This window comes from Pseudomonas sp. NBB, from assembly GCF_032701105.1.
Taxonomy (GTDB): domain Bacteria; phylum Pseudomonadota; class Gammaproteobacteria; order Pseudomonadales; family Pseudomonadaceae; genus Aquipseudomonas; species Aquipseudomonas asiatica.
In genome coordinates this window covers 4,263,095-4,375,883 of record NZ_CP103994.1, presented here as the reverse complement: position 1 = coordinate 4,375,883, position 112,789 = coordinate 4,263,095, and the positions used below count along the sequence as shown (strand labels likewise).

Annotated in this window: 106 protein-coding genes and 5 tRNA genes (1 of these 111 only partly in view); 72 read left to right on the top strand and 39 right to left on the bottom strand. The window is 62.6% G+C overall.

The genetic code is table 11. The features are described from left to right. Positions 1-22 precede the first annotated feature (22 nt). From NY023_RS20390 to NY023_RS20375, 4 genes are all read left to right on the top strand, one after another. Complete coding sequence (locus tag NY023_RS20390; protein ID WP_012051530.1) at positions 23-337, top strand: hypothetical protein; 315 nt, start codon at positions 23-25, stop codon at positions 335-337. Between the two features lie 110 nt (positions 338-447). After that, a complete protein-coding gene (locus NY023_RS20385; RefSeq protein ID WP_013973705.1) occupies positions 448-1,047 on the top strand; it encodes an FMN-dependent NADH-azoreductase in 600 nt (199 codons plus the stop codon). A gap of 288 nt (positions 1,048-1,335) precedes the next feature. Beyond that, the gene (locus NY023_RS20380) at positions 1,336-2,217 is read left to right on the top strand and encodes a carboxylate/amino acid/amine transporter (RefSeq protein WP_013973704.1); all 882 of its coding nucleotides are present in this window, start codon (positions 1,336-1,338) and stop codon (positions 2,215-2,217) included. Between the two features lie 72 nt (positions 2,218-2,289). Beyond that, complete coding sequence (locus NY023_RS20375; protein WP_024087554.1) at positions 2,290-3,666, top strand: purine-cytosine permease family protein; 1,377 nt, start codon at positions 2,290-2,292, stop codon at positions 3,664-3,666. A gap of 311 nt (positions 3,667-3,977) precedes the next feature. On the opposite strand, the gene NY023_RS20370 is transcribed toward NY023_RS20375, so the two are convergent. Continuing rightward, complete coding sequence (locus NY023_RS20370; RefSeq protein WP_024087553.1) at positions 3,978-5,279, bottom strand: mechanosensitive ion channel family protein; 1,302 nt, start codon at positions 5,277-5,279, stop codon at positions 3,978-3,980. A gap of 104 nt (positions 5,280-5,383) precedes the next feature. Between NY023_RS20370 and NY023_RS20365 the strand changes: the two genes are divergently transcribed. Next, a complete protein-coding gene (locus NY023_RS20365) occupies positions 5,384-6,745 on the top strand; it encodes a DEAD/DEAH box helicase (RefSeq protein ID WP_038410073.1) in 1,362 nt (453 codons plus the stop codon). Between the two features lie 125 nt (positions 6,746-6,870). Here the strand turns inward: NY023_RS20365 and NY023_RS20360 are convergent, their stop codons facing one another. Next, a complete protein-coding gene (locus tag NY023_RS20360) occupies positions 6,871-7,143 on the bottom strand; it encodes a hypothetical protein (protein WP_013973700.1) in 273 nt (90 codons plus the stop codon). A 282-nt stretch (positions 7,144-7,425) separates the two neighbouring features. Between NY023_RS20360 and NY023_RS20355 the strand changes: the two genes are divergently transcribed. The 3 genes from NY023_RS20355 (at position 7,426) to NY023_RS20345 (ending at position 9,187) form a co-directional block, all read left to right on the top strand. Then, entirely contained in the window at positions 7,426-7,680 is a 255-nt protein-coding gene (locus NY023_RS20355) for a BrnA antitoxin family protein (protein WP_013973699.1), read from the top strand. A 77-nt stretch (positions 7,681-7,757) separates the two neighbouring features. Then, entirely contained in the window at positions 7,758-8,153 is a 396-nt protein-coding gene (locus NY023_RS20350) for a hypothetical protein (RefSeq protein WP_013973698.1), read from the top strand. 107 nt (positions 8,154-8,260) lie between these two features. Further along, on the top strand, positions 8,261-9,187 hold the full coding sequence (locus tag NY023_RS20345; RefSeq protein ID WP_013973697.1) for a DMT family transporter: 927 nt from the start codon (positions 8,261-8,263) through the stop codon (positions 9,185-9,187). A 127-nt stretch (positions 9,188-9,314) separates the two neighbouring features. On the opposite strand, the gene NY023_RS20340 is transcribed toward NY023_RS20345, so the two are convergent. After that, on the bottom strand, positions 9,315-10,487 hold the full coding sequence (locus tag NY023_RS20340) for an MFS transporter (RefSeq protein ID WP_013973696.1): 1,173 nt from the start codon (positions 10,485-10,487) through the stop codon (positions 9,315-9,317). Positions 10,488-10,593: 106 nt separating this feature from the next. Here NY023_RS20340 and ptrR point away from each other — a divergent pair, with 106 nt between their 5' ends. Both ptrR and NY023_RS20330 read left to right on the top strand, forming a co-directional pair. Further along, a complete protein-coding gene (gene ptrR / locus NY023_RS20335; protein WP_044047141.1) occupies positions 10,594-11,487 on the top strand; it encodes a putrescine utilization regulator PtrR in 894 nt (297 codons plus the stop codon). A 124-nt stretch (positions 11,488-11,611) separates the two neighbouring features. Continuing rightward, the gene (locus tag NY023_RS20330; protein ID WP_009683677.1) at positions 11,612-11,740 is read left to right on the top strand and encodes a PA1414 family protein; all 129 of its coding nucleotides are present in this window, start codon (positions 11,612-11,614) and stop codon (positions 11,738-11,740) included. 188 nt (positions 11,741-11,928) lie between these two features. On the opposite strand, the gene NY023_RS20325 is transcribed toward NY023_RS20330, so the two are convergent. Both NY023_RS20325 and speB read right to left on the bottom strand, forming a co-directional pair. Further along, positions 11,929-13,308, bottom strand: a complete 1,380-nt coding sequence (locus NY023_RS20325; RefSeq protein ID WP_013973694.1) for a sodium:solute symporter — start codon at positions 13,306-13,308, stop codon at positions 11,929-11,931. Positions 13,309-13,441: 133 nt separating this feature from the next. Continuing rightward, positions 13,442-14,392: an agmatinase gene (gene speB, locus NY023_RS20320; RefSeq protein WP_013973693.1), complete on the bottom strand. Its 951-nt coding sequence runs from the start codon at positions 14,390-14,392 to the stop codon at positions 13,442-13,444. 225 nt (positions 14,393-14,617) lie between these two features. Between speB and NY023_RS20315 the strand changes: the two genes are divergently transcribed. The 3 genes from NY023_RS20315 to NY023_RS20305 all read left to right on the top strand — a co-directional run bounded on the left by NY023_RS20315 (position 14,618) and on the right by NY023_RS20305 (position 17,980). Next, positions 14,618-15,511, top strand: a complete 894-nt coding sequence (locus NY023_RS20315) for a LysR family transcriptional regulator (protein WP_013973692.1) — start codon at positions 14,618-14,620, stop codon at positions 15,509-15,511. A 139-nt stretch (positions 15,512-15,650) separates the two neighbouring features. Beyond that, a complete protein-coding gene (locus tag NY023_RS20310) occupies positions 15,651-17,216 on the top strand; it encodes a methyl-accepting chemotaxis protein (RefSeq protein ID WP_013973691.1) in 1,566 nt (521 codons plus the stop codon). A 164-nt stretch (positions 17,217-17,380) separates the two neighbouring features. Beyond that, positions 17,381-17,980, top strand: a complete 600-nt coding sequence (locus NY023_RS20305) for a tRNA-uridine aminocarboxypropyltransferase (protein ID WP_013973690.1) — start codon at positions 17,381-17,383, stop codon at positions 17,978-17,980. A 42-nt stretch (positions 17,981-18,022) separates the two neighbouring features. Here NY023_RS20305 and NY023_RS20300 read toward each other — a convergent pair whose 3' ends face one another. The 3 genes from NY023_RS20300 to NY023_RS20290 form a co-directional block, all read right to left on the bottom strand. Next, complete coding sequence (locus NY023_RS20300) at positions 18,023-19,381, bottom strand: TolC family outer membrane protein (RefSeq protein ID WP_013973689.1); 1,359 nt, start codon at positions 19,379-19,381, stop codon at positions 18,023-18,025. A gap of 311 nt (positions 19,382-19,692) precedes the next feature. Then, on the bottom strand, positions 19,693-20,112 hold the full coding sequence (locus NY023_RS20295) for a YbaN family protein (RefSeq protein WP_162097110.1): 420 nt from the start codon (positions 20,110-20,112) through the stop codon (positions 19,693-19,695). Continuing rightward, entirely contained in the window at positions 20,066-20,653 is a 588-nt protein-coding gene (locus NY023_RS20290) for a YecA family protein (RefSeq protein WP_013973687.1), read from the bottom strand. The genes NY023_RS20295 and NY023_RS20290 overlap by 47 nt, the downstream gene beginning before the upstream one ends. A gap of 246 nt (positions 20,654-20,899) precedes the next feature. Between NY023_RS20290 and recQ the strand changes: the two genes are divergently transcribed. Further along, complete coding sequence (gene recQ, locus NY023_RS20285) at positions 20,900-23,047, top strand: DNA helicase RecQ (RefSeq protein WP_023662314.1); 2,148 nt, start codon at positions 20,900-20,902, stop codon at positions 23,045-23,047. 150 nt (positions 23,048-23,197) lie between these two features. Next, positions 23,198-23,635: a MarR family transcriptional regulator gene (locus tag NY023_RS20280; protein ID WP_013973685.1), complete on the top strand. Its 438-nt coding sequence runs from the start codon at positions 23,198-23,200 to the stop codon at positions 23,633-23,635. Between the two features lie 123 nt (positions 23,636-23,758). Here NY023_RS20280 and NY023_RS20275 read toward each other — a convergent pair whose 3' ends face one another. Then, positions 23,759-25,945, bottom strand: a complete 2,187-nt coding sequence (locus NY023_RS20275) for a patatin-like phospholipase family protein (protein ID WP_013973684.1) — start codon at positions 25,943-25,945, stop codon at positions 23,759-23,761. A gap of 67 nt (positions 25,946-26,012) precedes the next feature. On the opposite strand from NY023_RS20275, the gene NY023_RS20270 reads away from it, so the two are divergent. Continuing rightward, positions 26,013-26,294, top strand: a complete 282-nt coding sequence (locus tag NY023_RS20270) for a SelT/SelW/SelH family protein (protein ID WP_003259082.1) — start codon at positions 26,013-26,015, stop codon at positions 26,292-26,294. 1 nt (position 26,295) lies between these two features. On the opposite strand, the gene NY023_RS20265 is transcribed toward NY023_RS20270, so the two are convergent. The 3 genes from NY023_RS20265 to NY023_RS20255 all read right to left on the bottom strand — a co-directional run bounded on the left by NY023_RS20265 (position 26,296) and on the right by NY023_RS20255 (position 29,310). Further along, positions 26,296-27,186: a DMT family transporter gene (locus tag NY023_RS20265; RefSeq protein WP_013973683.1), complete on the bottom strand. Its 891-nt coding sequence runs from the start codon at positions 27,184-27,186 to the stop codon at positions 26,296-26,298. 120 nt (positions 27,187-27,306) lie between these two features. Next, positions 27,307-28,260, bottom strand: a complete 954-nt coding sequence (locus tag NY023_RS20260) for an IS110 family transposase (protein ID WP_013974673.1) — start codon at positions 28,258-28,260, stop codon at positions 27,307-27,309. 276 nt (positions 28,261-28,536) lie between these two features. Next, positions 28,537-29,310: a helix-turn-helix transcriptional regulator gene (locus NY023_RS20255; RefSeq protein ID WP_013973681.1), complete on the bottom strand. Its 774-nt coding sequence runs from the start codon at positions 29,308-29,310 to the stop codon at positions 28,537-28,539. A 131-nt stretch (positions 29,311-29,441) separates the two neighbouring features. Between NY023_RS20255 and NY023_RS20250 the strand changes: the two genes are divergently transcribed. Further along, positions 29,442-30,254, top strand: a complete 813-nt coding sequence (locus NY023_RS20250; protein ID WP_013973680.1) for a UDP-2,3-diacylglucosamine diphosphatase — start codon at positions 29,442-29,444, stop codon at positions 30,252-30,254. A gap of 40 nt (positions 30,255-30,294) precedes the next feature. Here NY023_RS20250 and NY023_RS20245 read toward each other — a convergent pair whose 3' ends face one another. Next, positions 30,295-30,606 carry a DUF962 domain-containing protein gene (locus NY023_RS20245; RefSeq protein ID WP_013973679.1) on the bottom strand — a complete coding sequence of 104 codons (312 nt, stop codon included), beginning with the start codon at positions 30,604-30,606 and terminating at the stop codon, positions 30,295-30,297. A gap of 153 nt (positions 30,607-30,759) precedes the next feature. Between NY023_RS20245 and NY023_RS20240 the strand changes: the two genes are divergently transcribed. Then, positions 30,760-31,821 carry an AraC family transcriptional regulator gene (locus NY023_RS20240; protein ID WP_023662138.1) on the top strand — a complete coding sequence of 354 codons (1,062 nt, stop codon included), beginning with the start codon at positions 30,760-30,762 and terminating at the stop codon, positions 31,819-31,821. Here the strand turns inward: NY023_RS20240 and NY023_RS20235 are convergent. Further along, on the bottom strand, positions 31,778-33,232 hold the full coding sequence (locus NY023_RS20235; protein WP_013973677.1) for a TrkH family potassium uptake protein: 1,455 nt from the start codon (positions 33,230-33,232) through the stop codon (positions 31,778-31,780). The genes NY023_RS20240 and NY023_RS20235 overlap by 44 nt on opposite strands. A 102-nt stretch (positions 33,233-33,334) precedes the next feature. Here NY023_RS20235 and NY023_RS20230 point away from each other — a divergent pair, with 102 nt between their 5' ends. Further along, positions 33,335-33,892: a nitroreductase family protein gene (locus NY023_RS20230; RefSeq protein ID WP_013973676.1), complete on the top strand. Its 558-nt coding sequence runs from the start codon at positions 33,335-33,337 to the stop codon at positions 33,890-33,892. 148 nt (positions 33,893-34,040) lie between these two features. Here the strand turns inward: NY023_RS20230 and NY023_RS20225 are convergent, their stop codons facing one another. The 5 genes from NY023_RS20225 to NY023_RS20205 form a co-directional block, all read right to left on the bottom strand. Then, positions 34,041-35,381, bottom strand: a complete 1,341-nt coding sequence (locus tag NY023_RS20225; protein ID WP_013973675.1) for a sensor histidine kinase — start codon at positions 35,379-35,381, stop codon at positions 34,041-34,043. Between the two features lie 60 nt (positions 35,382-35,441). After that, a complete protein-coding gene (locus NY023_RS20220; RefSeq protein WP_013973674.1) occupies positions 35,442-35,858 on the bottom strand; it encodes a Spy/CpxP family protein refolding chaperone in 417 nt (138 codons plus the stop codon). A 101-nt stretch (positions 35,859-35,959) separates the two neighbouring features. Then, complete coding sequence (locus NY023_RS20215; RefSeq protein WP_013973673.1) at positions 35,960-36,637, bottom strand: response regulator transcription factor; 678 nt, start codon at positions 36,635-36,637, stop codon at positions 35,960-35,962. Between the two features lie 204 nt (positions 36,638-36,841). After that, positions 36,842-37,141 (bottom strand): YciI family protein, encoded by a 300-nt coding sequence (locus NY023_RS20210; protein WP_013973672.1) that lies wholly within the window; start codon positions 37,139-37,141, stop codon positions 36,842-36,844. A 1-nt stretch (position 37,142) separates the two neighbouring features. Then, on the bottom strand, positions 37,143-37,736 hold the full coding sequence (locus NY023_RS20205) for a septation protein A (protein WP_003259096.1): 594 nt from the start codon (positions 37,734-37,736) through the stop codon (positions 37,143-37,145). Between the two features lie 67 nt (positions 37,737-37,803). Between NY023_RS20205 and NY023_RS20200 the strand changes: the two genes are divergently transcribed. The 7 genes from NY023_RS20200 (at position 37,804) to NY023_RS20170 (ending at position 46,321) form a co-directional block, all read left to right on the top strand. Next, the gene (locus NY023_RS20200; RefSeq protein ID WP_023661025.1) at positions 37,804-38,664 is read left to right on the top strand and encodes a PHP domain-containing protein; all 861 of its coding nucleotides are present in this window, start codon (positions 37,804-37,806) and stop codon (positions 38,662-38,664) included. A gap of 13 nt (positions 38,665-38,677) precedes the next feature. Then, positions 38,678-39,307, top strand: coding sequence for an L-threonylcarbamoyladenylate synthase (locus tag NY023_RS20195; protein ID WP_038408376.1), 630 nt, complete (start codon positions 38,678-38,680; stop codon positions 39,305-39,307). Positions 39,308-39,432: 125 nt separating this feature from the next. Further along, entirely contained in the window at positions 39,433-40,158 is a 726-nt protein-coding gene (locus NY023_RS20190) for a segregation and condensation protein A (protein ID WP_162097115.1), read from the top strand. Further along, positions 40,145-40,915: an SMC-Scp complex subunit ScpB gene (gene scpB / locus NY023_RS20185; protein WP_013973667.1), complete on the top strand. Its 771-nt coding sequence runs from the start codon at positions 40,145-40,147 to the stop codon at positions 40,913-40,915. Before NY023_RS20190 ends, scpB begins: the two co-directional genes overlap by 14 nt. A 274-nt stretch (positions 40,916-41,189) precedes the next feature. Further along, positions 41,190-42,257, top strand: coding sequence for a 23S rRNA pseudouridine(2605) synthase RluB (gene rluB, locus NY023_RS20180; RefSeq protein ID WP_013973666.1), 1,068 nt, complete (start codon positions 41,190-41,192; stop codon positions 42,255-42,257). A 476-nt stretch (positions 42,258-42,733) separates the two neighbouring features. Further along, complete coding sequence (gene ltrA, locus NY023_RS20175) at positions 42,734-44,155, top strand: group II intron reverse transcriptase/maturase (RefSeq protein WP_004575621.1); 1,422 nt, start codon at positions 42,734-42,736, stop codon at positions 44,153-44,155. A 747-nt stretch (positions 44,156-44,902) separates the two neighbouring features. Continuing rightward, positions 44,903-46,321, top strand: a complete 1,419-nt coding sequence (locus NY023_RS20170) for an amino acid permease (RefSeq protein ID WP_024087547.1) — start codon at positions 44,903-44,905, stop codon at positions 46,319-46,321. Positions 46,322-46,497: 176 nt separating this feature from the next. Here NY023_RS20170 and NY023_RS20165 read toward each other — a convergent pair whose 3' ends face one another. Then, positions 46,498-47,382 (bottom strand): LysR substrate-binding domain-containing protein, encoded by an 885-nt coding sequence (locus tag NY023_RS20165; RefSeq protein ID WP_013973663.1) that lies wholly within the window; start codon positions 47,380-47,382, stop codon positions 46,498-46,500. 152 nt (positions 47,383-47,534) lie between these two features. Between NY023_RS20165 and NY023_RS20160 the strand changes: the two genes are divergently transcribed. Next, positions 47,535-50,555 carry an FAD-binding and (Fe-S)-binding domain-containing protein gene (locus tag NY023_RS20160; RefSeq protein WP_013973662.1) on the top strand — a complete coding sequence of 1,007 codons (3,021 nt, stop codon included), beginning with the start codon at positions 47,535-47,537 and terminating at the stop codon, positions 50,553-50,555. A gap of 137 nt (positions 50,556-50,692) precedes the next feature. Here NY023_RS20160 and NY023_RS20155 read toward each other — a convergent pair whose 3' ends face one another. The 4 genes from NY023_RS20155 to phhA form a co-directional block, all read right to left on the bottom strand. Further along, positions 50,693-51,892: an MFS transporter gene (locus NY023_RS20155; protein ID WP_013973661.1), complete on the bottom strand. Its 1,200-nt coding sequence runs from the start codon at positions 51,890-51,892 to the stop codon at positions 50,693-50,695. 92 nt (positions 51,893-51,984) lie between these two features. Next, the gene (locus NY023_RS20150; RefSeq protein ID WP_015271274.1) at positions 51,985-52,113 is read right to left on the bottom strand and encodes a hypothetical protein; all 129 of its coding nucleotides are present in this window, start codon (positions 52,111-52,113) and stop codon (positions 51,985-51,987) included. A gap of 275 nt (positions 52,114-52,388) precedes the next feature. After that, positions 52,389-52,745, bottom strand: coding sequence for a 4a-hydroxytetrahydrobiopterin dehydratase (locus tag NY023_RS20145; RefSeq protein ID WP_003254532.1), 357 nt, complete (start codon positions 52,743-52,745; stop codon positions 52,389-52,391). A 39-nt stretch (positions 52,746-52,784) separates the two neighbouring features. Further along, positions 52,785-53,573, bottom strand: coding sequence for a phenylalanine 4-monooxygenase (gene phhA, locus NY023_RS20140; protein ID WP_013973660.1), 789 nt, complete (start codon positions 53,571-53,573; stop codon positions 52,785-52,787). 256 nt (positions 53,574-53,829) lie between these two features. On the opposite strand from phhA, the gene NY023_RS20135 reads away from it, so the two are divergent. Further along, positions 53,830-55,389 carry a sigma-54-dependent phenylalanine hydroxylase transcriptional regulator PhhR gene (locus NY023_RS20135; protein WP_013973659.1) on the top strand — a complete coding sequence of 520 codons (1,560 nt, stop codon included), beginning with the start codon at positions 53,830-53,832 and terminating at the stop codon, positions 55,387-55,389. Positions 55,390-55,544: 155 nt separating this feature from the next. On the opposite strand, the gene NY023_RS20130 is transcribed toward NY023_RS20135, so the two are convergent. Beyond that, positions 55,545-55,799: a DUF2790 domain-containing protein gene (locus tag NY023_RS20130; RefSeq protein WP_003260110.1), complete on the bottom strand. Its 255-nt coding sequence runs from the start codon at positions 55,797-55,799 to the stop codon at positions 55,545-55,547. A 398-nt stretch (positions 55,800-56,197) separates the two neighbouring features. Between NY023_RS20130 and acs the strand changes: the two genes are divergently transcribed. The 13 genes from acs to astE all read left to right on the top strand — a co-directional run bounded on the left by acs (position 56,198) and on the right by astE (position 71,008). Then, positions 56,198-58,159 carry an acetate--CoA ligase gene (gene acs, locus NY023_RS20125; RefSeq protein WP_023661365.1) on the top strand — a complete coding sequence of 654 codons (1,962 nt, stop codon included), beginning with the start codon at positions 56,198-56,200 and terminating at the stop codon, positions 58,157-58,159. 639 nt (positions 58,160-58,798) lie between these two features. After that, on the top strand, positions 58,799-59,584 hold the full coding sequence (locus NY023_RS20120) for an ABC transporter substrate-binding protein (protein WP_013973656.1): 786 nt from the start codon (positions 58,799-58,801) through the stop codon (positions 59,582-59,584). 88 nt (positions 59,585-59,672) lie between these two features. Next, positions 59,673-60,362, top strand: coding sequence for an ABC transporter permease (locus tag NY023_RS20115; protein ID WP_003260113.1), 690 nt, complete (start codon positions 59,673-59,675; stop codon positions 60,360-60,362). Then, positions 60,359-61,057, top strand: a complete 699-nt coding sequence (locus NY023_RS20110) for an ABC transporter permease (RefSeq protein WP_003260115.1) — start codon at positions 60,359-60,361, stop codon at positions 61,055-61,057. Before NY023_RS20115 ends, NY023_RS20110 begins: the two co-directional genes overlap by 4 nt. 22 nt (positions 61,058-61,079) lie before the next feature. Beyond that, positions 61,080-61,844, top strand: coding sequence for an ABC transporter ATP-binding protein (locus NY023_RS20105; RefSeq protein WP_013973655.1), 765 nt, complete (start codon positions 61,080-61,082; stop codon positions 61,842-61,844). A gap of 97 nt (positions 61,845-61,941) precedes the next feature. After that, complete coding sequence (gene argR, locus NY023_RS20100; RefSeq protein WP_013973654.1) at positions 61,942-62,922, top strand: transcriptional regulator ArgR; 981 nt, start codon at positions 61,942-61,944, stop codon at positions 62,920-62,922. A gap of 432 nt (positions 62,923-63,354) precedes the next feature. After that, the gene (locus tag NY023_RS20095) at positions 63,355-64,575 is read left to right on the top strand and encodes an aspartate aminotransferase family protein (protein ID WP_013973653.1); all 1,221 of its coding nucleotides are present in this window, start codon (positions 63,355-63,357) and stop codon (positions 64,573-64,575) included. Positions 64,576-64,721: 146 nt separating this feature from the next. Then, complete coding sequence (gene aruF, locus NY023_RS20090) at positions 64,722-65,741, top strand: arginine/ornithine succinyltransferase subunit alpha (protein WP_013973652.1); 1,020 nt, start codon at positions 64,722-64,724, stop codon at positions 65,739-65,741. A 78-nt stretch (positions 65,742-65,819) separates the two neighbouring features. Then, entirely contained in the window at positions 65,820-66,848 is a 1,029-nt protein-coding gene (gene astA / locus NY023_RS20085) for an arginine N-succinyltransferase (RefSeq protein ID WP_013973651.1), read from the top strand. Next, positions 66,849-68,312 carry a succinylglutamate-semialdehyde dehydrogenase gene (gene astD, locus NY023_RS20080; protein WP_013973650.1) on the top strand — a complete coding sequence of 488 codons (1,464 nt, stop codon included), beginning with the start codon at positions 66,849-66,851 and terminating at the stop codon, positions 68,310-68,312. A 23-nt stretch (positions 68,313-68,335) separates the two neighbouring features. Continuing rightward, positions 68,336-69,685 carry an N-succinylarginine dihydrolase gene (gene astB, locus NY023_RS20075; protein ID WP_013973649.1) on the top strand — a complete coding sequence of 450 codons (1,350 nt, stop codon included), beginning with the start codon at positions 68,336-68,338 and terminating at the stop codon, positions 69,683-69,685. A 14-nt stretch (positions 69,686-69,699) separates the two neighbouring features. After that, entirely contained in the window at positions 69,700-69,990 is a 291-nt protein-coding gene (locus NY023_RS20070) for a topoisomerase II (protein WP_003256592.1), read from the top strand. A gap of 10 nt (positions 69,991-70,000) precedes the next feature. After that, entirely contained in the window at positions 70,001-71,008 is a 1,008-nt protein-coding gene (gene astE / locus NY023_RS20065; RefSeq protein ID WP_013973648.1) for a succinylglutamate desuccinylase, read from the top strand. Positions 71,009-71,029: 21 nt separating this feature from the next. Here the strand turns inward: astE and NY023_RS20060 are convergent, their stop codons facing one another. Then, a complete protein-coding gene (locus tag NY023_RS20060; protein ID WP_044047140.1) occupies positions 71,030-72,310 on the bottom strand; it encodes a M91 family zinc metallopeptidase in 1,281 nt (426 codons plus the stop codon). 265 nt (positions 72,311-72,575) lie between these two features. Here NY023_RS20060 and alaS point away from each other — a divergent pair, with 265 nt between their 5' ends. The 8 genes from alaS to mgtE all read left to right on the top strand — a co-directional run bounded on the left by alaS (position 72,576) and on the right by mgtE (position 79,417). Beyond that, a complete protein-coding gene (gene alaS, locus NY023_RS20055) occupies positions 72,576-75,200 on the top strand; it encodes an alanine--tRNA ligase (RefSeq protein ID WP_015271263.1) in 2,625 nt (874 codons plus the stop codon). A gap of 84 nt (positions 75,201-75,284) precedes the next feature. After that, positions 75,285-76,520 (top strand): aspartate kinase, encoded by a 1,236-nt coding sequence (locus NY023_RS20050; RefSeq protein WP_013973645.1) that lies wholly within the window; start codon positions 75,285-75,287, stop codon positions 76,518-76,520. A gap of 165 nt (positions 76,521-76,685) precedes the next feature. Then, positions 76,686-76,874: a carbon storage regulator CsrA gene (gene csrA / locus NY023_RS20045; protein ID WP_003254503.1), complete on the top strand. Its 189-nt coding sequence runs from the start codon at positions 76,686-76,688 to the stop codon at positions 76,872-76,874. 72 nt (positions 76,875-76,946) lie between these two features. Continuing rightward, positions 76,947-77,037: transfer RNA gene (locus NY023_RS20040), tRNA-Ser, on the top strand. Between the two features lie 106 nt (positions 77,038-77,143). Then, positions 77,144-77,220, top strand: a tRNA-Arg gene (locus tag NY023_RS20035). 71 nt (positions 77,221-77,291) lie between these two features. Beyond that, positions 77,292-77,368: transfer RNA gene (locus NY023_RS20030), tRNA-Arg, on the top strand. Positions 77,369-77,440: 72 nt separating this feature from the next. Further along, positions 77,441-77,517: transfer RNA gene (locus tag NY023_RS20025), tRNA-Arg, on the top strand. A gap of 457 nt (positions 77,518-77,974) precedes the next feature. Further along, entirely contained in the window at positions 77,975-79,417 is a 1,443-nt protein-coding gene (gene mgtE, locus NY023_RS20020; RefSeq protein WP_013973644.1) for a magnesium transporter, read from the top strand. An 81-nt stretch (positions 79,418-79,498) separates the two neighbouring features. Here mgtE and NY023_RS20015 read toward each other — a convergent pair whose 3' ends face one another. Then, positions 79,499-79,825: an Arc family DNA-binding protein gene (locus NY023_RS20015; RefSeq protein WP_003254499.1), complete on the bottom strand. Its 327-nt coding sequence runs from the start codon at positions 79,823-79,825 to the stop codon at positions 79,499-79,501. A gap of 344 nt (positions 79,826-80,169) precedes the next feature. On the opposite strand from NY023_RS20015, the gene phnN reads away from it, so the two are divergent. After that, on the top strand, positions 80,170-80,763 hold the full coding sequence (phnN, locus tag NY023_RS20010; protein ID WP_044047139.1) for a phosphonate metabolism protein/1,5-bisphosphokinase (PRPP-forming) PhnN: 594 nt from the start codon (positions 80,170-80,172) through the stop codon (positions 80,761-80,763). Positions 80,764-80,874: 111 nt separating this feature from the next. After that, a tRNA-Arg gene (locus NY023_RS20005) sits at positions 80,875-80,951 on the top strand. Positions 80,952-81,025: 74 nt separating this feature from the next. On the opposite strand, the gene NY023_RS20000 is transcribed toward NY023_RS20005, so the two are convergent. Beyond that, complete coding sequence (locus tag NY023_RS20000) at positions 81,026-81,352, bottom strand: AzlD domain-containing protein (protein WP_003257245.1); 327 nt, start codon at positions 81,350-81,352, stop codon at positions 81,026-81,028. Then, a complete protein-coding gene (locus tag NY023_RS19995; protein WP_044047138.1) occupies positions 81,349-82,083 on the bottom strand; it encodes an AzlC family ABC transporter permease in 735 nt (244 codons plus the stop codon). The genes NY023_RS20000 and NY023_RS19995 overlap by 4 nt, the downstream gene beginning before the upstream one ends. A gap of 121 nt (positions 82,084-82,204) precedes the next feature. Between NY023_RS19995 and NY023_RS19990 the strand changes: the two genes are divergently transcribed. Both NY023_RS19990 and NY023_RS19985 read left to right on the top strand, forming a co-directional pair. Further along, complete coding sequence (locus NY023_RS19990; protein WP_013973641.1) at positions 82,205-83,083, top strand: LysR family transcriptional regulator; 879 nt, start codon at positions 82,205-82,207, stop codon at positions 83,081-83,083. Positions 83,084-83,176: 93 nt separating this feature from the next. After that, entirely contained in the window at positions 83,177-84,175 is a 999-nt protein-coding gene (locus NY023_RS19985; protein WP_013973640.1) for a diguanylate cyclase, read from the top strand. Between the two features lie 205 nt (positions 84,176-84,380). On the opposite strand, the gene lpdA is transcribed toward NY023_RS19985, so the two are convergent. Genes lpdA through NY023_RS19965 form a run of 4 tightly spaced genes read right to left on the bottom strand, consistent with a single transcriptional unit; the run spans position 84,381 to position 89,342 of the window. Then, the gene (gene lpdA / locus NY023_RS19980) at positions 84,381-85,760 is read right to left on the bottom strand and encodes a dihydrolipoyl dehydrogenase (RefSeq protein WP_038410063.1); all 1,380 of its coding nucleotides are present in this window, start codon (positions 85,758-85,760) and stop codon (positions 84,381-84,383) included. Positions 85,761-85,762: 2 nt separating this feature from the next. Beyond that, a complete protein-coding gene (locus NY023_RS19975) occupies positions 85,763-87,049 on the bottom strand; it encodes a dihydrolipoamide acetyltransferase family protein (RefSeq protein WP_013973638.1) in 1,287 nt (428 codons plus the stop codon). Further along, a complete protein-coding gene (locus NY023_RS19970) occupies positions 87,050-88,108 on the bottom strand; it encodes an alpha-ketoacid dehydrogenase subunit beta (RefSeq protein ID WP_013973637.1) in 1,059 nt (352 codons plus the stop codon). Between the two features lies 1 nt (position 88,109). Then, positions 88,110-89,342 carry a 3-methyl-2-oxobutanoate dehydrogenase (2-methylpropanoyl-transferring) subunit alpha gene (locus tag NY023_RS19965; RefSeq protein ID WP_013973636.1) on the bottom strand — a complete coding sequence of 411 codons (1,233 nt, stop codon included), beginning with the start codon at positions 89,340-89,342 and terminating at the stop codon, positions 88,110-88,112. Between the two features lie 198 nt (positions 89,343-89,540). On the opposite strand from NY023_RS19965, the gene bkdR reads away from it, so the two are divergent. Then, entirely contained in the window at positions 89,541-90,026 is a 486-nt protein-coding gene (gene bkdR, locus NY023_RS19960) for a Bkd operon transcriptional regulator BkdR (RefSeq protein WP_012273540.1), read from the top strand. Positions 90,027-90,050: 24 nt separating this feature from the next. Here the strand turns inward: bkdR and NY023_RS19955 are convergent, their stop codons facing one another. Next, entirely contained in the window at positions 90,051-90,635 is a 585-nt protein-coding gene (locus NY023_RS19955; RefSeq protein WP_148265668.1) for a hypothetical protein, read from the bottom strand. A gap of 250 nt (positions 90,636-90,885) precedes the next feature. On the opposite strand from NY023_RS19955, the gene NY023_RS19950 reads away from it, so the two are divergent. The 3 genes from NY023_RS19950 to NY023_RS19940 all read left to right on the top strand — a co-directional run bounded on the left by NY023_RS19950 (position 90,886) and on the right by NY023_RS19940 (position 93,640). Beyond that, positions 90,886-92,226 carry an MFS transporter gene (locus NY023_RS19950; protein WP_003257254.1) on the top strand — a complete coding sequence of 447 codons (1,341 nt, stop codon included), beginning with the start codon at positions 90,886-90,888 and terminating at the stop codon, positions 92,224-92,226. A 212-nt stretch (positions 92,227-92,438) separates the two neighbouring features. Continuing rightward, positions 92,439-92,798: a transposase gene (locus tag NY023_RS19945; RefSeq protein ID WP_013973635.1), complete on the top strand. Its 360-nt coding sequence runs from the start codon at positions 92,439-92,441 to the stop codon at positions 92,796-92,798. Beyond that, complete coding sequence (locus tag NY023_RS19940; RefSeq protein WP_044047136.1) at positions 92,795-93,640, top strand: IS3 family transposase; 846 nt, start codon at positions 92,795-92,797, stop codon at positions 93,638-93,640. Before NY023_RS19945 ends, NY023_RS19940 begins: the two co-directional genes overlap by 4 nt. Positions 93,641-93,824: 184 nt before the next feature. Here the strand turns inward: NY023_RS19940 and NY023_RS19935 are convergent, their stop codons facing one another. From NY023_RS19935 to flgA, 4 genes are all read right to left on the bottom strand, one after another. Continuing rightward, positions 93,825-94,568 carry a flagellar brake protein gene (locus tag NY023_RS19935; protein WP_013973633.1) on the bottom strand — a complete coding sequence of 248 codons (744 nt, stop codon included), beginning with the start codon at positions 94,566-94,568 and terminating at the stop codon, positions 93,825-93,827. A 79-nt stretch (positions 94,569-94,647) separates the two neighbouring features. Then, on the bottom strand, positions 94,648-95,115 hold the full coding sequence (locus tag NY023_RS19930) for a flagella synthesis protein FlgN (protein WP_013973632.1): 468 nt from the start codon (positions 95,113-95,115) through the stop codon (positions 94,648-94,650). Between the two features lie 49 nt (positions 95,116-95,164). Further along, the gene (flgM, locus tag NY023_RS19925) at positions 95,165-95,479 is read right to left on the bottom strand and encodes a flagellar biosynthesis anti-sigma factor FlgM (protein ID WP_023661394.1); all 315 of its coding nucleotides are present in this window, start codon (positions 95,477-95,479) and stop codon (positions 95,165-95,167) included. Positions 95,480-95,643: 164 nt separating this feature from the next. After that, the gene (flgA, locus tag NY023_RS19920) at positions 95,644-96,396 is read right to left on the bottom strand and encodes a flagellar basal body P-ring formation chaperone FlgA (RefSeq protein WP_013973630.1); all 753 of its coding nucleotides are present in this window, start codon (positions 96,394-96,396) and stop codon (positions 95,644-95,646) included. Between the two features lie 77 nt (positions 96,397-96,473). On the opposite strand from flgA, the gene NY023_RS19915 reads away from it, so the two are divergent. From NY023_RS19915 to NY023_RS19845, 15 genes are all read left to right on the top strand, one after another. After that, positions 96,474-97,403, top strand: coding sequence for a chemotaxis protein CheV (locus NY023_RS19915; RefSeq protein ID WP_013973629.1), 930 nt, complete (start codon positions 96,474-96,476; stop codon positions 97,401-97,403). Positions 97,404-97,454: 51 nt separating this feature from the next. Then, positions 97,455-98,282 (top strand): protein-glutamate O-methyltransferase CheR, encoded by an 828-nt coding sequence (gene cheR / locus NY023_RS19910; RefSeq protein WP_044047135.1) that lies wholly within the window; start codon positions 97,455-97,457, stop codon positions 98,280-98,282. Between the two features lie 349 nt (positions 98,283-98,631). Then, a complete protein-coding gene (gene flgB, locus NY023_RS19905; protein WP_023661397.1) occupies positions 98,632-99,042 on the top strand; it encodes a flagellar basal body rod protein FlgB in 411 nt (136 codons plus the stop codon). A 2-nt stretch (positions 99,043-99,044) separates the two neighbouring features. Continuing rightward, positions 99,045-99,488, top strand: a complete 444-nt coding sequence (gene flgC, locus NY023_RS19900) for a flagellar basal body rod protein FlgC (protein ID WP_025340101.1) — start codon at positions 99,045-99,047, stop codon at positions 99,486-99,488. A gap of 12 nt (positions 99,489-99,500) precedes the next feature. Beyond that, on the top strand, positions 99,501-100,202 hold the full coding sequence (flgD, locus tag NY023_RS19895; protein ID WP_013973625.1) for a flagellar hook assembly protein FlgD: 702 nt from the start codon (positions 99,501-99,503) through the stop codon (positions 100,200-100,202). A gap of 28 nt (positions 100,203-100,230) precedes the next feature. Next, positions 100,231-101,553 carry a flagellar hook protein FlgE gene (gene flgE, locus NY023_RS19890; RefSeq protein ID WP_013973624.1) on the top strand — a complete coding sequence of 441 codons (1,323 nt, stop codon included), beginning with the start codon at positions 100,231-100,233 and terminating at the stop codon, positions 101,551-101,553. A 142-nt stretch (positions 101,554-101,695) separates the two neighbouring features. Then, a complete protein-coding gene (locus NY023_RS19885) occupies positions 101,696-101,866 on the top strand; it encodes a hypothetical protein (protein WP_013973623.1) in 171 nt (56 codons plus the stop codon). Positions 101,867-102,025: 159 nt separating this feature from the next. Then, complete coding sequence (gene flgF / locus NY023_RS19880) at positions 102,026-102,766, top strand: flagellar basal-body rod protein FlgF (protein ID WP_013973622.1); 741 nt, start codon at positions 102,026-102,028, stop codon at positions 102,764-102,766. 47 nt (positions 102,767-102,813) lie between these two features. Further along, positions 102,814-103,599 carry a flagellar basal-body rod protein FlgG gene (gene flgG / locus NY023_RS19875; RefSeq protein ID WP_013973621.1) on the top strand — a complete coding sequence of 262 codons (786 nt, stop codon included), beginning with the start codon at positions 102,814-102,816 and terminating at the stop codon, positions 103,597-103,599. A 50-nt stretch (positions 103,600-103,649) separates the two neighbouring features. Beyond that, positions 103,650-104,345: a flagellar basal body L-ring protein FlgH gene (gene flgH, locus NY023_RS19870; protein WP_013973620.1), complete on the top strand. Its 696-nt coding sequence runs from the start codon at positions 103,650-103,652 to the stop codon at positions 104,343-104,345. Positions 104,346-104,357: 12 nt separating this feature from the next. Next, positions 104,358-105,467, top strand: a complete 1,110-nt coding sequence (locus tag NY023_RS19865; RefSeq protein ID WP_015271237.1) for a flagellar basal body P-ring protein FlgI — start codon at positions 104,358-104,360, stop codon at positions 105,465-105,467. Between the two features lie 11 nt (positions 105,468-105,478). Beyond that, positions 105,479-106,633 (top strand): flagellar assembly peptidoglycan hydrolase FlgJ, encoded by a 1,155-nt coding sequence (flgJ, locus tag NY023_RS19860; RefSeq protein WP_013973618.1) that lies wholly within the window; start codon positions 105,479-105,481, stop codon positions 106,631-106,633. A gap of 12 nt (positions 106,634-106,645) precedes the next feature. Then, positions 106,646-108,688 (top strand): flagellar hook-associated protein FlgK, encoded by a 2,043-nt coding sequence (gene flgK, locus NY023_RS19855; RefSeq protein ID WP_013973617.1) that lies wholly within the window; start codon positions 106,646-106,648, stop codon positions 108,686-108,688. Positions 108,689-108,701: 13 nt separating this feature from the next. Then, on the top strand, positions 108,702-110,267 hold the full coding sequence (locus NY023_RS19850; protein WP_013973616.1) for a flagellar hook-associated protein 3: 1,566 nt from the start codon (positions 108,702-108,704) through the stop codon (positions 110,265-110,267). A 421-nt stretch (positions 110,268-110,688) separates the two neighbouring features. Beyond that, the gene (locus NY023_RS19845) at positions 110,689-111,618 is read left to right on the top strand and encodes a ketoacyl-ACP synthase III (protein ID WP_044047134.1); all 930 of its coding nucleotides are present in this window, start codon (positions 110,689-110,691) and stop codon (positions 111,616-111,618) included. A gap of 226 nt (positions 111,619-111,844) precedes the next feature. Here NY023_RS19845 and NY023_RS19840 read toward each other — a convergent pair whose 3' ends face one another. Continuing rightward, on the bottom strand, positions 111,845-112,789 hold the 3' portion of the coding sequence (locus tag NY023_RS19840; protein WP_013973047.1) for an IS5-like element IS2000 family transposase. Its footprint extends 39 nt past the window's final position; 945 of the gene's 984 nt are visible here — the last part of the coding sequence; the start codon falls outside the window, past its right edge; the stop codon is at positions 111,845-111,847.

The following is a 112,789-nucleotide window of genomic DNA, read 5'->3' as shown; positions in this document are numbered from 1 at the left end:
GCTCTTTCAAGGAGAGCGGCCAATGAAGAAATGTTGTGCGGCAATACTGATGTGCCTGCCCCTCGGGGCCATGGCTTATCCCATCGACGTTGAGAAGGAACTGACCGGGGTAAAGCTCGACTACACCGCCTATGACACGGCCTATGACATTGGCGCCATCACCCTCAACAACTATGGGCAGGTACCGGCCGCGTGCAAGGTGACCTTCCGCAATGGCCCCGAGGCACCAAGGGTGCGCCGGGTGAACGTACCGGCCGGTAAAAGCGTCGATGTCACTGCCAAGTTCAACCGGCAGATCATCAAACTACGGATCGCCTTGAACTGCAGTGCAGAATAAACTGATAAATCGATAGATTGAACCCATTTTTTACGCTTTTTTATCGATAGGTCAACCCGTAATCTCACCTCCATCGAATCGCAACCCTTTTTGCCGATGGAGGCACCCCAATGTCCCGCGTACTGATCATCGAAAGCAGCGCCCGCCAGCAGGATTCCGTTTCCCGTCAGCTGACCCGTGATTTCATCCAGCAGTGGCAGGCCGCCCACCCGGCCGATCAGATCAGTGTGCGCGACCTGGCCGTGAACCCGGTGCCGCACCTGGACGCCAACCTGCTGGGTGGCTGGATGAAGCCCGAAGAACAGCGCAGTGCGGCGGAACTGGACGCCTTGGCCCGCTCCAACGAACTGACCGATGAACTGCTCGCCGCCGACGTGCTGGTGATGGCTGCGCCGATGTACAACTTCACCATCCCCAGCACCCTGAAGGCCTGGCTGGACCATGTGCTGCGTGCCGGCATCACCTTCAAGTACACCCCCACCGGCCCGCAGGGTTTGCTGACCGGCAAGCGCGCCATCGTCCTGACTGCCCGTGGCGGCATCCACGCCGGCGCCACCAGCGACCACCAAGAACCGTACCTGCGCCAGGTAATGGCCTTCATCGGCATTCACGATGTCGACTTCATCCATGCCGAAGGCCTGAACATGAGCGCTGACTTCCACGAGAAGGGCGTCAACCAGGCCAAGGCCAAGCTGGCGGCGGTGGCCTGAGGCTTAGCGAATTCCCAACCCTGACACCTGTTGTTGCTCCTTTGGGTGTACCTGCCCGGCCTGCATGGCCGGGCTTTTTTTTTATGCCTGGAATTTCATGGGTGCCTGTGCCGGCCTCTTCGCGGGTAAACCCGCTCCCACAGGGATATCACGGCACCTGAGGCCTGTGGTGTCCCTGTGGGAGCGGGTTTACCCGCGAAGAGGCCGGCACAGCCCTTACATTCCTCATGGTTGAACTCATTTGCCGCAACCCGCTAAGGTCGCGGCCTTGATCCACGAGAGGCAACCATGGGCTACCTGATAATCGTCGCGCTGATCCAGGCGTTTTCCTTCAGCCTGATCGGCGAGTACCTGGCCGGGCACGTCGACAGCTACTTTGCCGTGCTCGCGCGCGTGGTGCTGGCTGGCCTGGTGTTCCTGCCGCTGACCCGCTGGCGCCAGGTCGAGCCGCGCTTCATGCGCTCTATGCTGCTGATCGGCGCGTTGCAGTACGGCATCACCTACGTCTGCCTGTACCTGAGCTTTCGCGTGCTCACCGTGCCGGAGGTGCTGCTGTTCACCATTCTCACGCCGTTGCACGTGACGCTGATCGAAGACGCCATGAACCGGCGCTTCAACCCGTGGGCGCTGCTGGCAGCGCTGGTGGCGGTGGCCGGCGCGGCGGTGATCCGCTTCGACACCATCAGCGGCGAGTTCTTCATCGGCTTCCTGCTGCTGCAACTGGCCAACTTCACCTACGCCGCCGGCCAGGTGCTGTACCGCCATCTGGTTGCACGCCACCCCAGCGACCTGCCGCACTACAAGCGCTTCGGCTATTTCTACCTGGGGGCTTTGCTCGTGGTGTTGCCGGCCTTCCTGCTGTTCGGCAACGCCCAGCACCTGCCGACCACCGATGTGCAGTGGCTGGTGCTGCTGTTCCTGGGCCTGTGCCCGACGGCGCTGGGGCTGTACTGGTGGAACAAGGGCGCCTGCATGGTTTCGGGCGGGACGCTGGCGGTGATGAACAACCTGCATGTGCCGGTAGGGTTGCTGCTCAATCTACTGATCTGGAACCAGGACGAGCCATTGGGCAGGCTGTTCATCGGCGGGGCAGTGATCCTGGCGTCGGTGTGGATGAGCCGCCTGGGTACCCTGACGTTATCAAGCAAGCCATGGCGCAGTCAGCTATGACGCGTTCGTTACTGAACCCAAATTCCGCCGGTCCCTACCCGATAATCCGGAAAACAAAATCGGGAGACCGGCGTGAAGCTAGAAACGCGAAGTATCGAATTTGTCCCACACGCAGAGCGTTATGGCACGCCTAAACGATTGTTCACCATCTGGTTCAGCTCCAATTTCCAGATAACCGCGCTGATGGTCGGCACCCTGGGCATTGCATCGGGGCTAAGCCTTGGCTGGACCTTGTTGGGCCTGTTGGTCGGTAACCTCATCGGCACCGTGTTCATGGCCGCGCATTCTGCCCAAGGGCCTCACCTGGGCGTGCCACAGATGATCCAGAGCCGGGCCCAGTTCGGTGTCCATGGTGCCGCGCTCCCTCTGCTGGTGATGGTCACGGCCGCAGTCCTGTTCCTCGCCGCCAGCGGCGTGCTGATGCGCAGTGCCTTGCAGGCGCTGGTGCCCATGAGCGATGACCAGGCGATCGTGGTGGTCGGCTTGCTGACCTTTGTTATCGGCTTTGTCGGCTACGAGCTGATCCACCGCCTGGGCGCGTGGATGAGCCTGTTGTCCACGCTGGTTTTTGCGGGCGCCCTGGTGCTGATCCTGCTGCACCCCGGCGACATGGCAACCACGACGGCAGTGAGTACCGGCTTCTCGTTCACCGCCTTCAACCTGATCGTGGCCCAGTCGGCCTCCTGGACGCTGGGGTATGGCCCCTATGTAGCCGATTACTCGCGCTACCTGCCGGCCAACGTCAACCCACGCGCCACGTTCTGGGCCACCTACTGCGGTTGTGCGCTGGGCTCCTTCGCCATGATGGCACTCGGCGCGCTGGTGGCAGTGGCATTGCCGTCGGCACTGGGGCATGACCCGGCCACAGCCATTGCCGCGTTGTTCGGCCCGTGGGCGCCGTTGGCGCTGGCAGTGATAGCGCTGGGGGTGATCCAGTACAACGTGCTGTGCCTGTACAGCGCCTACATGTCGTCGGTCACGATCTTTGGTGCCTTCAAGGCCATCCGGCGTGTGACCGCGACGGCCAAGGCCGTGGTAATGGCTGGCCTGACCGCAGCGGCAACGCTGATCGCCATCGCCACCCAATACAATTTCGATACGTTCTTTGCCGACATCCTGATCGGCCAGCTGTACCTGTTGATCCCATGGAGCGCCATCAACCTGGTGGATTACTACTGGGTATGCAGGGGCCGCTATGATGTGGGGGCGCTGTATGACTCCAAGGGGCGTTATGGATGCTTCAATCGTCGAAGCCTGGCGGTGTACGCCGTGTCGATCATCGGTACCATCCCGTTCATGAAGCTGTCGTTCTACACGGGGTTCGTGGCTGAGTGGCTGGGGGCGGATATCAGTTGGGCGATGGGGTTGATCCTGGCCGGTGCGCTGTACTGCATGGTCCATGGGCGCGGGAGCAACCGGCTTTCGACAACCATGAATGCGCACACCTGACTCGGCCCTGGCACGAAAAGGGCTGCTTAAACACCACCCTCGTAATGCCTGTCAGTCAAACAATTTGGGGCCGCTTTGCGGCCCATCGCCGGCAAGCCAGCTCTCATCGAACTGCACATAACTCATTGAATTAGCAGGGGCCCTGTGGGAGCGGCTTTAGCCGCGAACACCGGCGCAGCCGGTGCCATGCACCGCGTTGGATTCTTCGCGGCTAAAGCCGCTCCCACAGGTACAACGAAGATCTCACGATCTGCGTGACCTCTGTGGGAGCTGGCTTGCAGGCGATGGGCTGCGAAGCAGCCCCGGCAATATCAAGCCTCGCTCATGTCTTCCAGCCGACGCGGCACAGGCTCTTGCGATACACGCCCGCTCAACCCCGCCCGCATGTCGTTGCCACTCGGCTGCTGATACAGGCTCAAGCCAAACTCCGGCAACACCGCCAGCAGGTAGTCGAAGATATCCCCCTGAATCCGCTCGTAATCCGCCCACACCGTGGTGGTGGTAAAGCAGTAGATCTCCAGCGGCACGCCCTCGGCGGTGGTCTGCATCTGCCGCACTATGCAGGTCATGTTCGGGTGCACGTTGGGATGATTCTTCAGATAGGCCAGGGCAAACGCTCGGAAGGTGCCGATGTTGGTGAGCTTGCGGCGATTGGCCGACAGCTCGGCCACCGGCCCCATGGCCTCGTTCCAGCGCTGCAGCTCCTGGCGCTTGCCGGCCAGGTAGTCGGCCAGCAAGTGCACCTGGCTCAGCCGCTGTTCTTCCTCGCGAGTCAGGAACCGCACGCCGGCCGCGTCGATGAACAGGCTGCGCTTGATGCGTCGGCCACCGGACTGCTGCATGCCGCGGTAGTTGCGGAACGACTCGCTCATCAGGCGCCAGGTGGGGATGGAGACAATGGTCTTGTCGAAGTTTTGCACTTTCACGGTGTGCAGGGTGATGTCCACCACATCGCCATCGGCGCCCACCTGGGGCATTTCGATCCAGTCGCCCACGTGCAGCATGTCGTTGCTGGTCAGCTGCACACTGGCGACGAACGACAGCAGGGTGTCCTTGTACACCAACAGCAGCACCGCCGACATGGCACCCAGACCCGACAGCAGCAACAGTGGCGAGCGGTCGATCAGGGTGGCGACGATGACGATGGAGGCGAAGATCCACAGCATCATCTTGGCCAGTTGCACATAACCCTTGATCGAGCGGGTGCGGGCGTGTTCGGTGCGGGCGTAGATGTCGAGCAGGGCATCCAGCAGGCACGACAACGCCATGGTCATGAACAGCAGGGTAAAGGCCAGGGCGACATTGCCGAGGAAGTGCTGGGCGGTGTCGGACAGCTCGGGCACCAGTTTCAGGCCGAACTGCAGCACCAGTGACGGCGTGGTCTGTGCCAGGCGGTGGAAAACCTTGTTGTTGCGCAGGTCGTCCAGCCACTTCAGCGCTGGCTGGCGGGCGAGCAGGCGGGCGCCGTGCAACACCAGGAAGCGTGCCAGGCGGCCGATGACCAGGGAAACCAGCAGCAGCACCGCCAGGCCGATGGCCGCGTGCAGCATCGGATGTTGGTCAAGGGTGCCCCACAGGTCGAGGGAGTCACGCCAGATTCGTTGGATATCCATGGGCTTGCGTACAGTCTTTGTTGCCAAACGAAGCGCCATTAGAGCGCGGATGGCGACAAAGTTGCCAAAAGAAATTCGGCTAAGGCGGCAGAAAACGTTACCCTATGCAACTGAATTTTCCGCACTTGCCTGAGGTTACCTCCGTGTTCTCCCAATTCGCCCTGCATGAACGCCTGCTTAAAGCCGTGGCCGAGCTTAACTTTGTCGAGCCAACCCCGGTGCAGGCCGCGGCCATCCCCCTGGCCCTGCAAGGGCGTGACCTGCGCGTGACCGCGCAGACCGGCAGCGGCAAGACCGCGGCCTTCGTGCTGCCGCTGCTCAACCGCCTGGTCGACCTGCGCGAACGCCGCGTCGAGATCCGCGCGCTGATCCTGCTGCCGACCCGTGAGCTGGCCCAGCAGACCCTCAAGCAGGTACAGCTGTTCTCGCAGTTCACCTACATCAAGTCGGGCCTGGTTACCGGCGGTGAAGACTTCAAGGAACAGGCCGCCATGCTGCGCAAGGTGCCGGACGTGCTGATCGGCACCCCGGGCCGCCTGCTCGAGCAGCTCAATGCCGGCAACCTCGACCTGTCCCACGTGCAGGTGCTGATCCTCGACGAAGCCGACCGCATGCTCGACATGGGCTTTGCCGAGGACATGGAGCGCCTGTGCAAGGAGTGCGAGAACCGCCAGCAGACCCTGCTGTTCTCCGCCACCACCGGTGGTGCGGCCCTGCGCGACATCATCGGCAAGGTGCTGAAAGACCCAGAGCACCTGATGCTCAACAGCGTCTCGCAGTTGGCCGAAGGCACCCGCCAGCAGATCATCACCGCCGACCACGACCAGCACAAAGAGCAGATCGTGCAGTGGCTGCTGGCCAACGAAACCTTCGACAAGGCGATCATCTTCACCAACACCCGCGCGCTGGCCGACCGCATCTACGGCCACCTGGTGGCCAAGGACGTGAAGGCCTTCGTGCTGCACGGCGAGAAGGACCAGAAGGACCGCAAGCTGGCCCTGGACCGCTTCAAGCAGGGCAGCTCCAAGGTGCTGGTGGCTACCGACGTTGCGGCCCGTGGCCTGGACATCGACGGCCTGGACCTGGTGATCAACTTCGACATGCCGCGCAGCGGTGACGAGTACGTGCACCGCGTGGGCCGTACCGGCCGTGCCGGTGGCGAAGGCCTGGCGATCTCGCTGATCACCCACAACGACTGGAACCTGATGTCGAGCATCGAGCGCTACCTCAAGCAGCAGTTCGAGCGCCGGGTGATCAAGGAAGTGAAGGGCACCTACAACGGGCCTAAGAAGGTCAAGGCCTCGGGCAAGGCGGCTGGCAGCAAGAAGAAAAAGGTCGAGAAGAAGACCGGTGACAAGAAGGCGGCCGCCAAGCGCAAGCCAACCGCCAAGCCGAAGGCCAATGCACCGCTGGCCAGCGCTGACGGCCTGGCGCCGCTGAAGAAGCGCAGGCCTGCGGCTGAGTAACGCTCGGTAACGGTGTTAGCTTCTTCGCGGGTGAACCCGCTCCCACAGCGACCCCACAGGCTTCCAGGCCTGTGCGATCCCTGTGGGAGCGGGTTTACCCGCGAAGAGGCCAGCACAGGCGACCACTATTCAGCCTTTTTCTCCGCCTCTTTCAACTCCTTGATCCGCTTGTCGATCAGCTGACACTTGTCGGGCAAATCCTTGCTCGCCGTCCCCAGCTCCATCCCTTGAAGTTCGTCATTGATCTCCTTGGCCTTCTGCGGGTTCTGCTCGGTCAACTGGGTGACCAACCCGGCCAGCTCTTCGCGTTTCTGCGTTGCTTCTTCCGGTGTGCAGGCCCAGGCGGGCAGGGCGCAGGACAGGGCAGTGGCACAGGCAATGGGCAGCAGCAGTTTCATCCTTCCTACCTCCGGCGGTGGTGATGCCCGGTGGAGGCATGTGCCTGGCCGTTAGTTCAGCGCCTTCGACCGGTGGCACTTCATGGTCAGCCTGTCCCCAGCTGGGCATCTGACCTAGCCTTGTGAGCCATTTGGCCAGGCCACTTCCCTCCAGGTTGTAATCCCTTTCCCAAAACCTCCTGAAGCTATTGAAGAGTGTGCGATCGCTCCCTAGCTTTGGCCTGGATCAGGAGGTGTCGTATGTACAGGTGTAAATACGGACCAAATGGGAGGCCAGACATTATGACCAAAGCATCGAAAACTGACTGGAGTCGCCTGGCTCGACAGGACGACCAGGCTATTGATACCTCGGATATTCCTGAGCTGGATGAAAATTTCTTCCGCGAGGCTGAGCTGCGTGTTCCAGCCAAGCAGACGGTGACCATTCGCCTCGATTCCGATGTCCTCGCCTGGTTCAAAGAGCAGGGTAGCGGCTACCAGACCCGGATCAACCAGTTGCTGCGCCAGTACATGCAAGCGCAAAAACGCCAGCGCTGAGATATTTCGGAACGCCGGGCAACCTCGGCAGGTCCCAACCTGTGTACCCCTTCCGTCCACAGCAGGAGCCCGTAGCCATGAGCATCGCCTACGACTGGGACCTGATCGAGCGTTTGCTGCACGAGGTGCAGAACGGCGCCGGTCACAGCTTCACGCCACGCCCCTATGCCGAGCAGCACGCTGCGGCACTGGCTGCCAAGGGGGAGCCGGTGGGCGACCTGGACCACCTGAAAACCCGTGCCTGCGAGTACGAGAGGCTGTTGTTCGAGCGTGGTTTCATCGAAACCCGACCCGAAGAAGATGGTGGTAATGGCGAGAATTTCGTGCTGACCGAACGAGGCTCGCGGTTGATGAGCCTGATCGACAGCAGCATCCCCGGCTTCGAGCACCCGCGCCAGGTGCTGGACGAGCAGGAGGATGCGCTGGATGAAACCACCTTCGAGCAGGTGTCGGCGAAGGCACAGATCGCCTGAGGTCGTTTTGAGGCTGGCAAGGGTGGCCATGGAAACCCGATAATCGGTAGTTCCTGAATAACTGCCGAGCCCTCGCCCATGCCAATGACCATCGCAGAGGCCCGCTCATGAGCGCGGCCCGCAAGAACCCTGACGCCTTTGCCTTCCAGGTGATGCTGGGGCTGTGCCTGATCTGGGGCTGCCAGCAGGTCCTGATCAAGACTGCTGCCATCGATATCGCGCCGGTGATGCAGGCGGCCCTGCGCAACGGCATCGCCGCCGTGCTGGTGGGCCTGATGCTGTGCTGGCGCGGGGGCTGGGAGCAGGTCGGCAGCACCTGGCGTGCCGGGGTGGTGGCGGGCGGATTGTTCGGCCTGGAGTTCCTGTTCATTGCCGAGGGGCTGAAGCTGACGTCGGCGGCGCACATGTCGGTGTTTCTCTATACAGCGCCGGTGTTTACCGCGTTGGGCCTGCATTTCAGGCTGCCCAGCGAACGCCTGCGGCTGCTGCAATGGCTTGGGATCCTGCTGGCGTTCGGCGGCATTGCCATGGCGTTTGCCGGCGGTATGTCGTTCGAGCACATGGATGGCCGCACTCTGCTGGGGGATGCCTTTGGCGTGATCGCCGGGCTGGCCTGGGGGGCGACTACGGTGGTGGTGCGCTGCTCGCGGCTGTCGGAAGCACCGGCGACCCTGACCCTGTTCTATCAGCTGGCGGTGGGCTTTGCCGGCTTGCTGCTGATTGCCTTGCTCAGCGGCCAGATCGGCGCGGTGACGCTGACGCCGCTGGCGATGGGCAGCGTGCTGTTCCAGGGGATTGTGGTGTCGTTCATCAGCTACCTGACCTGGTTCTGGTTGCTGCGCAAATACCTGGCGTCGAACCTGGCAGTGTTCTCGTTCATCACCCCGCTGTTCGGGGTGACCTTTGGCGTGTTGTTGCTGGATGAGCCGCTTAGCCTGAACTTTGTGGTTGGCGCGTTGATGGTGCTGCTGGGGGTGGTGCTGGTGAGTGCCGAGCCTTGGGTGAAGCAGCAGTTGCGTAAGTTTGTGGGGTGAGTTCTAGCCTGTTACGGCCTCTTCGCGGGTAAACCCGCTCCCACAGGGGCCGCACAATCTTCAAGGCCTGTGCAGTACCTGTGGGAGCGGGTTTACCCGCGAAGAGGCCGGCACAGGCAGCTACGATTCAGGATGCAGCCTTGGCCTGACAGGCGTTGGCCTGCTGTGCAGCGCTGCCAAACAGCACCAGCCCCCCAGCCACCACCAACCCACCCGCGGCCACCATCAGCGCCGGCTGCAGCCCGCCGCTGTAATGGCTGCTGACCGCTGCCAGCAGCGGCCCGCTCAACTGCCCCAGGGCAAAGCAGGCTGTCAGCAGCCCGGCATTGCGCTGCGTGGCATGCGGCGCCAGCTCCCGCGAACGTTGCATCACCAGCTGCATGCAGGCCAGGAACGGCCCGCCACACAGCATCACGCCCAACGCCAGCCCGACACCTCCGCCCATCAGGCAGGCCAGCACACCCAGCCCCTGCAGCCACAGGGTGGCGGTGAGCCAGGTCGCGGTTCGGCCGCCACGCCGCAGGCTCACGAGCAGAACCCCCAGCGCCGCCGCCAGGCCGAATGCCGGCCAGAACAGGTCTGCGAGCCACTGCCCGTGGAACTGCTGGTTGGCCATCTGCGACAGGAAGGTGGCCGGCAGGATGTAACCTACGCCATACAGCGCATATACCAGCCCCAGGCGACCGATGCCGACACTGCGGGTCGGGCCCAGGTGTGTAGCGGGCGATACCGGCGCGGCTTGCAGCGCCCTGGGCAGCCAAGGCCGCACCGCCAGCAGCATCACCAGCGCGGCCACGGCATAGATCAGCCACAGTGCTGCCGAGCCGAGCCCCCACAAATGCGCCACCAGCGCCAACAAACCAGTCAGCGCAATGCCCAGGCCGGGCCCCGCGAACACCAGGGCGCCCAGGCGCTGGCGGTTGTCGGCATTGGCCACCTGTTGGCTGAGGCTGGTTATCATCACCAGCACCCAGGCGCTGGCCACGCCGGTGCCGAAGCGCAGCAGCAGGTGGCTCCAGAACCCGTCTGCGGCCCATGAGGCCAGGGTCAGCAGTACGCACAGCCACAGCCCACCGTGCAGGCGCAGGCGCACCTGGCCCGGCGAGCGGGCGAACATGGCATCGACCGCGCCGATGAAGTAACCCAGGTAGTTGGCCGCGGCCACCAGCCCGGCGACCGTCAGGTCGAACTGGCCTTCGGCGATCAGTTGCGGCAGCTGCGGGGTCAGGGCGAAACGGCCGATGCCCATGGCCATCATCAGCGCCACGGCGCTGGCCAGCAGTTGAATGAGTGGCGACATGACAAGTCTCCTGCGCGGATGTAAGCGATGGCTGGCAGGTTAGGTCGGTTTCTTTTTCAATAGAATTGAATAATGATGATCAAGTTGTTCTGTTTTGGAGAATGCCGTGGAATTCAGCCAACTGCGTATCTTCCAGGCCGTGGCCGAGGAAGGTTCGGTCACCCGCGCCGCAGAGCGCCTGCATCGGGTGCCGTCGAACCTGTCGACGCGCTTGCGCCAGCTCGAAGAGCAACTGGGTGTCGAGCTGTTCCTGCGCGAGCGCCAGCGCCTGCAGCTGTCGCCCGCGGGCAAGGTGCTGCTGGATTACGCCAACCGCCTGTCAGCCTTGCGCGACGAGGCGCTGGCCGCCGTGCGGGGCGGCCAACCGGCCGGGGACTTCGTGCTGGGGACCATGTACAGCACGGCGGCGACCCATTTGCCGGGGTTGCTGGCGCGTTATCATCAGGCCTACCCGGCGGTTAACTTGCAGGTGCGTGCGGCGCCCAGTGGCGAGTTGCTGGAAGGCCTGCTCAACCACACCTTGTACGCGGCCCTGGTGGATGGGCCACCGAGCCTGGCCGGGCTGGATGGCGTGCCGCTTTGCGATGAGCAGTTGGTGCTGATCACCAGCCCCGAGCACCCGGCGGTACACACTGCCAAGGATGTGGCCGGCAAGGCGGTGTTCACCTTCCGCCAGGGCTGCTCGTACCGCATGCGCCTGGAGGCCTGGTATGCCCATGCCCATACGCCCATGGGCCGGGTGATGGAGATCGAGTCGTACCAGAGCATGCTGGCCTGCGTGATCGCCGGCGCGGGTGTGGCGATGATGGCCAGGTCGATGCTCGACAGTCTGCCCGGGCGCGACCGGGTGCGGGTGCACCACCTGCAGGCACCGTTCGATCAGGCGGTCACCTGGTTGATGTGGCCCCAGGGCATGCGCGGGGCAAATTTGCAGGCCTGGATCGACCTGCAACAAAGCGAAACGATTAACCAGTCGTCGGAATGCGCCGTTACGGCTTGATCCGTATCAAAATGGCCCGTATCTGTAGCTTTAGAGGCATGCGTAATACAGGACATAGGGCTATGATCTGTATGAAACATCGCAGGATTGAATTGCCGTGAGGCTGACCCGTCAAGGGGGCATTATGAATAAACCACTGTCCAACTGGCTCCATGACCTGGCTGTCGCCTTGGGGCTGATTCCACCACCCTTGCAGCCGGTGCCGATCCCGACTGATGAAGAGCAGCGCAAACGCCAACCGCGTCGTCGCTGATACAGACAAAGGCCGCTGCACCTGGGTGGGTGCAGCGGCCTTTTTGTGTCTGCCAGTTGTGTGTTGCCTGTACCGCCTCTTCGCGGGCTTGCCCGCTCCCACAGGTAACCCACAGCACTCGAGGCCTGTGATATTCCTGTAGGAGCGGGTTTACCCGCGAAAGGGCCAGTACAGGCAACCGGGACCTATCAGGCCAGCTTAACCGCCGCTACCGATTTACGCGACATCAGGCTGACCACCACAAAGCTGACCAGACCAACTGCCAGGCTGTAGTAGATCGGCGTATTGGCCTCCAGCCCATCCTTGAACATGAACAGCAGCGCGGTGGCAAAGCCCAGCGACATGCTGGCGATAGCCCCGGCGGTGGTAGCGCGCTTCCAGAAGATCGCCCCGATCAGCGGGATCAGCATACCGCCGACCAGCAGGTTGTAGGCCAGGGTCAGGGCGTTGATCACATCGTTCACCACCAGCGCAATGCCCAGCACCACCAGGCCGGTGAGCAGGGTGAACAGGCGGCTGACGCCCAGGCTCGACGCCTTGCCGCCACGCAGCTTGGGCAGCAGGTCTTCGGTCAGGGTGGTGGACGCAGCCAGCAGGCCGGCGCTGGCGGTGGACATCATGGCGGCCAGCGCCGCTGCCATCAGCAGGCCACGGATGCCATCCGGCAGCGTGGTCTTGATCATCTCGGCAAAGGCATTATTCGGGTTGGCCAGGTCGGGCATCAGCACATGCGCAGCCATGCCGATCGCGGCGCAGGCCAGGCCGTACAGTATGCAGTACACACCGGCGGTGGTGCCGGCACGCTGGCAGACCTTCTCATCACGGGCAGTGAACACCCGCTGCCAGATGTCCTGGCCGATGAGGATGCCGAAGAAGTAGATCAGGAAGTAGGTGATGATGGTGTCCCAGCCAATGGTGGTCAGCTGGAAGCTGGCCGCCGGCAGCTTGGCCACCAAGGTGTCCCAGCCACCGGCCTTGTACAGGCACACCGGCAGCAGGATGAACATCAGGCCGACTGTCTTGATCACGAACTGGACGATGTCGGTCAGCGTCAGCGACCACATGCCACCAATGGTCGAGTACAGCACCACCACACCACCGCCCAGCAGCAGCGAGGCCCAGAACGGCAGGTCGAGCAGCACCTGCAATACGGTGGCCATGGCCAGGGTCGAGGTGACGCCGATCATCAGTGCGTAGGCCAGCATGATCACGGCGCTGGCCTGGCGTGCGGCCGGGTTGTAGCGCTGTTCCAGCACCTGGGTCACGGTGAAGATGCGCAGGCGCAGCAAGGGTTTGGCCAGCAACAGGTTGAGGGCGATGATGCCCAGGCCCAGGGCTGCGCACAGCCAGAAGCCGGAGATGCCGTGGACGTAGCCCAGGCGTACGGTGCCGACGGTGGAAGCGCCACCGAGTACGGTGGTGGCCATGGTGCCCATGTACAGGACCGGGCCGAGGTTGCGCCCGGCCACCAGGTAGTCCTCATGGGTTTTCGCGCGCCGCATGCCGTACCAGCCAAGCCCGAGCATGCCGGCGGTATAGATCATTACAACAATGATGTCCAAGGCCATTGGGGGTCTCCCGATTATCTTTATTATGGCGAGATCGACCACGCGGGCGGGTTCACGGCGCCCGGCGGTCTTGTCGTGTTGTTGGCGGGCCTCTGTGGCCCTCCCTCATGGCTCCTGCCGGGGTATAGCGGTATTAACGACGCACTACGCCCGGTAGCACGCAGAGCATCTCGAACAGCAGGTTGGCACCGAGCAGCGAGGTGTTGCCGGTGGTGTCGTAAGGCGGGGAGACTTCGACGAGGTCACAGCCGATCAGGTCCAGGCCGTGGCAGCCGCGAATGATCTCCATCGCCTGGATGGTGGTCAAGCCGCCGATTTCCGGGGTGCCGGTACCGGGAGCCCAGGCCGGGTCGATGCCATCGATGTCGAACGACAGGTACACCGGACCACCGCCGACCTTTTCGCGCACTTCGGCCATCAGCGGTTCCAGCGACTTGTGCCAGCACTCTTCGGCCTGGACCACACGGAAGCCCTGGCGGCGGCTCCAGTTGAAGTCATCGGCGGTGTAGCCCTGGGCGCGCAGGCCGATCTGCACCACGCGCTCGCAATCGAGCAGGCCTTCTTCCACGGCACGGCGGAAGGTGGTGCCATGGGCGATCTTCTCGCCGAACATGTGATCGTTGACGTCGGCGTGGGCATCGATGTGCACCAGGCCGATCTTGCCGTGCTTCTTGTGCAGCGCGCGCAGGATCGGCAGGGTGATGGTGTGGTCGCCACCCAGGGTCAGCGGGATGATGTTGTGCTCGAGGATCTCGTCATACGCTTCTTCGATGATGCGCACGGCGTCCAGCAGGTTGAAGGTGTTGATCGCCACGTCACCGATGTCGGCCACCGACAGCGAGTCGAACGGTGCAGCTCCCGTGGCCATGTTGTACGGGCGGATCATCACCGATTCGGCGCGGATCTGACGCGGGCCGAAACGGGTGCCGGAGCGCAGCGAAGTACCGATGTCCAGTGGCACGCCGATGAAGGCGGCGTCCAGGCCTTGGGCACTTTGCAGGTGGGGGAGACGGAGCATGGTGGCGATGCCGCCGAAACGCGGCATTTCGTTGCCGCCCAGTGGTTGGTGGAGGATCTTGTCCACGGTGGGCCTCATCAGTCGGTCGATTGTTCTGTTTGTTCGAACCTGTGCCGCCGCGCGCCTTCCAGGTGTGGTCTTGCCGGCGGGCAGGGACATTTCGGCCAAGTCTGCTGAAGGTAGTGCCGGGGAAAAATCGCTACCGGCAAATACTTAGTTCAGGAATTTCTGAACTAAAGGCGGCAGAGCGGTTAGACTGCGCGCTAATACCCCCTGCGGAACCGTTGCACCATGGCCTCGACCTTGCCCGACCTGAAACTGCTGCGCATCTTCGTCAGCGTGGTGCGCCACCAGGGCTTTGCCAATGCCCAGCGCGAGCTGAACCTGTCGACCTCGGCCATCAGCACCTACATGAGCCAGCTGGAAGGTGCCCTGGGGATCGTGCTGTGCCATCGTGGCCGTGGCGGCTTCAGCCTGACCAGCAAGGGCGAGCTGTTCCATCAGGAAACCCTGCGCCTGCTGGCCGAGCTGGACGGCTTCGAACAGTACGCCGCCGCCCTCAAGGGCGAGTTGCGTGGCACCCTCAACCTGGGGGTGATCGACTCCACGGTCGGTGACAGGGCCTTGCCGCTGGCCGAAGCCATCGGCGCCTACAGCCAGGAACACCCGGCGGTACACCTGCACTTGTCGGTATCCAGCCCTTACGAGCTGCAACTGGGCGTGCAGGACAACCGTCTGGACCTGGCGATCGGGGCGTTCTCCTCGCGCATGAGCGGGCTGCTCTACCAGCCGCTGTACCGTGAGCAGCACTGGCTGTACTGCAGCAGCCGCCACCCGTTGTATGCCGAACGGCGCATCCCCGAGCAGGTGGTGACCCAGCAGCGCATGGTCGGGCGTGGCTACTGGAGCCAGGCCGAACTGGCCCGGCATGGCTTCAAGCACAGCGCGGCGACGGTGGAGAGCATGGAGGCGCAGTTGATCCTGATTCTGTCCGGGGCCTACATCGGCTACCTGCCCGAGCACTATGCCCAGGCCTGGGTCGACAAGGGCGACTTGCGCGTGCTGTCGCCGTCGACCTTCGGCTACCAGGCACCGTTCTCGCTGATCATTCGCCGCGGGCGCAGCCGCGAGCCATTGATCCAGACCTTCCGCGACCTCCTCAAAAGCCAGCTCAACGTGGGCTGAAGCCCGGCATATGCTGTATTTCGTCGGCACCCGTTAAATTGTTGGTGCTGTCGACCGACAACATAATGGCGTCCTGCTATATATCAAATTTGCGTGTGCTGCTGTCTACCTCCCTTTCATCCTGCAAGGATTGCCCAAGATGCGCATGAATTTGCCCGTCACTGAGCACGAAAGAACCTTTCCCAACGATCAACGCCTGATTTCCACCACTGACCTCAACAGCCGCATCACCTACTGCAACGACGCTTTCGTGGCGATCAGCGGGTTCACCTACGACGAGCTGGTCGGCCAACCCCACAACCTGGTGCGCCACCCGGACATGCCGCCGGCAGTGTTCGGCCACATGTGGGAAACCATCAAGCAAGGCAAACCGTGGATGGGGGTCGTCAAGAACCGGGCAAAGAACGGTGATTACTACTGGGTCAGCGCCTACGTCACGGCCATCTATGAGCAGGGCCGCATCAGTGGTTACGAGTCGGTGCGCTCGGTGCCCACTCGCGAGCAGATCCGTCGCGCCGAGGCGTTGTATGCGCGCCTGCGGGCCGGCCGCACACCGGTGCCGTGGGCGGCCCGCCTGCTGCATGGCCTGGGCCACGGTTGGCCATTGATAAGTGCGGGCCTGCTGTCGGCGGCGGGCTACCTGTGGCTACCGCCCTACGCGGCGCTCGGGGTGCTGATGGCCAGCCTGCTGCTGGCCTGGTATCTGGTCGAGCACCGGCAGAACCAGGCGGTCCGCCGCACGCTGGCCGAGCATCCCAAGGCCTTCACCAGCCCGCTGGTGGCACTGACCTACAGTGATAACCCAGGCCTGCAAGGCCAGCTGGATCTTGCCATCATCAGTGAAGAAGCACGCCTGCAAACGGCCTTGACCCGCCTGGTGGATGCCGGGGTCGGGGTGAAGTCGCGGGCAGCGCAGTCGTCCGACTTGTCCGATGCCCAGGCACAGATGCTCGACCGCCAGCGCAACGAGACCGACCAGTCCGCCGCCGCCATCGCGCAGATGGCGGCGACCATCCAGCAGGTTACCCACAACGTGCAGAGCACGGCGCACGCAGCGGGCGATGCCGACCAGCTGGCGCAACAGGGCAGCGAGCTGGCGATGCAGAGCCTGCAAGCCATGGGCAGCATGAGCAATGCGGTCAACGACATCGGCCAGGCGGTCAATGCCCTGGCCGAGCAGACCCAGTCGATCGGCAGCGTGGTCGATGTGATTACCTCGATCGCCGAGCAGACCAACCTGCTGGCTCTCAACGCAGCCATCGAGGCGGCGCGTGCCGGCGAACAGGGGCGCGGGTTTGCCGTGGTGGCCGACGAGGTGCGTTCGCTGGCCCAGCGCACCCGTGCCTCGACCGAGGAGATCCACCAGATCATCGCCTCGTTGCGCGCCGGGGCAGAGCGCGCGGTCAGCACCGCCAGCCGCGGCGAGCAGATCTCGCGGGACAGCGTGCACAGTGTAGAGGCGGTGCAGGCAGCGTTGAGCGGGATTGCCCAGGCGGTCAGCCGCATCACCGGCATGAGCCAGCAGATGGCGACGGCGTCGGAGCAGCAGAGCCATGTGGCCGAGGACATCAACCAGCAGATCGTGCGCATAGCTCACCTGTGCGACCAGAGTGCCGGGCAGGCCAGGCAGGGCGCGGAAATCAGCCAGGACCTGGAACGCATGGCGGAATACCTGCATAGCCTGGCAGAGCGGTTCAACCGTTGAGATCGCCGGGGCCGCTTTGCGGCCCTTTCGCCGGCAAGCCAGCTCCCACAGGTATTGCACAAGGCCCAGGTCTGTGGTGATCCTGTGGGAGCTGGCTTGCCGGCGAATGGCCCGCAAAGCGGGCCCCGGTTCTGTGGCAAACTGTTCCCGCCAAGGAGAACCCCATGCCCAGACCCCGCTGCGAGCGCTGCCAGCGCCCGCTCGACCATTGCCTCTGTTCACTGATCCCTGCGCTCGACAGCCGTACCCGCGTCATCCTGCTGCAGCACCCCAGTGAAACCGCCCATGCCCTGAATACCGCCCGCTTGGCCGCCCTTGGCCTGAACAACGCCGAGTTGCGGGTAGGCGAGGTGTTCGAGGACTTGAACGAATTGCTGGCGACTTCCGGTTACCGGCCGGCCCTGCTGTTCCCGGGCGGCGACGCCCAGGAGTTGGTTGCCTATGGCGAGACGGACGACAAACCCTTGCTGTTGATCGTGCCCGACGGCACCTGGCGCAAGGCGCGCAAGCTGCTCTACCTGAACCCGTTGCTGGAGGCGTTGCCGCGAGTCACCCTGGGGGCTGTCGCGCCTTCACGCTACCGCTTGCGCAAGGCGCCGGAGGCGGGGGCGTTATCGACTATCGAGGCGGTGGTGGGAGCGCTGAACGCGTTGGAGCAGCCTGCCTGTTTCGATGCGCTGCTGGCACCGTTCGAGGCGTTGATCGAGGGGCAGATCAGGGCCATGGGTTTGGAGACGTTCCAGCGTAACCATGGTAGTGAGTGAGGGCAGGGGGCCGCAAAGCGGCCCCGGCTATCTCGAACCCGATCAACGCATATCAGGCAAACGCGCCTCGGTGCGTACTTCGGTGGTAGCCAGCGCTTCCGGCGGCAGCGAAATACGTTGCTTGGTCAACAGCTCGCCCATGGTCGCCAGCACGCGGTAGCGCGAGAACTCCTCGGTATAACGCACCTCGGTGTAGCGACGATCGGCGTTGTACAGCTCGTTTTCACTGTCCAGCACGTCAAGCAGGGTGCGCTGACCCAGGCCGAACTGGTCCTGATAGGCGGCACGCACGCGCTTGGTGGTCTCGGCGTATTCACGCGCAGTCGGCAGCTGCTTGCTGGCGTTGTTCATGGCGTTCCACGCCAGGCTCAGGTTTTCGGTCAGCTCACGCAGGGCGTTGTTGCGGATGTCCAGGGCCTGGTTGATCTTGTGCGCGTCGGACTGCAGGCGAGCCTTGTCGCTGCCACCGCGGAACAGGTTGTAGTTCATCTCCACGCCGGCTTGCCAGTCGTTATTGTTGTGGCCTTTCTCGCCACCGGTGTTGTTGTTGGCACCGGTAGCCAGAATGGCGTCGAAGCGTGGGTAGAAGGTCGACTTGGCCACTTCGTATTGCTGCTCGGCAGCATTGACGTCAGCCTGCGCAGACTTGATGTACGGGTTGTTCTGACGCATGCCGTCGCGGGCTTCATCGAGGGTGCCAGGCACCTCGCCCTTGATGGACTGCGGGCTTTCCAGCTCGTCCGGCATGCGGCCGACGACGCTGAAGAAGTTGGCCTTGGCATCGGCCAGGTCGACTTCGGCGGTGTCCAGGTTGTTTTCCGCCAGGGCGCGACGTGCGCGGGACTGGTCAAGGTCGGCGGTGCTGCCGACGCCGCGCTCGCTGCGCAAGCCGATCTGGTCGTTGACGCGCAGGTGGGCTTGCAGGTTGTTCTTGGCCAGAGTCACCAGTTCACGGCGCTTGAGCACTTCCAGGTACACCTCGACTGCGCGCAGAGCGACATCCTGGGCAACGGCCTGGGTGTAGTAGGCGCGGGAGGTGGAGACCGCTTCGGTGCGGCCCACTTCATTCGAGGTGTTGAAGCCGTCGAAGATCATCTGCCGCAGGCGCAGCTCGGACTGGGTGTAGTTGAGGGTTTCCTTGTTGTGGTTGCCCTCGGCACGAGTCGTGGTGTTGTCAGAACGCTGGCGGCCATAGCCGGCAACCAGATCCACGGAAGGGTAGTAGCCACCACGCGCAAACTTCACATCTTCATCGGCAGACAGCTTGCTGTTGCGGTTGGAGCTGACCTGCGGGTGGTAGTCCACGGCGCTCTGGACAGCCTCTGTGATCGACATCGCCTGTACGTTGGCACTCGCCAGGGCCAACAATAATGCACTGGTGATGGGGTTCAAAACGCGCATGGTACATCTCCCTGATCTTGGAATTGATCCTGCTAATCGCCAAAAAAATGACGATAAAGTTATTTCATATAGTGTTGCAGGTTTTTAATAACACAGCTAAGTACATTCAACGCGATAGACAAGAAGATTTATTCATAAAAAATTGCCATAACATAAATAAATCATCTAACAGGCTCGCAGATGAACACTGGAAATGGCGGCGAAAAACTCCATTAAGGCCAATGAATACAGGGCTTTAACCGAGTTCCAGAATCATTTCGGCTAAGGGAAGCACGAATTAGGCGAAAGTGATATTTGGCGACAAAATATTGTCACTTTGGCTTGTGCAGGGTTTTCTGTCTGAGGATATACAGGCTTACCAGGACGGCACTGGACAACATGAAGATACGTGCCCAGAACAGGGGCACCAGATAGCACGACAGACCGATGCTGGCCCACATCAGGCCGATGGCGTAGACCTTGCCCTTGAGGGGGATGCCTTCACCACTGAGGTAGTCACGGATCCATGGCCCGAGCTTGGGGTGATGGACCAGCCAGTGGTGAAAGCGCGGCGAGCTGCGGGCAAAGCAGGCAGCCGCCAATAGCAGGAACGGGGTGGTGGGCAATACCGGCAGGAATATCCCCAACACCCCCAACGCGACGCTGAGCCAGCCGGTGGCCAGCAGCAGGTAGCGCACAGGCGACTTAGTGGTGACGTGGCTTGAGCAGTGCCGGCTTTTCGTCAGGGGCATGCAGCAGCAGGAACAGCGCTGTCAGTGCTTCGGGGATCTGTACGATCATGTCGTCCTGCAGGTTAGCGTTGCTGGCGATGTCGGCGAACTCCGGCTGTTCGTCGAACAGGCCCGAGCCGACCATGATTGGCAGCAGCATCTCGCTGACTTCTTCCTCGGCGTTCTCGAACCAGGCCTCTTCACGCAGGAATACGCCTTCCATGAAGCCGATGCACCAGCCGCGCAGGTCGGAATCGTCTGGCTCTTCGGTCAGGTCGAGGTCGCACGGCAGCTCGAATTCGTCGTCGCTGGCCAGCTGGCGGGCGATGTGCGCTTTCAGCGCCACCAGGGTGGCCTCGATCTCGGTGCGCTGAGCGTCGCTGGCGTAGTGCGGCTCTTCGGCGAACAGGGCGTCGATCCATTCGCGCTCGGGCACTTCCTCGGCATTGATCGACAGGGCGGTGAGGTAGCCGTGGGCGGCGACATAGTCCAGCGCTTCTTCGTGCAGCTCGTCGGCGTCGAGGAAGGCTTGCAGGCGGGTCAGTTGCTCGGCGAAGGACATTACAGGGCTACCTTGGGGAATAAACGATAACGAATTCTAGCACCTTGCGACGGCAGCGGGGTAAAGGGAACGTCTATCGCCGTGGTGCCCTGCGCGGGGCGGTGCTGCGGTATACTCCGCGATTTTTCATCCAGGGGCAGGATTTGCCGGCCGCCTGGCAAAAACCGCTTACGCATTTGGCGTGTGCGGGGCGGGTTTTTCGTCCAGCCTGTATCCGGGATGGTACGGCGATTTGTGGAGTTGCAAATGCTCGAACAGGCTCAGCGCGTTCTCAAGGACGTCTTTGGCTACGACAGTTTCCGCGGGCGCCAGGCAGCGATCATCGACTGCGTGGCCAATGGCGGTGATGCCCTGGTGCTGATGCCCACCGGCGGCGGCAAGTCGTTGTGTTTCCAGGTACCGGGGCTGCTGCGTCCGGGCCTGACAGTGGTGGTCTCGCCGCTGATCGCGCTGATGGATGACCAGGTCGCCACGCTCGACGAACTGGGTGTGCCGGCCGCCGCGCTGAACTCCACGCTGACCCCGGAGCAGCAGCGTGACCTGGCCGGGCGCCTGCGCCGTGGCGAAGTGAAGATGCTGTACCTGGCGCCGGAACGCCTGGTGCAGCCGCGCATGCTCGACTTCCTGCGCGACCTGGATATCTCGCTGTTCGCCATCGACGAGGCCCACTGCGTGTCGCAATGGGGCCACGATTTCCGCCCCGAATACCTGCAACTGGGCCAGTTGGCCGAGCTGTTCCCGCATGTGCCGCGCATAGCGCTGACCGCCACCGCCGACATGCGCACCCGTGAAGAGATCGTCCAGCGCCTGCACCTGCAAGGCGCCGAACGCTTCCTGTCGAGTTTCGACCGGCCCAACATCTTCTACCGCATCGTGCCCAAGGAGGCGCCGCGCAAGCAGCTGATGGCTTTCCTCGGCGAGCGCCGCGGCAACGCCGGTATCGTTTATTGCCTGTCACGCAAGAAGGTCGACGAAACCGCTGCCTTCCTCTGTGACCAGGGCTTCCCGGCGCTGCCGTATCATGCCGGCCTGGCAGCCGAGACGCGCGCGGCCAACCAGCACCGTTTCCTCAACGAGGAAGGGCTGATCATGGTCGCCACCATTGCCTTCGGCATGGGCATCGACAAGCCGAACGTGCGTTTTGTTGCCCACCTTGACCTGCCCAAGTCGCTCGAGGCGTACTACCAGGAGACCGGCCGTGCCGGCCGTGACGGGCTGCCGTCCGATGCCTGGATGGCCTACGGGCTGCAGGACATGGTCATGCTCAAGCAGATGCTGCAGAACTCCGAAGGTGACGAGCGCCACAAGCGCATCGAGCAGCACAAGCTCGACGCCATGCTGGCCCTGTGCGAAGAAACCCGCTGCCGCCGCCAGTCACTGCTGGCCTATTTCGACGAAACCCTCGAGCAACCGTGCGGGCACTGTGACAACTGTGTCGACCAGGTGCAGACCTGGGATGCCACCGAGCCTGCCCGTCAGGCGCTGTCGGCGGTGTTCCGCACCGGCCAGCGCTACGGCGTCGGGCACCTGGTCGACGTGCTGCTGGGCAAGGACACCGAAAAGGTGCGCAATTTCGGCCACGAAAAACTCTCGGTTTTTGGCGTCGGCAAGGGGCTGGCCGAGGTCGAGTGGCGTTCGCTGTTCCGTCAGCTGGTGGCGCGCGGCCTGGTCGATATCGACCTGGAAGGCTACGGTGGCCTGCGCCTGTCCGACAGCTGCCGGCCGCTGCTGCGGGGCGAGGTGACCTTGCAGCTGCGCCGTGACCTCAAGCCGCAGACCACCGCCAGGACCTCGTCGTCCAGTGGCGGCAGCCCGGCCAGCCAGCTGGTGCGTGCCGAAGAGCGCGAGCTGTGGGAAGCACTGCGTACCCTGCGGCGCAAGCTGGCCGAGGAGCACAGCGTGCCGCCCTATGTCATCTTCCCCGACTCGACGCTGCTGGAGATGCTGCGTAGCCAGCCGGTCAGCCTCAGCGACATGGCCCAGGTCAGCGGCGTGGGCGCGCGCAAGCTGGAGCGTTATGGCCAGGCCTTCCTCGAGGTGCTGAACAATAGCGGTGGCACTGACGAAGCACCGAAAGTAGTGCTCGACCTGCGCCACGAACTGGTCAGCCTGGCACGCGCCGGCATGACCCCGGCGCAGATCGCCGGCCAGCTCAACTGCAGCGAGAAGAACGTCTACAGCCTGCTGGCCGAGGCGCTGGGGCGCCAGGAACTGAGCCTGGAACAGGCCCTGGACCTCCCGCAAGACCTGTTGATGGAAGTGCAGGATGCCTTCCTCGATGGCGAGGGCGAGCTGCCACCGGTGTCTGCGATTGCGCCGCTGTTCGGGGGACGGGTGCCGGAGGGCGTGCTGTACTGCGTGCGGGCTGCGCTGGCGGCCGAGTTCGAGCTGTAAGTGGTGACAGGATCGGAGGCAGAACTGCCATCTGCTGACCTTTGTCATGTTTTTTGACGATTATCGAACATTCCAGAGTGCCCGAGCCTTGCCTCGTGGGACGGACCATGGTTAGCTGCCTAATAATTAGATCTATTCAATGAGTTGCTTATGCCCCTGACCGACAACCAACACCGCTTCGGCATGCAGCTGGCCCAGATGTCCCGGGGTTGGCGTGCCGAGCTGGACCGCCGCCTGGCCGGGCTCAACCTTTCACAGGCGCGCTGGCTGGTGTTGCTGCACCTGGCCCGTTTCGAAGAGGCCCCGACCCAGCGTGAGCTGGCCCAGAGCGTGGGCGTCGAAGGTCCAACCCTGGCACGCCTGCTCGATAGCCTGGAAGCGCAGGGGCTGGTACGCCGGCAGGCGGTGCTGGAGGACCGGCGGGCGAAGAAGATAGTGCTGTGCCCGCCGGCCAAGCCGCTGATCGACCAGATCGAGACCATTGCCAATCAACTGCGGGTAGAGCTGTTCACCGGGGTGGATGAGGCGGAGCTGCAGGTGTGCATGCGGGTGCATGCCAAGATTCTGGCCAACCTGGAGAAATCCTGAGGGGGGCTGGGGCCGCTTTGCGGCTTGTGGGAGCGGGTTTACCCGCGAAGAATGCAACGCGGTGTATGGCACCGGCTTTGCCGGTGTTCGCGGCTAAAGCCGCTCCCACAATGTGTCCGGCACCTAGAAGGTATGCCCAAGGTTCAGGTACACCGCCTGCTCATGCGCACTGTTGGCACCATAAGTGAAGTTCAAGGGCCCCAGCGGCGTCTCCAGTCCCAGGAAGATGCTCGCTGCATTGATGTACCCACTGTCGAACTCGTTGTCGTTGTTCCACGCCCGCCCTCGCTCCAGCGACCCGCCGATGTACAGCGGGAAGTCCAGCGGTACGTAGGCCCGTGGCGTCAGGCGGCGGTAGTAGACCATGCGCATCAGGCTCACGTTCTGCCCTGACACCGAGTCCTGGCGGAAGCCTGACAGCTCCCGCGCGCCACCCAGCACGAAGCTCGACGTCACCACCTCGGTATCATCCAGCGTGCGCCCGTAGCGCCCGCCCAGCACGAAGGTGTTCGGCCCGCTGCTGATGGCCTTGTCCAGGTTGAACATCCACTGCCGGTAATCCTGGTCGGAATCCAGCGACTGGTCATACTTGCGCAAGGTCAGGCCGATGTCCTCGCCGCTGTGCGGGAAGTACACGTTGTCCAGGGTGTCGAACGAGTACTTCAGCTCGTAGAAACCTTCGTTGAAACTGACCTTGGGCAGGTCCTGGTCGCCGATGCGCACCTCGGCCTCTCCCCAGGCCTTGCCCACGCCCAGGCGCACTTCACCGTTGGTACCGATCTGCCGCCCCACGTTAAGGCCAAAGCCGTAACGCTCCAGGCGGTACTCGGCCACCGGGTCGTTGTCCAGGGTGGCTTCGATGTTCTGCGAGCTGAAGTCCAGGTACGGTGCGATGAAGTAGCGCGAGCCCACGTCCAGCGGCTGGTAGAACTCGCTGTACAACTCCTGCTGGTCGCCGATCTGGCCACGGGTCAGCCATTCGGCGCCGAGGCTGTTGATGCCGTTTACCCGGTAGCTGGCGCCCAGATTGAAGGCGCTGTCGCCGCGCAGGTCGTCCGACAGGTTCAGGCCCAGGCGCAGGTAGTCGGTGCCACCGCGTCGGCCCCGAGCGTTGATCACCAAGGTGTTGTCGTCGCCCTTGTGTACCACGCGGTACTGCACCCGGTCGAAGTAGTCCAGGCCGTACAGCGTGCCCATGTCAGTCTGCAGGCGACCTAGCTCCAGCGGCGCACCGATCGGCTGGCGGATGTACGAGCGGATGACCTCGTCGCTGACCTTGGAGTCGTTCTCGATCCTGATCGCGGTGATCGTCGGCGTGCGTTGGCGCGGCGAGCGGGCCACGGCCAGGCTGCTGTCACCTTCGGGCTGGCGCAGGGCGACAAGGCGCGGGTCGAGCAGGCGGGTGGCGCGGTAGCCGGCCTCGATCATTTCCCTGGCGCGGCCAAAGTCGGTGACGCCAAAGGCGGTCAGCGGTGGCTGGATGAGAATGTCGTCACGGTGCAGGCTGGCCAGTTGTTCTTCCGAGTTGCGCCGGGTCATCAGGGTGATCGACTGGTTGAGCACGTCGACTACCGTGGCCAGCTGCTTGCGGTCACGCAGCGGCGTGCCGATGTCGACCACGATGGCCAGGTCCACACCCATTTCGCGGGCGACGTCGACCGGGATGTTGTCGACCATGCCGCCGTCCACCAGCAGCCGGCCGTCCAGCTCGACCGGGGCGAACACCGCCGGGATCGACATGCTGGCGCGGATCACCTGGGGCAGGTGGCCACGGCGAAACACCACCTTTTCGCCACTGGCAATGTCGGTGGCCACTGCGCGGAAGGGGATTGGCAGCTTGTCGAAGTCACGGGTGTCGGCGGTGTGCGCCAGCTTGCTTTCCAGCAGCAGTGCCAGGTTCTGGCCCTGGATCACCCCCAGCGGCAGGCCCAGGCTGCCGTCGTCGCGAAAGCTGAGCTTCTGTTTGACCAGAAAGTCGCGGTCATCCTGCTTGCGCCGGAACGGCACGTCCTTGCGCGGCGGGGCATCGGACAACGCCTGTTGCCAGTCGAGGGTGGTGGCAAGCTTTTCCAGCTCTTCGACGCTGTAGCCAGAGGCATACAGGCCGCCTATCACCGCCCCCATGCTGGTGCCTGCGATAGCGTCGATGCGTACCCCCTGTTCCTCCAGGGCCTTGAGCACACCGATATGGGCCAGGCCGCGGGCCGCGCCCCCCGACAGCACCAGTCCAACCTTGGGCCTGGCCGGTTCGGCGGCGAATGCTGTGAAGGAGGAGAGGGTGAGCAGGAAACAGAACAGCAAACGGCGCATCGTGAGTCTCAAACCGTGGGCTAAAGACCGCTAGTATAAGCGGCCCCTCATCTGGAGATGCCTCACCATGGCCGACAGCAAACCGGAAATTGTCATCACGTATTGCACCCAGTGCCAATGGCTGCTGAGGGCCGCCTGGCTGGCCCAGGAACTGCTCAGCACCTTTGCCGACGACCTCGGCCGAGTGGCCCTGGAGCCTGGCACCGGCGGTATCTTCCGCATTACCTGCAATGGCGTGCAGATCTGGGAGCGCAAAGCCGACGGTGGCTTCCCCGAAGCCAAGGTGCTGAAGCAGCGGGTGCGCGACCAGATCGACCCGCAGCGTGACCTGGGTCACAACGACCGCTGAGTCAGGCGCTTTCGGCCAGTGGCCGCTGCCTGGGCGGTTGTTCGGCGGCCAGGCGGCTGGAAAGCACGATGGCGAAGATGATCAGTGCACCGCCCAGCAGCATGCGCAGGGTGGGGGTTTCGGCGAACACCACCCAGGCCACGGCGATGCCGTAGACCGGTTCCATGCCGAACACCACGGCGGCGGTGCGCGCCTTGATCACCGACAGGCTGGCGACGAACAGGCTGTGCGCCACGCCGGTGCAGAAGATGCCGAGCAGGGCGATCCACAGCCAGTCCATGGTGGCTACGCCGGCCAGGTCCGGCACCGCGAACGGCAGCAGGCACAGGCCCACCACCAGGTTCTGCCACAGCGCCGCCTGCACTGCAGGCAGGCGGCCGGAGCCGGCGCGGTTGGTGAGTGACAGCAGGGAGAACAGCAGCCCCGACAGCAATGACCAGAGCAGGCCACCGGTGGCTTCACTCGCCAGGTCGAATGCCGGCGTGACCAGTACCAGGCCGATGCTGACCAGCAGTACCAGCAAAGCCTCATTGCGGCGGATGCGTTCGCGGAACAGCAGGCCCTCGAGGATCACGGTAAAGGCCGGGAAGCTGGCGAAGCCGAGGGTGGCGATGGCCACACCGGCAACCTTTACCGCGATGAAGAAGCTGACCCAGTGGCCGGCCAGCAGCACGCCACCGAGCAGCAGGCGGCGGGCGTCCTGGCCGCTCAGGCGTTGCCAGCCCGGGCCGGCCAGGCTGGCGAACAGGGCCAGGGCGAGCACGGCGAAGGCGGCGCGGCCGAAGACGATGATCACCGGGCTGGCGCTGGCGGCCAGTTTGCCGAAGACGCCGGTGAGGCCGAAGAACAGCGCGCCGATGTGCAGGGCGCCGAGGGCGGTGCGGTGGTTCATGGGTGGTCCTTGCTCAAGATCTCTACTGGCTGTGTCGGCCTCTTCGCGGGTAAACCCGCTCCCACAGCTACTGCACCGCTTTCGAAGCCTGCGCAGTACCTGTGGGAGATTCTATGGTTTTCAGCAAGCCAGTTTCGCGCCTTTAGTGACGTATTCGCCCTGATTTTTCATCAGGGCGAATGCCACCCGCGCGAGCTTTCTTGCCAGGATTACCAACGCTTGGGTTGTTGCTTTACCACTGCTCCGATGCTGTTCGTAAAGCCCTTTCCAGGCTGCCGATCTGCTGGCCGCCATCGCAGCGTTGTGCAATAAGCGACGAATTTCTGAACAACCTCGCTTGGTGAGGCGACGTCGCCCATTCTTCTGTCCGGAATCACTGACTCGTAAATCCATTCCTAGGAATGCAATGTACGAGTCACTGCTTTTGAACTCGCCCCTTGTAAAAGCCATCACCAATGCTGCGGCGGTGAGAAAACCAATGCCCTCTACTGCCTGGCAGCGAGCGACTTGTTCCTGCAGCCCAGCGTCTCGCAGTACTTCTTTAATCTTCTTTTGAATCAACTGATCCAGCCGATCTATCGACTTCACAAAAGTTTCGAAGGCGGCTTTCAAAAGGCTTTCGTTAGCCCAGCTCTGAGTCATTGCAGTACGAGCAGTCACCAAGGCGGCTCTGCGTCGCAAGAGGCTCTGAAGCTTGCCGTAGACAGCGGGAGGCGGGCTCCAAGGGCGAAGGTCCTCGCCTTCATTTTTTAAAAAACGGGACAGCAACCGAGCATCGGAGGGGTCGGTTTTAACCCGTCCCCCAACACTCTTCCGGTAGTTGCTCAATTGAAAACCATCGATGACATAGACCTCGAAGCCTAGGCTGTGGGCCAATTCAACCAGGTCCAAGTGATAGACGTTGGTCGCCTCAACAGCGATAGCGGTGTTGAGGGGTTGTTGCTTGAGCCACCTTCTGATCTCGAGTTTGGAGTTTTTGAGCCTGATGATCTCGTCGCGATCATCGTGGTGGATAACCAGCTCAGCTTTCGCGACATCCGCACCCACGATCAACTTACCTACCTGCATTGCCATGGGCCGCTCCTCACGTTATGGTTTTTCGGCTTGAAGGGGTTTCACCAAGAGGCGCTGGCTTGTTTCTATCGTCGCTTGCAAACGATGCATTCTTTATCGGCGCTTTGGTGGAAGGGGTGGGGCGATGTCTCCCACGGTCTGTACTGCTGTGAACAGTCAGAATCGGGCATTTAGTCCCACCACCCCTTCAAGTCTAACCATACAAGCGGGTTTACCCGCGAAAGGGCCGGCACAGGCCAAGTGTATAGGCTCAGGAGAATGCATTCTGTCGCAAGGCTAGTGTGGTTTGTCGCCAGACTCTCGCCGCAAAGCCAACGGCGTACACCCGAACGCCCGCAACATCGCCGCCGAAAACGCACTCTGCGAGCTGTACCCCACCTGCGCCGCAATCTCTCCCATCGGTAGCAAGGTCTGCATCACCAGCCGTCGCGCCTTGAGCAAGCGCCGCTGGCGAATGTAGTCCATCGGCGTCATCCCGCATTCCGCAGTAAAGCGCGCATGCAGGCGGGCACTGGACAACCCGGCGATGCGCGCCAGGTCAGCCACTTGCAGCGGGTAGGCGGCATGCCGCTCGATATGTGCATCGAAGGCGGCATAGGGCAGGCGCTGGCTGGTTGTGACGCTGGCGGCCGCCGTGGGGTTGAGGCTGGCCAGCAGCAGCGCTGCCCCTTGTCGGGCAATCAGCGGGTCGTGCATGGGGCTGGTCGCCAGCCAGTCCACCAACTGTTGCTGGCGCTCATCCAGGCCCAGTGCGGCGGGGCGGTCGAGCAGGCGGCGGCTGGCATCTGCATGTTCGCCCAGTTGCTCGCGCAACCAATGGTCCCCTGGTACATCCAGCACCAGGCAATCGCTGCCGCCATCGCTGGCGCAGGTGTGATGGGCGCCCGCCGGTACCACGATCAACCCCTGTCGATCGATCCCTGCGCCATGCCCCTGCACCTCGAAGTCCAGGCGACCGCGCAGGCCGAACACCAGTTGTGGGTGTTCGTGGCTGTGGGCGATCAGGCTGTCGCGGTAATGGCGCAGCGAGAGGATCGGGCCGGCGGTCATGGGGAGAGGCGTCCTCGCAGAGCAGAGGCGCATTGTGCCTCATTCCCCGCGGTCCATCACTCGTAACGGTTTTGCCACCGATCTGTCATCCGCGCCTGCCAGTCTCCAGCAAACTGCGCCGGAGCCTGCCCATGACCCATGCCGAACTGTCACGTCCCTCGCGCAAGCAACGCGTGCGTACTCTGTGGATTTCCGATGTGCATCTGGGCACCCGCGACTGCCAGGCCGAACACCTGTCGCAGTTCCTCAAGGGCTACCAGGCCGACCGTATCTACCTGGTGGGCGATATCATCGATGGCTGGAAGCTGCGCGGTGGTATCTACTGGCCTCAAGCCCACACCAACGTGATTCGCCGCCTGCTGACCATGAGCAAGCGTGGCACCGAAGTGATCTACGTCACCGGCAACCATGACGAATTCCTGCGCCGTTACTCCAGGCTGATCCTCGGCAACATCCAGCTGGTGGACGAGGCCGAGCACCTGACCGCCGATGGCCGCCGCCTGCTGGTGATCCATGGCGACCAGTTCGACGTGATTACCCGCTACCACCGCTGGCTGGCGTTCCTCGGTGACCGTGCCTACGAGTTCACCCTGGTGCTCAACCGCTGGCTCAACCACTGGCGTGCCCGCTATGGATACGGCTATTGGTCGCTGTCGGCGTACCTGAAGCACAAGGTCAAAGGCGCGGTGAACTTCATCAGCGACTTCGAAGATGCCATTGCCCACGAGTGCACCCGCCGCGGTTTTCATGGGGTGGTGTGCGGGCATATCCACCATGCCGAGATTCGCCAGGTGGGGGAGGTGGAGTACCTCAATTGCGGGGATTGGGTGGAGTCGTGCACGGCGCTGATCGAGCATTGGGATGGCACGATCGAGCTTTATCGGCTGGCGGAAGCACAGGCGCGAGAGGTGAAGGCAGCAGCGGCGTTGCGCGAACCGGCGTAGGGCTTGATAGCCCAGGGGCTGCAAAGCAGCCCCAAAAGATCTACAGGCTGATCTTGCCCAGAAGGATATCCCTGAACATCACGAAATCCCCGATCAGGCTGTACAGCGGATGGGTAAAGGTCGCAGGTCGGTTCCTTTCGAAAAAGAAATGCCCGACCCAGGCAAAGCCGTAGCCGAATACCGGCAAGGCCAGCAGCAGCAACCATTTGCCACTGCCGATGGTGTAGGCCAGCAGGGCAATCACCAGGCTGGTGCCGACGAAGTGCAGGCGGCGGCAGGTGGGGTTGCTGTGTTCCCCCAGGTAGTAAGGATAGAACTCGGCAAAACTGCGAAACTGCGCTGTGCGGTTCATGGCTGTGCTCCGGGATTAACACTTCTGGACAAGATGCACGGCGTGGAGCCTGATTCGAGTCTAGAGTGACTGGCGAAGCCTATCAGTGACAATAGGCGCCAATTGAATATCCTTGGGGTTCACCGCAGGAGCGGTCAGCATAAGAAGCCTGTCATGAGCGAAAGAACCACGTCAGCCAGCTGGGCATCAGGGATCGTGAAGGCACTCGAACTGGAAGGGCTGGACTGCCGGGCCATGTTCAAGCAGCTGGGGCTGGATTTCGCTGCCCTCGACGACCCCGACGCGCGCTTCCCCCAGGACTCCATGACCCGGCTGTGGCAACTGGCGGTAGAGCTGTCGGGCAACGAGGCCATAGGCCTGAACATGGCGCGGGTGGTGCGCCCGGCATCGTTCCATGTGGTGGGTTATGCGTTGATGTCCAGCCGCACCCTGGCCGAAGGCTTCGAGCGCCTGGTGCGTTACCAGCGCATCATTGCCGAAAGCTCCGACCTCAGCTTCGTCCTCGGCCCCGAGGGCTATTCGCTGATCCTGACCGTACACGGCGACCACCTGCCACCGACCCGGCACAGCGCCGAAGCATCGCTGGCCTGTGCGCTGGCGCTGTGCAGCTGGCTCAGCGGTCGGCCGGTGCAACCGCGCCGGGTGCTGGTACAGGGGCCGCAGCCAAAGAATATCGAACCCTACAAGGTGGCGTTCCATTCGCCGCTGGTGTTCGGTGCGCCGCACGATGCGTTGGTGTTCGAGCGCGCCGACATGGAGGCACCGCTGCCCACCGCCAATGAAGCCATGGCGATACTGCATGACCGTTTTGCCGGCGAATACCTGGCGCGTTTCTCGGAAAGCCGGGTCACCCACCGGGTGCGCCAGGTATTGTGCCGCATCCTGCCGCAGGGCGAGCCCAAGCGCGAAACCCTGGCCCAGGCCCTGCACCTGTCGCAGCGCACCTTGCAGCGGCGGCTGCAGGAGGAGGGCACCAGCTTCCAGACCTTGCTTGACGACACCCGCCGCGAACTGGCCGAACAGTACCTGGCGCAGCCGGGCATGACCCTGCTGGAAACCGCCTACCTGCTGGGTTTTGCCGACCCCAGCAATTTCTACCGTGCGTTTCGCCGCTGGTTCCATGTCACGCCCAGCGAGTACCGCGCCCGCCTGGGCGCCGAGCCCGAGGTGGTCAGTGGCGCCAGAACGCCGGCATGCACAACACTAGCACGGTGATGATTTCCAATCGGCCGAGCAACATGCCGCTGGCGAGAATCCACTTGGCAGCATCCGGCAGCGTGGCGTAGTTGCCCGATGGGCCGATCACTTCACCCAGGCCCGGCCCCACACCCGAAACCGTACCCGCAGCGCCGGTCAGGGCGGTCATCCAGTCCACACCAAGCAAAGACAGCAGCAGCGCCATGACGCAGATGGTGATGGCGAAGAAGAACGAGAAGGTCAGGATCGAGCGCACGATTTCTTCGTCGAGGCGGTGGCCGTTGTACTTCTGCTTGATCACCGCGCGTGGGTGGATCAGCTGATTGAGGCTGGCCTTGAGCAGGATGTAGGCGACCTGGAAGCGGAAGATCTTGATACCACCAGCCGTCGAGCCGGAGCAGCCGCCGACGAAGCCCAGGTAAAAGAACAGCATCAGCGAGAAGTTGCCCCACAGGCTGTAGTCACCCAGGGCGAAGCCGGTGGTGGTGACCACCGAGGTCACGTTCAGCGCCACGTGGCGCAGGGCGTCGAGCCAGTGCAGGTTGGTGGTGGCCCAGTACCAGGTGCCGAGCACCAGCCAGGTAACCACCAGCATGCCCAGCAAACCCTGCACCTGCTGGTCGCGGATCAGTGCCTTGCGGTTGCCGCGCAGGGTCGCCACGTAAAGGGTGAAGGGCAGGCTGCCGAGGATCATTACCACCACCGCGACCCAGTGCACGGCCGGGATATCCCACTTGGCAAGCGACTGGTCGGAGGTGGAAAACCCGCCAGTGGAAATCGCCGACATGGCGTGGTTGATCGCATCGAACGGGCTCATGCCGGCCCACCAGAAGCCCAGCGCGCCCAGGATCGAGAAGCCGACGTATACCCCCACGATCGACTTGGCGACCATGTGCGAGCGCGGCATTACCTTCTCCGAACGGTCGGACGATTCGGTCTGGAACAGGCGCATGCCACCGATGCGCAGCAGCGGCAGGATCGCTACCGCCATGCCGATGAAGCCGATGCCGCCGAGCCAGTGCAGCATCGACCGCCACATCAGGATGCCCGGTGACATGTTGTCCAGCCCGCTGAGCACCGTGGCGCCGGTGGCGGTGATGCCCGACATGCTTTCGAAGAAGGCGTCGGTGTAGCTGATGTGCTGGGTCAGCAGGAAAGGCAGGGCGGCGAACACGCACACCACCAGCCAGCTGCTGACGGTCAGCAGGTACATGTCGCGCGGGCGCAGGTGCACATGCTCGGGGCGACCCTGAAGCACCAGGGCCAGGCCGGCAATGAAGGTGATCAGGCTCGACCAGAGGAACGACGGCATGTCACGGGTGCGTTCGAAGATCACCAGGGTCGCCATGGGCACGGCCATGCTGACGGCGAGGGTAATCAGGAAGATGCCGATGATGAAACCAATGATCCTTAAGGTCGGCAACGCCATGTGATCTGCTCTGACTCTAAACGGAAGGGCGCCATTCTACCTATGGGTCTGGTGATGTAAACGCTAGAATGGCCGCACATTTACCTGCCAGGAGGGTAGCCGATGGAGGCTCTCGACGCATTGCTCAACCGTGTTTCCGTGCCACGCCTGACCGACCCGGCGCCCAATGCCGCCCAGCGCGAGGCGCTGTTCCAGGCCGCCCTGCGCGCCCCGGACCACGGCCAGCTGCGGCCGTGGCGCTTTCTCACCATCGAAGGCCAGGGCCGCGAGAAGCTGGGTGAGCTGTTCGCCGAAGCGCTGCAGCACAAGGGGGATGCCACCCAGGCAGCCCTGGACAAGGCCCGCGCCATGCCCCTGCGGGCGCCGTTGCTGATCGTGGTGATTGCCAAGCTGCAGGACCACTTCAAGGTGCCCAAGTCCGAACAGCGGCTGGCGGCGGGCTGTGCCGCGCACGGCATCCTGATTGCGGCGCATGCGCAAGGTATCGGTGCGGTATGGCGCACCGGGGACATGGCTTTCGATGCCCATGTGCACAAGGGCCTGGGGCTGGCCGCGAACGAGGAGCTGATCGGTTACCTGTATGTGGGTACGCCGCTGACCGAGCCGCGCACCGCGCCGATTCTGGAAACTGCTGATTTCGTCAGTGCCTGGGGCGAGTAACGCAGCCTTGAGCTGATTGCAGTATCAAGGCATCCGGCCCTTTCGCGGGTAAACCCGCTCCCACAGGTGTGGCGCAAGTTTCAGGCCTTGCACGGTTACCTGTGGGAGCGGGTTTACCCGCGAAGAGGCCGGATGCATTTACATCAAATCAACTGCCTGTCGCTTCAGTCACAGGCAACTCCAGCCGCGCCACGAAGCCCCCCTGTGGATGGTTCTCCAGTACCAGGCTGCCACCATGGCGCTCCGCCGCCTTGCGTGCAATCGCCAACCCCAGCCCATGCCCCGGCGCTTCCTGCCCCGGCGCACGGAAGAACGGTTCCCCCAACTGTGCAAGGTGCTCCGACGCCGCCCCCGGCCCATGGTCACGCACGCTGATCAGGATACGGTCCTGCTCGCGCACGGCGCTGACTTCGATCGGCTGGCCCTGCGGGTTGAAGCGCAGGGCGTTGCGCAGCAGGTTGTCCACGGCACGCTCGATCAGCGTTGGCCAACCTTGCAAGGTCAACCCCGGCTGAGCCTCCAGGCGCACATCCTGCTCCGGTGCGCTGAGCTGGGCATCCTTGCGCACGCTGCCGAGCAGGGCGTTAAGGTCCACCGGCTCGGCATGGGCCTGTTCGGCATCGACCCGTGCCAGGGCGAGAATTTCGCTGATCAGGTCTTCCAGGCGGTCGCATTCGCGGGTCAGGCGTGGCCACAGCGCTTCACGTTGCTCAGGCTCGGCGCGCTCGGCCAAGGCCAGGGCGATACGCAGCCTGGCCAGCGGTGAACGCAATTCATGGGACACATCGCGCAGCAACTGGCGCTGGCTGCCGATGGTGCTTTGCAGGCGCGCGCCCATCTTGTTGAAGTCCTTGGCCAGTACGCCGAATTCGTCACGTCGCGCCGCCAGCTGCGCCAGGCTGTTCTGCTGGTAAGTGGTCTGGCCCAGGTCGTGCACGGCGCTGCGCAGACGGCTGAGCGGGCGGGTAATGGACAGGGTCACCAGCAGGCTGAACAGGGTCAGCACCACCAGGGCAATGCCCAGCGCACTGAGCGGCCACAGCAGGCTTTCGCGGTGCCAGGCATCCAGCGCCGGGTGGGGGATGCGGTAGATCAGCAGGTACGTCTGGCCGGTGTCGGGGCTGGTGTATTCCTCGGTCAACCGGCGCCACGGCAGGTGCCGCTGGTCATTGTGCTGGCGTGCCTCGAAGGCCGCCGCACGGCGCGGGAAGGTGCCGGGCACCACGGCTTCGCCACTGTCGTCGAGCACCTGCACGTCGATCTTGTAGCGGTCCTTGCGCCGTTCCAAAAAATGCTGTGCCGAAGCCAGGCCTTCCTGTTCGTAATGCTTGGCCCACTTGCTGGCCAGGGTATTCAGGCCCGGGTGGCGGCTGAGGATCCAGGCGTCCTGGTTGAGCATGTGGCCCAGCAGGATTGACAGGCCCGCAACCAGGGTGATGGCCAGCCAGAAACTGGCCAGGATGCGCCAGAACAGTGAACGCAAGTGCACCTCCTGCTAACAAGAAAAGCCCGGCTCGCACTGAGGCGGGCCGGGCATCGGGCGGACAGCTTACTGGGCCTTGTTGCCTTTTTCAGCTTTCCAGGCCTGGAACTCCTGCCACTCGGCTTTCTGTGCGGCGCGTTCCTTCTGCAGTTCGTCGAACTTCTTCTGCTGCTCGGGCTTGAGCAGGGCGCGGACCGCGCTGTCGGTCTTGTCGCGGTTGGCCTGCAGTTCGTCCTTCATCGCCTTCTGGTCGGCGGCCGGCAGTTTGGACAGGTAGCGCTCGGTAATGTCGCGGCGCTGTTTCATCTGCTCGCCCATCAGCTTGCCGATCTGCTGGCGCTGGTCACGGCTCAGGTCCAGCTGGTGGAAAGGCGCATCACCGCGATGATGTGGGCCATCGTGGCGCATGCCGCCTTCAGGCATGGCCATGGCCACGGTCGGCAGGGCGGCGGCGAACATCAGGGCGATAAGGGTCTTGCGCATGGTGTCTCTCCTTTCATGGGCCGGTGGTTACCGGATGAGCACAGTCTAGGGAGATCACCGTCAAGCGCGGTCAGCGGATGGTAAAGGCTCGGTAAAGATGTTCAGAGGCAGTAGTAATAGCCACGGCTGCGCAGGGCGACGATGCGTGGCCGGCCATCGGCGTGGGGGCCGATCTTCTTGCGCAGGTTGCTGACGTGCATGTCCAGGCTGCGGTCGTACAGGGTCAGCTTGCGGCCCAGGCTGATCTGCGCCAGTTCCTGCTTGTCCAGCGGCTCGCCGGGTTGGCGCAGCAGCGCTTCGAGAATGCGGCTTTCGGACAGGGTCAGGGTCATTTCACGGCCATCGATGCTGGCCACGCCACGGGCAGGGCTATAGACCAGGTCGCCCAGCTCCACCTGGCTGGTGGTGGCGGTGGGGTGGCTGCGGCGCAGCACGGCACGCAGGCGAGCGGTGAGTTCACGCGGGTCGCAAGGTTTGGCCAGGTAGTCGTCGGCGCCCAGTTCCAAGCCAAGGATACGGTCCAGCGGCTCGCCGCGGGCCGAGAGCATCAGTACCGGCAGTTCGGCATGCTCGCTGCGTAACTGCTTGAGCAGTTCCAGGCCACTGCCGTCGGGCAGCATCACGTCCAGCACCACGGCCGCCGGGGCATGTGTGGCCAAGGCCTGGCGTGCGCTCTGGCCATCGTGGCAGGCGCGCACGGTAAACCCTTCCTGGGTCAGCCAGCTGCCGAGCAGCTCGCACAGCTCCTGGTCATCATCTATCAGTAACAGCTCGCTCATGACTCACTCAATTCAACCATTGACGGCGACTATTCGGCCCGCCAGTGGCAAAGATACCGCAGACTGATGGCAACAGTATAACTGCCGGTACCGCGTGGCCTTCTTCGCGGGTAAACCCGCTCCCACAGGGACGGCGCAGGCTTCAAGCTTGCACTGCGCCTGTAGGAGCGGGTTTACCCGCGAAGAAGCCCATGCGGTCTCAGATCAAGGCAGCACTTGCTTGAACGGCTTGACCGCCACCTTTTCGTACACGCCCGCGGCAATGTAAGGGTCGGCATCGGCCCAGGCTTGCGCCGCGGCGAGGGAGTCGAACTCGGCAACGATCAGGCTACCGCTGAAACCCGCTTCGCCCGGGTCGTTGCTGTCGATGGCCGGGTGCGGGCCGGCCAGTACCACGCGGCCCTCGGCCTTCAGTTGCTGCAGGCGTTCGATGTGCGCCGGGCGGGCAGCCAGGCGCTTTTCCAGGGAGTTTGCGACGTCGCTGGCGATGATGGCGTAGAGCATGTCAATCCTTGGGTTTGGAGGTAGAAGGGTCGTCGTGCAGGTGGCGCGACAGGTACACGCCCTGCGCTACCAGGAACATCACGGTCATGCCCAGGCTGCCGAACACCTTGAAGTCGACCCAGAAGTCCTGGAAGGTGAAGGCGACGAACAGGTTGGCCGCGCCACAGAACAGGAAGAAGCCGATCCAGGCCAGGTTCAGGCGGGTCCAGATGGCATCGGGCAGGCTCAGGGCGTGGCCCATGATGCGCTTGATCAGCACCCGGTCGCCGATGAAGTGGCTACCGGCGAAGCCCAGGGCGAACAGCCAGTTCACCACCGGTGCCTTCCACTTGAGGAAGGTTTCGCTGTGGAAGGTCAGGGTCAGGCCGCCGAACACCAGGCAGGCCACCAGGGTGAGCCACTGGCCCTTTTCCAGCTTGCGCTGGCGCAGGAACAGCGCGCCGTAGACCACCAGCGAGCTGATGATCAGCATGGCCGTGGCACTGTAGATGCCGCCGAATTCGAAGCTGTGGCCGGCGACTTCCATGGGGCGCGGGTCGAGCTTGTAGACGATGAAGAACAGCAGCAGCGGGATGAAATCGATGAATTGTTTCACAATGGCAGCCAGAATCGGGATGTGACGGCATAATAACAAACATCGATTCCAGCGAAAGCGCTCCTCCATGAATGTTGATCTGCACTGTCACAGCACGGCCTCCGACGGCGCCCTGTCGCCCTCGATACTGGTCGCCCGGGCCCATGAGCATGGGGTGCAAACGCTGGCACTGACCGACCATGACACCATCGAAGGCCTGCCCGAGGCGCGCCAGGCGTGCCGCGACAAGGGCATGCACTGGGTCAGCGGGGTGGAGCTGTCGTGCACCTGGGGTGGCGCGACCATCCATGTGCTGGGCTATGACTTCCCGCTCGACGCACCGCCCCTGCTGGCGGCGATCGAAGCGCTGCACCGTGGCCGCTGGCTGCGCGCCGAAGAAATCGACAAACGGCTGGCGGCCAAGGGCATGCCCGGTACCCTCGACGGCGCTCGCGCCGTGCAGCACGAACTGGGCGATAGCGGCAACGCCCCGGCGCGCCCGCATTTTGCCGAGTACCTGGTGCGTGCCGGGCACGTCAAGGATCGCGGCGAGGCGTTTCGCAAATGGCTTGGCGCCGGCAAGCTGGGGGACGTCAAGCAGCACTGGCCGACCCTCGATGAAACCGTCGCCACTTTGCGCCAGTCCAATGCATGGGTGAGCCTGGCGCATCCCATGCACTACGATCTGACCCGCAGCAAGCGCAGAAGGCTGATTGCCGACTATATTCAGGCAGGCGGGCAGGCGCTTGAAGTGGTCAACGGGATGATGCCTGCCGAGCAGGTGGGCACCATGTCCATCCTTACCCGTGAGTTCGGCCTGCTGGCAAGCGCTGGCAGTGACTTCCACGGCCCCGGCACCTGGGGCGAGATCGGTGCCTACCGGCCTTTGCCCGAGGACCTGCCACCTCTGTGGCGCCGATTCAGCCATGAACAGCCTTTGGCGGTATGAACAGGACGACTACGTGAGCCAATTTTTCCAGATTCATCCGGAGAACCCGCAGCAGCGCCTGATCAAGCAGGCTGTCGAGATTATCCGCAAGGGCGGTGTGGTGGTGTACCCGACGGATTCGGCCTATGCACTGGGTTGCCAGATGGGTGACAAGGCGGCCATCGAACGGGTGCGGCGCCTGCGCGGGCTGGACAAGACCCACAACTTCACCCTGATGTGCTGCGACATGTCGCAGCTGGGGTTGTACGCCAAGGTCGACACCGGCACCTTCCGGCTGCTCAAGGCACATGTGCCGGGGCCTTACACGTTCATCCTCAACGGCACGCGCGAAGTGCCGCGCCTGCTGTTGCACGATAAGCGGCGCACCATCGGGCTACGGGTGCCGGCCCATGCCATTACCCTGGCCTTGCTGGCCGAACTGGGCGAGCCGTTGATGAGTGTGAGCCTGATCCTGCCAGGCGACACCGAGCCGATGACCGACCCTTACGAGATCCGCGAGCGCCTGGAGCACCATGTCGACCTTGTGATCGACGGCGGTTTCGGTGACCTCAAGGCATCGACCATCATCGACCTGTCCGGCGATGAACCGGAACTGGTCCGTGAAGGCTGCGGCGACCCCACGCCGTTCCTGGTCAACGCGTGAGCCAGGTGGAAACGCCCGAGGCACCGGCCGAACAGGCCGAAACGCCTCGGCAGCTGCAGCTGGCCCTGGTCTATGGGGAAGCACTGACCGAGCTGCCACTGGACCTGTATATCCCGCCGGACGCCCTGGAAATCATCCTCGAAGCCTTCGAAGGCCCGCTGGACCTGTTGCTGTACCTGATCCGCAAGCAGAACATCGACATCCTCGACATCCCGGTGGCGGAAATCACCCGCCAGTACATGGGCTACGTGGAGCTGATGAAGAGCGTGCGCCTGGAACTGGCCGCCGAATACCTGGTGATGGCTGCCATGCTCGCCGAAATCAAGTCGCGCATGTTGCTGCCGCGCTCGGCCGAGGTCGAGGAGGAGGAGGGTGACCCGCGCGCCGAACTGATTCGCCGGCTGCAGGAGTACGAGCGCTTCAAGGCTGCCGCCGAAGGTATCGATGAATTGCCACGGGTCGGCCGCGAGGTGGTGGTGCCGCGCCTGGAGGCGCCACAGGCCAAGGTGCGCAAGCTGTTGCCCCAGGTCAGCCTGGAAGAGCTGCTGGTGTCGATGGCCGAGGTGATGCGCCGCAACGACCTGTTCGAAAGCCATCAGATCACCCGCGAGACCTTGTCCACCCGCGAGCGCATGAGCCAGGTGCTGGAACGCCTGAAGGGTGGCGGTTTCGTGCCGTTCGTCGAGCTGTTCGCCGCCGAGGAGGGCAAGCTGGGCGTGGTGGTGACCTTCATGGCGATTCTCGAGCTGGTGAAGGAATCGCTGATCGAACTGGTGCAGAATGAACCCTTCGCCGCCATCCACGTGCGGCTTCGCCCGGCGCTTGTTGAAGACCCTGATGAACCTGAATGAACCCCGCGACCTGGCGTCGCTGATCGAAGCTTTCCTGCTGGCTTCGGGCAAGCCGCAATCCCTGGAGCGCCTGTACGAACTGTTCGAGGAAGCCGAGCGACCAGAGCCCAAGGTCTTCAGGCAGGCGCTGGAGCTGCTGGGCAAGTCGTGCAACGGCCGCGCCTTCGAGCTCAAGGAGGTGGCCAGCGGTTACCGCCTGCAGATTCGCGAGGACTTTGCGCCGTGGGTCGGGCGCCTGTGGGAAGAGCGCCCGCAGCGCTACTCGCGCGCGCTGCTGGAAACCCTGGCCCTGATCGCCTACCGCCAGCCTATCACCCGTGGCGAAATCGAAGATGTGCGCGGCGTGGCGGTGAACAGCAACATCATCAAGACCCTGATGGAGCGCGAGTGGATCCGCGTGGTCGGCTACCGCGAAGTGCCCGGGCGGCCGGCGATGTTCGCCACTACCAAGGGGTTTCTCGACCATTTCAACCTCAAGAGCCTGGACGAACTGCCAGCCTTGGCCGAGCTGCGGGAGATGGAGCCGGAGCCGCTGCTCGACCCGGATGATGCGCCAGTGCCGGCGCACCTGCAGGCATTGGCGGATGCCAGCCTTGGGGAAGAGGAAGAGGTTGCCGAGCCGAAGGAGGAGACCAGCTTCCGTAGCCTGCTGGTGGAGCTGGATGCCATGGAAGAGGGGCTGAAGACCGATTTCGATGATTTGCGCGAGGAAGAGCCTGAGGCTGCTGTTGAAGAAGAGGGCAAGGTGCAGCCTTGAATCTTCTGTTGTCTGTGCTGGCCCTTTCGCGGGTAAACCCGCTCCCACAGGGATATCACAGGCCCTGAGAGTGATGCGGTACCTGTGGGAGCGGGTTTACCCGCGAAGAGGCCGGTACTGCCAATACATAACCATTAGGCAGAAACCCCTCGCAAAGCCCACAAAACCCTCTACCCTCCAGTGCGTTCCCCCGCCGAACCGCGTATGATGCGCGGCCTTTTGGCGCGTTCGTCGCCAGAACCCTTATTTCATTCCTACACCGGGAGGTGCCCAGATGAGTGAGCAAGACCTGCAAGATACCGAGATCACCCCTCCATCCGGCGAAAAGCTGCAGAAAGTGCTGGCGCGCATTGGCGTTGGCTCGCGCCGTGACGTCGAGGCCTGGATCAGCCAGGGCCGCATCAAGGTCAACGGCGTCGAGGCCACCCTCGGCCAGCGCGTCGACCTGCACGACGCCATTGCCGTGGATGGCAAGCTGATCAAGCGCGAAGAGGCCGCCGAGGCCACCCGCCGGGTGATCATGTACAACAAGCCCGATGGCGAGATCTGCACCCGTGACGACCCGGAAGGCCGCCCGACCGTGTTCGACCGCCTGCCACGGCCGAAAGAAGGCCGCTGGATCAACATCGGCCGCCTCGACATCAACACCACCGGCCTGCTGCTGTTCACCACCGACGGTGAACTGGCCAACCGCCTGATGCACCCGTCCTACGAGATGGACCGTGAGTACGCGGTACGTGTGCGTGGTGAGGTCGACGACGAGATGATCGAGCGCCTGAAGGCCGGCGTGATGCTGGAAGATGGCCCGGCCAAGTTCACCGACATCCAGAAGGCGCCCGGTGGTGAAGGCTTCAACCACTGGTACCACTGCGTGGTGATGGAAGGCCGTAACCGTGAAGTGCGTCGCCTGTGGGAGTCCCAGGGCATGGTGGTCAGCCGCCTGAAGCGCGTGCGTTTCGGCCCGGTGTTCCTCAACTCCGACCTGCCGATGGGCCGCTGGCGTGAAATGACCCAGGGCGAAATCGACATCCTCGCCGCAGAGGTAGGCCTGCAGCCGGTGGCGCTGCCAGCCATGAAGCTCAAGGCCAAGGACAAGATGGAGCGCCTGCAGCGCAAATCGACCCGCCCGCTGGGCCGTGGCGAGCGCGTGCGCAGCCTGCGCCCGGCCCACGAAGGTGCTGCTGCCGGCGAACGCCCGGCGCGCCAGGCGCGTGAAGAGGCCCCGCGCAAGACCGGCCGTGGCAGCACCGTGGCCGAACGCCCGAGCGAGATGCGCAAGCGTCCGGCCAAGCCTGAAGGTGACAAGCCGGCAGGCCGTGGCCGCGGCAAACCGCGTGGCTGATTGGCCTTTGCGTTGAAACAGAACCAGCCTTCGGGCTGGTTTTTTATGGGTGCGCCAGGCATGGCGCGTTGCGCGTCAGCGCAACCCGCTTGGTTGTGGTGACCAGGCGGGTGACTTGGAGGTGGAAGTCCTCTACACACCCGGCAAGGGGAAGTGTTAGCCAGAGGCAAGGGTGTCGCGGGTGACTGCGAATCTGAAGGAAGCCCGAGGCAAAATGCTGGCCTGACGAACAGGAAGCGGATAGAGGCGGCACAGCGGGGTAAGGCGGCCCAAATCGTCGAAGCCCAATACTTGTACGGAACGCTGTGACGTAAATCCGACAGGCATAAGCAGGAAGGTCACGCGAATTACCCTGGGAGATCTGCACACCTGCCTTTGTGCTACCGAGCGTCGAGAGGCGACGGGATGGGCGTGCAGAAGTCAGCCGAGGCCGTAGTAAGTGGCGGTTAACCACGCTACCAAGGGCCGAACAGGTTATGCCGCCAGTAGGCGTCACTGTCTCGTTGGTAGCCGTAATGCAGAAATTTCCCACAGCGGAAACTATCATCCTGAGTCCCGGCCAGAAGCCGAGGATGATGCCTGACAGTGCAAAGGTATCGATGGCGTCAGTGGCGTGGACGAGCGCGGAGTCGGGCACGCTGATGGAGCGGGTGCTTGCACCGGCCAACCTCAGGCGTGCGTATCAACGCGTAGTCAGCAACAAGGGGGCGCCGGGTGCCGATGGCATGACGGTGGCCGACTTGGCGGGCCACGTGAAACAGTATTGGCCAACACTCAAGGCCAGGTTGATGGCCGGTGAATACCATCCTCAAGCAGTGCGAGCGGTTGAAATTCCCAAGCCGCAGGGCGGCACACGGCAACTGGGAATCCCCAGCGTCGTAGATCGCCTGATCCAGCAAGCCCTGCAGCAACAGCTTACGCCAATCTTCGATCCGCTGTTTTCGGACTACAGCTACGGCTTCCGTCCGGGCAGAAGCGCTCACCAAGCTGTCGAGATGGCCCGCGCTCATGTGGCGTCGGGGTATCGCTGGTGCGTGGAACTCGACCTGGAGAAGTTCTTCGATCGGGTCAACCACGACATCCTCATGGCTTGTATCGAGCGCCGTATCGGAGACAAGGGCGTGCTCAGGCTGATACGTCGCTATCTCGAAGCCGGTGTCATGTCGGGCGGTATCGTCAGTCCGCGGCAGGAGGGGACGCCGCAAGGCGGCCCGCTCTCGCCGTTGCTGTCGAACATCCTCCTGGATGAACTCGACCGCGAGTTGGAGCGACGGGGTCATCGCTTCGTACGCTACGCCGATGATGCGAGCATCTATGTTCGCAGTCCTCGGGCAGGCGAGCGGGTGTTGGCCAGCATCGAGCGCTTCCTGTGCCATCGTTTGAAATTGACGGTGAACCGGAAGAAGAGCCAAGTGGCAGAGGCCTGGAAGTGTGACTATTTGGGCTACGGGATGAGCAGGCACCAGCAACCAAGACTGCGCGTGGCAACGATGAGCCTGGGGCGCTTACGCGACCGACTCAGAATATTGCTGCGCAGTGTAAGGGCCCGCAAAGTGGCGACTGTCATCGAGCGAATCAACCCTGTCCTGCGAGGCTGGGCTGGCTATTTCAAGCTCAGCCAGAGCAAACGCCCGCTTGAGAAATTGGACGGCTGGGTCAGGCACAAACTTCGCTGCGTCATCTGGCGCCAATGGAAACGGCCCTCAACGAGGGCGCGCAACCTGATGCGCTTGGGCTTGGGCGAGGAACGTGCCTATAAATCGGCCTTCAATGGCCGAGGCCCGTGGTGGAATTCGGGGGCATCTCATGTGAATCAGGCGCTACCGAAGAAACTATGGGATAGACTCGGACTGGTCTCGATACTGGATACAATTAACCGGCTTAGCCGCATAACCTGAACCGCCGTGTACGGAACCGTACGCACGGTGGTGTGAGAGGACGGCGGCTGTGAAGCCGCCTCCTACTCGATCTGTGAGAATTTGGGGCTGCTGCGCAGCCCATCGCGACACAAGGCCGCTCCCACAGAAAACGCGTCACCTGTGGGAGCGGCCTTGTGTCGCGAAAGGGCCGCAAAGCGGACCCAAGATACTGAACAAAAAGAATTTTTCGGACGACTGGCAAGTTCCTGAACCACCTTGTAAAGAAAATTGTACGAATGTGGTCGGTTTCAGCCCGGATTTCAGATTAGGTCGAATCGTGTAAACAAACCTTGCCGCCGGCTCACCGTCAAAACAGCCGACAAAGCCCCGCCCACCCTTGCCCAAAGCCCCGCCCCACGGTGTTATAGCCGCCATTGCCGTGTGCAAAAGCCTGTCCACAGAGCCGGGCTGACAAAACAACAAATGGAGGCGCCATGTACGCCGATCACTTCGCCTTTCAAGGCCCACACCACAGGATCGCTGCGTTTTTTCCCGAGGAAAGGATGCAACGCGTTGACGCCTGCGCGTTTGCAGGGGTATACAGTGCGCCGCGTTTTACCTGTGACTCCTTTGCGTACCGCGCACTCTTGATCACGCCTGGTTGACCCGCTCCGGCGGCACCTGAGGTCAGGAAACCCAAGGTAACCACCTTGCCCATTCCGCTGCGCCACGAGCGCGGTGGGTCCGATTCCGTCACAGATAAAAACAATGCAGGTGACTTCGTTCATGAGTGGACAAAACATGCATTCAGGCGAGCTCAAGCGGGGCCTGAAGAACCGCCATATCCAGTTGATCGCCCTCGGTGGTGCGATTGGTACCGGCCTGTTCCTCGGCTCGGCAGGCGTGATGAAATCCGCTGGCCCGTCGATGATCCTTGGCTACGCCATCTGCGGCTTCATCGCCTTCATGATCATGCGCCAGCTCGGCGAAATGATCGTCGAAGAGCCGGTGGCCGGCTCGTTCAGCCATTTCGCCCACACCTACTGGGGTGGTTTCGCCGGCTTCCTGTCGGGCTGGAACTGCTGGGTGCTGTACATCCTGGTGGGCATGTCGGAGCTTTCGGCGGTCGGCAAGTATGTCCACTACTGGTGGCCGGAGATCCCCACCTGGGTTACGGCGGCAGCGTTCTTCGTGCTGATCAACGCCATCAACCTGATGAACGTGAAGTTCTTCGGTGAGGCCGAATTCTGGTTTGCCATCATCAAGGTGGTGGCCATCGTCAGCATGATCGGCCTGGGTGCCTACCTGCTGACCAGCGGCAGCGGCGGCCCCGAGGCAACCGTGGCCAACCTGTGGTCGCACGGTGGCTTCTTCCCGAACGGTGTCAGCGGGCTGGTGATGGCCCTGGCGTTCATCATGTTCTCCTTCGGTGGCCTGGAAATGCTTGGCTTCACCGCTGCCGAGGCCGACAAGCCGAAGACCGTGATCCCCAAGGCAATCAACCAGGTCATCTACCGTATCCTGATCTTCTATGTTGGTGCCCTGGTGGTGCTGCTGTCGCTGACCCCATGGGACAACCTGGTAGCCAGTATCGATGCCTCCGGTGGCAGCTATGGCAGCAGCCCGTTCGTGCAGGTGTTCTCGCTGCTGGGCAGTGACGTGGCCGCGCACCTGCTGAACTTCGTGGTCCTGACTGCAGCGCTGTCGGTGTACAACAGTGGCACCTACTGCAACGCCCGCATGCTGCTGGGCATGGCCGAACAAGGTGACGCTCCGGCGTCGCTGGCCAAGGTCGACAGCCGCGGTGTGCCGGTGCGCTCGATCCTGGCGTCGGCAGGCGTGACGCTGATCGCGGTGCTGCTCAACTACCTGATGCCGCAAAACGCCCTGGAACTGCTGATGTCGCTGGTGGTGGCTACCCTGGTGATCAACTGGGCGATGATCAGTTACTCGCACCTGAAGTTCCGCCAGCACCTGGACCGCACTGGCCAGAAGCCGCTGTTCAAGGCGCTGTGGTACCCCTATGGCAACTACATCTGCCTGGCGTTCGTGGTGCTGATCCTGGGCATCATGGCGATGATCCCGGGTATCCAGGTTTCCGTGTATGCGATCCCGGTGTGGCTGTTTGCCATGTTCGTGGTCTACATGGTCAAGCCGCGTCGCAAGGCGCAGGCCCTTGGGGCTGCTGGTAGCGTGGCCAGGTAAGGCGCTGCAGGTAGCGTGCAAATAACCCGAAGTCAGGAACTGGCTTCGGGTTTTTTATTGCCTGTACCGGCCCCTTCGCGGGTAAACCCGCTCCCACAGGGACATCACCTGATCTGAAAGCAGCGCTATACCTGTGGGAGCGGGTTTACCCGCGAAGAGGCCGGCACAGGCAAAAATCAGATCTGCTCCAGCAACCAACTGCGAAACGCCCGCAGCGACGGCAATGCCTCATTGCGCGGCGGGTAGATCAGGTAATAACTGCGCTGGCTGGCAAATGCCACCCCTGGGCTGTAGAGCTCACCCTTGGCCAGTTCTTCCTCCACCAGTATGCGCGGCACCAGCCCGATGCCGATCCCGGCCCGTACCGCCTGGATCAGGTGCGAGGTCAGCTCGAAGCTCGGCCCCAGGCGCATCGCCCGGTGCGCCAGGCCATGGTGCGAGAACCACTCGCCCCAGGCATGCGGGTTGTTGGCCACATTCAGCAGCACCTCTTCACTGATGCGTGCAGGGCTCCAGCCTTGGCTGTCCGCACCAGCCTCAGGCGGCAATATCACCACCAGTTCCTCGGCATGCAGGCGATGGCAGATCAACCCCGGCAGGTCGTGGCTGGCCACGCCGATGGCGGCATCGATCTCGCTGGTGTCGAAGTTGATGGCTTCGATGCGTGAATGTATGTGCACCAGCATGCCCGGGTGTGCGCTGTAGAAGGCATGCAACCGCGGCAGCAGCCATTTCGAACCGAAGGTGGGCAGGGTGGCCAGGCGCAAGGTGCCTACCCCCGACTGGTAGGCCAACGCCTGCAAGGTGGCGCTGCGGATGCGCCCCAGTGCCTCGCTGAGCTCGCGCTGGTACAGGCGGCCGACATCGGTCAGCTGCACCTGGCGCCCCTCGCGGCGGAACAGGGTCAGGCCCAGTTGCTGCTCCAGCGCCTGCACCTGGCGGCTGACCGCGCTCTGGGTGAGCGACAGCTCGGCGGCGGCTCGGGTGTAGCTTTCATGCCGGGCGGCAGCCTCGAAAGCCAGTAGCAGCGACATGGACGGGGTGAGATGGCGGTAATTCATTCATAAAAGTCATTAATAGCGGCAGGATTATCCGTTTGCCCCTGAAGCGAAACTACAGGAACATTGGCCTGCACGTCACCTCCGCATGTCATCACCCATGCCGGAACGACAGGAATCCCGTGAATTAGCCAATATCAAGAGGCCATCCTTCGATGATCGCCCAGCTGCCGACCGTTGCCCCGAGCGCCAACTACCCCGAATTCCTCGAAGCCCTGCGCAACAGCGGCTTCCGTGGCCAGATCAGTGCCGACTACGGCACCCGCACGGTGCTGGCCACCGACAACTCGATCTACCAGCGCTTGCCACAGGCGGCGGTGTTCCCGCTGGACGCCGATGATGTGGCGCGGGTCGCCACGCTGATGGCCGAGGGGCGCTTCCAGCAGGTCAAGCTGACCCCGCGCGGTGGTGGTACCGGCACCAACGGGCAGTCGCTGACCGACGGTATCGTCGTCGACCTGTCGCGGCACATGAACAAAATCCTCGAAATCAACGTCGAGGAACGCTGGGTGCGGGTGCAGGCCGGTACTGTCAAGGACCAGCTCAACGCTGCGCTCAAGCCGCACGGGCTGTTCTTCGCCCCCGAGCTGTCCACCTCCAACCGTGCCACTGTCGGCGGCATGATCAACACCGACGCCAGCGGCCAGGGCAGCTGCACCTATGGCAAGACCCGCGACCACGTACTGGAGCTGCACAGCGTGCTGCTCGGCGGCGAGCGCCTGCACAGCCTGCCGATCGACGATGCCGCGCTGGAGCAGGCCTGTGCTGCGCCCGGCCGGGTCGGCGAGGTGTACCGCATGGCGAGGGAGATCCAGGAAACCCAGGCCGATCTCATCGAAGCCACCTTCCCCAAGCTCAACCGTTGCCTGACCGGTTATGATCTGGCCCACCTGCGCGACGAGCAGGGCCGCTTCAACCTCAACAGCGTGCTGTGCGGTGCCGAGGGCTCGCTGGGCTATGTGGTCGAAGCCAAGCTCAATGTGCTGCCGATCCCCAAGTACGCCGTGCTGGTCAACGTGCGCTACACCAGCTTCATGGATGCCCTGCGTGACGCCAACGCGTTGATGGCGCACAAGCCGCTGTCGATCGAGACTGTCGACTCCAAGGTGCTGATGCTGGCGATGAAGGATATCGTCTGGCACAGCGTCGCCGAATACTTCCCGGCCGACCCCGAGCGCCCGACCCTGGGCATCAACCTGGTGGAGTTCTGCGGCGACGAGCCGGCCGAGGTCAATGCCAAGGTGCAAGCGTTCATCCAGCACCTGCAGAACGACACCAGCGTCGAGCGCCTGGGCCACACCCTGGCCGAGGGCGCCGAGGCGGTGACCCGCGTCTATACCATGCGTAAACGTTCGGTGGGCCTGCTGGGCAACGTCGAGGGCGAAGTACGCCCGCAACCGTTCGTGGAAGACACCGCGGTACCGCCGGAGCAACTGGCCGACTACATCGCCGACTTCCGTGCACTGCTCGATGGCTACGGCCTGGCCTATGGGATGTTCGGCCACGTCGATGCCGGCGTGCTGCACGTGCGCCCGGCGCTGGACATGAAGGACCCGGCCCAGGCCGCACTGGTCAAGCCGATTTCCGACGCCGTGGCGGCGCTGACCAAAAGCTATGGCGGCTTGCTGTGGGGCGAGCACGGCAAGGGCCTGCGTTCTGAATACGTGCCGGAGTACTTCGGCGAGCTGTACCCGGCGCTGCAGCGCCTTAAAGGCGCCTTCGACCCACACAACCAGCTCAACCCGGGCAAGATCTGCACCCCGTTGGGCAGTGCCGAAGGCCTGACCCCGGTCGATGGCGTAACCCTGCGCGGCGATCTCGACCGCACCATCGACGAACGCGTGTGGCAGGACTTCCCCAGCGCCGTGCACTGCAACGGCAACGGCGCCTGCTACAACTACGACCCCAACGACGCCATGTGCCCGTCGTGGAAGGCCACCCGCGAGCGCCAGCACTCGCCCAAGGGCCGTGCCTCGCTGATGCGCGAATGGCTGCGCCTGCAGGGCGAAGCCGATATCGACGTGCTGGCGGCGGCACGCAACAAGGTGTCGTGGCTCAAGGGCCTGCCGGCACGCCTGCGCAACAACCGTGCGCGCAGCCAGGGCCAGCAAGACTTCTCCCATGAGGTGTACGACGCCATGGCCGGCTGCCTGGCGTGCAAGTCGTGCGCCGGGCAGTGCCCGATCAAGGTCAACGTGCCGGACTTCCGCTCGCGCTTCCTCGAGCTGTACCACGGCCGCTACCAGCGCCCGCTGCGTGACTACCTGATCGGTTCGCTGGAGTTCACCATCCCGTACCTGGCCCACGCGCCCGGGCTGTACAACGCGGTGATGGGCTCGAAGTGGGTGAGCAAGCTGCTGGCCGACAAGGTCGGCATGGTCGACAGCCCGCTGATCAGTCGCTTCAACTTCCAGGCCACCCTGACCCGCTGCCGCGTCGGCGTGGCCAGCGTGCCGGCCCTGCGTGAACTGACCCCGGCCCAGCGCGAGCGCAGCATCGTGCTGGTGCAGGATGCCTTTACCCGTTACTTCGAGACACCGCTGCTGTCGGCCTTCATCGACCTGGCGCACCGCCTGGGCCACCGGGTGTTCCTGGCGCCGTATAGTGCCAATGGCAAGCCACTGCACGTTCAGGGCTTCCTCGGTGCGTTCGCCAAGGCGGCGATCCGCAATGCCACCCAGCTCAAGGCCCTGGCTGACTGCGGCGTGCCGCTGGTGGGCCTGGACCCGGCGATGACCCTGGTGTATCGCCAGGAGTACCAGAAAGTGCCGGGCCTGGATGGCTGCCCGCAGGTGCTGTTGCCACAGGAGTGGTTGATGGACGTGCTGCCGGAGCAGGCACCGACCGCGCCGGGCACTTTCCGCCTGATGGCGCACTGCACCGAGAAGACCAACGTGCCGGCCAGCACCAAGCAGTGGGAGCAGGTGTTTGCCCGCCTTGGCCTGAAGCTGGTGACCGAGGCGACTGGCTGCTGCGGTATGTCCGGTACCTATGGGCACGAGGCGCGCAACCAGGACACCTCACGGACCATCTTCGAGCAGTCGTGGGCGACCAAGCTGGACAAGGAAGGCGAGCCGCTGGCGACCGGTTACTCGTGCCGCAGCCAGGTCAAGCGCATGACCGAGCGGCAGATGCGCCACCCGCTGGAAGTGGTGCTGCAGTACGCCAAGCGCTGACCTTCAGGGCCCCGGGGGCTGCCTTGCAGCCCATCGCCGGCAAGCCAGCTCCCACAGGTGTAGCGTCAGCCTTGGTTCATTCGGTCCCTGTGGGAGCTGGGTTGCCGGCGATAGGGCCAGTGCAGGCAGTACATAAATCAGGTTTCCTGTGCGCGATCCCGCCTTCGCTGCGCCTGCCGATACAGATACAGGCTCAACACCAGCCCGCAAGCCGCCGCCGCTGCCGCAAACAGAAACATCGAAGCAAACCCGAACCCCGCCGCCACCGCGCCCACCAGTGGCCCGGTCACCCCCAGCGACAAATCGATGAACAGCGAATAAGCCCCCACCGCCGCCCCGCGGTTGGCCGCCGACACCTGGTTCACCGCCTCCACCCCCAGTGCCGGGAACACCAGCGAGAAGCCGAACCCGCTCAGTGCGGCCCCCGCCAACGCCAGTTCGGCGCTGGGCGCCAGCCACAGCATCAGCAGCCCGAGCGTTTCCACCGACAGGCAGGCGATCGCCACCCGGAACCCGCCAAGCCGGTTGATCAGGTTGCCGAACAGTAGTCGCGCACTGATGAAGCTGGCGCCGAACAGGCTCAGGGTCAGTGCCGCATTGGCCCAGCCACGGCTGGCGTAATACAAGGTGATGAAGGTGGCGATGGTGCCAAAGCCGATCGAGCCCAGGGCAAGCCCCGAGCCGTGCGGGAACACCTTGCCCAGCACCCGCAGGAACGGCAGGCGCACGCCACTGACGATCGGTGCGGCCTGTTTGGGCCAGGCCAGCAGCAACCCGAGCGCACACAGCAGGATGATGCTCACGCCCATGCTCCACAGGCCCAGGCTCTTGACCATCAGTACGCCCAGCGGAGCGCCGATGGCCAGCGCGCCATAGCTGGCGATGCCGTTCCAGGAAATGACCTTGGCCGTGTTTTCGGCACCTACACGGCCAATGCCCCAGCCAATGGAACCGGAGCCCACCAGGCTTTCCGCACTGCCGAGTACCAGGCGGCCGACCAGCAGGCAGGCCAGGCTCAGCCAGGGCAGGTGGGTGAGGAAGGCGCAGGCCAGCATGAAAACCCCGCTGAGCCCGCAGCCGGCCAGGCCATACATGACCGCCTTCTTGCTGCCGTGGTTGTCGATGATGCGGCTGGCGGTGGGGCGGCTGAGCAGGGTGGCCAGGTACTGCACGCTGATCACCAGGCCCGCGACCACGGCACTGAAGCCCAGGTCGTTGTGCACATAGCCGGGCAATACGGCCAGCGGGATGCCGATGTTCAGGTAGCCGATGAAGGTGAAGAGGACGATGGAGACGACTTGCAGGGTGACCGCAAGGGGGCGCGGTGAGTGGGGCATGAGGGCCTACGTGGGTTCTGGACGGTGTGAAAACGTGATGACGGGGGGTGGCCCGCAGGTCAGCCGTTTTCACACAGTCGGGGGATGCGCGGTTATTCCTGGTCAGCGCTGGATTGATCGTCACCATCCTGCTCGACGGCAGCTGCCGGTTCGGCGTGAACGGTAACGGTTGGCTCTTCTGGGTTCAGGCTTGGGAAGGGAAGATTCGGGATTTCATGCATCTCGTCGTTCCTCGCAAGTGTGAGTGAAAAGTCTGCGCCAGGCGCGTTTGAAGCTTCGCAAAGCTGGGGCAGGATACACAAGTCTGGATGACAGTTTGGGTTTTTTTGGCGGTCGCTTGTCGGTTTTGCGGGCGAACAGCGGACATGTTTCCTGCAAACAACTGGGGCCCCTGTGGGAGCGGGTTTACCCGCGAACACCGGCGAAGCCGGTGCCATGCACCGCGTTGTCTGCTTCGCGGGTGAACCCGCTCCCACAGGCTCCAGTTTCTCAGTGCTTACTTGCGGCCTTCAGCCGTCTCCGCCACCTTGTCGGTGCGTGCGCACATGATGAAGTCATTGCGGTGCAGGCCTTTGATCGAGTGGCTCCACCAGGTCACGGTGACCTTGCCCCACTCGGTCAGCAGGCCCGGGTGGTGGCCTTCGGCCTCGGCGATTTCGCCCACGGCATTGGTGAACGCCAGGGCGTGCTTGAAGTTCTTGAACAGGAACACGCGTTCCAGCTCCATGTGGCCGTCACGTACTTCGATGTTCCAGTCCGGGATTTCGCGAATCAGCTCGGCCAGCTCTTCGTCGGTGACCTTTGGTGCGTCGGCGCGGCAGGCTTCGCAATGGGCTTGGTTCAAGGCATTCATGTGGTGTTTTCCGGTTCGAGTTGTTATCGGCAAGGTCGCTCAGGCAGCGACCTTGGGTGGAAACTTCGGTGCGTGCAGGCCCAGCTGCATGGCTTTGTGAACCATGCCCATGATGTCTTCGTGGGCCAGGTCGAACAGGCGCTTCATGTTCGGTAGCACGAAATACAACGGCTGCAGGATGTCGATGCGGTACGGTGTGCGCATGGCCTCGATCGGGTCGAAGGCCTGGTGCTCGGGCTCGCCAGACAGACTGTAGACGGTCTCCTTTGGCGACGAGAGGATGCCGCCGCCATAGATCTTGCGGCCCTGCGCGGTTTCCATCAGGCCGAACTCGATGGTCATCCAGTACAGGCGCGCCAGGTAAACGCGTTGTTCCTTGGTCGCGGCCAGGCCGAGCTTGCCGTAGGTATGGGTGAATTCGGCGAACCAGGGGTTGGTCAGCAGCGGGCAGTGGCCGAAGATCTCGTGGAAGATATCGGGTTCTTGCAGGTAGTCCAGCTCTTCCGGGGTACGGATGAAGGTGGCTACCGGGAAGCGCTTGCTGGCCAGCAGTTCGAAGAAGGTCTGGAAGGGGATCAGCGCCGGGACCCGGGCAACCTGCCAACCGGTGGTGGCGCCCAGCACCTTGTTGATCTCGCCCAGTTGCGGAATACGGTCATGGGGCAGCTTGAGCTGGTCGATGCCGTCCAGGTATTCCTGGCACGTGCGGCCTTCGATCACTTTCAACTGACGGGTGATCAGGGTGTTCCATACCGCATGCTCTTGCTGCGGGTAATCGATAAAACCATGCGCATCGGGCTCGCGTGCCACGTATTGCGTCTGTTTCATGTGGCTCTCCTGGTGAGGGCTTTTCTTGTTATGTGCAGGACATGCCTAAGGAATATCCCTTCGCTGGCCACTTTGCACGGGGTGGGCCATTGGGCGGGACCGGCATTCGGCGATGTTTTCGTAACGATAATTTTACAAAAAGACGTAGGTGTCGGAAAATCCGAGGCATCTGGCTGAAGCTTCGGCTGTTTTTGTCAGCTTATCTTTACGACTTTTCCGCGCGGTGTTGAAAAACATTGGCGCTTCGAGAGCCCTCATGCGTATCAAAGTGCATTGCCAGAACCGTATTGGCATCCTGCGCGACATCCTCAACCTGCTGGTGGAGTACGGCATCAACGTGCTGCGCGGCGAGGTGGGCGGTGACCATGGCAACGCCATCTACCTGCATTGCCCGAACCTGATCAATCTGCAGTTCCAGGCGCTGCGGCCGAAGTTCGAGGCGATTGCCGGGGTATTCGGTGTCAAGCGCGTGGGGCTGATGCCCAGCGAGCGCCGACACATGGAGCTGAACGCGTTGCTGGGTGCGCTGGACTTTCCGGTACTGTCGATCGACATGGGCGGCAGCATCGTCGCCGCCAATCGTGCCGCTGCGCAGCTGCTGGGGGTGCGGGTGGACGAGGTGCCGGGCATGCCGCTGGCGCGCTATGTGGAGGACTTCGACCTGCCAGAGCTGGTGCGCGCCAACAAGTCGCGCATCAACGGCCTGCGCATCAAGGTCAAGGGCGATGTGTTCCTGGCCGATATCGCGCCGCTGCAGTCCGAGCACGACGACAGCGAGGCGCTGGCCGGCGCGGTGCTGACCCTGCACCGCGCCGACCGAATCGGTGAGCGCATCTATAACGTGCGCAAGCAGGAGCTGCGCGGTTTCGACAGTATCTTCCAGAGCTCGCGGGTGATGGCTGCGGTGGTGCGCGAGGCGCGGCGCATGGCGCCGCTGGACGCGCCTTTGCTGATCGAGGGCGAGACCGGCACCGGCAAGGAATTGCTGGCGCGTGCCTGCCACCTGGCAAGCCCGCGCGGCCAGTCGCCGTTGATGGCGCTCAACTGCGCCGGGTTGCCCGAGTCGATGGCCGAGACCGAGCTGTTCGGCTACGGCCCCGGGGCATTCGAAGGGGCGCGGGCCGAGGGCAAGCTGGGGCTGCTGGAGCTGACCGCCGGTGGCACGCTGTTCCTCGACGGGGTAGGGGAGATGAGCCCACGCTTGCAGGTGAAGCTGCTGCGTTTTCTGCAAGATGGCTGCTTCCGCCGCGTAGGCAGCGATGAAGAGGTGTACCTGGATGTGCGAGTGATCTGCGCGACCCAGGTGGATTTGTCCGAATTGTGTGCCCGTGGCGAGTTTCGCCAGGACCTGTATCACCGGCTCAATGTGTTGTCGCTGCACATTCCGCCATTGCGCGAATGCATGGATGGCCTGGAAGGGCTGGTGCAGCACTTTCTCGACCAGGCCAGCCGGCAGATCGGCTGCGCCATGCCGCGCCTGGCGCCAGCGGCGATGGACAAACTCGGCCAGTACCATTGGCCGGGTAATGTAAGGCAGTTGGAAAACGTGTTGTTCCAGGCGGTTTCGTTATGCGAAGGCGGCGTGGTCAAAAGTGAACATATACGTTTGCCGGATTACGGCGTGCGCCAACCGCCGGGTGAGTTTTCGCTGGACGGGGATCTTTCGCAGATTGTCGGGCGCTTTGAAAAAGCGGTGCTGGAAAGTTTGATGGGGGAATTCCCGAGTAGTCGGGCTTTAGGTAAAAGACTGGGTGTTTCGCATACTACTATTGCCAACAAGTTGAGGGATTATTCGTTGGGCAAGTCGGTAGATTAATAAGCGGTTGGTCAATAACCTGTTAATCAGGTGCAATATTCTTCGCGGGCTTGCCCGCTCCCACAGGTACCGCGCCAAATTCAGGTCAGGCGCTGTACCTGTGGGAGCGGGCAAGCCCGCGAATGGGGCCCGCAGGGCCCCCAATTCACAAGGTATCAGCCGTTCGAGCAGCCGTTCCCCATCACGCGGTATTCGAGAATGTGCTTCTGGCCCTTGGAGTCCTCGTAGGTCATGCGGGCTGGCACGACTTCGCACACATTGGGCACTTCGCTCATGGAAATGACGCGGGCAATGTCCAGGTGCTGCGAGTAACTGTACTGTTCAACCGGAATCTGCTCGGCATCTTTGGCTTCGCCGGCCATCGCCGCGCCGCAAAGACTGCCAAGTACCAATACCAGTAAAGCTTTCATTTTCAATTTACCTGTCTAAGGTCGTGAGGGGGCACGCGGCGCTTATGGCGCCGCGAGTATTGCTAGTTTTAACTATCAGGTTTGGAGGGGGATTAACGCTTGCCTTCGTGGGGGCTGTTACCAGTTGTTAATCGCCTTGCCGTTGCTGGCGAGGTGAATTTTATGGCTGGGGCCAAGGCCGAAACAGTGGGTCTTTTGATAAAGTGTTTTGACAGAATCTGTAACAATCCTCTGGTAAACCGCGCCCGTAATTTCTCGCCTGGGCTGTAAGGTGCGTGCCAGAGCGCTTTGTCAGAACGGGCGTACCAAATTACTACCAACGTCGAATGGCTTTTGTCGCTCTGGTACAGTTACAAACGGTTCCATACAAAAACAACTATTACACCGAGGTAACACAGATGAGTGCGGCTCCACTGTATCCCGTTCGTCCCGAGGTTGCGGCCACCACCCTGACCGACGAGGCCACCTACAAGGCCATGTACCAGCAATCGGTGATCAACCCGGACGGCTTCTGGCGCGAGCAGGCCCAGCGCATCGACTGGATCAAGCCGTTCACCAAGGTCAAGCAGACCTCCTTCGACGACCATCACGTCGATATCAAATGGTTCGCCGACGGCACTCTGAACGTTTCCTCCAACTGCCTGGACCGCCACCTCGAAGAGCGCGGTGACCAGTTGGCCATCATCTGGGAAGGCGACGACCCTTCCGAACACCGCAACATCACCTACCGCGAACTGCACGAGCAGGTCTGCAAGTTCGCCAACGCCTTGCGTGGCCAGGATGTGCACCGGGGTGACGTGGTCACCATCTACATGCCGATGATCCCCGAAGCCGTGGTCGCCATGCTGGCCTGTGCCCGTATCGGTGCGATTCACTCGGTGGTGTTCGGCGGCTTCTCGCCCGAAGCGCTGGCCGGCCGTATCATCGACTGCAAGTCCAAGGTCGTGATCACCGCAGACGAAGGCGTACGCGGTGGCCGCCGTACCCCGCTCAAGGCCAACGTCGATCTGGCGCTGACCAACCCTGAAACCAACAGCGTGCAGAAGATCATCGTGTGCAAGCGCACCGGTGGCGACATTGCCTGGCACCAGCACCGCGACATCTGGTACGAAGACCTGATGAAAGTCGCCTCCAGCCACTGCGCGCCGAAAGAGATGGGTGCCGAGGAAGCGCTGTTCATCCTTTATACCTCCGGCTCCACCGGCAAGCCGAAGGGCGTGCTGCACACCACCGGTGGCTACCTGGTATATGCAGCGCTGACCCATGAGCGCGTGTTCGACTATCGCCCGGGCGAGGTGTACTGGTGCACCGCCGACGTGGGTTGGGTCACTGGCCACAGCTACATCGTCTATGGCCCGCTGGCCAACGGCGCCACCACCCTGCTGTTCGAGGGCGTGCCGAATTACCCGGACATCACTCGTGTGTCGAAGATCATCGACAAGCACAAGGTCAACATCCTGTACACCGCGCCAACCGCTATCCGCGCGATGATGGCCGAAGGGCAGGCTGCAGTCGAAGGTGCCGATGGCTCCAGCCTGCGCCTGCTGGGCTCGGTGGGTGAGCCGATCAACCCCGAAGCCTGGAACTGGTACTACAAGGCCGTGGGCAAGGAGCGTTGCCCGATCGTCGACACCTGGTGGCAGACCGAGACCGGCGGCATCCTGATCAGCCCGCTGCCTGGCGCCACCGGCCTCAAGCCAGGCTCGGCAACGCGTCCGTTCTTCGGCGTGGTGCCGGCGCTGGTGGATAACCTGGGCAACCTGATCGAGGGCGCTGCCGAGGGCAACCTGGTGATCCTCGATTCCTGGCCGGGCCAGTCGCGTTCGCTGTACGGCGACCACGACCGTTTCGTCGATACCTACTTCAAGACCTTCCGTGGCATGTACTTCACCGGCGACGGTGCGCGCCGCGACGAGGATGGCTACTACTGGATCACCGGTCGCGTGGATGACGTGCTGAACGTGTCCGGTCACCGCATGGGTACTGCCGAAATCGAAAGCGCCATGGTGGCGCATGCGAAAGTGGCCGAAGCTGCGGTGGTGGGTGTGCCGCACGACATCAAGGGGCAGGGCATCTATGTGTATGTCACCCTCAATGCCGGTATCGAGGCCAGCGAGCAGCTGCGCCTGGAGCTGAAGAACTGGGTGCGCAAGGAAATCGGCCCGATCGCCTCGCCGGATGTGATTCAGTGGGCGCCGGGGCTGCCGAAGACCCGGTCGGGCAAGATCATGCGCCGCATCCTGCGCAAGATTGCCACCGGTGAGTACGATGCCCTGGGTGATATCTCGACACTGGCCGACCCGGGTGTGGTGCAACACCTGATCGATACCCACAAGGCCATGAGCCTGGCTTCGGCCTGATAGCGAAGCTCGCAAACGCTGGAGGCGTTGCGCTATCTCTGTGGGAGCGGCTTTAGCCGCGAAGAACCCAGCGCGGTGGATGGCACCGGCGTTGCCGGTGTTCGCGGCTGAAGCCGCTCCCACAGTGTGAGGTATATGCCTGAGGGCTGTGTTGTATCAGTGAGGCCAGCCAACAAGAACCCCGCCCGGGCAACCGGCGGGGTTTTTGCTTTACTGTTACCCGACATTCATCGGTAACTGTTCTGTCACCGGCGTCGCACAATATCGGGGCGCCAGGAAACAAATCCGGCTTGTTTCGGTGCGTTTTCGCAGCCTTTTTTGCGACACGGCACGCTGCACTTGCCGTAATACAAGGCTTTGCCAATAATAGGCCCGGGAATTGCTAGTACTATAGGTTCTATTTCTTGCGCTCTTGCATATTTTGCAATGGCTGTCAACATCGCCCGTTGCCGTTTCAAGCGCTTCTGTAAGTAGTTGTCGCTTTGAAGAAATATCGACTACCGGGCTGTCGTTAAAATGCCACTCACTCGCTCGTGGTCTGCGGCCTTGGTCGAACCCTGCGCGGCTCGCGTTGTACCCATTCGCATATCGGGCAGCCGTTACCTGCCTTGTATTGCCCCGTACCGATGGAGTTACCTGATGAAGAAGCTCGCACTGCTTGGCGCCCTAGCGCTGTCCGTGTTTTCCCTGGTGTCGCAGGCCGATGAAAAACCGCTGAAAATCGGCATCGAAGCCGCCTACCCACCCTTCGCCTTCAAGCAGCCAGACGGCAGCATTGCCGGTTTTGACTACGACATCGGCAACGCCCTGTGCGAAGAGATGAAAGCCAAGTGCACCTGGGTCGAGCAGGAGTTCGACGGCCTGATCCCGGCGCTGAAAGTGCGCAAGATCGACGCCATCCTGTCGTCCATGTCGATTACCGAAGACCGCAAGAAATCGGTCGACTTCACCAAGCGCTACTACCTGACCCCGGCGCGCCTGGTGATGAAGGAAGGTACCGCCGTCAGCGACAGCCTGGATGAGCTCAAGGGCAAGAAGATTGGTGTGCAGCGCGGTTCGATCCACGACCGCTTCGCCAAGGAAGTACTGGGCGCCAAAGGTGCCACCGTGGTTCCTTACGGCACCCAGAACGAAATCTACCTGGACGTGGCAGCTGGCCGCCTCGATGGCACCGTGGCTGACGCCACCCTGCTGGAAGACGGCTTCCTCAAGACCGACGCCGGCAAGGGCTTCGCCTTCGTAGGCCCGGCCTTCACCGACGCCAAGTACTTCGGTGACGGCATCGGCATTGCCGTGCGCAAAGGTGACAAGGCCAACGTTGACCGCATCAACGCGGCCATCGACGCCATCCGTGCCAACGGCAAGTACAAAGAAATCGAGAAGAAGTACTTCAACTTCGATATCTACGGTCCAGACTCGAAATAAGACGTCGAGTTTCACCTGTGCAATGGTGCAAACAGCAGAGGCTCTGAGGTTTGCACCATTTTTCATTCTCTAGGTCGAGGACCTCATCATGTTGAAAGGCTACGGGGCAGTCATCCTCGACGGGGCGTGGCTGACGCTTCAGCTCGCCCTGTCGTCGATGGCCCTGGCCATCGTGCTCGGCCTGATCGGTGTGGCGCTGCGCTTGTCGCCGGTGCGCTGGCTGGCCTGGCTGGGCGATCTGTATTCCACGGTGATTCGTGGTATTCCGGACCTGGTCCTGATCCTGCTGATCTTCTACGGCGGGCAGGACATCATCAACCGGGTTGCGCCGCTGCTCGGTTATGAAGACTACATCGACCTGAATCCGCTGATCGCGGGTATCGGTACCCTGGGCTTCATCTTCGGTGCCTACCTGTCGGAAACCTTCCGCGGTGCGTTCCTCGGTATTCCCAAAGGCCAGGCCGAAGCGGGCGTGGCGTATGGCATGAGCAACCGCCAGGTGTTCTTCCGCATCCAGGTGCCGCAAATGATTCGCCTGGCGATCCCGGGCTTCACCAACAACTGGCTTGTGTTGACCAAGGCCACCGCGCTGATTTCGGTAGTGGGCCTGCAGGACATGATGTTCAAGGCCAAGCAGGCGGCCGATGCCACCCGTGAGCCTTTCACCTTCTTCCTGGCGGTGGCGGCCCTGTACCTGGTGCTGACCAGCATCTCGCTGTTGGCCCTGAAGTATCTCGAGCGCCGCTACTCGGTTGGCGTCAAGGTGGCTGAACTATGATCTTCGACTACAACGTCGTCTGGGAGGCACTGCCGATGTACTTCGGCGGCCTGCTGACCACCCTCAAGCTGCTGGCGATTTCGCTGTTCTTCGGGCTGCTGGCGGCCATTCCGCTGGGCCTGATGCGGGTGTCCAAGCAGCCAGCGGTCAATCTCGTGGCGTGGCTTTACACCTACGTGATCCGCGGCACGCCGATGCTGGTGCAGCTGTTCCTGATCTATTACGGCCTGGCGCAGTTCGAGGCGGTGCGCGAAAGCTTCCTGTGGCCGCTGCTGTCCAGCGCTACCTTCTGCGCCTGCCTGGCATTCGGCATCAACACCAGTGCCTACACCGCCGAAATCATCGCCGGCAGCCTCAAGGCCACGCCGCATGGCGAAATCGAGGCGGCCAAGGCCATGGGCATGTCGCGCATGAAGATGTACCGGCGCATCCTGCTGCCGTCGGCTCTGCGCCGGGCGCTGCCGCAGTACAGCAACGAAGTGATCATGATGCTGCAGACCACCAGCCTGGCGTCGATCGTTACCCTGATCGACATCACTGGCGCTGCGCGCACGGTCAATGCCCAGTACTACCTGCCTTTCGAGGCCTATATCACGGCGGGCGTGTTCTACCTGTGCCTGACCTTCATCCTGGTGCGCCTGTTCAAGATGGCCGAACGCCGCTGGCTCGGCTACCTGGCGCCGCGCAAGCACTGACCGCTTTGTGAGAATCGACAGCATGTACAAACTCGAAGTCCAAGACCTGCACAAGCGCTACGGCAGCCATGAAGTGCTCAAGGGCGTGTCCCTGTCGGCCAAGGCAGGCGATGTCATCAGCATCATCGGCTCCAGCGGTTCGGGCAAGTCGACCTTCCTGCGCTGCATCAACCTGCTGGAGCAGCCGCACGCTGGCAAGATCCTGCTCAACAACGAAGAGTTGAAGCTGGTACCGGGCAAGGACGGCGCGCTCAAGGCAGCCGACCCGCGTCAGCTGCAGCGCATGCGCTCGCGCCTGTCGATGGTTTTCCAGCACTTCAACCTGTGGTCGCACATGACCGCGCTGGAAAACATCATCGAAGCGCCGGTGCATGTGCTGGGTGTGAATCGCAAGGAGGCCCTGGAAAAGGCCGAGCATTACCTGGCCAAGGTCGGAGTCGCCCACCGCAAGGATGCCTTCCCGGGGCACATGTCCGGTGGCGAGCAGCAGCGCGTGGCAATTGCCCGGGCGCTGGCCATGGAGCCGGAGGTCATGCTGTTCGACGAGCCGACCTCGGCGCTGGACCCGGAACTGGTGGGCGATGTGCTCAAGGTGATGCAGTCGCTGGCCCAGGAAGGCCGCACCATGGTGGTGGTGACCCACGAAATGGGCTTTGCCCGTGAGGTTTCCAACCAGCTGGTGTTCCTGCACAAGGGCCTGGTGGAAGAAACCGGCTGCCCGCGCGAAGTGCTGGCCAATCCGCAGTCGGAGCGCCTGAAGCAGTTCCTCTCCGGCAGCCTGAAGTAAAAGCTGCATTTTTGCACCAGAATAGGGCATGCTGCGCGGCGAGCGCAGCCTGACCCGGCGCACAGACTCGAACGACCTCAGGTTTCGGACCGCACCTATGACCACCCAGCGAATCGGTTTTCTCATCTGGCCAAGCACCAAGCCCTTGACTCTGGCGCTGGCCGAGGAAGTGTTGCAGGTGGCGCAGCGGGTGCACCCGGAAGTGGTCTACGATCTGGTCTTCCTGCAGGCGGAGCCGGCGCAAGAGGGTAGCTGGCGCTTGCCGGGCGAGCCGTGGAACGGTCGTCTGGAGGGGTGTCACAAGCTGTTCCTGTTGGCTGACGAGCAGCCGCTGACGGTGGGGGCTGCGTTGTCGGCGGCGCTCAAGCAGTTGGCGCGCAGTGGCTGCATGATTGGCGGCCTGTCGGCCGGGGTCTACCCTCTGGCGATGCTGGGCCTGCTCGACGGTTACCGGGCTGCGGTGCACTGGCGCTGGCAGGATGATTTTGCCGAGCGCTTCCCCAGGGTCATCGCCACCAGTCACCTGTTCGACTGGGACCGCGATCGCCTGACCGCTTGTGGCGGCATGGCCGTGACCGACCTGCTGCTGGCAGTGTTGGCCCGTGATCACGGGGCGGAGCTGGCCGGGGCGGTGTCGGAGGAACTGGTGGTCGAGCGCATTCGCGAGGGTGGCGAGCGCCAGCGTATTCCGCTGCAGAACCGCCTGGGCTCCAGCCACCCCAAGCTGACCCAGGCGGTGCTGCTGATGGAAGCCAACATCGAAGAGCCGCTGACCACCGACGAAATTGCCCAGCACGTGTGCGTGTCGCGCCGGCAGCTGGAGCGTATCTTCAAGCAGTACCTGAACCGCGTGCCGAGCCAGTATTACCTGGAGCTGCGGCTGAACAAGGCGCGGCAGATGCTGATGCAGACCAGCAAGTCGATCATCCAGATCGGGCTGTCCTGCGGCTTCTCCTCGGGGCCGCATTTTTCCAGTGCCTACCGCAACTTCTTTGGCGCAACGCCGCGGGAGGATCGCAACCAGCGGCGTAGCAGCAGCCCATTCGAACTGAGCTCGGCGCCTGCCGAAAAAGGCTGATATTTCCTTACCCTGTGCCGGCCCTTTTGCGGCTGAAGCCGCTCCCACAGGGGCCGCACAACGTTCGAATCTTGCACAGGTCCTGTGGGAGCGGGTTCACCCGCGAGGAGGCCGGTGCAGGCAGCGCCCTTTCTCCCGCAGGTCTGTGCGATGTTTGAAGCCTGTGCGGTCCAGGTGGGAGCGGGCGTGCCCGCGAATCGGCCGGTACAGGCAACCACGCTTCTATATGTGTACACCCGTTCACCCAGCCCCCTCTCTCCCGTACACTGCGCGATTGCGACAGTGTTTGTCGCATTGCCGAAAGCCTTGTCAAAACTGGGTTTTGCGCTGTAACAAGTTGTCGCTTGGCCGCAAGGACAGGCGCGGATCAGTCCTTACAATCCCCCCATCGCTCGCCACTTCCAGGCCAGCGTTCCTCTTCAGGAGACTCAGATGTCCGTTGAGCAAGCCCCGGTGCAACGTGCCGATTTCGACCAGGTCATGGTCCCCAACTATTCTCCGGCGGCCTTCATTCCTGTGCGAGGCGAGGGCTCCCGTGTCTGGGACCAGTCGGGTCGCGAATTGATCGATTTTGCCGGTGGCATCGCGGTCAACGCCCTGGGCCACTGCCACCCGGCACTGGTCAAGGCCCTGACCGAGCAGGCCAATACCCTCTGGCACGTATCCAACGTGTTCACCAACGAGCCGGCCCTGCGCCTGGCCCACAAGCTGGTGGACGCCACCTTTGCCGACCGTGCGTTCTTCTGTAACTCCGGCGCTGAGTCCAACGAGGCCGCTTTCAAGCTGGCCCGTCGTGTTGCCCACGACCGCTTCGGCCCGGAAAAGCACGAAATCATCGCCACCGTGAACAGCTTCCACGGCCGTACCCTGTTCACCGTAAGCGTCGGTGGCCAGCCGAAGTACTCCGATGGTTTCGGCCCGAAGATCACCGGTATCAGCCATGTGCCGTACAACGACCTGGAAGCGCTGAAGGCACAGATTTCCGACAAGACCTGCGCCGTGGTGATCGAGCCGATCCAGGGCGAGAGCGGCGTGGTACCGGCCGACAAGGCCTACCTGGAAGGCGCGCGCAAACTGTGTGACGAGCACAACGCCCTGCTGATCTTCGACGAAGTGCAGACCGGCGTTGGCCGTACCGGTTCGCTGTATGCCTACCAGCACTACGGCGTTACCCCGGACATCCTGACCAGCGCCAAGAGCCTGGGCGGCGGTTTCCCGATCGGTGCCATGCTGACCACCACCGAGCTGGCCAAGCACTTGGCTGTCGGCACCCACGGCACCACCTACGGCGGCAACCCGCTGGGCTGCGCCGTCGCCTGCGCGGTGCTGGACGTGGTCAACACCCCGGAAACCCTGGCCGGTATCAAGGCCAAGCATGAGCGCTTCAAGGTCCGCCTGGAGCAGATCGGCCAGAAGTACAACCTGTTCAGCCAGGTGCGTGGCGTTGGCCTGCTGCTGGGCTGCGTGCTGACCGAGGCCTGGAAAGGCAAGGCCAAGGACGTGCTCAACGCCGCCGAGAAAGAAGGCGTGATGGTGCTGCAGGCCGGCCCGGACGTGGTCCGCTTCGCGCCAAGCCTGGTAGTTGAAGACGCCGACATCGACGAAGGCCTGGACCGCTTCGAGCGCGCCGTGGCCACCCTGACCAAGGGCTGATCCGCCCGCGGTCCCTTTGCCGGCCACGGTGCAGGCTCAGCCCGAGTCTGTACCGGGCCGGTGATACCCGATTCCAGTGCAGGTGCCAGTGCACCTGCCGTTTTTCCGTGCCGCCGTGAGCGGCCCGATTCCAAAGGAGTGACACCATGCTGGTGATGCGCCCCGCGCAAATGGCTGATCTGAACGAAGTGCAGCGCATGGCTGCAGACAGCCCCATTGGTGTCACCTCGCTGCCGGACGACACCGCTCGCCTGGGCGACAAGATCGCCGCATCCGAGACTTCCTTCGCCGCCGAGGTCAGCTTCAACGGTGAAGAAAGCTACTTCTTCGTGCTCGAGGACAGTGAAACCGGCAAGCTGGCCGGTTGCTCGGCCATCGTCGCTTCGGCCGGCTACTCCGAGCCGTTCTACAGCTTTCGTAACGAGACCTTCGTGCACGCCTCGCGCGAGCTGAAGATCCACAACAAGATCCATGTGCTCTCGCTGTGCCATGACCTGACCGGCAACAGCTTGCTGACCAGCTTCTATGTGCTGCCGGAACTGGTGAACAGTGGCTGGGCCGAGCTCAATTCGCGTGGCCGCCTGCTGTTCATGGCCGCTCACCCGGAGCGTTTCGCCGACTCGGTGGTGACCGAGATCGTCGGCTACAGCGACGAGCAGGGCGAATCGCCGTTCTGGGATGCCATCGGCCGCAACTTCTTCGACCTCAACTACGCCGACGCCGAGCGCCTGTGCGGCCTGAAGAGCCGCACCTTCCTCGCCGAACTGATGCCGCACTACCCGATCTACGTGCCGCTGCTGCCTGACCTGGCTCAGGAAGCCATGGGCCAGGTGCACCCGCGGGCGCAGATTACCTTCGACATCCTCATGCGCGAAGGCTTCGAGACCGAGCACTACATCGACATCTTCGACGGTGGCCCGACCCTGCATGCGCGTACCTCGGGTATCCGCTCGATCGCCCAGAGCCGGGTTGTGCCGGTGAGGCTCGAGGAAGCCCCGGTCAAGGGCGGGCGCCCGTACCTGGTGTGCAACGGCCAGTTGCAGGACTACCGCGCGGTGCTGCTGGACCTGGACTGGGTGCCCGGCAAGCCGGTCAGCCTGAGCCCGGCAGCCGCCGAGGCGCTGGGTGTGGGCGAGGGTGCCAGCGTGCGCCTGGTTGCGGTCTGAGGTCTGGCAACAGACGTTTCGGGATTGATGCGTTAGAAGAGTTTCGCGCCGGCCGCCGCCGCCGCAAAAGGAGATAGCATGATCGTTCGTCCTGTACGCAGCAGCGATTTGCCTGCGTTGATCGAATTGGCACGCAGCACCGGTACCACCGGGCTGACCACGCTGCCGGCCAACGAAGAGCGCCTGGGGCATCGCGTTGGCTGGGCGGAGAAGAGCTTCCGCGGCGAAGCCGAGCGTGGCGACACCGACTACCTGTTCGTGCTGGAAAACGACGAAGGCATGGTGGTGGGCATCAGTGCCATCGCCGGTGCCGTCGGCCTGCGCGAGCCCTGGTACAACTACCGGGTCGGCCTGACCGTCAGCGCCTCGCAGGAGCTGAAGATCTACCGCGAAATCCCCACCCTGTTCCTGGCCAACGACCTGACCGGCAACTCCGAGCTGTGCTCGCTGTTCCTGCGCAGCGACTACCGCTCCGGCCTCAACGGCCGCCTGCTGTCGCGGGCGCGCATGTTGTTCATCGCCGAGTTCCCCGAGCTGTTCGGTAAGAAGATCATCGCCGAAATGCGCGGCATGTCCGACGAGCAGGGCCGCTCGCCGTTCTGGGAAAGCCTGGGCCGGCACTTCTTCAAGATGGAGTTCAGCCAGGCCGACTACCTCACCGGCGTGGGCAACAAGTCGTTCATTGCCGAACTGATGCCGAAGTTCCCGCTGTACACCTGCTTCCTGTCCGAGGCAGCGCGCAACGTGATCGGCCGCGTGCACAAGGACACCGAGCCGGCGCTGGCCATGCTCAAGCAGGAAGGCTTCAACTACCAAGGCTACGTCGACATCTTCGACGCCGGCCCCGCCATCGAGTGCGACACCTCCAGGATCCGCGCCGTGCGCGAGAGCCAGACCCTGGTGCTGGCGGTGGGCACGCCGGGCGATGACGCGACGCCTTACATCATCCACAACCGCAAGCGCGACGACTGCCGCATCACGGCCGCACCTGCGCGGCTGGCTGCCGGTACCCTGGTGGTCGACCCCTTGACCGCCAAACGCCTGCGCATGGGCGCCGGCGACAACGTGCGCGCCGTGCCGCTGTCGGCAAGCCGGGAGGCCCAGTAAATGACCACGCATTACATCGCAGGCAATTGGCAGGTTGGCCAGGGCGAAACCCTGCAGTCGCTCAACCCGGTGACGCAAGCCGTCGTCTGGCAGGGGCAGGGCGCTGACGCCAGCCAGGTGGATGCCGCCGTGCAGGCTGCGCGTCAGGCCTTCCCGGCCTGGGCGCAATTGAGCCTGGAGGCGCGTATCGATGTGCTGGAGAAGTTCGCCGCGCAACTGAAAGAGCATGCCGAAGCGATGGCCCAGTGCATCGGCGAGGAAACCGGCAAGCCCCTGTGGGAGTCGGCGACCGAAGTCACCAGCATGATCAACAAGGTGGCGATCTCGGTGCAGAGCTACCGCGAGCGCACCGGCGAAAAGAGCGGCCCGCTGGCCGATGCCACGGCCGTGCTGCGGCACAAGCCGCATGGCGTGGTGGCGGTGTTCGGCCCTTACAACTTCCCTGGCCACCTGCCCAACGGCCATATCGTGCCAGCGCTGCTGGCTGGCAACTGCGTGGTGTTCAAGCCCAGTGAGCTGACGCCCAAGGTGGCCGAACTGACCGTCAATTGCTGGATTGCCGCCGGGCTACCGGCGGGTGTGCTCAACCTGGTGCAGGGCGCGCGCGAAACGGGTGTGGCGCTGGCCGCCAACCCAGGTATCGATGGCTTGTTCTTCACTGGCTCCAGCCGCACCGGCAACCTGCTGCACCAGCAGTTCGCCGGCCGCCCGGACAAGATCCTGGCCCTGGAAATGGGCGGTAACAACCCGCTGGTGGTGGATGAGGTCAAGGACCTCGATGCGGCGGTGTACACCATTATCCAGTCGGCGTTCATTTCCGCCGGCCAGCGCTGCACCTGCGCCCGTCGTCTGCTGGTGCCGCAAGGCGCCTGGGGTGATGCGCTGATCGCGCGCCTGGTCGAGGTGAGCAGATCCGTCACGGTCGGTGCGTTCGACCAGCAGCCGGCGCCGTTCATGGGTTCGGTGATTTCGCTGCAGGCAGCGCGGGCGCTGATTGCGGCCCAGGCCGAACTGGTCGCCAAGGGTGCCGTGAAGCTGCTGGAAATGACCCAGCCGCAGGCCGATGCCGCACTGCTGACCCCAGGCATTGTCGATGTCACCGCTGTGGCCGAGCGCCCGGACGAAGAGTTCTTCGGCCCGCTGCTACAGGTGATCCGCTATGCCGACTTCGATGCCGCCATCGATGAGGCCAACAACACCCAGTACGGCCTGGCCGCCGGCTTGCTGTCCGACTCCCACGCTCGTTACCAGTACTTCTGGCTGCGCAGCCGCGCCGGCATCGTCAACTGGAACAAGCAACTGACCGGTGCCGCCAGCAGTGCGCCGTTCGGCGGCGTGGGTGCCAGTGGCAACCACCGCGCCAGCGCCTATTACGCAGCGGATTACTGCGCTTACCCCGTGGCTTCGCTGGAGACCGCCAGCCTTGCCTTGCCGGCAACCTTGACGCCGGGCGTCACCCTATAACAACAGGTCACGGAGCCTAGCCGATGAAATCCTACGAAGTGAATTTTGATGGCCTGGTGGGGCCTACCCACAACTATGGCGGCCTGTCCTACGGCAACGTGGCTTCGCAGAGCAACAGCCAGCAGGGTTCCAACCCGCGCGAAGCCGCGCGGCAGGGCCTGGCGAAGATGAAAGCGCTGGCCGACATGGGCTTCAAGCAGGGCGTGCTGGCACCGCAGGAGCGCCCGGACGTGGCTGCACTGCGCCGCCTGGGCTTCAGCGGCAGCGATGCCGAAGTGATCCAGCGTGCCGCCAAGGAAGCCATGCCATTGCTGGTGGCCAGTTGCTCGGCTTCGAGCATGTGGGTGGCCAACGCCGCCACGGTCAGCCCCAGTGCCGACACTGCCGATGGCCGCGTGCATTTCACTGCTGCCAACCTCAACTGCAAGTACCACCGCAGCATCGAGCACCCGACCACCAGTCGCGTGCTGGGGGCCATGTTCAGCAACGACAAGCACTTTGCCCACCACGCGGCACTGCCTGCCGTGGCACAGTTCGGTGACGAGGGGGCGGCCAACCACACGCGCTTCTGCCGTACGTATGGCGAGGCCGGCGTGGAGTTCTTCGTCTACGGCCGCAGCGCCTTCGACAGCCGCTACCCGGCGCCGCAGAAGTACCCGGCCCGGCAGACCCTGGAAGCCTCCCAGGCCGTGGCCCGGCTGCATGGCCTGAGCGATGACGGCGTGGTCTACGCTCAACAGAACCCGGCGGTAATCGACCAGGGCGTGTTCCACAACGATGTGATTGCTGTGGGCAACGGCGAGGTGCTGTTCTACCACGAGGACGCTTTCCTCGAGACGGACGCGGTACTTGGCCAACTGCGAGCTAAACTGGCCAGCAAGGGTGGCAACTTCCAGGCCATCTGCGTGCCGCGGGCAGCGGTGACGGTGGAGGACGCGGTGCGTTCATACCTGTTCAACAGCCAGCTACTCAGCCGCGACGACGGCTCCATGCTGCTGGTGGTGCCGGAAGAGTGCCGCAACAACGAGCGGGTCTGGGCCTATCTGGGCCAGTTGACCAGCCAGGGCGGCCCGGTGCGGGAGGTGAAAGTGTTCGACCTCAAGCAGAGCATGCAGAACGGCGGTGGGCCGGCTTGCCTGCGTTTGCGCGTGGCGTTGAAGGAAACGGAACTGGCAGCGGTCAACCAAGGCGTTATCATGACCGCCTCGCTGTACGACACCCTGGTGCAGTGGGTCGACAAACATTACCGCGATCGCCTTGGCGAGGCGGACCTGGCCGACCCGCAATTGCTGGTGGAATGCCGTACGGCACTGGACGAATTGACCCAGATCCTGAAGTTGGGCTCGGTGTATCCGTTCCAACGCCAACCTTGAAGAGAGACTTTGCAATGACCGACGCCCTGCGCCTTATCCTGGAAGATGAAGACGGCACCCAGCTGGAAACTTCCTGCACCCGCTTTGCCGTCGTCTGGCAAGGCAAGGAAGTGTGGATTCAGCAGGATGGTCGTGGCCAGCTGCTGATCGGCGTGGATGTCGAGGAAGACGACACCGAGTACGCCAACCTGCTGCTGCGCCCGATGGCCACCAACCTGGTCAGCCTGCAGCTGGAAATGGAACCGGCGGAGGTCGGCGAAGACGACGATCACGTCCATGGCCCCGATTGCGGCCACCACCACTAAGGAAGTACCTATGCTCGCCCTTGGCAAATTGCTTGAGCTGACCCTCACCGATCACGAACCGGCCGAGAAGACCCAAGTGACACCCAAGGGCGCGCGTTTGCGCTGGCTGGGGGAGGGCGCGCTCGAAGTGCGCCCGGCCGAAAACGAGGATTGCGGGCTGGACCTGCTGCTGTCCGCCGGCATCCACGGCAACGAAACGGCGCCGATCGAGTTGCTCGAGCGGCTGCTGCATGGCGTGGCCAACGGCAAGATCAAACCCAAGGCCCGGGTGCTGTTCCTGTTCGGCAACCCGGCAGCCATCCGCAAGGGCGAGCGCTTTATCGAGCAGGACATCAACCGCCTGTTCAACGGCCGCCACGAGCTGTCCAGTGGCTTCGAGGCATTGCGTGCCGCCGAGCTGGAACAGTTCGCCCGGGTATTCTTCAGCAAGCCGGGGCGCAACCGCCTGCATTACGACTTGCATACCGCCATCCGCGGCTCGAAGATCGAGCAGTTCGCCTTGTACCCTTATAAAGAGGGGCGCAAGCATTCCCGTCGCGAGCTGGCACGCCTGGCGGCGGCGGGCATGGAGGCGGTGTTGTTGCAGAGCAAGTCTTCCATCACTTTCAGCGCCTTCACCTACGAGCAGTTGGAGGCCGAAGCCTTCACCCTGGAGTTGGGAAAGGCCCGCCCGTTCGGCCAGAACGAGGAGGTCAACCTCGACAAGCTGGAGGAGCGGCTGATCAGCATCATCGAAAACACCGAGCCCGAAGGCGAAGGCTCGCTGGATGGCCTGCAGCTGTTCAGCGTTTCCCGCGAGATCATCAAGCATAGCGACAGCTTCCACCTGCACTTGCCGGCGGACATCGAGAATTTCTCCGAGCTGAGCAAGGGCTACTTGCTGGCCGAGGACCTGGCCGAGACGCGTTGGGTGGTCGAGGAGGAGGGCGCGCGCATCATCTTCCCCAACCCCAAGGTCAAGAATGGCCTCAGGGCGGGGATTCTGATCGTTCCCGACTCCGGCCAGCGATTAGGCTGAGCTGGCCCCGATAGCCTGGGTTCACGGCTGTGTGCGCAGCTCCAGTTGTAACGCCTGACGCAGCCCGTTTTCAGTGAAGGCGGGTGGGTTGGTGTTCAGGGCGGTGCTGCCGCCGAATGTGAACCTGCAATCGGTGGGCAAGCCGATGCTCTGTAGCAGCAGGTTGTCCACCGGATAGGCGCCGTTTTTGCCTTGAACCTCGGTCTGGCCCGGAAACACGGTGCCTGACATCGAGTTCCAGCCTTGGCACAGGCAGCGGTACAGGTCGAGCAGTGGCAGTTGCGCAGCGGTCGACCAGCCTGGGTTGTATGCCAGTGTGCCGCCGCTGTAGCCCCAGCTACTCTGGTTTTCGTCGATGATGAAGTGGCCTTCGTCTTCATCTTCTTCGTGGTCGCTGGGTGTATAGGTCGTGAATTGGTGTCTGGCTGCTTCGATTACGCTGATCGGGGCTCCGGACTGCCCGGCCTTTTTATCCAGGGCCGCCAGTAGCGCCTGGCCACAGGGTAGTTTGCGCAGCAGTTCCAGCGCGTCCTCTGCCGCTTGGCTGAATTGGTCGCTACCCGTCACTCGCACGCCGATATTGCCCAGGGCCTGATGTTCGGCCATCACGGGCCGGGCCAGTCGTGCATCGTTTTCGGCATTGCGGTAGAGCTCGACCCTGGAGGACTCGCGGCCGAGCAAGCGGTGCCCCGTGACGTTGACAACGGCGTCGCCCTTGTCGATGAGTACCGGGCCGCTACCGACCACAATCTGGTGCGTGCCGGTATGGGCGTCGATGTGGACGATACCTGCGCCGGTCTCGATCCTGTTGCCGGTCCCTATCATGTCGATCAGCACCGTCTTCTTCACCTCCGGGGCGATGACCACGTGGTGATTGCCATCGGTGAGGCGAATTGCAATGGCTTGGGCGGTATGCGCGGGGACCATGAATACCGCATCGTTGATGGTCACTTCCAGCAGGCATTCGCGAGGGGCGATACGTAGGCGCTTTTGCTGTTCATTCGCGCGCAGCGCACGCGGGGCCACGTTGAAGACCAGCAGCTCGCTGTTCTGGGTGCTGCGGCGATAGCGCCGCCCCAATGGATAGGCGCGTTCGAGGGTGATTCGCACATTTTCGTCGGCCTGGATGTACTTGACCTCGGTCTGCTGCCGAGGGTTGTCTTCGTTATTGTCGAAGGCGGTTTGCGAGTGGCCGGGTTCCCGGGCGTCGATGTAGTAGATCGGTCTCGGGTTGGCCTGCATGATGCCGTGGGGTAGCGGATGCGGGTCCGAGTGGAGTTTGGATATGTTCAGCTCAGGCATGGAGTGCTCCGGCAGCGAGGGTGGGTCGGCAGGATCCCGTTCCACTGCGCGGGTCAGGTGTTGCTTATGTACCGCATGGGTGGGCCCGCAGGGCTGCTATTCCGCCGTGGCCGTGCTAATGAACGGCTTTTCATCCGCCGATTGCTGTTCTGGTGTACAAACACACTGTATCTCCCGTTCAGGCTGGATATAATGGCGCCCTTTGCCGTCGTTTCGTCGATTCGACGTATTAGCCCAAACGGCCGCCGTTTCCGTGGAAGAACCTATGAAAAGCGCAGAAATCCGTGAAGCCTTCCTTCGCTTCTTCGAAGAGCAGGGACATACCCGAGTCGCCTCCAGTTCGCTGATCCCGAACAACGACCCGACCCTGCTGTTCACCAATGCCGGCATGAACCAGTTCAAGGACTGCTTCCTCGGTGCGGAGAAGCGTGCCTACACGCGTGCCGTCAGTAGCCAGAAGTGCGTGCGCGCAGGCGGCAAGCACAACGACCTGGAAAACGTCGGTTACACCGCGCGTCACCACACCTTCTTCGAAATGCTGGGCAACTTCAGCTTCGGTGACTACTTCAAACGCGACGCGATCACTTTCGCCTGGACCTTCCTGACTTCGGAAAAATGGCTGAACCTGCCCAAGGAAAAGCTCTGGGTCACCGTCTACGCCACTGACGACGAAGCCTACGATATCTGGACCAAGGAAGTCGGCGTACCGGCCGAGCGCATGGTGCGCATCGGCGACAACAAGGGCGCCCCGTACGCTTCCGACAACTTCTGGACCATGGGCGACACCGGCCCATGCGGCCCGTGCACCGAGATCTTCTACGACCACGGCCCGGACATCTGGGGCGGCCCGCCCGGCTCGCCGGAAGAAGACGGCGATCGCTACATCGAGATCTGGAACAACGTCTTCATGCAGTTCAACCGCACCGCCGACGGCGTGCTGCACCCGCTGCCAGCGCCGTCGGTGGACACCGGCATGGGCCTGGAGCGCGTCAGCGCCGTGCTGCAGCACGTGCACTCGAACTACGAGATCGACCTGTTCCAGAACCTGCTGTCGGCCGCGGCCAAGGCCATCGGTTGCAGCAATGAGGGCCAGGCCTCGCTGAAAGTGGTCGCCGACCACATCCGTTCGTGCGGCTTCCTGATCGCCGACGGCGTGCTGCCGTCCAACGAAGGCCGTGGCTACGTGCTGCGCCGCATCATTCGCCGCGCCTGCCGCCACGGTAACAAGCTGGGCGCCAAAGGCAGCTTCTTCTACCAGATCGTTGCCGCGCTGGTCGCCGAGATGGGCGAGGCCTTCCCGGAACTGAACAGCCAGCAGGCGCACATCGAACGCGTGCTCAAGGCTGAAGAAGAACAGTTCGCCAAGACCCTGGAGCAGGGCCTGCGCATCCTCGAGCAGGACCTGGCCCAGCTCGAGGGTGATGTGGTGCCGGGCGACGTGGTGTTCAAACTGTACGACACCTACGGCTTCCCGATGGACCTGACCGCCGACATCGCCCGTGAGCGCGAGCTGACCATCGACGAAGCCGGTTTCGAGCGCGAGATGGACGCCCAGCGTGAACGTGCCCGTTCCGCCAGCGCCTTCGGCATGGACTACAACAGCCTGGTCAAGGTCGACAGCGCCACCGAGTTCCTCGGCTACGAGGCCACCGAAGGCCAGGGCAAGATCATCGCCCTGTACAAGGACGGCCAGGCCGTCGACCAGCTGGGTGAAGGCGAGCAGGGCGTGGTCGTGCTCGACCGCACGCCGTTCTACGCCGAATCCGGTGGCCAGGTGGGCGACACCGGCTACCTGCAGGCTGGCGCTGCGCGCTTCGATGTGCGCGACACCACCAAGACCGGTGGTGCCTTCCTGCACCACGGCGTGGTTGCCAGCGGTGCGCTGGTGATCGGCTCCCCGGTCGAGGCCAAGGTCGATGCCGACGTGCAGCACGCCACCTCGCTGAACCACTCCGCCACCCACCTGCTGCACGAAGCGCTGCGCCAGGTACTGGGTGAACACGTACAGCAGAAAGGCTCGCTGGTCGACAGCCAGCGCCTGCGTTTCGACTTCAGCCACTTCGAGGCGGTGAAACCGGAGCAGATCAAGGCCCTGGAAGACATCGTCAACCGTGAAGTGCGCAAGAACACTGCGGTGGAAACCGAACTGACCGACATCGAAACCGCCAAGGCCAAGGGTGCCATGGCGCTGTTCGGCGAGAAGTACGGCGACACCGTGCGTGTGCTGAGCATGGGCGGCGATTTCTCGGTGGAGCTGTGCGGCGGTATCCACGCCAAGCGCACCGGTGACATCAGCCTGTTCAAGATCATCAGCGAAGGCGGCGTGGCCTCTGGCGTGCGCCGTATCGAAGCGGTCACCGGCGCTGCTGCGCTGGCCTACCTGAACGCTGCCGAAGAGCAGGTCAAGGAAGCCGCGCAGCTGGTGAAGGGTAACCGCGACAACCTGATCGACAAGCTGTCGGCTGTGCTCGAGCGCAACCGCCAGCTGGAGAAGCAGCTGGAACAGCTGCAGGCCAAGGCCGCCAGCGCCGCCGGGGATGATCTCTCCAATGCGGCCGTTGAGGTCAAGGGCGCCAAGGTGCTCGCCGCCCGCCTGGATGGGCAGGACGGCAAGGCCCTGCTGGCGCTGGTCGATCAGCTGAAGAACAAGCTCGGCCACGCAGTGATCCTGCTGGGCAGCGAGCATGAGGGCAAGGTTGTGCTGGTGGCCGGCGTGACCAAGGACCTCTCCAGCCAACTCAAGGCTGGCGATCTGATGAAACAAGCCGCTGCGGCGGTTGGTGGCAAGGGCGGTGGTCGTCCGGACATGGCTCAGGGTGGCGGCGTCGACGTCGCCGCACTGGACCAGGCCCTGGCGCTGGCCGTGCCATTCGCAGAGCAGGGACTTTGAGATGAGGGGGCCGGCGGTCTAGTCGCCGGCCTCTTCATGTTGGATTGTTTTTTGGGGCCCTGTATGGGCTGAGGCACCATTGAAATGGCGTTGATCGTACAGAAATTTGGCGGCACCTCTGTCGGTTCCATCGAGCGGATCGAGCAGGTAGCCGATAAGGTCAAGAAACACCGTGAAGCGGGCGACGACCTGGTGGTTGTGCTGTCGGCAATGAGCGGTGAAACCAATCGCCTGATCGACCTGGCCAAGCAGATCACCGATCAGCCGGTTCCGCGTGAACTGGACGTGATCGTGTCGACCGGTGAGCAGGTCACCATTGCCTTGCTGACCATGGCCTTGATCAAGCGCGGCGTGCCAGCGGTGTCCTACACCGGCAACCAGGTGCGCATTCTCACCGACAGCGCACACAACAAGGCGCGCATCCTGCAGATCGACGACCAGAAGATTCGTGCCGACCTCAAGGAGGGCCGCGTGGTCGTGGTAGCAGGCTTCCAGGGCGTCGACGAGCATGGCAGCATCACCACGCTTGGCCGTGGCGGCTCCGACACCACGGGTGTGGCCCTCGCGGCTGCGCTGAAGGCTGACGAGTGCCAGATCTACACCGACGTCGATGGCGTCTACACCACCGACCCGCGTGTTGTGCCGCAGGCCCAGCGCCTGGAGAAGATCACCTTCGAAGAGATGCTGGAAATGGCCAGCCTCGGTTCCAAGGTGCTGCAGATCCGTTCGGTGGAATTCGCCGGCAAGTACAACGTTCCGCTGCGCGTGCTGCACAGCTTCAAGGAGGGTCCGGGTACCCTCATTACCATTGATGAAGAGGAATCCATGGAACAGCCGATCATTTCCGGTATCGCCTTCAACCGTGATGAAGCCAAGCTGACCATTCGCGGCGTGCCGGACACCCCGGGCGTGGCCTTCAAGATCCTCGGCCCGATCAGTGCCTCGAACATCGAGGTCGACATGATCGTGCAGAACGTTGCCCACGATAACACCACCGACTTCACCTTCACCGTGCACCGCAACGAGTACGAGAAGGCGCAGAGCGTGCTGGAAAACACTGCCCGCGAAATCGGTGCCCGTGAAGTGATCGGCGACACCAAGATCGCCAAGGTCTCGATCGTCGGCGTCGGCATGCGTTCGCACGCTGGTGTTGCCAGCCGCATGTTCGAAGCCCTGGCCAAGGAGAGCATCAACATCCAGATGATCTCCACCTCCGAGATCAAGGTTTCGGTCGTGATCGAAGAGAAGTACCTGGAGCTGGCCGTACGGGCGCTGCACACCGCGTTCGAGCTCGACGCCCCGGCACGACAGAGCGAGTAATACGCTGCCTGGAAGGGCGCGGCTTGCCGCGCCCTTCGCGTTTCTGCTCGCCACGCAGGCCCGTCCTGCCCTGTGTGGCGATCAACCAGGCCCAGGTCGTCGTCCACGACCAGGCCGCGACACCCAAGACTGTTACCCCTGAATGTTTTGCGTAAGGAGAAAGCTATGTTGATTCTGACTCGTCGGTGCGCCGAGAGCCTGATCATTGGAGACGGCGAGATCACCGTGACGGTGCTCGGCGTAAAAGGCAACCAGGTGCGTATTGGCGTCAGCGCCCCGAAAGAAGTGGCTGTGCACCGCGAGGAAATCTACCTGCGGATCAAGAAAGAGAAGGACGAGGAGCCAAGCCTTTAATTTTTTTGAAGTTTTTTTCAAAAAAAGGGTTGCAAACGAGGAAGAGCCTGTTTAATATTCGCCTCGTGTTGCGGTGAGGTGGCCGAGTGGCCGAAGGCGCTCCCCTGCTAAGGGAGTATACCTCATAAGGGTATCGGGGGTTCGAATCCCCCCTTCACCGCCATTATTCGCTTAGGGCGCTGTAAACGGTAAGAACGCTAAGTAGTTGATTTTAAACGAAAAAGTTCTTGCAAAAATGTTTCAGCGACCTATAATGCGCGGCAAGACACGGACTCATAGCTCAGCTGGATAGAGTACTCGGCTACGAACCGAGCGGTCGGAGGTTCGAATCCTCCTGAGTCCGCCACCTTTGAAGTGGCTTTGCTTGCAAGGCTGCCTCAATCAACCAGTGGTAATCTGGTCTAAAACTACCATCGCGGACTCATAGCTCAGCTGGATAGAGTACTCGGCTACGAACCGAGCGGTCGCAGGTTCGAATCCTGCTGAGTCCGCCACTTTTTGAAGTGGCTCTGCTTGCAAAGGCACTTCAACAAACCAGTGGTAATCTGGTCTAAAAATACCACCACGGACTCATAGCTCAGCTGGATAGAGTACTCGGCTACGAACCGAGCGGTCGGAGGTTCGAATCCTCCTGAGTCCGCCACACCAAATCAAGAAGCCCGCTCAATAGAGCGGGCTTTTTGTTTTTCTTCGCCAATGAATTGTTGGTGATGTCGATCTAAGCTCTTCTGTAATGATTGTGGTGCAGGTGCCGCGCTCTTCTGTGGAAGCGGCCTTGTGTCGCGATGGGGCGCGCAGCGGCCCCAAAATCGACCAGGCGCCACACTTCTGAAATGAATGTGCTTTCCCACCCATGACAACCGTCGCACTGATAGCTTCGAGCGTTGTCCCAGCTTTATCACGCAAACGATTGTTCTGGCCAAAAATTTTAAGCGATCTGACAGCTTTAGCAGTGTATGATTGCGCCCGTCAGCCCCGCCGGGGCTTGTGGAAAACCACCATGGACTTACCCAGTAGTTACTCGCTAACAAGATTCATACAGAAAGATCTGACCGATTGATTCTCCCGGCGTGCTCCGCTGCTGGGAGTGGAGTTCGCCTATGACTGAAGTAGAAGTAAAAAAAGCGCAGGAAAGCCTGCAGGACCGCCTGGCCCAGGTGGTCGAACTGCTGCAGCGCCAGCGCGTGGTAGAAGACCTGGCCCACCGTCAGGAAGGCGCCCACCACGACCTGGTGGAAAACCTGGTCCACCGCCAGAACCTCGTCGAGCTGCAGCGCAAACTCGACGACCTGCACCCCGCCGACATCGCCTACATCCTCGAAGCATTGCCCCTGGAAGACCGCCTGACGGTCTGGCAGCTGGTGCGCTCGGATCGCGATGGCGACATCCTGCTGGAAGTGTCCGACGCCGTGCGGCAATCGCTGATCGCCGACATGGACGATCACGAGCTGCTCGCCGCCGCCAAGGAAATGGACGCCGACGAGCTGGCCGACCTGGCTCCAGAGCTGCCGCGTGACGTTGTTCACGAGCTGATGGAAACCCTCGACGCCCAGCAACGCGAGCGCGTGCGTTCGGCGCTTAGCTACGACGAGGAGCAGGTTGGTGCGCTGATGGACTTCGAGATGGTCACCATCCGCGAAGACGTCAGCCTGGAAGTGGTGTTGCGCTACCTTCGCCGCCTGAAAGAGCTGCCGAACCACACCGACAAACTCTTCGTGGTCGACTATGACGGCATTCTCAAGGGCGTATTGCCGATCAAGCGCCTGCTGGTCAACGACCCGGAGAAGAAGGTGGCGGATGTCATGGCGACCGATCCGGTCTCCTTCCATCCCGAGGAAGATGCCTATGATGCGGCGCAGGCCTTCGAGCGTTATGACCTGGTATCTGCGCCAGTTGTGGACAAGAACGAACGCCTGATCGGCCGCTTGACCATCGACGAAATGGTCGACCTGATTCGTGAGGAAAGCGAAAGCGAAGTGCTGAACATGGCCGGTTTGCGCGAGGAAGAAGACATCTTCGCCTCGGTCTGGCGTTCGCTGCGCAACCGCTGGGCCTGGTTGGCCATCAACCTGATTACCGCTTTCGTTGCCTCGCGAGTGATCGGCCTGTTCGAAGGTTCGATCGAGAAACTGGTGGCCCTGGCTGCGCTGATGCCGATCGTGGCGGGTATTGGTGGCAACTCCGGTAACCAGACCATCACCATGATCGTGCGCGCCATGGCGCTGGACCAGGTGTCGCCGGGCAACACCAGCCGCCTGATGCGCAAGGAGCTGGCGGTATCGCTGCTCAACGGCCTGATCTGGGGCGGGGTGATCGGTGCGGTGGCGTTCTGGCTGTATGGCAGCTGGTCGTTGGGCCTGGTGATGACTGCGGCGATGACCTTGAACCTGCTGTTGGCGGCCTTGATGGGGGTGTTGATCCCGATGACCCTGACACGCCTGGGGCGCGACCCGGCGATGGGCTCCAGCGTGATGATTACCGCGGTGACCGATAGTGGTGGGTTCTTCATCTTCCTCGGGCTGGCCACAGTGTTTCTGCTGTAACCCGCGGATCGCGTCTCTTGCAGAGACACCACCTACAAAAAAGCCAGCTTACGCTGGCTTTTTCATGTTCGCCTGCAAACCTCAGGAGGCGTCGGCAGCCATTTCCACATCGTGAGCGATGAGGGCCACCAGCGCGTTCTGCTGGCGATGCGACAGTTGGCGGAAGCGTTGCAGCAATTCGCGTTCATGCAGGGACAGTTCGGGGCTGTCCAGGCGCATGCTCAACTCGTCACCCAGCGCACCTTCCTGGATAAGGCTCTGTTCCAGGCGCGCGATGATTTCGGAGTTCATGCTGCGGTGATGGTTGCGCGCTACCTCGGCAATGCGCTCACGCATCCCGTCGGGCAGGCGGACGACGAACTTGTCAGCGGTGCGGCTCGAATAAATAGCCTGTTTCATTGGGCGCATATAAATTGACCAGATTTTGGTTCAGGGGAAGCGGTTCTCAAATTGGCCGCACGGGGTGGTAGTACGACCGTGGCGACGACGAAATGTTCAACCGTCTGTGAAAAATGGATGCTCATCTTGCCTCATGGTCGCCGTTTCCTTGGCGTCAATTCTGTGACAAATAGTGAGCCGGATAAAGGCTTTGTGCCAGTACCAATTATCAGAAATGAGTACTGGTTTGAAAAGTTTTACATGCACCGGCTTGCCCAATCGTCAGACTTTTGCCGTCAAAAACTGGTAAAACGCAGCAAAAGCCCGGGAAAGTCCATAGAATGTGCCGGTTCCCTCCATAGAGCATAGTGGCTATGCAACATGACGCAAGCGACCGCCAGTCAGGCACAGGCCGGTTGATATATCTGGTAGGACCGTCGGGTTCCGGGAAAGATTCCCTCATCGACGCTTCCCGTGAGCGGCTGGCAGCCGCCGAGGTGGAAATTGCTCGTCGCGTCATTACCCGTTCGGCTGAAGCCAAGGGCGAAGCCGCCCATGGCGTAACGGCCGAACAGTTCGAAGCAATGCGAGCACAGGGCGCGTTCGCCATGCATTGGCGCGCCAATGGGCTGGATTACGGCATTCCATTGCAGGTGGATCAGTGGCTGGCGGCGGGCAGGTCGGTGCTGGTGAATGGTTCGCGGGCTTATCTCGCCGAGGCGCGCCGGCGCTACCCGAACCTGTTGGCAGTGCTGGTCGAGGTCAGGCACGAGGTGCTGCGCGAGCGCCTGTTGGCGCGCGGCCGGGAAAGCGCAGAAGAAATCGAGCAGCGCCTGGCACGTAATGCACGCTTGCAGGCGCTGGCAGATCCGTCGCTGCATGTGCTGGACAACTCCACCACCCTGGAAACCGCGGTCACGGCATTGTTCACGCTGCTGCATGATGAAGGTGTGCTGCCGCAGGTGTAGCATTGGCAGAAAAGGATTACGCGAAAAAGCCCGCTTGAGGCATGACAAACGCCAGCATGCTGGTTAACATGCTGGCCGTCCTGCTGTGCAGCGTTCGCTGCCGGCACTTGCGTCTCAGTAGCTCAATTGGATAGAGCATCCCCCTCCTAAGGGGAAGGTTGCAGGTTCAATTCCTGCCTGGGACGCCATTTCCTTTCGTTCCCTTACCGCGTTCACCCGGTGTTGGTGACGCGAAATCGGGAAGCCTTGAAGCTGCGTATTCCTACATCCCCAGATGCTTCAAGGCCCACAGTACTCCCATGCCCACAATCAGCGTCAGCATCGTGCTGCGCGTACGCCACGCCACCAGCGCGGCCAGTATCGCCGCTGGTATCTGCGGGTTCATCCAGTCGAACCCTGCCTGCCGGTCGGGGAATACCACGGCCGGCAGTACCAATGCGGCCAACACACTGGCTGGCACATACGCCAGGGCGCGGCGAAACAGTGGGGGGATGCGCAATGCCGTGTGCAACTCGATGAACGACAGGCGGATGGCGAAGGTGCCCAGGCCGATAAGAATGAAGGTCATCCACTGGGTCGTTTCGCTCATGATGCTTCCTGCTCGGTATTGGCTTCTGCCGCAGTTTGCTGTTTTTGCCAGTTCTCGATGGCCAGCCCGGCGATGATGCCGCCCAGCGCGCCAGCCAGCAGGCCGAGGTTGTAGGGCAGGTCGACGGCCAGTACGGCGAGCACACCGCCGGTCAGCGCTGCGCCAAGCGTGGCTGCATTGCGAATGCCAGGTATCAACAGGGCCAGGAACGACAGGGGGATGGCAAAGCCGAGCGACCAGTCTTCAGGAATGCTCGCGCCCAGGTACATGCCCGCCAGCACCGAGAGGTTCCAGCCAAAGAACATGGTGATTGCCGTACCGGCATAGTAGGGGTAGGCATACTGCCCCAGTCCACCCGTGCCCATCTTCAGCATGCACAGGGCGAAGGACTGGTCTGACAGCATGTACGCCATCGGCCACTTGCGGCGGCGGGGCAACTGGCCCAGGTGCGGGGCCAGGCTGGCGCTGTACATCAGGAAGCGCAGGTTGATCACCAGCGCGGTGACTACCATGGTCACCGGCAGGGCGGCGCTTTGCATCAACTGCATCACCACCATCTGCGCCGAACCGGAGTAGAACAGCAAGGTCATGCCGATGGCATCGGTTGGCGACAGGCCCATGCCGATCGCTGTGACCCCGGTGATCAGGCCGAAGGGCACTATGCCGGAGGTCAATGGCAGGGCGCTGCGGGCACCTTGCCTGAACGCTTGGGGCGCGCTTGGATACGGCATTTGAAATCCTTGAAAGTGTGCAGGCGGTACAAGGGCGGCACGTCCACGTTAATGCGCGCGACAGTTGGCCACAACGCCAGATTTCTGGAATAGTAGGCCTAAAAAAAATAGGCCTGAAACCGTGTACCTCGATACTTCTACCCGGCACTCGCTGCAGCTCAATGCCTTGCGTGCCTTCGAAGCGTCAGCCCGCCTGGGCGGTTTCGCCCGTGCTGCACTCGAACTGAAGGTGACACCGGGGGCCATCGCCGCCCTGGTCAAGACCCTGGAGAACGAATACGGCGCGGCCTTGTTCGAGCGCCATGCCAAAGGCGTACGGCTGACGCCCTTGGGCGAAAGCGTGAAAGGCCAGTTCACCGAGGCATTCGACGCCGTGGAAGCCGCTGCGCGCGCACTGCGCCGCCTGGCGGCACCGCAGCGGGTGCATATCGTCACATCGCCTGCTCTGGCGCAGTTGTGGATCGGGCCACGCCTGCCGGAACTGACCCGCTTGCTGGCACCCATCGAGATCTCGGTGACTGCGGTGGATGAGCCGCCCAACCTGAAGCGCAGCCCGTTCGATCTGTGCCTGTTCTACACCGAAAAGCCCGAGCGCTGGCAACGCAGGATAGCCACGGAAGAAATCCTGCCCGTGTGCGTGCCGGCCCTGGCCACCAGCATCACCAAGCCCGAGGATCTTGCCGACGCCCGTTGCATCGCCGACGTGGGCTGGAACGACTGGGCGGTGTGGACGGGGGCGGTGATGCCCGGGCACAAATTCGTTGCCCGTGGGCCGGGTTTTTCCCTGTACTCGATCGCCCTGCAGCAAGCCTTGCTGGCTGCAGGGGTGCTGATAGGGCGCAGAAGCCTGGTGCAGCGCTACCTGGACAGCGGTGAACTGGTCGCCCCCATCGACCGCGCTGTGCCACTGGGTGTGACCATCGCCGCATGGCGGCTGCCGGGTGCCAAGGGCAACCAGGTGGTTGCCGCGGTGGAGGAGGCGCTGTTGCATCTGGCTTGAGCGTCCTCGATCCATGCCTGCTCTCACAGCGCCGCAAAAACAGGGCGTGGGGTCTATTCTGTTCGGGTGCGCCAGCCGTCAGGGAGAGCGTCAATGAGTCAGGAAACCCGGCCGGTACCTGCCGGCTTCAGTGAACAGCAGTTGCGTACGTTGTTCGATCTGATCAGCGATGGTATCTGGGACTGGAATGCCAATACCGGTTACGTCTATCGCAACCCGGGCTGGTACGCCATGCTCGGCTACCCCAGCCACTCCATGGCCAACTCGGTGCTCACCTGGGAAAGCGTGATCCACCCGGAGGACTACCCACGGGTGATGGCACATTTCGAGGCGTACATCAGCCAGCGTAACGAGCACTATCTGGTCGAATACCGCTGCCGTTGCCAGGATGGCAGCTATCTGTGGATAGAAGACAGCGGCTACATCATTGCCCATAACGAGGACGGCTCGGTAGCGCGCATGCTTGGTGCCCACCGCAACATTGACGCCAACAAGCGCCTTGTGGCGCAACTGCAGCAGAGGAACCAGTCGCTGGAAAGCCAGGTGGCCGAACGCACTCGCGAGCTGTCCTGGGTGAACCAGCAGTTGCAGCGGCAGTTGGACGAAAACCGCGAGCTGGCCGAGCGTGATGCGTTGACCCTCATTGCCAATCGCTATCGGCTGGAGAAGGCGCTACAACTGGAGTGCGAGCGTGCCCAGCGATTTCGCCAGCCGTTGTCGCTGATAGCCATGGACCTGGATGACTTCAAGCCGATCAATGACCGCTATGGCCATGCCCATGGCGATGCGGCGCTGTTGCGGGTGGTCGACGTCCTGCGTGCCTGCCTGCGGGAGCAGGACCTGCTGGCGCGTTGGGGTGGGGACGAGTTCGTCATCGTATTGCCGCAGGCCTCGCTGGGCGAGGCGCTGGAGGTGGCTGCACGCTTGCGCCAGGCGATGGCGCAGATAGAGCCGGTGGGCGATTGCCGGCTGACCATGAGCTACGGTGTGGTGCAATGGGAGGAAGGGGAGGACCAGCATGCACTGCTGGCGCGTGCCGACAAGGCGCTGTACCGGGCCAAGGGGAGCGGCAAGAACGCCATAGCCCAATAGATCGCGATCATTGTGGGAGCGGGCGCGCCCGCGAACACCGGCGGAGCCGGTGCCATACACCGTGTTGGGCGCTTCGCGGGCATGCCCGCTCCCACGGAGACCGCGATGGTTTCAGATTTTGTGTCGGACCGCCGTAGGCCCGAATGAAAAAAGACCCGCAACGCCAGGGGCGCTGCGGGCCAAATCGGCCTCGGCCGCTTCAGTGTCAGATATGCAGGGCGTGGCCCAGGGCGCGCAGCGCCGCTTCCTGTACCGCCTCACCCAGTGTCGGGTGGGCATGGATGGTGCCGGCCACATCCTCCAGGCACGCGCCCATTTCCAGCGACTGGGCAAACGCCGTCGACAACTCGGAAACCGCCACGCCAACCGCCTGCCAACCCAGGATCAGGTGGTTGTCACGGCGCGCCACCACCCGCACGAAACCGCTTTTCGATTCCAGGCTCATGGCCCGGCCATTGGCGGCAAACGGGAACTGCGCGACGATGCAGTCCAGCCCTTGCTGGCTGGCTTGCTCCGGGGTCTTGCCGACCACCACCACTTCCGGGTCGGTGAAACACACCGCGGCGATCGCGCTGGGTTCGAAACGGCGCGCCTTGCCGGCGATGATCTCGGCGACCATCTCGCCCTGAGCCATGGCCCGGTGCGCCAGCATCGGTTCGCCGGCCACGTCGCCGATGGCCCAGACGTTGCGCATGCTGGTCTGGCAGCGCTCGTCGATGGCGACGGCGGCGCCGTTCATCTTCAGGTCCAGGCACTCCAGGTTGAAACCTTGTGTGCGTGGCCGGCGGCCCACGGCCACCAGCACCTGGTCGGCTTCCAGGCGCAGTTGGCCGCCCTGGCCATCACGGGCCAGCAGGCAGCCGCCTTCGTAACCTTCGACGCTATGGCCCAGGTGCAGGGTGATGCCCAGCTTCTTCAGCGATTCGGCCACCGGGGCGGTCAGCTCGCTGTCGTAGGTTGGCAGGATGCGCTCGCGCGCCTCCACCACGCTCACCCGGGCGCCCAGCTTGCGGTAGGCGATGCCCAGCTCGAGGCCGATGTAGCCGCCGCCCACCACTACCAGGTGCTGCGGCAGGGTTTTCGGCGCCAGGGCTTCGGTCGAGGAAATGATCGGCCCACCCAGCGGCAGCATTGGCAGTTCGACGCTGCTGGAGCCGGTGGCCAGCAACAGGTGCTCGCACTGGATACGCTGGCCATCGACCTCGACCTGCTTGCCGTCGAGCACCTTCGCCCAGCCATGGATCACCTTGACCCCGTGCTTTTTCAGCAGCGCGGCGACGCCGGTGGTCAGGCGGTCGACGATGCCGTCCTTCCAGGCCACGCTCTGGCCGATGTCCAGGCGCGGCGAGGCGACGCTGATGCCCAGCTCCGACGGCCCGGCAAAGCGCGAGGTCTGGTGGAACTGCTCGGCCACGTGGATCAGCGCCTTGGACGGGATGCAGCCGATGTTCAGGCAGGTACCGCCCAGTGCCTGGCCTTCCACCAGCACGGTGGGGATGCCCAGTTGCCCGGCGCGGATGGCAGCCACGTAGCCGCCAGGGCCGCCGCCGATGATCAACAGGGTAGTCTGGATAGTCTGTTGCATGCTCACTCCACGAACAGGCAGGCGGGTTGTTCGAGCAGGCCGCGCACGGCCTGGATGAACAGCGCGGCGTCCATGCCATCGACCACGCGGTGGTCGAACGAGCTGGACAGGTTCATCATCTTGCGCACGACGATCTGGCCGTCGATCACCACAGGCCGCTCGACCATCCGGTTGACGCCGACGATCGCCACTTCCGGGGTGTTGACCACCGGCGTGCTGACGATGCCGCCCAGTGCGCCCAGGCTGGTCAGGGTGATGGTCGAACCGGACAGCTCATCGCGGCTGGCCTTGTTGTTGCGAGCAGCGTTGGCCAGGCGCGAGATCTCGCCGGCATTGCTCCACAGGCTGCCAGCTTCGGCATGGCGCAGCACCGGCACCATCAGGCCGTTGTCACCCTGGGTGGCGATGCCCACATGCACCGCGCCATGGCGGGTGATGACCTGGGCTTCGTCATCATAGGTGGCGTTGATCTGCGGGAAATCGCGCAGTGCCACGACCAGAGCGCGAACCAGGAACGGCAGCAGGGTCAGCTTGCCGCGGCTGTCGCCGTGCTTGCTGTTGAGCTGCTGGCGCAAGGCTTCCAGGGCGGTAACATCGATTTCTTCCACATAGCTGAAGTGCGCGACGCGGCGCTTGGCGTCCTGCATGCGCTGGGCGATCTTGCGGCGCAGGCCGATCACCGGTACCTGCTCGCTGTCGGTGCGCTTGGCATAGCCGCTCGGCGCTTGCCCGCCAGCGCTGTGCGGCTTGCTCATGAAGGCGTCGAGGTCTTCGTGCAGGATACGCCCGGCCGGGCCGCTGCCATGCACGTAACGCAGTTCGATACCGGCATCCAGGGCGCGCTTGCGCACCGCCGGCGAGGCCAGCGGCTTGTCGCCTGGCTGGCGCGGCACGATCAGGGCTGCCTCGTGGTTGACGGGCGCCTGGCACGCGGCCGGTCTTGCTTCCTTCTGCGGCTCTGACTTGGCGGCTACCGGGGCAGCGGGGGCCTCGACTTGTTCGGGCTTTGGCGCATCCTTGGTGGGCACATCCACATGGTTGCCGCTGCCTTCCACTTCGATGCGGATCAGCTCGCTGCCGACCGCCATGACTTCACCGGGCTGCCCACCCAGGGCCAGCACCTTGCCGCTGACCGGCGAAGGGATTTCCACGGTGGCCTTGTCGGTCATGACGTCGGCCACTACCTGGTCTTCGGCGATCATGTCGCCGACCTTGACGAACCACTCGACCAACTCGACCTGCGCGATGCCTTCGCCAATGTCCGGCATCTTGATGACGTGCGTGCCCATTCAGACCTCCATGACCTTTTTCAATGCCGCACCTACCCGCGAAGGCCCTGGGAAGTAAGCCCATTCCTGTGCGTGTGGGTAGGGGGTGTCCCAGCCGGTGACGCGTTCGATCGGCGCCTCCAGGTGGTGGAAGCAGTGTTCCTGCACCAGCGACACCAGTTCGGCGCCGAAGCCGCAGGTGCGGGTGGCCTCGTGTACCACCACGCAGCGGCCGGTCTTTTTCACCGACTCGACGATGGTGTCCAGGTCCAGCGGCCACAGGCTGCGCAGGTCGATCACCTCGGCGTCGACGCCGGTTTCTTCGGCGGCCACCTGGGCCACGTATACCGTGGTGCCGTAGGTCAGCACGGTCACGTCATTGCCGGGGCGGGTAATGGCCGCCTTGTCCAGCGGCACGCTGTAGTAGCCATCGGGCACGGCGCTTTGCGGGTGCTTCGACCACGGCGTGACAGGGCGGTCGTGGTGGCCGTCGAACGGGCCGTTGTACAGGCGCTTGGGTTCCAGGAAAATCACCGGGTCATCGCATTCGATCGAGGCGATCAGCAGGCCCTTGGCGTCATAGGGGTTGGACGGCATGACAGTGCGCAGGCCACACACCTGGGTGAACATCGCTTCCGGGCTCTGGCTGTGGGTCTGGCCGCCATAGATCCCGCCACCGCAGGGCATGCGCAGGGTCAGCGGGGCGATGAACTCGCCGGCCGACCGGTAACGCAGGCGCGCCATCTCGGAAACGATCTGGTCGGAGGCCGGGTAGAAGTAGTCGGCGAACTGGATTTCCACCACCGGGCGCAGGCCGTAGGCACCCATGCCCACGGCGGTGCCGACAATGCCGCTCTCGGAGATCGGCGCGTCGAACACGCGGGACTTGCCGTACTTGTTCTGCAGGCCTTCGGTGCAGCGGAACACGCCGCCGAAGTAACCGACGTCCTGGCCGTAGATCACCACATTGTCGTCGCGCTCGAGCATGACATCCATGGCCGAGCGCAGGGCCTGGATCATGGTCATGGTAGTGGTGGCCATGGCGGTTTCCGGGTTGATGCTGTTGTTGTGGTCGTTCATCTCAAACCCCCAGTTCCTGGCGTTGACGGCGCAGGTGGTCGGGCATTTCCTTGTACACGTCCTCGAACATCGAGGCAGCACTCGGGATGTGACCGTTGGCCAGCGTTCCGTACTGCTCGGCTTCCTTCTGCGCGGCTATCACCGCGGCTTCCAGCTCGGCAGTGGTGGCCTGGTGTTCTTCCTCGGACCAGTGACCGATCTTGATCAGGTGCTGCTTCAGGCGGGCGATCGGGTCGCCGAGCGGGAAGTGGCTCCAGTCATCGGCCGGGCGGTACTTGGACGGGTCGTCCGAGGTCGAGTGCGGGCCTGCACGGTAGGTGACCCACTCGATCAGGCTCGGGCCCAGGCCACGGCGGGCGCGTTCGGCGGCCCAGCGCGAGGCAGCGTACACGGCGACGAAGTCGTTGCCGTCGACTCGCAGCGAGGCAATGCCGCAACCCACGCCACGGCCGGCGAAGGTGGTCGACTCGCCACCGGCGATGGCCTGGAAGGTGGAGATCGCCCACTGGTTGTTGACCACGTTGAGTATCACCGGGGCGCGGTACACGTGGGCAAAGGTGAGGGCGGTGTGGAAGTCCGACTCGGCGGTTGCGCCGTCGCCGATCCACGCCGAGGCGATCTTGGTATCGCCCTTGATCGCCGAGGCCATGGCCCAGCCGACCGCCTGCACGAACTGGGTCGCCAGGTTGCCGCTGATAGTGAAGAAACCGGCCTCGCGCACCGAATACATGATCGGCAGTTGGCGGCCCTTGAGCGGGTCGCGCTCGTTGGACAGCAACTGGCAGATCATCTCGACCAGCGACACGTCGCGGGCCATCAGGATGCTTTGCTGGCGGTAGGTGGGGAAGCACATGTCGGTGCGGTTCAGCGCCAAGGCCTGGCCGCTGCCGATGGCTTCTTCACCCAGGCTCTGCATGTAGAAGGACATCTTCTTCTGGCGCTGGGCGACCACCATGCGGCTATCGAAAATCCGCGTCTTGAGCATGGCGCGCATGCCCTGGCGGAGAACTTGCGGGTCGATGTCTTCGGCCCACGGGCCTTGCGCGTCGCCTTGCTCGTCGAGCACGCGGATCAGGCTGTAGGACAAATCCGCGGTGTCGGCAGCGTCGACATCGACTGGGGGTTTACGGGCTTGACCTGCATCGTTCAGGCGCAGGTAGGAGAAATCGGTCTGGCAGCCTGGCCGGCCGGTAGGCTCGGGCACATGCAAACGCAGGGGGGCGTACTCGTTCATGCTTTTTACGCTCGCTCGGGTATTTGTTTTTGTGAGCTCTGAAGCGGCCGCCGCTGAGTACCGGCTTGTGACTGGTAGGTCAGCGTCCCCTACATCTTAGTGGTCCGGCAGGAGAATTTTTCTCTCAAGTTGGTTGCCTTTGCCGGGCAGGGCAGATAAAAATTCCGCATAAACACAAAAAACCGGTGATTTTGTCTCATGCGCAAACTCGATCGTACCGATATCGGCATTCTCAACAGCCTGCAGGAAAATGCCCGCATCACCAACGCCGAACTGGCCCGCTCGGTGAATCTGTCTCCCACGCCCTGCTTCAACCGGGTTCGGGCCATGGAGGAGCTGGGGGTGATCCGCCAGCAGGTGACCTTGCTGTCACCCGAGGCGTTGGGGTTGGATGTGAACGTGTTCATCCATGTGAGCCTGGAAAAACAGGTCGAGCAGTCGTTGCACCGTTTCGAGGAAGAAATTGCCGAGCGGCCCGAAGTGATGGAGTGCTACCTGATGACGGGCGATCCGGACTACCTGTTGCGGGTACTGCTGCCCAGCATCCAGGCACTGGAACGGTTTCTGGATTACCTGACGCGGTTGCCAGGGGTGGCCAACATCCGTTCCAGTTTCGCCCTGAAGCAGGTGCGCTACAAGACGGCCTTGCCGCTGCCGGCCAATGGCATGACCTTGCGGGAGTAGCCGTCCGAGTACTGCGCTTGCTGGTCAGGTCAGCTGAATATCGCCCAGGAAGAATTCGAGCACGTCACCGGTACGCTCGCCGGCGTTGAGGTAGTACTGACGGCCCAGGTCAAGTACCGGGACATCGTCCGAGAGCGACTCCGCAACACGGTAGCCGTTCATGTCCCGCAGGTAGAAGGGAATAAGGCCGGCGCTCTCCACTGTGCCGTCCCATGGCTGGAGCGTTTCGATTTTCCAGTAGGGCCGGGTACGTAGCAGGTTGTACGGATGTGGGGCGTTGAGCACATCCCGGACCCGCCCGGCCACATGCGGACCATACAGGCCTAGCCAGCCATTGGAATTGCTTTCAAGCCTGGCGCCAATATAGGCCCAGTGTTCTGCGCAGGTAATGTAGTAGTGCGTGCGGTCTTCACGGTGCTCGATGAATTCGAAATGGAATGCAAGTCGTTGGAATTCACCCGCACTGCGTGGCACGCTCCTGCGCGCGGCTGTCGTGCACAGCCAGCCGTCCTCATCCAGGCCAAGAACTGGGTGTACGTTGTTGGCTGCAACAACGATCTGACCACGGTGGCGGCTATGCAGTTTAGCGGTGAAATTGGCCCTTATCATGAAAGTCTCCGATGATTGCCGAGGCGGTAGCCCAGGCTAAGGCACTGCCTGTCGACTTGGGACATGGATGCGTTTCAGCCAACGGAAGCGGGGGCCTGTCAGCCTGCCGTACAGGCCTGATCGCGACATGACCTGCACCGGCCGCGCCCCGGCAACAGCATTTTTCCCACTACCGCACTCATTCCCTGGCATTTGCCCTTATGCTTGTCTGCAACCCATCGCCACCTGACCCGGGAGCCGCAAGGGACTTATGCGAAATATCTGGAAGCCGTTTCAGTCGTTGTATTTCGCCGCGCTGATGATGTTGATCGGCTCGGGCCTGCTCAGTACCTACCTGGCCCTGCGCCTGGCAGCCGATCATGTCGACAGCCTGTGGGTGGGTGCCTTGATGGCGGCCAACTACTTTGGCCTGGCGGTAGGCGGCAAGGTCGGCCACCGGTTGATTGGCCGGGTAGGGCACATTCGCGCCTATGCCACTTGCGCCGGCATCGTCGGCGCGGCGGTGCTCGGCCATGGCCTGACCAGCTGGTTGCCGGCCTGGGTCGGGCTGCGGATGATCGTCGGCTTGGGGATGATGTGCCAGTACATGGTCATCGAGAGCTGGCTGAACGAGCAGGCCGACGTCAAGCACCGCGGCGCGGTGTTCAGTGGCTACATGATCGCCTCGTACCTGGGCCTGGTGCTCGGCCAGCTGATTTTGGTGGTGCACCCACAGCTTGGCCTGGAGCTGCTGATGCTGGTGGCCATGTGTTTCACCCTGTGTCTGGTACCGGTCGCCATGACCCGGCGCATTCACCCGGCGCCGTTGCGCCCGGCACCGATGGAGCCGAAGTTCTTCATAAAGCGCGTGCCGCAGTCGCTCAGCACGGTGCTGGGTTCGGGGCTGATCGTCGGCTCGTTCTATGGCCTGGCGCCCTTGTATGCCTCCAGCCAGGGCATGACTACCGAGCAGGTCGGTCTGTTCATGGGTAGCTGCATTTTTGCCGGCCTGCTGGTGCAGTGGCCGCTGGGCTGGTTGTCTGACCGCTACGATCGGGCGGTGCTGATCCGCAGCGTGGCCGTGGGGTTGGCGCTGGCCTCGGCGCCACTTGCAATGCTGCCCAGTGTGCCGCTGGAGTTGCTGTTCGGCATAGGCTTCGTGATTTCGTTGCTGCAGTTCTGCCTCTACCCGCTGGCGGTGGCGTTTTCCAACGACCATGTGGAAAGCGAGCGGCGGGTGTCGCTGACCGCGATGCTGCTGGTGACCTACGGTGTGGGCGCGTGTATCGGGCCGCTGGCGGCAGGCGTGCTGATGAAGGTGCTGGGCCCGCAGATGCTGTATGCCTTCTTCGTCTTCTTTGCCCTGGTGCTGGTGTGGCGCATTCGTCCGAAGGCGGTCACCGGGCTGCACCAGGTGCAGGATGCGCCTTTGGGCCACGTTGCGATGCCGGCTGCCGGTTCGCCACTGTCGGCGGCGCTGGACCCACGGGTGGATGAGCAGACGGTGCAGGAGGTAATGCAGGCACCGGTGGCGGCTGAGGATACCGAGGCGGAGGAGAAGGGGGCTGACAAGGAGCCTGAGCCGGAAGGTGAGGTCAGCAAGTCGGTGTAGGCCTGTGCCGGCCTCTTCGCGGGCGCGCCCGCTCCCACATGAAGTTGCGCCGGGCTCAAGGCTTGCGCTGTACCTGTGGGAGATCTGTCGCGTAGAGAACTGAATCCGCAAGCAGTACGCGTACCCTGTGGGAGCGGCTTTAGCCGCGAAGAATCCAACGCGGTGCATGGCACCGGCTGCGCCGGTGTTCGCGGCTAAAGTGAACTGGCCTAATGATTTTGGACACCTTCATCGGGCGTTATGATGGCGCCCAATTGGAGGCAATATCAGTGCGTAAATCTTATTCAAGAGAATACAAAGTCCAAGCCGCTGAAATGGTGCTGGACGGCGGGCAGTCAGTTCCTGAGGGCTGTGCAGCCCTTGGGCTGGGCCCTACCGCGCTTCGCCGCTGGGTTGAGCAGGTGCGCGAAGAGAGAGCCGGCAAGGTTCCGGCCGGAGCCAAAGCGATCACTCCCGAGCAGCAACGAATTGAAGAACTCGAAGCGCTGGTTCGGCAAAAGGATCGGGATATCGAAATCCTAAAAAAGGCCAGTGCTCTCCTGCTTCGGGACTCCAAAGATCGTTCTCGCTGATCAACGAGCTGAGTGAGCAATACCCTGTTGTCGACTGCTGCCGCGTGCTTGGGGTTAAGCGCAGCAGTTTCTATGCATGGCGCAAACGGCAAGGACGTGAAAACCCGGCCAGAGATGCTCTACGCCTGCTGGTAATCAAGCACTTCAACGCATCGCGAGGGGCTTCTGGCTCACGAACACTCATGCAGGAGCTGCGGCATGAAGGCCATGAAGTCGGGCGGTACAAAGTGCGTGCGTTGATGCGTGAAGCTGGCCTGAAGTGCAAGCAGCGCAGGCCGCACCGCTATCGGTCATCAGGGGCAGAAGCGTTGATCGCCGAGAATCAGCTGAAGCGCAATTTCAAGGTTTCGGCGATCAATGAGGTTTGGTGTGGCGATGTGACCTACATCCAGGTTGGCAGGCGCTGGCTGTACCTAGCCGCCGTGATTGACCTCTATGCCCGTCGCGTAGTGGGTTGGGCATTCTCGATGATTGTAGATGCCAACTTGGCTTGTAACGCCCTGCGCATGGCCGCTGAATCGCGGGGTAGGCCGGCGGGCGTAATGTTTCATTCAGACCAGGGCTGTCAGTACACCAGCCATAAACTCAGAGCCGCGCTCGATGAGTACAACTTGAAGCAGAGTATGAGCCATCGAGGCCAATGCTGGGATAACGCTGCCATGGAGCGATTCTTCGGAGCATTGAAATCAGAATGGGTGCCGGCAGAGGGTTACGAGACCGAAGCGCAAGCACGAGTGGATATCCAGGCTTATCTGATGCGCTACAACCTCAAGCGCCTCCACAGCTACAACGGCTATGAAACGCCAGTAGCCATGGAGGAAAAGCTCAAGGCAGCGGCATGAACCTTAACCGGTGTCCAAAATTACTTGACCAGATCAAAGCCGCTCCCACAGAATCCCCGCTAATTCAATGAGTTATGTGCAGCTCTATGAGAGCGGGCGTGCCCGCGAAGAGGCCGGCACAGGAGAATCACAAATGAAAAAACGCCACCTTGATAGGTGGCGTTTTTTTTCATTCAGCCGACGATCAATAATCGTCCTTGTCGAACCGCCGCGCCTCGCGCTGCAGCTGATAGACGAAACTCTCGACCTTGCGCTGTGCCTGGCCGTTGAGATTGTGGAAGCGCACCCCGGCAAAGGTGGTATTGATCCGCTCTTCATAGTGCAGGTGGCGCAGCTCGACCATGGTATCGACCAGACTCAGTGGGGTGCCTGCCTTGAAGCGTTCATATACCTGGCCAAGTTGCAGGCGATCCTCGACATTGCCTTCGAAGCGCAGTTTGCAGCCGGTGGCGGAGATGTCCAGCAGCTTCCCACGCAGGGCGCCGTTGCCCTTGAGGTGGGTGCCATCGAGGATGATATCGACCAGCTGCGATAGCTTCAGCGCGGCGCGGAAGGCATTGCGGCGCTGGTGGTAGGTCATCTCCTGAGGCATGGCGCCGCGGTAGCAGCGGTGGCCGTCGACTTCGCTGATCCTCAACGCCTGGTTGCAGTCCCAGGCGATACGCACGCCATCATGGAAGCCTTCGACGCGGAAGTGTTCGCCGTTCTCGATGAATTTCTCACCATCGCGCGGAATCATCTCGTCCAGCGCCAGGGTGTTGCTTTCACGGTCCACGTGCACCACGTAGCTCTGGAAGCGCTGGCTGCGGTCGTGGAAGGTGATGATCAGGGGGTCGTGGCTTTCCTGCAGCTGCCGCAAATTGGCCGCAATCTCCAAAGGGGTGTTCAGCACCTTTGGCGGCTGCGGGGCATCGGATTCATTGAACACGGCTTATCGTTCTCCAGGCAAAAGCGACACACGCAATTAACGGCATTTTGCCAGTATGTTCCGTGCCTTGATAGAAAAATCACACTTGGCTGAGCGCTCGTGGCTTGGCCAGCGGCGAGGTGCTGCCGCGGCTGTCGTAGAGCGACGGAGAGTCTCCGCCCATGAGGATGCGGATCTGGTTGTTGGTGACGTGCTGCTGCACCTGGATGATCCGGCCATTGGTCTGGTTGACCTGCTGACAGCTGTCCATCAGCTGCGAAAGCATGTCGAGCCGCTGCAGCATCGTATCGCCATGAGCCGATTGCGCAGCCAGCGCCTGCACACCTGCCCGATCTGCACTCAGGCCCAGGCTGCCGAGCAACTGGCTCCGGCGCTGGCCGTGCTGCTCGAGCAAGATGATCAACGACTGCTTGCGCGCCAGGATCTGTTCCAGCAGCGGCATGTCGCGGCCATGCAGGGCGATCGCTTCCTTTTGCAGAAGGTCAAGCAGTTCCTGCAGCGGGGCAATGTCATCTTCGATCAGTTGCAGCAAGGTGGTGTCGTGCATGGCTAACTCTTGGCTTTTCTAGCGTCCGTGAAGTCAGCGCGCCGAACGGTCAGCGCTGGGCTTCGAAATCGAGCAGTTTGCTGGCGACCCGGCCGGCATCGACCTGGTAGCTGCCGTCGGCGATCGCCTGTTTCAACTGGGCCACACGGGCACTGTTGACCACCGGCTCGTCGCGCAGCTTGTCGCTGATCTTCTGCAACTGCTGGGCCTCTTGGCTGAGGTGTACCGCTTCTCCGCTGGCGCTGGTGCCGGTTGCCGCTTCCTGGCTGGCTGCCGGTTTTTCGGCGCTGCCGGACGCGGTGTTACCGCGCACGCCGCCCGTGACGGACGGAGAATTATTCAAACGACTGAAGTCGATGACCATGATCAGAAACCTCTGGGTATTTGGACGCTTGCCTTGTTTTCGGCCAACCCGAAAGAAACTTTAGGCACAAATGCATAGCCGCCTGTCAGCAAGCTCGCGAACCCGTTTTCTGACACAGTTTAGGAAAAGCGGTTCCTCACCGCCAGCGCAAATCAACGGGCTGGCTACATACTCACCTCGACCTGTCCAGGGCCGGTCACCCTGGCCTTGATCACCCGTTTGGAATTGAGGTTGCGCACCCGGATCTGTTCGCTCAGGCCACCCTTGCTCAGGGCCTCCCCGGGCATGCGTACACTCAGGCTGCCGCTGCGGGCGATGATCACCACGTGGTCGCCCTTGCGCACCACTTCGGCCTGTTCCAGGTGTTGCGGGGTGAGTACCTGGTCGATCACCGTGGGCCGCAGCATCTTCATGCCCACCGCCTGCTCCAGTTCGGTCAGGAAGCCTTGGCCCAGGGTTCCGACATCCCGCTCGCGCAGGGCCACGTCGCCTTCGCCCACCACGTTGTCGCGCTTGAGTGGTCGGGTCACCACCACCACGTCGCGGAACAGCCGCACAGTGGCCGGCACGAACACGGTCCAGGGCGCCGAGCCTTCGCAGCGCACCTTCACCGTGACGCGGCCCAACGGCTGGGCCGGGCTTTCAAGCGAGGCGTCCAGCTGCTGGCTGCACAGCGGCATGCGCAGGCGCGGGTCCAGCGGGTTGACCTGGATCTCGTAACGGCCGGCGGTCTGGGTGGTGGCCAGATAATCTTCGACGCTGAATTCAAGAAACCCTTGAGTGACACCGATAAGTTGTTCAGGCAAGGTAAACGCGTCCGCTACCGTGCGAGCGCCGGGCACCAGCAGGCACAGCATGGCCAGCGAGCCAGTCAGCAGGCGCGTCAGTCGTCGGAAAAATGTCGTTTTCGTGTACATGGCGCTCAAAAAAGCAAAGCCCGTGCCGACTCGCTACCTGAGTTGCAACGAAAGGCTGAAACATAAAGGAGTCTGGCATGGCAGGTGTTATGGATTCGGTCAACCAGCGCACGCAGCTGGTGGGGCAGAATCGCCTGGAATTGCTGCTGTTCCGCCTCAATGGCGAACAGCTTTACGGCATCAACGTATTCAAGGTCAGGGAAGTGCTGCAATGCCCTGCGCTGACCCTGCTGCCCAAGGCGCACCCGGTGGTGCGTGGGGTTGCCAATATTCGCGGGGCGACCATCCCGATCCTCGACCTGTCGATGGCCACCGGATTGCGGCCGCTGCAGGAAGACACGCGCAACAGTTTCGTGATCATCACCGAGTACAACACCAAGACCCAAGGCTTCCTGGTGCATTCGGTGGAGCGCATCGTCAACATGAACTGGGAAGAGATCCATCCGCCACCCAAGGGCACTGGCCGCGACCACTACCTGACCGCGGTCACCCGGGTGGACAACCGCATGGTCGAGATCATCGATGTGGAGAAGGTGCTGGCCGAAGTGGCGCCGTCCTCCGAGTCGGTGTCGGCTGGTGTGATCGATGCCGAGGTGCAGGACAAGGCCGTGCTGCTGCGGGTGCTCACCGTCGACGATTCGTCGGTGGCGCGCAAACAGGTCAGCCGCTGCCTGCAGACCGTGGGGGTCGAGGTGGTGGCGCTCAATGACGGCCGTCAGGCCCTGAACTACCTGCGCCAGCTGGTGGATGAGGGCAAGAAGCCGGAAGAAGAGTTCCTGATGATGATCTCGGACATTGAAATGCCGGAAATGGACGGCTATACGCTAACGGCAGAGATCCGCAGTGACCCACGCATGCAAAAATTGCACATCTGCCTGCATACTTCGCTTTCCGGGGTGTTCAACCAGGCGATGGTCAAGAAGGTCGGTGCCGATGACTTCCTGGCCAAGTTCAAGCCGGACGACCTGGCCCAGCGGGTGGTCGACCGGATCAAGGCGGCGCATTGAAGCAGCCGGGGGCAGGCCCCCGGCACCAGTGATTGAAAAGAGGCGGCAGTAGTGTCTACGGGTAATTTGGATTTCGAACAGTTCCGGGTCTTCCTGGAGAAAGCCTGTGGCATCCTGCTGGGCGAGAATAAGCAGTATCTGGTTTCCAGCCGTCTCAACAAGCTGATGGAGCAACAGGGCATCAAGAGCCTGGGCGAACTGGTGCAGCGCATCCAGGCCCAACCGCGCGGCGGCTTGCGCGAGCAGGTGGTCGATGCCATGACCACCAACGAGACCCTGTGGTTTCGCGATACCTACCCGTTCGAGGTGCTGAAGAACAAGGTCATCCCCGAGTTCATCCGCAACAACCCTGGCCAGCGCCTGCGCATGTGGTCGGCGGCCTGTTCGTCGGGGCAGGAGCCGTATTCCATCTCGATGGCTATCGACGAGTTCGAGCGCAGCAACCTCGGCCAGTTGAAGATGGGCGCGCAGATCGTGGCCACCGACCTGTCCGGCACCATGCTGACCAACTGCAAGACCGGCGAGTACGACAGCCTGGCGATTGCCCGTGGCTTGTCCCAGGAGCGCCTGCAGCGCTACTTCGACACCAAGGGGCCGGGGCGCTGGGCAGTCAAGCCGGCGATTCGCAGCCGCGTCGAGTTCCGCTCGTTCAACCTGCTCGACAGCTATGCCAGCCTGGGCAAGTTCGATGTGGTGTTCTGCCGTAACGTGCTGATCTACTTCTCGGCGCAGGTGAAGAAGGACATCCTGTTACGTATCCACAGTACCTTGAAGTCGGGCGGCTATCTGTTCCTCGGGGCTTCCGAGGCGCTGAACGGGCTGCCGGACCATTACCAGATGGTGCAGTGCAGTCCGGGGATCATCTACCAGGCCAAGTAACCAAGAGGGCCGGCAGCGAAAGTTGCCGGCCTTTTTGTTTGCCTGTGCCGGCCTCTTCGCGGGTAAACCCGCTCCTACAGGGGCGGCGCGGTACCTGTGGGAGCGGGTTTACCCGCGAAGAGGCCGGCGCAGGAGAAATGCTGACGTCAAATTTTTGTTTTGCCGCTTCTGCCGCCCGGCAATTGCCGCTTTCGCGGCCGAAGGCGGAAGGCCTTTGCCGCTTTTCTGGCATCACTCTGACAGCACCTCGCTCTGCAAGCCCGTATTTCCGGGCTTTCGGTTGTTTGGCACAGCCCTTGCTACACCTTGGCCAACGATATTCCGGTCAACCTCCGAAGGTTTCCCCGACATGAGCATCAGCTTCGACAAGGCGCTTGGTATTCACGAAAAGGCTCTGGGCTTCCGCGCCCAGCGTGCCGAAGTGCTGGCCAACAACATCGCCAACGCCGACACGCCCAATTACAAGGCGCGAGACATGGACTTCGCTTCGGTGCTCGCTGCCGAGAGCGACAAGCAGCAGAGCGGCGGCCGTTTCAGCCTGGATCGTACCAACAGCCGCCATATCGAGGCCGAGGGCCTGGCCATGGTTGACGATACCCTCAAGTACCGCACGCCAACGCAGCCGTCGATCGACCAGAACACCGTGGACGCGCAGATCGAGCAATCGAACTACACCGAAAACGCCATCGGCTTCCAGGCCAGCTTCACCTTGCTCAACAGTAAATTCAAAGGGCTGGTTTCGGCCCTGCGGGGAGAATGACCATGTCCCTTTCCAGTGTCTTCAACATTGCCGGTAGCGGCATGAGTGCGCAGAACACGCGCCTTAACACCGTTGCTTCCAACATCGCCAACGCCGAGACGGTGTCCTCGAGCATCGACCAGACCTACCGCGCTCGCCACCCGGTGTTCGCAACCACCTTCCAGGACGCGCAGGCCGGCGGTAGCCAGTCGCTGTTCGAAGACCAGGGCGAGGCAGGGCAGGGCGTGCAGGTAAAAGGCATCGTCGAGGATCAAAGCAACCTGGAGGCCCGTTACGAGCCCAACCACCCAGCGGCGAACAAGGACGGTTACGTCTACTACCCGAACGTCAACGTGGTCGAAGAGATGGCTGACATGATCTCCGCCAGCCGCGCGTTCCAGACCAACGCCGAGCTGATGAATACGGCCAAGAGCATGATGCAGAAAGTCCTGACCCTGGGGCAGTGATAGGAAGCCGACATGACCACCACCAATTCCACCACCGAAGCCGGTAGCGCGTACCTGACCTCGCTGCAGAAGCAGACGTCGAAGACCGACAGCAGCACAGGCAGCGCCGGCAGCGCCTTGGGCAAGGATGCATTCCTGCAGTTGCTGGTTACCCAGATGAAGAACCAGAACCCGCTCGACCCGCAGGAGAACGGCGAGTTCGTGGCGCAGCTGGCGCAGTTCAGCAGCCTCGAAAGCATGCAGTCTCTGAATGATTCGGTGACCAGTATCGCGGCCGGTTTGCAGTCATCCCAGGCCTTGCAGGCGTCGTCACTGGTCGGGCGCAACGTAATTGTCGAGACCAGCAAGGCTCTGGTCGACACCAGCAAGGAAATGAAAGGTACGGTCAATCTGACGTCGTCCAGTACTGCCACTTCGGTGGGCATCTACGACAAGGACGACAAGCTGGTGCGCACCATCGACCTGGGTACGCAGAAAGCCGGCAAGATCGACTTTACCTGGAATGGCCTGAATGACGACGGCGAAGCCGTCGCAGCAGGTGCCTACACCTTCAAGGCCACCGCCTCGATCGATGGCAAGGCCACCACCATGACCACCAACCTGCCGGCCTCGGTCACCAGTGTGACCATGGGCACCAACGGTTCGGAGATGACGCTCAACCTGGCTGGGCTGGGCAGTGTTGCGCTTTCCAAAATCCAAAGCATCGGCATCTAGGGCCTGAGCAAAACGACAGGAGTTACACATGTCTTTCAATACCGGCCTTAGCGGCCTCTATGCAGCGAACAAGGCCCTGAACGTTACCGGCAACAACATTGCCAACGTTGCCACCACCGGCTTCAAATCGTCGCGTGCCGAATTCGCCGACCAGTATTCCAACTCCATTCGCGGCACCAGCGCCGGCAAGACCGTGGTGGGCACTGGTGTGAAGACTGCTGCGGTGTCGCAGATGTTCTCCCCGGGCAATATCAACGGCACCGGCCAGGCCTTGGACATGGCCATCGATGGCAACGGCTTCTTCGTGATGAGCGACGGCGGTTCGAAGATCTACACCCGTGCCGGTGCGTTCTACAGCGACAAGGATGGTTACGTGGTCAACTCGTCGGGCGCCAACCTGCAAGGTTATGCAGTGGATGCCAATGGCAAGATCATGCAGGGCGTGCTGACCAACCTGCGGATCGATACCTCGAACCTGACGCCCAATCCGACCGGAAAAATCTCCGAGAACGTCAACCTGAACTCCAGTGCCACCGCGCCGGCCGTGACGCCGTTCGATCCCACCAATACCGGCAGCTACAACTACACATTCAACACCGACGTTTACGACAGCCAGGGTAACGCGCACCAGTTGAACCAGTACTTCGTCAAGGATGCCAGCAGCAACTCCTGGACCATGTACACCACCATCGATGGGCGTAACCCGGCCGACCCGACCTTGACCACGCCACTGACCAACAAGCTGCCGTTCAAGTCTGACGGCACCCTGGACACCGCGGCCATGACCGCAGGCCCGGTAGCCGGTGGCATGACCATCGCTGCCGACAAGACCTTCACCCTGGGCAACTGGATCCCGGCGCAGAAGAACGCTGCCGGCGTATGGAGCCCGAACGGCGCCACTGCCAACCTGGCCGGGGTGAACCTGGACATGCTCGGCACCACTCAGTACAACGCGGCAAGCGCCACCACCGCCAAGAGCCAGGACGGCTTCGCTACCGGTGAGCTGTCGGGCCTGACCATCGATCAAAGCGGCAACATGTTCGCCAACTTCACCAACGGCCAGGACAAGGTAATCGGCCAGGTGGCCATCGCCAACTTCGCCAACCTGCAGGGCCTGACGCCGATTGGCGGTACCAGCTGGCAAGAGTCCTACGCCTCGGGTGTGCCGGTGATCGGCGCTCCGGACACGGGTACTCTTGGCCAGATCAGTGGCGGTGCGCTGGAAGACTCCAACGTCGACCTGACCGGCGAGCTGGTCAACCTGATCAAGGCACAGAGCAACTATCAGGCCAATGCCAAGACCATCTCCACCGAAAGCACCATCATGCAGACCATCATCCAGATGGCCTGATGGTCATTGGGGCTGTCGTGCAGCCCGTCGCGACACAAGGCCGCTCCTACATGCCCACGCGGTTCCTGTAGGAGCGGCCTTGTGTCGCGACGGGCCGCAAAGCGGCCCCAAATTCTCGAGGTCCCAACGCATGAAACGGCTAATGCTCACAATCCTGTTGACCATGGCCCTGCCGCTCGCCGCCGCTCCCGCCCCGTTCTACCAATGGCAAAGCCTGGCCACCGGTCGCTACATGTGCTCGGCCAGCAGCCCGGGCGAAGGCTGGGTGCGCCATTCCGGTCCCTACAACAACGCCGCTTGCCGCACCTTCTAAGCAAACCCTTGCCGCAGGCGGCAAACATCCGCCGACAAACTGACGTTTATTGCCCCTCACCATGCTGAACCCCCTGTAAACAAGGGCTTTCAGAGTTGGTTCGATTATTGCTTTGACCTGCGCAGTGACAGCGCGGCAGCTACGCGCAGAGGAGATGCTGTGGACAAACTGCTTTATGTGGCCATGACCGGCGCCAGCCAGAACGCGCTGGCGCAGAAGGCCCACGCCAACAACCTGGCGAACATTTCCACCAACGGTTTCCAGCGTGACCTGGAGCAGGCACGTTCGATGCCGGTGTTCGGCGACAGCTTTCCGTCGCGCGCCTTTGCCATGACCGAACGCCCGGCCACCGACTTCAGTGAGGGCCCAATGGTCGAGACCGGCCGCGACCTGGATGTGGCGGTGACCGGCAAGGGGTTCATTGCCGTGCAGGCGCCCGATGGCAGCGAAGCCTACGTGCGTACCGGCAGCTTGAACATCGATGCCCTTGGCGTGCTACGTGCCGGCAATGGCATGCCGGTGATCGGTAATGGTGGCCCGATCGCCATTCCGCCGGAGCAGAAGGTGGAAGTGGGCGCCGACGGCACCATCAGCATTCGCTCCATGGGTGAAGACCCGCGGGTGATGGCCGAGGTCGACCGCATCAAGCTGGTCAACCCAGACACCAAAGGCCTGACCAAGGGCCTGGACGGCTTGATCCATACCCGCGACGGTCAGCCGGCCGACGCCGACGTCAACGTGCGGGTGGTGTCGGGTTTCCTGGAAGGCAGCAACGTCAATGCCGTCGAGGAAATGACCTCGGTGCTGGCGCTGTCCCGTCAGTTCGAACTGCACGTCAAGATGATGAATACGGCCAAGGAAGGCGACGAAGCCATGGCTCGGGTTTTGCAAATCGGCTAATCACTTTTGAACGGGTGCCGTAAAACAGGCGCACGAGGAGAATCAACATGCTTCCGGCTCTTTGGGTCGCTAAAACCGGCCTGTCCGCCCAGGACACCAACCTGACGGTCATTTCCAACAACCTGGCCAACGTCTCGACCACTGGTTTCAAGCGTGACCGCGCCGAGTTCCAGGACCTGCTGTACCAGATCCGCCGTCAGCCTGGCGCCCAGTCTACGCAGGATAGCGAGCTGCCCTCGGGCCTGCAGGTCGGTACCGGTGTGCGTATTGTCGGCACCCAGAAAAGTTTCGTTGCCGGCAGCCTGCAGACTACCGAAAACCCACTGGACATGGCGGTCAACGGCCGTGGGTTCTTCCAGATCCTGCAACCGGACGGCACAGTTTCGTATACCCGTGACGGTACCTTCCACCTGAACTCCGACGGCCAGATCGTCACCGCCAACGGTTACGCGCTGGAGCCTGCCATCGTCGTGCCGAACGACGCGCAGACCTTCACCGTCGGCCAGGACGGCACCGTGTCGATCACCACCGCCGGCAATCCGGCTGCGCAGGTGATCGGCAACATCCAGACCGCCGACTTCATCAACCCGGCGGGCCTGCAGGCGATTGGCGACAACCTTTTCCTCGAGACCGCCGCCAGTGGCGCGCCGCAGGTTGGCACCCCGGGCCTGAACGGGTTCGGCACCACCCTGCAGCAGACCCTGGAAAACTCCAACGTCAGCACCGTGGAAGAGTTAGTAAACATGATCACCACCCAGCGTGCCTACGAGATGAACTCCAAGGTCATTTCCACAGCTGACCAGATGCTGTCGTTCGTTACTCAACAGCTCTGAAGCAGGCAGCTCTAACCCCGTCACTCCGTTGCACCCGTGAGGTAAGCGTCATGAATCGTCTGTTGTCCGTTTTCGCCCTGGGGGGGGCGGTGTTGCTGGCAGGCTGCGTCGCGCCGACGCCCAAGCCCAACGACCCGTACTACGCGCCGGTACTGCCGCGCACCCCGTTGCCGGCAGCGGCCAACAACGGTTCGATCTACCAGGCCGGTTTCGAGCAGAACCTGTACAGCGACCGCAAGGCGTTCCGGGTGGGTGACATCATCACCATCACCCTCAACGAGCGCACATCGGCCAGCAAGAACGCCGGCTCGCAGATTCAGAAAAACAGCAACGCCAACATCGGCCTGACGTCATTGTTCGGCAGCACGCCGAGCACCAACAACCCATTCGGCAGCGGTGACCTGTCGCTGGAGGCCGGCTACAGCGGCGAGCGCGCCACCAAGGGCGACAGCAAGGCCACCCAGGGCAACACCCTGACCGGTTCCATCACCGTGACCGTGGCCGAAGTGCTGCCCAACGGCATCATCGCCGTGCGCGGAGAGAAGTGGCTGACCCTGAACACCGGCGAAGAGCTGGTGCGCATTGCCGGCATGATCCGCGCCGACGACATCGCCACCGACAACACCGTGCCGTCCACCCGTGTGGCCGACGCGCGCATCACCTATTCCGGTACCGGCTCGTTCGCCGATGCCAGCCAGCCCGGGTGGCTGGACCGCTTCTTCATCAGCCCGCTTTGGCCTTTCTGAGTACGGATGACCATGTTCAACGTGAGGCAGCTGATTGCCGCAACCCTGCTCCTGTCCTGTGCTTTTGGCGCCCAGGCCGAGCGCCTGAAGGACATCGCCAGCATTTCTGGCGTGCGCTCCAACCAGCTGATCGGTTACGGCCTGGTGGTGGGGCTCAACGGCACGGGTGACCAGACCACCCAGACGCCGTTCACCCTGCAGACCTTCAACAACATGCTGTCGCAGTTCGGCATCAAGGTGCCGGCCGGCTCCGGTAACGTGCAGCTGAAAAACGTTGCAGCAGTGTCGGTGCATGCCGACCTGCCAGCGTTCGCCAAGCCAGGCCAGGTGGTGGACATTACCGTGTCCTCGATTGGTAACTCCAAGAGCCTGCGCGGTGGCAGCCTGCTGATGACCCCGCTCAAGGGTATCGATGGCAACGTCTATGCCGTGGCCCAGGGCAACCTGGTGGTGGGCGGCTTCGATGCCGAGGGCCGTGACGGTTCGAAGATCACCGTCAACGTTCCGTCAGCCGGTCGCATCCCTGGCGGTGCTACCGTCGAGCGTGCGGTGCCGAGCGGCTTCAACCAGGGCAACAGCCTGACCCTGAACCTCAACCGCCCTGACTTCACCACCGCCAAGCGCATCGTCGACAAGGTCAACGACCTGCTCGGCCCGGGCGTGGCCCAGGCCGTGGACGGCGGTTCGGTGCGGGTCACGGCGCCGATGGACCCTAGCCAGCGCGTGGACTACCTGTCGATCCTCGAGAACCTCGAGATCGACCCGGGCCAGGCGGTCGCCAAGGTCATCATCAACTCGCGTACCGGCACCATCGTCATCGGCCAGAACGTCAAGGTGTCGCCGGCCGCGGTGACCCACGGCAGCCTGACCGTGACCATTACCGAAGACCCGATCGTCAGCCAGCCGGGGCCGTTCTCCAACGGCCAGACCGCCGTGGTGCCGCGCTCGCGGGTCAATGCCGAGCAGGAAGCCAAGCCGATGTTCAAGTTCGGCCCGGGCACCACGCTGGATGAAATCGTCCGCGCGGTGAACCAGGTGGGCGCAGCGCCCAGCGATCTGATGGCCATCCTCGAAGCCCTGAAACAGGCCGGCGCGTTGCAGGCCGACCTGATCGTGATCTGAGGACGTTGCGGATGAACAGCAAAAGCCTGGTTTCAGGTAGCGTCGACAGCGGCGCCTACACCGACCTCAACCGCCTCAGTTCGCTGAAGGTGGGTGACCGCGACAGCGAAGCCAACGTGCGCAAGGTGGCCCAGGAGTTCGAATCGCTGTTCATCAGCGAAATGCTCAAGGCCTCGCGCAAGGCCAGTGACGTGCTGGCCGACGACAACCCGATGAACACCGAAACGGTGAAGCAGTACCGCGACATGTACGACCAGCAGCTGGCCGTGAGCATGTCCCGCGAAGGTGGAGGTATTGGCCTGCAGGATGTGCTGGTACGCCAGTTGACCAAAGGCCGTAGTGCGTCCATCAACACCAGCCCGTTCCCACGGGCCGATGCCAGTGGCCCGGCATTGTGGGGCAGCAAGGTGGCGGAGCCGGCGCATGCCGCTGATTCGGCGTCTGGCCGCAACGATGTTGCCGCGCTCAATGCGCGGCGACTGGCGTTGCCGAGCAAACTCACCGACCGCCTGCTGGCCGGCATCGTGCCGTCGGCGGCCACCGCTAACAGCGCTGCCGTGCCGGCCCGTGACGGTCAGCAGGTAGCCCAGGCCTTCGCCGTGCCGGACAACGGCCTGCGCATACTTGGCCGCGCCGTGGCCCAACCGCCACTGGCCCCGAACAAGGCCTTTGCCGACAGTGACGAGTTCGTCGCCACCATGCTGCCGATGGCCGAGCAGGCTGCCAAACGCATTGGTATCGACCCGCGCTACCTGGTGGCCCAGGCTGCTCTGGAAACCGGCTGGGGCAAATCGGTAATGCGCAATACCGATGGCAGCAGCAGCCACAACCTGTTCGGCATCAAGGCCACCGGCAACTGGCAGGGCGAGCAGGCGCGGGCGATCACCAGCGAGTTCCGTGACGGCCAGTTCGTCAAGGAAACGGCTGCATTCCGCAGCTACGACTCATACCAGGACAGCTTCCACGACCTGGTAAGCCTGTTGCAGAGCAATTCCCGCTATCAAGATGCCCTGAATTCGGCCGATAACCCTGAGCAGTTTGCAAGAGAGCTGCAAAAGGCAGGTTATGCGACCGACCCGGGCTATGCGAAGAAAATCATCAGCATCGCCCGGCAAATGCAAGCAACCCCGCAATACGCCATGGCTGGCAGAACCACGAATCTATAAAAGGACTAAATCATGTCGAGCCTGATTTCCATCGGCCTGAGTGGCCTGAGTGCCAGCCAGGCGGCATTGTCGGTCACCAGTAACAACATCGCCAACGCTGCGACCAGTGGCTATTCGCGCCAGCAGACGATCCAGGCAGCGGGCCCTTCGCACAACATCGGCGCGGGCTTTTTGGGCACCGGTACCACGCTGTCGGATGTGCGCCGCATCTACAGCGCCTATCTGGACAACCAGTTGCAGACCGCCACCTCGCTGCAGGCCGACTCGGTCGCCTTCCAGGACCAGATCACCAGCGTCGACAAGCTGCTGGCCGACCGTGACACCGGCATCAGTTCGGTTCTTACCGCATTCTTCTCGGCCCTGCAGACCGCATCGGCCAAGCCTGGTGATGTTGCCTCGCGGCAGCTGCTGCTGACCCAGGCGCAGACCTTGAGCAACCGCTTCAACGCGGTGTCCACGCAGCTGAACCAGCAGAACGAGGTGATCAATTCCCAGCTCGATACGCTGGCGGGGCAGGTCAACAAGCTCACCGGCAGCATCGCCGAGTACAACAAGCAGATCGCCGCCGCCAGCGCTACCGGCAACACGCCCAACAGCCTGCTGGATGCGCGCAGCGAAGCCGTGCGCCAGCTCAACGAGCTGGTCGGTGTGACGGTGCAGGAGCGTGATGGCAACTACGACGTATACCTGGGCAGTGGCCAGTCGCTGGTCACCGGCAACAAGGCCAATACGCTTTCGGTGCAGCCGGGTACTGCCGACAAGAGCCAGGCCAGCCTGCGCATCAACTATGAGTCGTTCAGTTCCGACGTGACCTCGGTGATCACCGGTGGCACCATCGGCGGCCTGTTGCGCTATCGCCAGGACGTGCTGACGCCGTCGATGAACGAGCTCGGCCGTGTCGCCCTGGTGGTAGCCGACAGCATCAACAGCCAGCTGGGCCAGGGCCTGGATGCCAACGGTCAATTCGGCAGCTCGCTGTTCTCCAGCATCAACAGTGCCACCGCCGTTGCCCAGCGCAGCCTGGCCTCGTCGAACAACAGTGCTGGCTCTGGCAACCTCAACGTGACCATTGCCGACAGTGGCGCGCTGAGCACCTACGACTACGAGGTGAAGTTCACTAGCGCCAATCAGTACAGCGTGCGCCGCTCCGACGGCACCGACATGGGCACCTTCGACCTCAGCGCCGACCCGGCACCAGTGATCGACGGCTTCACCCTGTCGCTGAATGGCGGCGGCCTGGCGGCTGGGGACAGCTTCAAGGTGATCCCCACCCGTTCGGCAGCCGGTAGTATCACCACCACCCTCACCGATGCCAACAAGCTGGCTTTTGCCGGGCCGATCAGTGCCACGGCGGGCAGCGGCAACAGTGGTACCGGCACCATCACCCAGCCAACGCTGGGCGAATCGCTGAACATCTATGGCGGTGCCGATACCGCGCTGGTGCAGCAGGCGATACGGGATTCGATGCCGGTGCGCGTGGTGTTCGATGCCGCCAGCGGGGGTTCGCAAGGCTACAAGCTGTACGATGCCAAGGGCACCCAGATTGGTACCGGCAGCGTGGTGCCAGGGCAGGACAACAAGCTGTCGATCGCCGTGCCGATGCGTGATGCGTCCGGTAACCCGATTCTCGATGGCAGCGGCAATCCGCGTACCTTTGCCGTCGAAACCACCATTGGCGGCAGCCCGGCTACCAACGACAGCTTCACCCTGTCGTTCAATGCCGACGGCAAGGCCGACAACCGCAACGCCAACGCACTGCTGGACCTGCAGACCAAGTCGACTGTGGGCACCAACTCCGGCACCGGCACCAGCTTCACCTCGGCCTATGCCTCGCTGGTCGAGCGGGTAGGGGCCAAGGCCAGCCAGGCCGCCATCGATACCACGGCGACCCAGGCGGTGTTCAAGTCCGCCGCCGAAAGCCGAAGTGCGGTGTCGGGCGTCAACCTCGATGACGAGGCGGCCAGCCTGGTGAAGTTCCAGCACTACTACACGGCGTCGTCGCAGATCATCAAGGCGGCGCAAGAAACCTTCAGCACCCTGATCAACGCCTTGTAAGGAGTAGACTACCGTGCGCATTTCCACTGCTCAGTTCTACGAGACCAGCGCCACCGGCTACTCGCAGAACTACTCCAACCTGGCCAAGATCACCGAACAGGTTACCTCCAAGTCGCGCATCCAGTCGGCCGGCGACGACCCGGTCGGCGCTGCGCGCCTGCTAGTGTTGCAGCAACAGAGCGCCTTGCTGGACCAGTACAGCGGCAACATGACCACAGTCAAGAACGCCCTGTTGCAGGAAGAGAGCGTGCTGTCGACTATCAACGATGCCCTGCAGCGCGCCAGCGAGTTGGCGATCCAGGCCGGCAACGGTGGCCTGAGCGATGCCGACCGTACCTCGATTGCCAGTGAGATCAAGGAAATCGAAGCCAACGTCTTCGGTCTGCTGAACTCGCGCGACGCCAACGGCGACTACATGTTTGGCGGCTCCAAGTCGTCGACCCCACCCTATGTGCGCAACGCCGACGGCACCTACAGTTACCAGGGCGACCAGACCCAGCTGAGCCTGCAGGTGTCCGACACCCTGCGCCTGGCGACCAACGACACCGGCTACAGCATTTTCGACCAGGCCACCAACAACAGCCGCACCCAGTCGAACCTGGTGGCACCGTCGCCGGATGATGGCAAGGTGCTGCTCTCTGGCGGCCTGCTGACGTCGGCCACCACCTACAGCAACCAGTTTGCTGCTGGCCAGCCTTATACCGTCACATTCACCAGTGCCACCGAGTACAGCGTGAAGGACGCAGCCGGCAACGACATCACCAACGAAACCGCGGGCAAGGGCAAGTTCGACGTCAATACCGAAGGCGGCAAGATGATCTCGCTGCGCGGGGTCGACTTCGAGATCAACCTGAACCTGGCCGAAGGTGACGATGCCGACGCTGTTGTGGCCGGCCATGTGTTCACCCTCGAAGCCAAGCCCGATACCCTGACGGCGACGCGCAGCGCCGGCAACCCGTCGACGGCGCAGGTGACCGGCAGCAGCGTCACCGACCCTGAAGCCTACCGCAGCACCTTCCCCAGCAACGGCGCGGTGATCCGCTTTACCAGCGATACCGAGTATTCGCTGTATGCGCAGCCGTACAGCGCCGACAGCAAGCCGATCGCCACGGGCACGGTAGGGGCGGGTAACGCGGTCACGGTGGCCGGCGTCACCTACCAGTTCGACAGTACGCCAGCACAGGGTGATCAGTTCTCGGTGAACGCCAATACCCACCGTACGCAGAACGTGCTGGACACCCTGGGGCAGCTGCGTAGCGCCCTGGAAAAGCCGCTCGACTCGCCGGAAGCGCAGGCTGCGCTCAAGGCCGCTACCGACTCGGCGATCTCCAACCTGGCCAGTGCCCGTGATCGCATCGACATCACCCGTGGTTCGATCGGTGCGCGGGGCAACTCGTTGGATATTCAGGCGCAGGAAAACGAAAGCCTTGGGCTGGCCAACAAGAGTACGCAAAGTGCCATCGGTGATACCGACATGGCCTCGGCGACCATTCAGCTGACCCTGCAGCAGGCCATGCTCGAAGCCTCGCAGCTGGCGTTCGCGCGCATTTCGCAGTTGAGCCTGTTCGATAAGATCTGATACGCCTGCCTGACCCTGGGGCTGCTGCGCAGCCCTTTCGCGACACAAGGCCGCTCCCACAGGTCCTCCTCTCTCCTGAACGTTGTGCAATCTCTGTGGGAGCGGCCTTGTGTCGCGAAAGGGCCGCAAAGCGGCCCCAGCAATACTTGCTGCGAAGCTGATAATTTGGGGCATTGTGTCTGCCTGGTCATTCCCCGAATTCCCCAGTCCCCACACCCTCCGCACGGCTTTCGTAGCATTTCAATGTGACCAATGAGTCAAAACGGTCATCTTCCCTGTATTCTATGCAGCAGCTGTTGCAGCATTTTGTTACCGGTGCGCAGGCGAGCACTGCCTTCAGCCCCCAGCGGTGACGCTCCGGTATTTGGCGCCCTCAATTCATCGAGTGGTGGTCTTTGGCTGTTTTCATTGGGAAGCCAGAATGATTGGCATCAAAAGCATCGCGAGTTACGTGCCCTCCGCTGGCCTGGACAACTACGTCCAGGGTGCGAAGTTCGGCAAGGACGAAGAGTTCATGTTCGGCAAGATCGGCGCATCGTTCCTGCCGCGCAAAGCCGAAGAACAGGAAACTTCCGATCTGTGCGTCGAAGCCGCCCAGGCTCTGTTCGCCAGCAACCCCGACCTCGACCCGCAGTCGATCGATGCGTTGATCGTGGTCACCCAGAACGGTGATGAAGAAGGCCTGCCGCACACCGCTGCCATCGTTCAGAGCAAACTCGGCCTGTCCACCCGTGTGGCGGCGTTCGACGTGTCGCTGGGCTGCTCCGGTTACGTGTATGGCCTATACGCCATCAAAGGCTTCATGGAAGCAGCAGGGCTGAAAAACGGCCTGCTGATCACCGCCGACCCGTATTCGAAGATCGTCGACCCGGAAGACCGCAACACCACCATGCTGTTCGGCGATGCCGCCACGGCCACCTGGATGGGTGAAAACGCGGTATGGAACCTGGGCGAGGCACGTTTCGGTACTGACGGTTCCGGTGCCGAGCACCTTAAGGTCACTGACGGCAAGTTCTTCATGAACGGCCGTCAGGTGTTCAACTTCGCCCTGGTCAAGGTGCCGGCGCACCTGCATGAGCTGCTGGATGCCAGCGGCCTGAAATCGTCGGATATCGACGCCTTCTGCATCCACCAGGGTAGTGCGGCGATTGTCGATGCCGTGGCCCGGCGCTTCGAAGAGCAGCACCCGGAGAAGTTCGTCAAGGACATGCTGGAAACCGGCAACACCGTGTCCTCCAGCGTGCCGCTGCTGTTGCAGAAGCATATGCTTGACGGCAGCTGGAAGCGTGTGGCGATCAGTGGTTTTGGTGTGGGCCTGTCGTGGGGCTCGGCCATTCTGTATCGCGACTGATCCCCAGCAGTTCAAAAAAGCGCCCGGCGGCCACCGCCCGGCGCTTTTTTCATGCCCGAAAGAAAATCGCGGCCTTCACCAGGCCCCCTGTGGGAGCGGGCGCGCCCTAGGGAAACTCCGAACAAGTTGCTCATCAGTCGGAAATGGGCGGCTTAGGGATGCCGAAAAGCCCGCTTTTCAGTCGCTGATTATTGGATAACCAAGGCAAAGCCTTGGTTATCCGGACTCACGGGCGCACCTCTCCCGCAGCAGGCAATAATTGCCGGCGCACCATCCACAGATTCGACAGGGCAAACAGCGTGGTCAGTTGCGCCGTGTTCTTGGCCAAGCCGCGAAAACGAGTCTTTACATAGCCGAACTGGCGTTTGATCACCCGGAACGGGTGCTCCACCTTCGCACGCACTTGCGCCTTGGCCTTTTCGATCTTGCGCTTGGCTTGGTAGAGCACGCTGCGTTTGCTCAAGTGTTTGTAGGTGCTGCGGCGGGCAGCGACCTGCCATATCACCTGCCGTCCCTCGTGTTCTGGCCGCTTTTCCACGCCTGTGTAACCCGCATCCGCACACACGACATTCTCTTCGCCATGCAATAGCTGAGCGACCTCCGTCACGTCAGCTACGTTCGCGGCGGTGCCATGAACGTGATGCACCAGACCCGATTCAGCATCCGCGCCGATGTGGGCCTTCATGCCGAAATAGTACTGGTTGCCCTTCTTCGTTTGATGCATTTCAGGATCGCGCTTGCCTTCCTTGTTCTTGGTCGAACTGGGCGCGTGGATGATGGTCGCGTCGACAATGGTGCCCTGGCGCAACGACAGGCCCTTGTCTTGCAGGTAATTGTTGATGGTTTCCAGAATGCCGGCTGCCAACTGATGCTTCTCCAGCAGGTGCCGGAAGTTCATGATCGTCGTGTCTTCGGGGATCGGAGCGCTGAGCGTCAGACGAGCGAACTGGCGCATCGAAGTGATCTCGTACAGCGCCTCTTCCATGGCGGGATCGCTCAAAGAGAACCAATTCTGCAGCAGGTGAATGCGCAGCATGGTTTCCAGAGGATAAGGCTTGCGGCCACCGCCAGCCTTTGGGTAGTGAGGCTCGATCAACGCCACCAGTCCACTCCACGGTACCACCTGTTCCATCTCGGCCAGGAAACGCTCGCGACGGGTTTGCTTGCGCTT

What these genes read in the sequence shown, in the direction of transcription:
- csrA (WP_003254503.1), top strand. Translation starts at nt 76,686, where the DNA reads ATGTTGATTCTGACTCGTCGGTGCGCCGAGAGCCTGATCATTGGAGAC.
- flgK (WP_013973617.1), top strand. Translation starts at nt 106,646, where the DNA reads ATGTCGAGCCTGATTTCCATCGGCCTGAGTGGCCTGAGTGCCAGCCAG.
- NY023_RS19985 (WP_013973640.1), top strand. Translation starts at nt 83,177, where the DNA reads ATGAGTCAGGAAACCCGGCCGGTACCTGCCGGCTTCAGTGAACAGCAG.
- flgG (WP_013973621.1), top strand. Translation starts at nt 102,814, where the DNA reads ATGCTTCCGGCTCTTTGGGTCGCTAAAACCGGCCTGTCCGCCCAGGAC.
- NY023_RS20265 (WP_013973683.1), bottom strand. Translation starts at nt 27,186, where the DNA reads ATGAACCACCGCACCGCCCTCGGCGCCCTGCACATCGGCGCGCTGTTC.
- NY023_RS20315 (WP_013973692.1), top strand. Translation starts at nt 14,618, where the DNA reads ATGGCCTCGACCTTGCCCGACCTGAAACTGCTGCGCATCTTCGTCAGC.
- aruF (WP_013973652.1), top strand. Translation starts at nt 64,722, where the DNA reads ATGCTGGTGATGCGCCCCGCGCAAATGGCTGATCTGAACGAAGTGCAG.
- NY023_RS19945 (WP_013973635.1), top strand. Translation starts at nt 92,439, where the DNA reads ATGATTTTGGACACCTTCATCGGGCGTTATGATGGCGCCCAATTGGAG.
- NY023_RS20115 (WP_003260113.1), top strand. Translation starts at nt 59,673, where the DNA reads ATGTTGAAAGGCTACGGGGCAGTCATCCTCGACGGGGCGTGGCTGACG.
- NY023_RS19955 (WP_148265668.1), bottom strand. Translation starts at nt 90,635, where the DNA reads ATGATAAGGGCCAATTTCACCGCTAAACTGCATAGCCGCCACCGTGGT.
- flgE (WP_013973624.1), top strand. Translation starts at nt 100,231, where the DNA reads ATGTCTTTCAATACCGGCCTTAGCGGCCTCTATGCAGCGAACAAGGCC.
- NY023_RS20385 (WP_013973705.1), top strand. Translation starts at nt 448, where the DNA reads ATGTCCCGCGTACTGATCATCGAAAGCAGCGCCCGCCAGCAGGATTCC.
- NY023_RS20230 (WP_013973676.1), top strand. Translation starts at nt 33,335, where the DNA reads ATGGAGGCTCTCGACGCATTGCTCAACCGTGTTTCCGTGCCACGCCTG.
- NY023_RS20200 (WP_023661025.1), top strand. Translation starts at nt 37,804, where the DNA reads ATGAATGTTGATCTGCACTGTCACAGCACGGCCTCCGACGGCGCCCTG.
- flgM (WP_023661394.1), bottom strand. Translation starts at nt 95,479, where the DNA reads ATGGTCATCGACTTCAGTCGTTTGAATAATTCTCCGTCCGTCACGGGC.
- NY023_RS20215 (WP_013973673.1), bottom strand. Translation starts at nt 36,637, where the DNA reads ATGAGCGAGCTGTTACTGATAGATGATGACCAGGAGCTGTGCGAGCTG.
- NY023_RS20260 (WP_013974673.1), bottom strand. Translation starts at nt 28,260, where the DNA reads ATGGCAATGCAGGTAGGTAAGTTGATCGTGGGTGCGGATGTCGCGAAA.
- NY023_RS20255 (WP_013973681.1), bottom strand. Translation starts at nt 29,310, where the DNA reads ATGACCGCCGGCCCGATCCTCTCGCTGCGCCATTACCGCGACAGCCTG.
- rluB (WP_013973666.1), top strand. Translation starts at nt 41,190, where the DNA reads ATGAGTGAGCAAGACCTGCAAGATACCGAGATCACCCCTCCATCCGGC.
- NY023_RS20160 (WP_013973662.1), top strand. Translation starts at nt 47,535, where the DNA reads ATGATCGCCCAGCTGCCGACCGTTGCCCCGAGCGCCAACTACCCCGAA.
- NY023_RS20350 (WP_013973698.1), top strand. Translation starts at nt 7,758, where the DNA reads ATGAGCATCGCCTACGACTGGGACCTGATCGAGCGTTTGCTGCACGAG.
- phnN (WP_044047139.1), top strand. Translation starts at nt 80,170, where the DNA reads ATGCAACATGACGCAAGCGACCGCCAGTCAGGCACAGGCCGGTTGATA.
- NY023_RS20070 (WP_003256592.1), top strand. Translation starts at nt 69,700, where the DNA reads ATGACCGACGCCCTGCGCCTTATCCTGGAAGATGAAGACGGCACCCAG.
- NY023_RS20095 (WP_013973653.1), top strand. Translation starts at nt 63,355, where the DNA reads ATGTCCGTTGAGCAAGCCCCGGTGCAACGTGCCGATTTCGACCAGGTC.
- NY023_RS19970 (WP_013973637.1), bottom strand. Translation starts at nt 88,108, where the DNA reads ATGAACGACCACAACAACAGCATCAACCCGGAAACCGCCATGGCCACC.
- argR (WP_013973654.1), top strand. Translation starts at nt 61,942, where the DNA reads ATGACCACCCAGCGAATCGGTTTTCTCATCTGGCCAAGCACCAAGCCC.
- NY023_RS20290 (WP_013973687.1), bottom strand. Translation starts at nt 20,653, where the DNA reads ATGTCCTTCGCCGAGCAACTGACCCGCCTGCAAGCCTTCCTCGACGCC.
- NY023_RS19975 (WP_013973638.1), bottom strand. Translation starts at nt 87,049, where the DNA reads ATGGGCACGCACGTCATCAAGATGCCGGACATTGGCGAAGGCATCGCG.
- NY023_RS20050 (WP_013973645.1), top strand. Translation starts at nt 75,285, where the DNA reads ATGGCGTTGATCGTACAGAAATTTGGCGGCACCTCTGTCGGTTCCATC.
- lpdA (WP_038410063.1), bottom strand. Translation starts at nt 85,760, where the DNA reads ATGCAACAGACTATCCAGACTACCCTGTTGATCATCGGCGGCGGCCCT.
- NY023_RS20105 (WP_013973655.1), top strand. Translation starts at nt 61,080, where the DNA reads ATGTACAAACTCGAAGTCCAAGACCTGCACAAGCGCTACGGCAGCCAT.
- NY023_RS20325 (WP_013973694.1), bottom strand. Translation starts at nt 13,308, where the DNA reads ATGGCCTTGGACATCATTGTTGTAATGATCTATACCGCCGGCATGCTC.
- phhA (WP_013973660.1), bottom strand. Translation starts at nt 53,573, where the DNA reads ATGAAACAGACGCAATACGTGGCACGCGAGCCCGATGCGCATGGTTTT.
- NY023_RS20245 (WP_013973679.1), bottom strand. Translation starts at nt 30,606, where the DNA reads ATGAACCGCACAGCGCAGTTTCGCAGTTTTGCCGAGTTCTATCCTTAC.
- NY023_RS19865 (WP_015271237.1), top strand. Translation starts at nt 104,358, where the DNA reads ATGTTCAACGTGAGGCAGCTGATTGCCGCAACCCTGCTCCTGTCCTGT.
- NY023_RS20360 (WP_013973700.1), bottom strand. Translation starts at nt 7,143, where the DNA reads ATGAAACTGCTGCTGCCCATTGCCTGTGCCACTGCCCTGTCCTGCGCC.
- NY023_RS20310 (WP_013973691.1), top strand. Translation starts at nt 15,651, where the DNA reads ATGCGCATGAATTTGCCCGTCACTGAGCACGAAAGAACCTTTCCCAAC.
- NY023_RS20270 (WP_003259082.1), top strand. Translation starts at nt 26,013, where the DNA reads ATGGCCGACAGCAAACCGGAAATTGTCATCACGTATTGCACCCAGTGC.
- NY023_RS20300 (WP_013973689.1), bottom strand. Translation starts at nt 19,381, where the DNA reads ATGCGCGTTTTGAACCCCATCACCAGTGCATTATTGTTGGCCCTGGCG.
- NY023_RS19995 (WP_044047138.1), bottom strand. Translation starts at nt 82,083, where the DNA reads ATGCCGTATCCAAGCGCGCCCCAAGCGTTCAGGCAAGGTGCCCGCAGC.
- NY023_RS20280 (WP_013973685.1), top strand. Translation starts at nt 23,198, where the DNA reads ATGCCCCTGACCGACAACCAACACCGCTTCGGCATGCAGCTGGCCCAG.
- NY023_RS20295 (WP_162097110.1), bottom strand. Translation starts at nt 20,112, where the DNA reads ATGCCCCTGACGAAAAGCCGGCACTGCTCAAGCCACGTCACCACTAAG.
- flgJ (WP_013973618.1), top strand. Translation starts at nt 105,479, where the DNA reads ATGAACAGCAAAAGCCTGGTTTCAGGTAGCGTCGACAGCGGCGCCTAC.
- astB (WP_013973649.1), top strand. Translation starts at nt 68,336, where the DNA reads ATGAAATCCTACGAAGTGAATTTTGATGGCCTGGTGGGGCCTACCCAC.
- NY023_RS20235 (WP_013973677.1), bottom strand. Translation starts at nt 33,232, where the DNA reads ATGGCGTTGCCGACCTTAAGGATCATTGGTTTCATCATCGGCATCTTC.
- NY023_RS19845 (WP_044047134.1), top strand. Translation starts at nt 110,689, where the DNA reads ATGATTGGCATCAAAAGCATCGCGAGTTACGTGCCCTCCGCTGGCCTG.
- NY023_RS20135 (WP_013973659.1), top strand. Translation starts at nt 53,830, where the DNA reads ATGCGTATCAAAGTGCATTGCCAGAACCGTATTGGCATCCTGCGCGAC.
- NY023_RS20220 (WP_013973674.1), bottom strand. Translation starts at nt 35,858, where the DNA reads ATGCGCAAGACCCTTATCGCCCTGATGTTCGCCGCCGCCCTGCCGACC.
- NY023_RS20000 (WP_003257245.1), bottom strand. Translation starts at nt 81,352, where the DNA reads ATGAGCGAAACGACCCAGTGGATGACCTTCATTCTTATCGGCCTGGGC.
- mgtE (WP_013973644.1), top strand. Translation starts at nt 77,975, where the DNA reads ATGACTGAAGTAGAAGTAAAAAAAGCGCAGGAAAGCCTGCAGGACCGC.
- NY023_RS20355 (WP_013973699.1), top strand. Translation starts at nt 7,426, where the DNA reads ATGACCAAAGCATCGAAAACTGACTGGAGTCGCCTGGCTCGACAGGAC.
- alaS (WP_015271263.1), top strand. Translation starts at nt 72,576, where the DNA reads ATGAAAAGCGCAGAAATCCGTGAAGCCTTCCTTCGCTTCTTCGAAGAG.
- flgB (WP_023661397.1), top strand. Translation starts at nt 98,632, where the DNA reads ATGAGCATCAGCTTCGACAAGGCGCTTGGTATTCACGAAAAGGCTCTG.
- astD (WP_013973650.1), top strand. Translation starts at nt 66,849, where the DNA reads ATGACCACGCATTACATCGCAGGCAATTGGCAGGTTGGCCAGGGCGAA.
- astA (WP_013973651.1), top strand. Translation starts at nt 65,820, where the DNA reads ATGATCGTTCGTCCTGTACGCAGCAGCGATTTGCCTGCGTTGATCGAA.
- NY023_RS20150 (WP_015271274.1), bottom strand. Translation starts at nt 52,113, where the DNA reads ATGCATGAAATCCCGAATCTTCCCTTCCCAAGCCTGAACCCAGAAGAG.
- NY023_RS20240 (WP_023662138.1), top strand. Translation starts at nt 30,760, where the DNA reads ATGAGCGAAAGAACCACGTCAGCCAGCTGGGCATCAGGGATCGTGAAG.
- flgH (WP_013973620.1), top strand. Translation starts at nt 103,650, where the DNA reads ATGAATCGTCTGTTGTCCGTTTTCGCCCTGGGGGGGGCGGTGTTGCTG.
- NY023_RS19965 (WP_013973636.1), bottom strand. Translation starts at nt 89,342, where the DNA reads ATGAACGAGTACGCCCCCCTGCGTTTGCATGTGCCCGAGCCTACCGGC.
- NY023_RS20365 (WP_038410073.1), top strand. Translation starts at nt 5,384, where the DNA reads ATGCAACTGAATTTTCCGCACTTGCCTGAGGTTACCTCCGTGTTCTCC.
- NY023_RS20210 (WP_013973672.1), bottom strand. Translation starts at nt 37,141, where the DNA reads ATGCTCTACGCCATCATCGCCAGCGACGTCGCAAACTCCCTGGAAAAG.
- acs (WP_023661365.1), top strand. Translation starts at nt 56,198, where the DNA reads ATGAGTGCGGCTCCACTGTATCCCGTTCGTCCCGAGGTTGCGGCCACC.
- ltrA (WP_004575621.1), top strand. Translation starts at nt 42,734, where the DNA reads ATGCCGCCAGTAGGCGTCACTGTCTCGTTGGTAGCCGTAATGCAGAAA.
- NY023_RS19950 (WP_003257254.1), top strand. Translation starts at nt 90,886, where the DNA reads ATGCGAAATATCTGGAAGCCGTTTCAGTCGTTGTATTTCGCCGCGCTG.
- NY023_RS20170 (WP_024087547.1), top strand. Translation starts at nt 44,903, where the DNA reads ATGAGTGGACAAAACATGCATTCAGGCGAGCTCAAGCGGGGCCTGAAG.
- NY023_RS19885 (WP_013973623.1), top strand. Translation starts at nt 101,696, where the DNA reads ATGCTCACAATCCTGTTGACCATGGCCCTGCCGCTCGCCGCCGCTCCC.
- NY023_RS20250 (WP_013973680.1), top strand. Translation starts at nt 29,442, where the DNA reads ATGACCCATGCCGAACTGTCACGTCCCTCGCGCAAGCAACGCGTGCGT.
- flgA (WP_013973630.1), bottom strand. Translation starts at nt 96,396, where the DNA reads ATGTACACGAAAACGACATTTTTCCGACGACTGACGCGCCTGCTGACT.
- recQ (WP_023662314.1), top strand. Translation starts at nt 20,900, where the DNA reads ATGCTCGAACAGGCTCAGCGCGTTCTCAAGGACGTCTTTGGCTACGAC.
- NY023_RS20145 (WP_003254532.1), bottom strand. Translation starts at nt 52,745, where the DNA reads ATGAATGCCTTGAACCAAGCCCATTGCGAAGCCTGCCGCGCCGACGCA.
- NY023_RS20275 (WP_013973684.1), bottom strand. Translation starts at nt 25,945, where the DNA reads ATGCGCCGTTTGCTGTTCTGTTTCCTGCTCACCCTCTCCTCCTTCACA.
- NY023_RS20370 (WP_024087553.1), bottom strand. Translation starts at nt 5,279, where the DNA reads ATGGATATCCAACGAATCTGGCGTGACTCCCTCGACCTGTGGGGCACC.
- NY023_RS20305 (WP_013973690.1), top strand. Translation starts at nt 17,381, where the DNA reads ATGCCCAGACCCCGCTGCGAGCGCTGCCAGCGCCCGCTCGACCATTGC.
- scpB (WP_013973667.1), top strand. Translation starts at nt 40,145, where the DNA reads ATGAACCTGAATGAACCCCGCGACCTGGCGTCGCTGATCGAAGCTTTC.
- NY023_RS20130 (WP_003260110.1), bottom strand. Translation starts at nt 55,799, where the DNA reads ATGAAAGCTTTACTGGTATTGGTACTTGGCAGTCTTTGCGGCGCGGCG.
- NY023_RS20060 (WP_044047140.1), bottom strand. Translation starts at nt 72,310, where the DNA reads ATGCCTGAGCTGAACATATCCAAACTCCACTCGGACCCGCATCCGCTA.
- NY023_RS20120 (WP_013973656.1), top strand. Translation starts at nt 58,799, where the DNA reads ATGAAGAAGCTCGCACTGCTTGGCGCCCTAGCGCTGTCCGTGTTTTCC.
- NY023_RS20390 (WP_012051530.1), top strand. Translation starts at nt 23, where the DNA reads ATGAAGAAATGTTGTGCGGCAATACTGATGTGCCTGCCCCTCGGGGCC.
- NY023_RS20330 (WP_009683677.1), top strand. Translation starts at nt 11,612, where the DNA reads ATGAATAAACCACTGTCCAACTGGCTCCATGACCTGGCTGTCGCCTTG.
- NY023_RS20155 (WP_013973661.1), bottom strand. Translation starts at nt 51,892, where the DNA reads ATGCCCCACTCACCGCGCCCCCTTGCGGTCACCCTGCAAGTCGTCTCC.
- NY023_RS20015 (WP_003254499.1), bottom strand. Translation starts at nt 79,825, where the DNA reads ATGCGCCCAATGAAACAGGCTATTTATTCGAGCCGCACCGCTGACAAG.
- NY023_RS20380 (WP_013973704.1), top strand. Translation starts at nt 1,336, where the DNA reads ATGGGCTACCTGATAATCGTCGCGCTGATCCAGGCGTTTTCCTTCAGC.
- bkdR (WP_012273540.1), top strand. Translation starts at nt 89,541, where the DNA reads ATGCGCAAACTCGATCGTACCGATATCGGCATTCTCAACAGCCTGCAG.
- flgC (WP_025340101.1), top strand. Translation starts at nt 99,045, where the DNA reads ATGTCCCTTTCCAGTGTCTTCAACATTGCCGGTAGCGGCATGAGTGCG.
- flgD (WP_013973625.1), top strand. Translation starts at nt 99,501, where the DNA reads ATGACCACCACCAATTCCACCACCGAAGCCGGTAGCGCGTACCTGACC.
- NY023_RS20110 (WP_003260115.1), top strand. Translation starts at nt 60,359, where the DNA reads ATGATCTTCGACTACAACGTCGTCTGGGAGGCACTGCCGATGTACTTC.
- NY023_RS20165 (WP_013973663.1), bottom strand. Translation starts at nt 47,382, where the DNA reads ATGAATTACCGCCATCTCACCCCGTCCATGTCGCTGCTACTGGCTTTC.
- NY023_RS19930 (WP_013973632.1), bottom strand. Translation starts at nt 95,115, where the DNA reads ATGCACGACACCACCTTGCTGCAACTGATCGAAGATGACATTGCCCCG.
- NY023_RS19915 (WP_013973629.1), top strand. Translation starts at nt 96,474, where the DNA reads ATGGCAGGTGTTATGGATTCGGTCAACCAGCGCACGCAGCTGGTGGGG.
- astE (WP_013973648.1), top strand. Translation starts at nt 70,001, where the DNA reads ATGCTCGCCCTTGGCAAATTGCTTGAGCTGACCCTCACCGATCACGAA.
- NY023_RS20340 (WP_013973696.1), bottom strand. Translation starts at nt 10,487, where the DNA reads ATGTCGCCACTCATTCAACTGCTGGCCAGCGCCGTGGCGCTGATGATG.
- NY023_RS20345 (WP_013973697.1), top strand. Translation starts at nt 8,261, where the DNA reads ATGAGCGCGGCCCGCAAGAACCCTGACGCCTTTGCCTTCCAGGTGATG.